The 115,343-nt window shown below is 54.4% G+C and carries 110 protein-coding genes, 7 tRNA genes and 1 riboswitch (2 of these 118 only partly in view); of the genes, 67 read left to right on the top strand and 50 right to left on the bottom strand.

The window, feature by feature from the left end:
* The 7 genes from pxpC to A6U95_RS24870 form a co-directional block, all read right to left on the bottom strand.
* A protein-coding gene (gene pxpC / locus A6U95_RS24900) for a 5-oxoprolinase subunit PxpC (RefSeq protein ID WP_024529340.1) crosses the window boundary here: on the bottom strand, window positions 1-826 show its 5' portion. Its footprint begins 101 nt before the window's first position; 826 of the gene's 927 nt are visible here — the first part of the coding sequence; its start codon is at window positions 824-826; the stop codon falls past the left edge of the window.
* Entirely contained in the window at window positions 820-1,476 is a 657-nt protein-coding gene (gene pxpB / locus A6U95_RS24895) for a 5-oxoprolinase subunit PxpB (RefSeq protein ID WP_074423402.1), read from the bottom strand. The genes pxpC and pxpB overlap by 7 nt, the downstream gene beginning before the upstream one ends.
* Window positions 1,477-1,700: 224 nt before the next feature.
* On the bottom strand, window positions 1,701-2,444 hold the full coding sequence (locus A6U95_RS24890; protein WP_065686484.1) for a type 2 GTP cyclohydrolase I: 744 nt from the start codon (window positions 2,442-2,444) through the stop codon (window positions 1,701-1,703).
* A 17-nt stretch (window positions 2,445-2,461) separates the two neighbouring features.
* Window positions 2,462-3,442, bottom strand: coding sequence for an MBL fold metallo-hydrolase (locus A6U95_RS24885; RefSeq protein ID WP_065686435.1), 981 nt, complete (start codon window positions 3,440-3,442; stop codon window positions 2,462-2,464).
* A gap of 22 nt (window positions 3,443-3,464) precedes the next feature.
* Window positions 3,465-4,889: a deoxyribodipyrimidine photo-lyase gene (phrB, locus tag A6U95_RS24880; protein ID WP_065686434.1), complete on the bottom strand. Its 1,425-nt coding sequence runs from the start codon at window positions 4,887-4,889 to the stop codon at window positions 3,465-3,467.
* Between the two features lie 15 nt (window positions 4,890-4,904).
* Window positions 4,905-5,858 carry a 2-thiouracil desulfurase family protein gene (locus tag A6U95_RS24875; protein ID WP_065686433.1) on the bottom strand — a complete coding sequence of 318 codons (954 nt, stop codon included), beginning with the start codon at window positions 5,856-5,858 and terminating at the stop codon, window positions 4,905-4,907.
* A 122-nt stretch (window positions 5,859-5,980) separates the two neighbouring features.
* A complete protein-coding gene (locus A6U95_RS24870; RefSeq protein WP_024529334.1) occupies window positions 5,981-6,187 on the bottom strand; it encodes a YbfA family protein in 207 nt (68 codons plus the stop codon).
* Window positions 6,188-6,617: 430 nt separating this feature from the next.
* On the opposite strand from A6U95_RS24870, the gene A6U95_RS24865 reads away from it, so the two are divergent.
* The 6 genes from A6U95_RS24865 to kdpE all read left to right on the top strand — a co-directional run bounded on the left by A6U95_RS24865 (window position 6,618) and on the right by kdpE (window position 14,560).
* Window positions 6,618-6,707 carry a K(+)-transporting ATPase subunit F gene (locus A6U95_RS24865; RefSeq protein WP_037375124.1) on the top strand — a complete coding sequence of 30 codons (90 nt, stop codon included), beginning with the start codon at window positions 6,618-6,620 and terminating at the stop codon, window positions 6,705-6,707.
* Window positions 6,707-8,395, top strand: a complete 1,689-nt coding sequence (gene kdpA, locus A6U95_RS24860; RefSeq protein WP_065686432.1) for a potassium-transporting ATPase subunit KdpA — start codon at window positions 6,707-6,709, stop codon at window positions 8,393-8,395. Before A6U95_RS24865 ends, kdpA begins: the two co-directional genes overlap by 1 nt.
* 25 nt (window positions 8,396-8,420) lie before the next feature.
* On the top strand, window positions 8,421-10,490 hold the full coding sequence (kdpB, locus tag A6U95_RS24855; protein WP_024529332.1) for a potassium-transporting ATPase subunit KdpB: 2,070 nt from the start codon (window positions 8,421-8,423) through the stop codon (window positions 10,488-10,490).
* 18 nt (window positions 10,491-10,508) lie between these two features.
* A complete protein-coding gene (kdpC, locus tag A6U95_RS24850; protein ID WP_065686431.1) occupies window positions 10,509-11,078 on the top strand; it encodes a potassium-transporting ATPase subunit KdpC in 570 nt (189 codons plus the stop codon).
* 80 nt (window positions 11,079-11,158) lie between these two features.
* Entirely contained in the window at window positions 11,159-13,852 is a 2,694-nt protein-coding gene (gene kdpD / locus A6U95_RS24845) for a two-component system sensor histidine kinase KdpD (protein ID WP_065686430.1), read from the top strand.
* Between the two features lie 18 nt (window positions 13,853-13,870).
* Entirely contained in the window at window positions 13,871-14,560 is a 690-nt protein-coding gene (gene kdpE / locus A6U95_RS24840; RefSeq protein WP_065686429.1) for a two-component system response regulator KdpE, read from the top strand.
* Here kdpE and A6U95_RS24835 read toward each other — a convergent pair.
* From A6U95_RS24835 to seqA, 4 genes are all read right to left on the bottom strand, one after another.
* Complete coding sequence (locus A6U95_RS24835; RefSeq protein WP_065686428.1) at window positions 14,557-14,865, bottom strand: DUF3861 domain-containing protein; 309 nt, start codon at window positions 14,863-14,865, stop codon at window positions 14,557-14,559. The genes kdpE and A6U95_RS24835 overlap by 4 nt on opposite strands.
* On the bottom strand, window positions 14,865-15,506 hold the full coding sequence (locus tag A6U95_RS24830) for a PadR family transcriptional regulator (RefSeq protein ID WP_139102457.1): 642 nt from the start codon (window positions 15,504-15,506) through the stop codon (window positions 14,865-14,867). The genes A6U95_RS24835 and A6U95_RS24830 overlap by 1 nt, the downstream gene beginning before the upstream one ends.
* A 187-nt stretch (window positions 15,507-15,693) precedes the next feature.
* Window positions 15,694-17,337: a phosphoglucomutase (alpha-D-glucose-1,6-bisphosphate-dependent) gene (pgm, locus tag A6U95_RS24825; RefSeq protein WP_065686427.1), complete on the bottom strand. Its 1,644-nt coding sequence runs from the start codon at window positions 17,335-17,337 to the stop codon at window positions 15,694-15,696.
* Window positions 17,338-17,414: 77 nt separating this feature from the next.
* Complete coding sequence (gene seqA / locus A6U95_RS24820; RefSeq protein ID WP_021805296.1) at window positions 17,415-17,957, bottom strand: replication initiation negative regulator SeqA; 543 nt, start codon at window positions 17,955-17,957, stop codon at window positions 17,415-17,417.
* Between the two features lie 241 nt (window positions 17,958-18,198).
* Between seqA and ybfF the strand changes: the two genes are divergently transcribed.
* From ybfF to fur, 4 genes are all read left to right on the top strand, one after another.
* Window positions 18,199-18,981, top strand: a complete 783-nt coding sequence (gene ybfF / locus A6U95_RS24815) for an esterase (RefSeq protein ID WP_024483170.1) — start codon at window positions 18,199-18,201, stop codon at window positions 18,979-18,981.
* 247 nt (window positions 18,982-19,228) lie between these two features.
* Entirely contained in the window at window positions 19,229-19,516 is a 288-nt protein-coding gene (gene ybfE, locus A6U95_RS24810; RefSeq protein WP_021805298.1) for a LexA regulated protein, read from the top strand.
* A gap of 203 nt (window positions 19,517-19,719) precedes the next feature.
* On the top strand, window positions 19,720-20,259 hold the full coding sequence (gene fldA, locus A6U95_RS24805) for a flavodoxin FldA (protein ID WP_024483171.1): 540 nt from the start codon (window positions 19,720-19,722) through the stop codon (window positions 20,257-20,259).
* Window positions 20,260-20,584: 325 nt separating this feature from the next.
* Window positions 20,585-21,031: a ferric iron uptake transcriptional regulator gene (gene fur, locus A6U95_RS24800; RefSeq protein ID WP_021805300.1), complete on the top strand. Its 447-nt coding sequence runs from the start codon at window positions 20,585-20,587 to the stop codon at window positions 21,029-21,031.
* A gap of 182 nt (window positions 21,032-21,213) precedes the next feature.
* Here fur and A6U95_RS24795 read toward each other — a convergent pair whose 3' ends face one another.
* The 16 genes from A6U95_RS24795 to nagE all read right to left on the bottom strand — a co-directional run bounded on the left by A6U95_RS24795 (window position 21,214) and on the right by nagE (window position 42,375).
* A complete protein-coding gene (locus tag A6U95_RS24795) occupies window positions 21,214-23,877 on the bottom strand; it encodes a beta-N-acetylhexosaminidase (protein WP_065686426.1) in 2,664 nt (887 codons plus the stop codon).
* A gap of 18 nt (window positions 23,878-23,895) precedes the next feature.
* Entirely contained in the window at window positions 23,896-24,222 is a 327-nt protein-coding gene (gene chiQ / locus A6U95_RS24790; protein ID WP_065686425.1) for a ChiQ/YbfN family lipoprotein, read from the bottom strand.
* 50 nt (window positions 24,223-24,272) lie between these two features.
* The gene (locus tag A6U95_RS24785) at window positions 24,273-25,661 is read right to left on the bottom strand and encodes an OprD family outer membrane porin (RefSeq protein WP_065686424.1); all 1,389 of its coding nucleotides are present in this window, start codon (window positions 25,659-25,661) and stop codon (window positions 24,273-24,275) included.
* 565 nt (window positions 25,662-26,226) lie between these two features.
* Complete coding sequence (gene fabG, locus A6U95_RS24780) at window positions 26,227-26,961, bottom strand: 3-oxoacyl-ACP reductase FabG (RefSeq protein ID WP_065686423.1); 735 nt, start codon at window positions 26,959-26,961, stop codon at window positions 26,227-26,229.
* 4 nt (window positions 26,962-26,965) lie between these two features.
* The gene (locus A6U95_RS24775; protein WP_065686422.1) at window positions 26,966-27,214 is read right to left on the bottom strand and encodes an acyl carrier protein; all 249 of its coding nucleotides are present in this window, start codon (window positions 27,212-27,214) and stop codon (window positions 26,966-26,968) included.
* Between the two features lie 14 nt (window positions 27,215-27,228).
* Window positions 27,229-28,032 (bottom strand): MaoC/PaaZ C-terminal domain-containing protein, encoded by an 804-nt coding sequence (locus tag A6U95_RS24770; protein WP_065686421.1) that lies wholly within the window; start codon window positions 28,030-28,032, stop codon window positions 27,229-27,231.
* A 2-nt stretch (window positions 28,033-28,034) separates the two neighbouring features.
* On the bottom strand, window positions 28,035-29,285 hold the full coding sequence (locus tag A6U95_RS24765; protein WP_065686420.1) for a beta-ketoacyl-[acyl-carrier-protein] synthase family protein: 1,251 nt from the start codon (window positions 29,283-29,285) through the stop codon (window positions 28,035-28,037).
* Complete coding sequence (locus A6U95_RS24760; protein ID WP_083196458.1) at window positions 29,282-30,685, bottom strand: efflux transporter outer membrane subunit; 1,404 nt, start codon at window positions 30,683-30,685, stop codon at window positions 29,282-29,284. The genes A6U95_RS24765 and A6U95_RS24760 overlap by 4 nt, the downstream gene beginning before the upstream one ends.
* Window positions 30,682-32,637, bottom strand: a complete 1,956-nt coding sequence (locus A6U95_RS24755; RefSeq protein ID WP_065686419.1) for an ABC transporter permease — start codon at window positions 32,635-32,637, stop codon at window positions 30,682-30,684. The genes A6U95_RS24760 and A6U95_RS24755 overlap by 4 nt, the downstream gene beginning before the upstream one ends.
* Window positions 32,630-33,709 carry an efflux RND transporter periplasmic adaptor subunit gene (locus A6U95_RS24750; RefSeq protein ID WP_226906676.1) on the bottom strand — a complete coding sequence of 360 codons (1,080 nt, stop codon included), beginning with the start codon at window positions 33,707-33,709 and terminating at the stop codon, window positions 32,630-32,632. Before A6U95_RS24750 ends, A6U95_RS24755 begins: the two co-directional genes overlap by 8 nt.
* An 80-nt stretch (window positions 33,710-33,789) precedes the next feature.
* Complete coding sequence (locus A6U95_RS24745) at window positions 33,790-35,928, bottom strand: ATP-binding cassette domain-containing protein (protein ID WP_065686417.1); 2,139 nt, start codon at window positions 35,926-35,928, stop codon at window positions 33,790-33,792.
* 24 nt (window positions 35,929-35,952) lie between these two features.
* Window positions 35,953-36,900, bottom strand: coding sequence for an ABC transporter (locus tag A6U95_RS24740; protein ID WP_065686416.1), 948 nt, complete (start codon window positions 36,898-36,900; stop codon window positions 35,953-35,955).
* Window positions 36,900-37,568, bottom strand: a complete 669-nt coding sequence (locus A6U95_RS24735) for a thioredoxin domain-containing protein (RefSeq protein WP_065686481.1) — start codon at window positions 37,566-37,568, stop codon at window positions 36,900-36,902. Before A6U95_RS24735 ends, A6U95_RS24740 begins: the two co-directional genes overlap by 1 nt.
* A 209-nt stretch (window positions 37,569-37,777) precedes the next feature.
* On the bottom strand, window positions 37,778-37,966 hold the full coding sequence (locus A6U95_RS24730; RefSeq protein WP_021805314.1) for a DUF4762 family protein: 189 nt from the start codon (window positions 37,964-37,966) through the stop codon (window positions 37,778-37,780).
* A gap of 518 nt (window positions 37,967-38,484) precedes the next feature.
* Window positions 38,485-40,149 carry a glutamine--tRNA ligase gene (gene glnS / locus A6U95_RS24725; RefSeq protein WP_065686415.1) on the bottom strand — a complete coding sequence of 555 codons (1,665 nt, stop codon included), beginning with the start codon at window positions 40,147-40,149 and terminating at the stop codon, window positions 38,485-38,487.
* Between the two features lie 192 nt (window positions 40,150-40,341).
* On the bottom strand, window positions 40,342-42,375 hold the full coding sequence (gene nagE, locus A6U95_RS24720; RefSeq protein ID WP_065686414.1) for an N-acetylglucosamine-specific PTS transporter subunit IIBC: 2,034 nt from the start codon (window positions 42,373-42,375) through the stop codon (window positions 40,342-40,344).
* A 337-nt stretch (window positions 42,376-42,712) separates the two neighbouring features.
* Here nagE and nagB point away from each other — a divergent pair, with 337 nt between their 5' ends.
* The 12 genes from nagB (at window position 42,713) to A6U95_RS24660 (ending at window position 49,903) form a co-directional block, all read left to right on the top strand.
* Entirely contained in the window at window positions 42,713-43,513 is an 801-nt protein-coding gene (nagB, locus tag A6U95_RS24715; RefSeq protein WP_021805317.1) for a glucosamine-6-phosphate deaminase, read from the top strand.
* A gap of 18 nt (window positions 43,514-43,531) precedes the next feature.
* Window positions 43,532-44,671, top strand: a complete 1,140-nt coding sequence (gene nagA, locus A6U95_RS24710) for an N-acetylglucosamine-6-phosphate deacetylase (RefSeq protein WP_065686413.1) — start codon at window positions 43,532-43,534, stop codon at window positions 44,669-44,671.
* A 26-nt stretch (window positions 44,672-44,697) separates the two neighbouring features.
* A complete protein-coding gene (locus A6U95_RS24705; RefSeq protein ID WP_065686412.1) occupies window positions 44,698-45,918 on the top strand; it encodes an N-acetylglucosamine repressor in 1,221 nt (406 codons plus the stop codon).
* Window positions 45,919-45,985: 67 nt separating this feature from the next.
* Window positions 45,986-46,738 (top strand): HAD-IIA family hydrolase, encoded by a 753-nt coding sequence (locus tag A6U95_RS24700; protein ID WP_065686411.1) that lies wholly within the window; start codon window positions 45,986-45,988, stop codon window positions 46,736-46,738.
* Between the two features lie 582 nt (window positions 46,739-47,320).
* Complete coding sequence (gene asnB / locus A6U95_RS24695) at window positions 47,321-48,985, top strand: asparagine synthase B (protein WP_046808104.1); 1,665 nt, start codon at window positions 47,321-47,323, stop codon at window positions 48,983-48,985.
* Between the two features lie 217 nt (window positions 48,986-49,202).
* A tRNA-Met gene (locus tag A6U95_RS24690) sits at window positions 49,203-49,279 on the top strand.
* 9 nt (window positions 49,280-49,288) lie between these two features.
* Window positions 49,289-49,373 (top strand) — tRNA-Leu (locus A6U95_RS24685).
* Window positions 49,374-49,403: 30 nt separating this feature from the next.
* Window positions 49,404-49,478, top strand: a tRNA-Gln gene (locus tag A6U95_RS24680).
* Window positions 49,479-49,519: 41 nt separating this feature from the next.
* Window positions 49,520-49,594: transfer RNA gene (locus tag A6U95_RS24675), tRNA-Gln, on the top strand.
* Between the two features lie 42 nt (window positions 49,595-49,636).
* Window positions 49,637-49,711, top strand: a tRNA-Gln gene (locus A6U95_RS24670).
* 29 nt (window positions 49,712-49,740) lie between these two features.
* Window positions 49,741-49,817 (top strand) — tRNA-Met (locus A6U95_RS24665).
* Window positions 49,818-49,828: 11 nt separating this feature from the next.
* Window positions 49,829-49,903, top strand: a tRNA-Gln gene (locus A6U95_RS24660).
* A gap of 82 nt (window positions 49,904-49,985) precedes the next feature.
* Here A6U95_RS24660 and ubiF read toward each other — a convergent pair.
* A complete protein-coding gene (gene ubiF / locus A6U95_RS24655) occupies window positions 49,986-51,167 on the bottom strand; it encodes a 3-demethoxyubiquinol 3-hydroxylase (protein WP_065686410.1) in 1,182 nt (393 codons plus the stop codon).
* Window positions 51,168-51,343: 176 nt separating this feature from the next.
* Here ubiF and miaB point away from each other — a divergent pair, with 176 nt between their 5' ends.
* The 12 genes from miaB to A6U95_RS24595 all read left to right on the top strand — a co-directional run bounded on the left by miaB (window position 51,344) and on the right by A6U95_RS24595 (window position 62,979).
* Window positions 51,344-52,768: a tRNA (N6-isopentenyl adenosine(37)-C2)-methylthiotransferase MiaB gene (gene miaB / locus A6U95_RS24650; RefSeq protein WP_065686409.1), complete on the top strand. Its 1,425-nt coding sequence runs from the start codon at window positions 51,344-51,346 to the stop codon at window positions 52,766-52,768.
* Between the two features lie 93 nt (window positions 52,769-52,861).
* Window positions 52,862-53,197, top strand: a complete 336-nt coding sequence (locus A6U95_RS24645; protein WP_021179990.1) for a zinc ribbon domain-containing protein YjdM — start codon at window positions 52,862-52,864, stop codon at window positions 53,195-53,197.
* A 224-nt stretch (window positions 53,198-53,421) separates the two neighbouring features.
* Entirely contained in the window at window positions 53,422-54,477 is a 1,056-nt protein-coding gene (locus A6U95_RS24640; protein WP_024483192.1) for a PhoH family protein, read from the top strand.
* Complete coding sequence (gene ybeY / locus A6U95_RS24635; RefSeq protein WP_021179992.1) at window positions 54,474-54,947, top strand: rRNA maturation RNase YbeY; 474 nt, start codon at window positions 54,474-54,476, stop codon at window positions 54,945-54,947. The genes A6U95_RS24640 and ybeY overlap by 4 nt, the downstream gene beginning before the upstream one ends.
* Window positions 54,948-55,028: 81 nt before the next feature.
* Window positions 55,029-55,907 (top strand): CNNM family magnesium/cobalt transport protein CorC, encoded by an 879-nt coding sequence (corC, locus tag A6U95_RS24630; protein WP_021179993.1) that lies wholly within the window; start codon window positions 55,029-55,031, stop codon window positions 55,905-55,907.
* Between the two features lie 7 nt (window positions 55,908-55,914).
* Complete coding sequence (gene lnt / locus A6U95_RS24625) at window positions 55,915-57,444, top strand: apolipoprotein N-acyltransferase (RefSeq protein WP_065686408.1); 1,530 nt, start codon at window positions 55,915-55,917, stop codon at window positions 57,442-57,444.
* Between the two features lie 362 nt (window positions 57,445-57,806).
* Window positions 57,807-58,703, top strand: coding sequence for an amino acid ABC transporter substrate-binding protein (locus tag A6U95_RS24620; protein ID WP_065686407.1), 897 nt, complete (start codon window positions 57,807-57,809; stop codon window positions 58,701-58,703).
* 201 nt (window positions 58,704-58,904) lie between these two features.
* Entirely contained in the window at window positions 58,905-59,645 is a 741-nt protein-coding gene (locus tag A6U95_RS24615; RefSeq protein WP_021179996.1) for an amino acid ABC transporter permease, read from the top strand.
* Window positions 59,645-60,319: a glutamate/aspartate ABC transporter permease GltK gene (gene gltK, locus A6U95_RS24610; RefSeq protein WP_021805327.1), complete on the top strand. Its 675-nt coding sequence runs from the start codon at window positions 59,645-59,647 to the stop codon at window positions 60,317-60,319. The genes A6U95_RS24615 and gltK overlap by 1 nt, the downstream gene beginning before the upstream one ends.
* Window positions 60,319-61,044, top strand: coding sequence for an amino acid ABC transporter ATP-binding protein (locus A6U95_RS24605; protein ID WP_021179998.1), 726 nt, complete (start codon window positions 60,319-60,321; stop codon window positions 61,042-61,044). The genes gltK and A6U95_RS24605 overlap by 1 nt, the downstream gene beginning before the upstream one ends.
* Window positions 61,045-61,147: 103 nt before the next feature.
* Entirely contained in the window at window positions 61,148-62,080 is a 933-nt protein-coding gene (rihA, locus tag A6U95_RS24600) for a pyrimidine-specific ribonucleoside hydrolase RihA (RefSeq protein WP_065686406.1), read from the top strand.
* A 503-nt stretch (window positions 62,081-62,583) separates the two neighbouring features.
* Entirely contained in the window at window positions 62,584-62,979 is a 396-nt protein-coding gene (locus A6U95_RS24595) for a hypothetical protein (protein ID WP_065686405.1), read from the top strand.
* A gap of 53 nt (window positions 62,980-63,032) precedes the next feature.
* Here the strand turns inward: A6U95_RS24595 and A6U95_RS24590 are convergent, their stop codons facing one another.
* Window positions 63,033-63,515 carry a zinc ribbon-containing protein gene (locus A6U95_RS24590; protein ID WP_024531309.1) on the bottom strand — a complete coding sequence of 161 codons (483 nt, stop codon included), beginning with the start codon at window positions 63,513-63,515 and terminating at the stop codon, window positions 63,033-63,035.
* Between the two features lie 268 nt (window positions 63,516-63,783).
* On the opposite strand from A6U95_RS24590, the gene leuS reads away from it, so the two are divergent.
* From leuS to lipB, 12 genes are all read left to right on the top strand, one after another.
* Window positions 63,784-66,366: a leucine--tRNA ligase gene (leuS, locus tag A6U95_RS24585; protein ID WP_065686404.1), complete on the top strand. Its 2,583-nt coding sequence runs from the start codon at window positions 63,784-63,786 to the stop codon at window positions 66,364-66,366.
* 14 nt (window positions 66,367-66,380) lie between these two features.
* The gene (gene lptE, locus A6U95_RS24580) at window positions 66,381-66,944 is read left to right on the top strand and encodes an LPS assembly lipoprotein LptE (RefSeq protein ID WP_024531307.1); all 564 of its coding nucleotides are present in this window, start codon (window positions 66,381-66,383) and stop codon (window positions 66,942-66,944) included.
* Window positions 66,941-67,975 (top strand): DNA polymerase III subunit delta, encoded by a 1,035-nt coding sequence (gene holA, locus A6U95_RS24575; RefSeq protein ID WP_024531306.1) that lies wholly within the window; start codon window positions 66,941-66,943, stop codon window positions 67,973-67,975. The genes lptE and holA overlap by 4 nt, the downstream gene beginning before the upstream one ends.
* Window positions 67,965-68,627, top strand: a complete 663-nt coding sequence (gene nadD / locus A6U95_RS24570; protein ID WP_065686403.1) for a nicotinate-nucleotide adenylyltransferase — start codon at window positions 67,965-67,967, stop codon at window positions 68,625-68,627. Before holA ends, nadD begins: the two co-directional genes overlap by 11 nt.
* A gap of 183 nt (window positions 68,628-68,810) precedes the next feature.
* On the top strand, window positions 68,811-69,128 hold the full coding sequence (gene rsfS / locus A6U95_RS24565) for a ribosome silencing factor (RefSeq protein WP_021180005.1): 318 nt from the start codon (window positions 68,811-68,813) through the stop codon (window positions 69,126-69,128).
* A gap of 3 nt (window positions 69,129-69,131) precedes the next feature.
* On the top strand, window positions 69,132-69,602 hold the full coding sequence (rlmH, locus tag A6U95_RS24560; RefSeq protein ID WP_004949595.1) for a 23S rRNA (pseudouridine(1915)-N(3))-methyltransferase RlmH: 471 nt from the start codon (window positions 69,132-69,134) through the stop codon (window positions 69,600-69,602).
* A gap of 38 nt (window positions 69,603-69,640) precedes the next feature.
* A complete protein-coding gene (gene mrdA, locus A6U95_RS24555) occupies window positions 69,641-71,536 on the top strand; it encodes a peptidoglycan DD-transpeptidase MrdA (protein ID WP_065686402.1) in 1,896 nt (631 codons plus the stop codon).
* Window positions 71,537-71,544: 8 nt separating this feature from the next.
* The gene (mrdB, locus tag A6U95_RS24550) at window positions 71,545-72,657 is read left to right on the top strand and encodes a peptidoglycan glycosyltransferase MrdB (protein WP_065686401.1); all 1,113 of its coding nucleotides are present in this window, start codon (window positions 71,545-71,547) and stop codon (window positions 72,655-72,657) included.
* Window positions 72,658-72,667: 10 nt separating this feature from the next.
* On the top strand, window positions 72,668-73,747 hold the full coding sequence (rlpA, locus tag A6U95_RS24545; RefSeq protein ID WP_065686400.1) for an endolytic peptidoglycan transglycosylase RlpA: 1,080 nt from the start codon (window positions 72,668-72,670) through the stop codon (window positions 73,745-73,747).
* Window positions 73,748-73,931: 184 nt separating this feature from the next.
* Complete coding sequence (gene dacA, locus A6U95_RS24540; RefSeq protein ID WP_065686399.1) at window positions 73,932-75,143, top strand: D-alanyl-D-alanine carboxypeptidase DacA; 1,212 nt, start codon at window positions 73,932-73,934, stop codon at window positions 75,141-75,143.
* A 102-nt stretch (window positions 75,144-75,245) separates the two neighbouring features.
* Window positions 75,246-75,512 (top strand): DUF493 family protein YbeD, encoded by a 267-nt coding sequence (ybeD, locus tag A6U95_RS24535; RefSeq protein WP_021180010.1) that lies wholly within the window; start codon window positions 75,246-75,248, stop codon window positions 75,510-75,512.
* Window positions 75,513-75,647: 135 nt separating this feature from the next.
* The gene (gene lipB / locus A6U95_RS24530; protein ID WP_065686398.1) at window positions 75,648-76,316 is read left to right on the top strand and encodes a lipoyl(octanoyl) transferase LipB; all 669 of its coding nucleotides are present in this window, start codon (window positions 75,648-75,650) and stop codon (window positions 76,314-76,316) included.
* Between the two features lie 157 nt (window positions 76,317-76,473).
* On the opposite strand, the gene A6U95_RS24525 is transcribed toward lipB, so the two are convergent.
* Complete coding sequence (locus A6U95_RS24525; RefSeq protein WP_024530805.1) at window positions 76,474-76,803, bottom strand: hypothetical protein; 330 nt, start codon at window positions 76,801-76,803, stop codon at window positions 76,474-76,476.
* Window positions 76,804-77,283: 480 nt separating this feature from the next.
* Between A6U95_RS24525 and lipA the strand changes: the two genes are divergently transcribed.
* Window positions 77,284-78,249 (top strand): lipoyl synthase, encoded by a 966-nt coding sequence (gene lipA / locus A6U95_RS24520; RefSeq protein WP_065686397.1) that lies wholly within the window; start codon window positions 77,284-77,286, stop codon window positions 78,247-78,249.
* A 96-nt stretch (window positions 78,250-78,345) separates the two neighbouring features.
* Here lipA and tatA read toward each other — a convergent pair whose 3' ends face one another.
* A complete protein-coding gene (gene tatA / locus A6U95_RS24515) occupies window positions 78,346-78,552 on the bottom strand; it encodes a Sec-independent protein translocase subunit TatA (RefSeq protein WP_021180013.1) in 207 nt (68 codons plus the stop codon).
* 219 nt (window positions 78,553-78,771) lie between these two features.
* Here tatA and adrA point away from each other — a divergent pair, with 219 nt between their 5' ends.
* Window positions 78,772-79,836 carry a diguanylate cyclase AdrA gene (gene adrA / locus A6U95_RS24510; RefSeq protein ID WP_065686396.1) on the top strand — a complete coding sequence of 355 codons (1,065 nt, stop codon included), beginning with the start codon at window positions 78,772-78,774 and terminating at the stop codon, window positions 79,834-79,836.
* Window positions 79,837-80,138: 302 nt separating this feature from the next.
* Window positions 80,139-80,202, top strand: a riboswitch (Fluoride riboswitch).
* Between the two features lie 73 nt (window positions 80,203-80,275).
* A complete protein-coding gene (gene crcB / locus A6U95_RS24505; protein WP_065686395.1) occupies window positions 80,276-80,659 on the top strand; it encodes a fluoride efflux transporter CrcB in 384 nt (127 codons plus the stop codon).
* Window positions 80,660-80,907: 248 nt separating this feature from the next.
* On the opposite strand, the gene cspE is transcribed toward crcB, so the two are convergent.
* The gene (gene cspE / locus A6U95_RS24500; protein WP_002210315.1) at window positions 80,908-81,117 is read right to left on the bottom strand and encodes a transcription antiterminator/RNA stability regulator CspE; all 210 of its coding nucleotides are present in this window, start codon (window positions 81,115-81,117) and stop codon (window positions 80,908-80,910) included.
* A gap of 346 nt (window positions 81,118-81,463) precedes the next feature.
* Between cspE and A6U95_RS24495 the strand changes: the two genes are divergently transcribed.
* A complete protein-coding gene (locus tag A6U95_RS24495; RefSeq protein WP_024484952.1) occupies window positions 81,464-81,946 on the top strand; it encodes a cold shock domain-containing protein in 483 nt (160 codons plus the stop codon).
* A 73-nt stretch (window positions 81,947-82,019) separates the two neighbouring features.
* Window positions 82,020-82,181, top strand: coding sequence for a YnfU family zinc-binding protein (locus tag A6U95_RS31320; RefSeq protein WP_021180016.1), 162 nt, complete (start codon window positions 82,020-82,022; stop codon window positions 82,179-82,181).
* Between the two features lie 4 nt (window positions 82,182-82,185).
* Here A6U95_RS31320 and A6U95_RS24490 read toward each other — a convergent pair whose 3' ends face one another.
* Window positions 82,186-83,625, bottom strand: a complete 1,440-nt coding sequence (locus A6U95_RS24490; protein ID WP_065686394.1) for a diguanylate cyclase — start codon at window positions 83,623-83,625, stop codon at window positions 82,186-82,188.
* A gap of 1,097 nt (window positions 83,626-84,722) precedes the next feature.
* Here A6U95_RS24490 and A6U95_RS24485 point away from each other — a divergent pair.
* From A6U95_RS24485 to A6U95_RS24410, 16 genes are all read left to right on the top strand, one after another.
* The gene (locus A6U95_RS24485; RefSeq protein WP_065686393.1) at window positions 84,723-85,391 is read left to right on the top strand and encodes a DUF3313 domain-containing protein; all 669 of its coding nucleotides are present in this window, start codon (window positions 84,723-84,725) and stop codon (window positions 85,389-85,391) included.
* Window positions 85,392-85,623: 232 nt separating this feature from the next.
* Entirely contained in the window at window positions 85,624-86,325 is a 702-nt protein-coding gene (locus A6U95_RS24480) for a Crp/Fnr family transcriptional regulator (RefSeq protein WP_065686392.1), read from the top strand.
* A gap of 32 nt (window positions 86,326-86,357) precedes the next feature.
* A complete protein-coding gene (locus tag A6U95_RS24475) occupies window positions 86,358-87,110 on the top strand; it encodes a nucleoside phosphorylase (protein WP_065686391.1) in 753 nt (250 codons plus the stop codon).
* Entirely contained in the window at window positions 87,110-87,853 is a 744-nt protein-coding gene (gene pnuC / locus A6U95_RS24470; RefSeq protein ID WP_065686390.1) for a nicotinamide riboside transporter PnuC, read from the top strand. Before A6U95_RS24475 ends, pnuC begins: the two co-directional genes overlap by 1 nt.
* A gap of 72 nt (window positions 87,854-87,925) precedes the next feature.
* Window positions 87,926-88,132 (top strand): hypothetical protein, encoded by a 207-nt coding sequence (locus A6U95_RS24465; RefSeq protein WP_021180021.1) that lies wholly within the window; start codon window positions 87,926-87,928, stop codon window positions 88,130-88,132.
* A 453-nt stretch (window positions 88,133-88,585) separates the two neighbouring features.
* Entirely contained in the window at window positions 88,586-89,632 is a 1,047-nt protein-coding gene (locus tag A6U95_RS24460; protein WP_065686389.1) for a porin, read from the top strand.
* A gap of 22 nt (window positions 89,633-89,654) precedes the next feature.
* On the top strand, window positions 89,655-90,560 hold the full coding sequence (locus tag A6U95_RS24455; RefSeq protein WP_065686388.1) for a hypothetical protein: 906 nt from the start codon (window positions 89,655-89,657) through the stop codon (window positions 90,558-90,560).
* Window positions 90,561-90,720: 160 nt separating this feature from the next.
* A complete protein-coding gene (locus tag A6U95_RS24450) occupies window positions 90,721-91,578 on the top strand; it encodes a MurR/RpiR family transcriptional regulator (RefSeq protein ID WP_065686387.1) in 858 nt (285 codons plus the stop codon).
* Window positions 91,579-91,711: 133 nt separating this feature from the next.
* Complete coding sequence (locus tag A6U95_RS24445; protein WP_065686386.1) at window positions 91,712-92,539, top strand: alpha/beta hydrolase; 828 nt, start codon at window positions 91,712-91,714, stop codon at window positions 92,537-92,539.
* 9 nt (window positions 92,540-92,548) lie between these two features.
* On the top strand, window positions 92,549-93,919 hold the full coding sequence (gene dcuC, locus A6U95_RS24440; protein ID WP_065686385.1) for a C4-dicarboxylate transporter DcuC: 1,371 nt from the start codon (window positions 92,549-92,551) through the stop codon (window positions 93,917-93,919).
* Window positions 93,920-94,502: 583 nt separating this feature from the next.
* On the top strand, window positions 94,503-95,483 hold the full coding sequence (locus A6U95_RS24435) for a TIM barrel protein (protein WP_065686384.1): 981 nt from the start codon (window positions 94,503-94,505) through the stop codon (window positions 95,481-95,483).
* Between the two features lie 65 nt (window positions 95,484-95,548).
* Window positions 95,549-96,589, top strand: a complete 1,041-nt coding sequence (locus A6U95_RS24430) for a substrate-binding domain-containing protein (RefSeq protein WP_024484941.1) — start codon at window positions 95,549-95,551, stop codon at window positions 96,587-96,589.
* A gap of 19 nt (window positions 96,590-96,608) precedes the next feature.
* Complete coding sequence (locus A6U95_RS24425) at window positions 96,609-98,102, top strand: sugar ABC transporter ATP-binding protein (RefSeq protein WP_065686383.1); 1,494 nt, start codon at window positions 96,609-96,611, stop codon at window positions 98,100-98,102.
* A 41-nt stretch (window positions 98,103-98,143) separates the two neighbouring features.
* A complete protein-coding gene (locus tag A6U95_RS24420; RefSeq protein WP_065686382.1) occupies window positions 98,144-99,115 on the top strand; it encodes an ABC transporter permease in 972 nt (323 codons plus the stop codon).
* Entirely contained in the window at window positions 99,115-99,972 is an 858-nt protein-coding gene (locus A6U95_RS24415) for a MurR/RpiR family transcriptional regulator (RefSeq protein ID WP_024484938.1), read from the top strand. The genes A6U95_RS24420 and A6U95_RS24415 overlap by 1 nt, the downstream gene beginning before the upstream one ends.
* A 1-nt stretch (window position 99,973) precedes the next feature.
* On the top strand, window positions 99,974-100,837 hold the full coding sequence (locus A6U95_RS24410) for a ribokinase (protein ID WP_065686381.1): 864 nt from the start codon (window positions 99,974-99,976) through the stop codon (window positions 100,835-100,837).
* A gap of 43 nt (window positions 100,838-100,880) precedes the next feature.
* Here the strand turns inward: A6U95_RS24410 and A6U95_RS24405 are convergent, their stop codons facing one another.
* From A6U95_RS24405 to hcaE, 17 genes are all read right to left on the bottom strand, one after another.
* Window positions 100,881-101,636 (bottom strand): GntR family transcriptional regulator, encoded by a 756-nt coding sequence (locus tag A6U95_RS24405; protein ID WP_065686380.1) that lies wholly within the window; start codon window positions 101,634-101,636, stop codon window positions 100,881-100,883.
* A 13-nt stretch (window positions 101,637-101,649) separates the two neighbouring features.
* Entirely contained in the window at window positions 101,650-102,390 is a 741-nt protein-coding gene (locus A6U95_RS24400) for an SIS domain-containing protein (RefSeq protein WP_065686379.1), read from the bottom strand.
* Between the two features lie 17 nt (window positions 102,391-102,407).
* The gene (locus A6U95_RS24395) at window positions 102,408-103,718 is read right to left on the bottom strand and encodes a PTS ascorbate transporter subunit IIC (RefSeq protein WP_024530789.1); all 1,311 of its coding nucleotides are present in this window, start codon (window positions 103,716-103,718) and stop codon (window positions 102,408-102,410) included.
* A gap of 2 nt (window positions 103,719-103,720) precedes the next feature.
* Window positions 103,721-104,002 carry a PTS sugar transporter subunit IIB gene (locus tag A6U95_RS24390; RefSeq protein ID WP_065686378.1) on the bottom strand — a complete coding sequence of 94 codons (282 nt, stop codon included), beginning with the start codon at window positions 104,000-104,002 and terminating at the stop codon, window positions 103,721-103,723.
* 75 nt (window positions 104,003-104,077) lie between these two features.
* A complete protein-coding gene (locus A6U95_RS24385) occupies window positions 104,078-104,512 on the bottom strand; it encodes a PTS sugar transporter subunit IIA (RefSeq protein ID WP_065686377.1) in 435 nt (144 codons plus the stop codon).
* Complete coding sequence (locus A6U95_RS24380) at window positions 104,484-105,245, bottom strand: creatininase family protein (RefSeq protein ID WP_065686376.1); 762 nt, start codon at window positions 105,243-105,245, stop codon at window positions 104,484-104,486. The genes A6U95_RS24385 and A6U95_RS24380 overlap by 29 nt, the downstream gene beginning before the upstream one ends.
* Window positions 105,246-105,254: 9 nt before the next feature.
* Window positions 105,255-106,226, bottom strand: coding sequence for a phosphotriesterase (locus A6U95_RS24375; protein ID WP_065686375.1), 972 nt, complete (start codon window positions 106,224-106,226; stop codon window positions 105,255-105,257).
* Between the two features lie 233 nt (window positions 106,227-106,459).
* The gene (gene mhpE / locus A6U95_RS24370; RefSeq protein WP_024530784.1) at window positions 106,460-107,470 is read right to left on the bottom strand and encodes a 4-hydroxy-2-oxovalerate aldolase; all 1,011 of its coding nucleotides are present in this window, start codon (window positions 107,468-107,470) and stop codon (window positions 106,460-106,462) included.
* A complete protein-coding gene (locus A6U95_RS24365; protein WP_065686374.1) occupies window positions 107,467-108,417 on the bottom strand; it encodes an acetaldehyde dehydrogenase (acetylating) in 951 nt (316 codons plus the stop codon). Before A6U95_RS24365 ends, mhpE begins: the two co-directional genes overlap by 4 nt.
* Window positions 108,417-109,211, bottom strand: a complete 795-nt coding sequence (gene mhpD, locus A6U95_RS24360) for a 2-keto-4-pentenoate hydratase (RefSeq protein WP_065686373.1) — start codon at window positions 109,209-109,211, stop codon at window positions 108,417-108,419. The genes A6U95_RS24365 and mhpD overlap by 1 nt, the downstream gene beginning before the upstream one ends.
* A gap of 14 nt (window positions 109,212-109,225) precedes the next feature.
* Entirely contained in the window at window positions 109,226-110,095 is an 870-nt protein-coding gene (locus tag A6U95_RS24355; protein WP_065686372.1) for an alpha/beta fold hydrolase, read from the bottom strand.
* A gap of 21 nt (window positions 110,096-110,116) precedes the next feature.
* On the bottom strand, window positions 110,117-111,061 hold the full coding sequence (gene mhpB / locus A6U95_RS24350) for a 3-carboxyethylcatechol 2,3-dioxygenase (protein ID WP_065686371.1): 945 nt from the start codon (window positions 111,059-111,061) through the stop codon (window positions 110,117-110,119).
* 173 nt (window positions 111,062-111,234) lie between these two features.
* Window positions 111,235-112,434: a 3-phenylpropionate/cinnamic acid dioxygenase ferredoxin--NAD(+) reductase subunit gene (gene hcaD, locus A6U95_RS24345; RefSeq protein ID WP_065686370.1), complete on the bottom strand. Its 1,200-nt coding sequence runs from the start codon at window positions 112,432-112,434 to the stop codon at window positions 111,235-111,237.
* Between the two features lie 8 nt (window positions 112,435-112,442).
* Window positions 112,443-113,255, bottom strand: coding sequence for a 3-phenylpropionate-dihydrodiol/cinnamic acid-dihydrodiol dehydrogenase (hcaB, locus tag A6U95_RS24340; protein ID WP_065686369.1), 813 nt, complete (start codon window positions 113,253-113,255; stop codon window positions 112,443-112,445).
* Window positions 113,255-113,572, bottom strand: coding sequence for a 3-phenylpropionate/cinnamic acid dioxygenase ferredoxin subunit (gene hcaC, locus A6U95_RS24335; protein WP_065686368.1), 318 nt, complete (start codon window positions 113,570-113,572; stop codon window positions 113,255-113,257). The genes hcaB and hcaC overlap by 1 nt, the downstream gene beginning before the upstream one ends.
* Window positions 113,572-114,093, bottom strand: coding sequence for a 3-phenylpropionate/cinnamic acid dioxygenase subunit beta (hcaF, locus tag A6U95_RS24330; protein WP_024530776.1), 522 nt, complete (start codon window positions 114,091-114,093; stop codon window positions 113,572-113,574). The genes hcaC and hcaF overlap by 1 nt, the downstream gene beginning before the upstream one ends.
* On the bottom strand, window positions 114,090-115,343 hold the 3' portion of the coding sequence (gene hcaE / locus A6U95_RS24325; RefSeq protein WP_065686367.1) for a 3-phenylpropionate/cinnamic acid dioxygenase subunit alpha. The gene runs 108 nt beyond the window's last position; only the last 1,254 of its 1,362 coding nucleotides appear in the window; the start codon falls outside the window, past its right edge — the gene reads right to left on this strand; its stop codon occupies window positions 114,090-114,092. Before hcaE ends, hcaF begins: the two co-directional genes overlap by 4 nt.

Genomic DNA, 115,343 nt, shown 5'->3' with positions numbered 1-115,343 from the left:
CCAGGCGGATCTGCGCCAAGTGGAACAGATCGGCCTCGATCACGCAGGCAATACGCGGGTATCCCCCGGTAGTCTGAGCATCGGCCATCAAGACGATAGGCTGACCGTTGTGTGGAACCTGGATGACGCCAGGTATCAGGCCATGGGAGAGCATTTCCCGTTCAGTGGTGCGCGTCAGGGCACTACCACCGTGCAGGCGATACCCCATGCGGTTACTCTGCGGACTGAGCTGCCAAGCAGTGCGCCAGAAATCGTCCTGCGCCTGTTGGCTGAACTCGTCATACTCCGGCCCGGTCAACACCCTTATCCGGTTGCTGAACAGCGGCTGTTTCACACCGATGACCGTAGTCGGCAGCGCCTGCGGCTTACCCGCTGGCAGCAGGTCGCCTTCCTTCAACTGACGACCTTCCAATCCACCAAAGCCCGCTTTCAGATCGGTGCTGCGTGAGCCCAGCATCTCCGGCACATTGATGCCACCAGACACCGCCAGATAGCTACGCATCCCGCGTTTAGGCATCTTCAGCGTCAGTTGCTGGCCTTTTTTTACCGGATAGCGCCAGCCCGTCCACAAAGATTTGCCGTCCAACTGAGCATCGCAGCCCGCACCGGTCAGCGCAATCCACCCATTATGGGTAAATTCGGCACTGAATTGCCCCAGCGTGATCTCTAACCCGGCCGCTTCAGCCGGGTTGCCCACCAGCAGGTTGGCTATTTTCAGCGCGGGGATATCCAGAGCGCCGCCCTGGCTGATGCCCAAACGCCGGAAGCCGTTACGCCCCAGGTCCTGGACGGTGGTGTAAATACCAGCTCGCAAGATCTTCAGCATACGCCCCCCTTTTGCGGTACAAAGCGCACGTTATCGCCCGGGCGCAGCAGCGTCGGCGGCATTTCATTAGGATTAAACAGCGCCAGTGGCGTGCGGCCAATCAGTTGCCAACCACCCGGCGTAACCAGCGGATAGATCCCCGTCTGGCCGCCACCGATCCCCACAGAACCCGCAGCAACAGACAGACGCGGTTCCGCTCGGCGAGGAGTGGCCAGACGCTCCGGCATCCCTCCCAGATAGGTAAAACCAGGTTGGAATCCCAGGAAATAAACCACATACGCGGTCGATGAATGGCATTCCACCACCTGTTGCGGCGTCATGCCGGTATGGCGCGCCACCTCATCCAGGTCTGGGCCATATTCACCCCCATAGATCACCGGGATATCGACATTACGGGACTCTGGCACCAGACTTTCGTTGCCTTCCCATCCTTGACGCAGCAGTTCCAGCATCGCCTCGGCATCGGCCTGCGGCGTATACAGCAACAGCGTCAGGTTATTCATTCCTGGCACCACTTCCCGCACGTCAGCGTGGTGATTTAACTTTTCTGCCAATGCCCAGATGCGCTGCTGACTTTGCAGCGTCACCGGGGGTGCCAATTCAAGCACTACAGCGCGTTCCCCTAGCAGGTAATATTGTGCTCGTTGCACCCCTATCTCCTTATACTCGTCGTGTTTCAAGCCGCAGCATGACTGACCGCTCACGAACGAATGAGCGGGTCACTGGGTAGCAACTTGAAGTTCACAGGGTATTTTATTATTTGAAAAGCGTATCAGTTATGCGGGACGTAACGTCGGCTGTCAAGAGAGCAACCTTCGGGAATATAAGGGATTAGCAGCGCTAAAGGGTTCGTTTTACCGAACCCATAGGCAAATCAGGCCGGATTGGGGATATCGATAAAGGTGACGTCAAAGCCGTGATGTTGCGCTAACCACTCGCCTAACGCCTTGATCCCACCGCGTTCCGTCGCGTGATGGCCGGCGGCAAAAAAGTGCACCCCCATCTCCCGCGCCGTATGAATCGTTTGCTCAGAAACCTCTCCGCTGATAAACGCATCAACGCCAAATCGCGCAGCGCTGTCGATAAATCCCTGGCCGCCACCGGTACACCAGGCCACCCGACGGATTGCCTGCGGAGCATTATCGCCACAGTGCAGTACCGCGCGGCCAAGACGGCTTTCGATACGCTGTTGCAGTTCACCTGCACTGAGCGGTTGCTCAAATTCTCCGTGCGGCACCAAAGGCTCGATCTCACCGAGCATGCGGATGCCCAACGCCTTTGCCAACTGCGCGTTATTACCCAGTTCCGGGTGTGCATCCAGCGGTAAGTGGTAGCCATACAGATTGATATCATTGCTCAGCAGAGTTTTCAGCCGGTTACGCTTCATGCCGCGCACCGCGGGTGCTTCGTTTTTCCAGAAGTAACCATGATGCACCACTATGGCATCCGCCTGATGTTCCACCGCCGCATCCAACAATGCCTGGCAGGCCGTCACTCCCGTCACAATGCGCTGCACATGCGCCCGCCCTTCCACCTGTAGGCCATTTGGCGCGTAGTCCTGGAAGGCCGCACAGTTGAGTTCGCTGTTGATCAGATGTTCCAGATCTAGGTTATGCATAGTCATCTCACTCTCATTCAAAATTGTTGCCGATCGCCCTGTTCCATCAGGATAAATTTCACCCCCAGATCGTTGCCCTGATCCAGCTGTTGCTTGATGGTAGCACGCACATCTTCTCCCTGTTTCAAGCTGGGCTTGATGTGGCTGATGATCACCGGCAGATCTTTTAACGATCCCTCTCCGCCGCTGTACTGCTGTAGATTTTTCAGCTCTTTCAGTAGCCAGGCCGGGGTCAGATGACCATACAGGTGCTTGTCATCCACCTCGTTCGGGTAAGAGGCTTCGATAATCATGCCCTTTAGCTTCTTCTGCTCAATCAGCGGCCCCAACTCGCGCCAGGCGCTATCCAAATTACGAGACTGCTCCAGCGCGTCCGGCCCGGTATCGCCAAAGTAGGCAAATGATCCTTCACGGTCGGCCACCAGCAACATCGATGAGGGATAGCGATCGTGGCTAAGGGGGTACATCACCCCGCTCAAACCGGTCAGGCCCAGGGTGACACGCTGCAGCGGGCGTACCGTTTGCAAACGGTAAGTGCCCAGCCGCGAGCCATTACCGGCATCGGTAAAGTTGGGCCAGGCTTTCCAGTTAAAATAGTGATTGCGTAGCGTCAATACGGTATCGGCCTGCGCATAAACGGTTTTCTTACTGTCTTCCGGTGAACCGAGGATCAGCCCAGCGACGTGATCCAGATGGCCGTGGCTAATGAAGTAACCGCCAATCAGTTGACGGAAGATATAGCCCTGTGGGGTGTAGGGAGCCGCCAGCTCGGGCGTGACCTGAGGAAAACTGCCCTTTTCCAGCCCTTTGGCAATCCCCGGCAGCAGCGTCCCGGCATCCAGTGCCAGATACTGCGTCTGGCTATCACTGCGGATCAGATAAGAAGTCAGATTGCCGTCGCTGACGCCACCGTCGACGCCCAGCGCCACTACGTCAAAACCGGCCACGGCCAACGCGGAATAGCCGCCCAGGCACAGGGCCAGTAGTTTCTTCATCATCAGGAAGCTCCTTGCTGTTACTTTAAAGTCCCCCTCGCTTGGCCGCTTCAAAAGCCGCCAACGTCTCCAGCCGAGCCTGCTGGTGTTGGACTATCGGCGGCGGATAATTCAGAACCTGCTGCTGCTTTTCCGCCCAGCGATGGGGTTGATGGAGCTCATTGTCCGGTACATCCGCCAGTTCAGGCAACCATTTACGGATAAAAGTGCCTTTTGGATCAAAACGTTCGCCCTGAGTGGTCGGGTTAAAGATGCGGAAATAAGGTGCGGCATCGGTGCCGGTAGAGGCGGCCCACTGCCAGCCACCGTTGTTGGCGGCCAGATCGCCATCCAGCAATTGGGACATGAAATACTGTTCACCTGCGCGCCAGTCGATCAGCAAATCCTTGACCAGGAAGCTGGCCACGATCATCCGCAGGCGATTATGCATCCAGCCGGTTTGATTGAGCTGACGCATGGCAGCATCGACAATCGGGTAACCGGTATTGCCCTGTTGCCAGGCCAGTAACGCCGCGTCGTTGCGTTGCCAGCATACCTTATCCGTCCAGGTGATAAAGGGACGGTGCTTGCATAACGCAGGATACGCCACCATCAGGTGACGATAAAATTCTCGCCAGATCAGCTCATTAAGCCAACAGAAAGCGCCACTTTGCGGATCTTCCAGCACATCAGGGCACTCGACGCGCAGACGGTTGACGCACTGGCGCGGGGAGATAACGCCAATAGCCAGATAGGGTGACAGATTGCTGGTGCCGGCAATGGCGGGCAAATCGCGCTGTGCGGCATAGTCTTGCACCTGCTCGCGGCAGAAAGCACGCAGCCTGTGCAATGCAGCCTCTTCGCCTGCGGGATAGCCCTCTCCCACTTCAGCCAAGGGATAATCGAACGCCGCCGCTGCGGTAAAACCAACGGCTTCCCCACGCGGGCGTGGGGCCGGCAGAGAGCTCACATCGGACTCGGTCAACCGCTGGAGAAAGGCTTTGCGAAAGGGCGTATAGACCTTGTACATCTCGCCGTTGCCGGTTTGCACGCTGCCGGGGGGCAACAGCAGGCTATCATCAAAGCTGTGGCAGCTCACCTGCCCGGCCAACGCCTGCTCAAGGCGGGCGTCACGTTGACGCTCATTGATTTCATACTGACGGTTGTAAAACAGGGCCGCGACCTGCTGGCGCTGGCAGAACTCCACCAGCCAGTTAACCGAACCGGCAAAATCGTCGCCCTGATGGCAAATCAGTTCAATGCCCCGAGCCGCCAGCGCCGCTTGTACCTGTAGCAGATTAGCGTGAATAAACGCCGCCTGGCGTGGTGCCATATTGTGCTGCCGCCATTGCGCGGGTGTAGCGATAAATACCGCCATTACCTTGGCTTGCGGATCGCTACAGGCGGCGGAGAGGGCTTTATTGTCCGTAATGCGCAGATCGTTACGCAACCAGACCAGATGCGTGGTCATAACACTCCTTGCGGGTTAATGGCCGTAGCGCAGGCGCAGCGCCTCCGGGTAGGGCTCAAAATAGCGCTGTTGCGCCAGATAGCTATCAGGATATTCGGCCATGTAATGTTTTAACAGCGTAATCGGTGCCAGCAGCGGTTGCATGCCCTGGCGATAGTGGTCGATAAGACTGGCCAATTCCTGGCGCTGAGAGCTGCTGAGCTGGCGGCGGAAGTAACCCTGAACATGCATCAAGACGTTGGTGTGGTTGCGCCGTGTCGCCTTGTGTTGCAATAGCCTCATCAGGCGCTGGCGATATTCCACCGCAAAAGCGTCCAGCGACTCCCAGCGTTCAATATCCGCGACGAAACGCCCCAGCTCCCGGTACTCCGGTTGTGAATGCGCCAACAGTGAAAGTTTATAACGGCTATGAAAAGCGATCAGCCCGCCACGAGTTAACCCCTGGCGCCACAGCATATTCAGTTCATAAAGGGCAAACACCCGTTCAACAAAGTTTTCCCGCAGCACGGGATCGGTCAGACGACCGTCTTCTTCTACCGGCAACCACGGCATTTGCTGGAGCAGTTCGGCGGCAAACAGCCCAACGCCACTTTTACGCGCCCCCTGGCCGTTCTCGTCCCAGAGCTTGACCCGCTCCATTCCGCAAGTAGGCGATTTTGCGCAGACTATGTAACCGCATAAATGTTGCAACTGGCTAACCCGCAGCTCAGAGAACTGTTGCATCCGTTCGGTAAGATCTACATTGGGGTCATTGCTGTGGAGCAGCCGCGTCTGCTGTTGGTTTTTAACCAAACGCAGTGCAGGCCGTGGCGTTGGCAAGCCAATCGCCATTTCGGGACAAATCGGCTCAAACGTGACATAGGGCGCCAATTGTTCCACGGCAAATTCGCAGCGTTTATGGCCGCCATCGAAACGCACCGCACTGCCCAACAGGCAAGCGCTGATTCCGATAGGGATCTTGTTGCTCATATCTTGTCTCCCACCAACGGGTTAATGCTAGAAGTGTAGAGGAGTTAATGCGTTACTGCGGCTTAAAACGCAAAAACCCCCGCCAAAGGGGCGAGGGTTCTTAGTATTGCAACGGGCCAGGATTAATAAAAATCGCAGGACGCCGTTTCTGCCTGTTGCAGCCAGACCGGTTTATTGCTGGTTTTTGACCAGACGCGGTGTAAATAGCTGTAAAAACGTGCGCGATCGGCACGGAACAGCATCACCGGCAAGGCAAGAACACCGACCAGAATCACTGCGCTACGGCGCAGGAGGACCCGATGCAACGGATAGGCTTGGTAGTTAGACATACGAACCTCCTTAAAAACATCCGCGCCAGGTTGTCAGGACCCGACGCAATGCAAAACGATAAATGATGGCCAATTGGAAACTGAACAAAATATTACCGCACAGGGTGTAATTTTACAACTCATCCGACCACCAAAATGCGCAAAAAGAGCACAAAAAAGGCCTCCACAACGTAATTTTGTTACATCAAGGTTAATAACTAACTTAACATTGGTTACATTGTGGTTTCTTGGCGTTGCCGGGGTCGTTAAACGGATTTTTATGCCAACACCCCATCCGCTCACGCCTTGCTGCGTATAAAACCGCCATTTTTTGCCGTTATTTCAATCATTTTTATACTTTTTTTACACCCGGCCACGCTATTTTTTCATCTTCTTTCTACTGCCCTCCCTACACTCAGGCTATCAAAAACAACACCTCTGGAGGTGTCCCGTGAGTTTCAGCGTTATTGGTGGTGCGCTGTTGGTTCTGCTGCTGTTGGGCTATCTGGTTTATGCCCTGTTTAATGCGGAGGACTTCTGATGGCAGCTTCAGCCTTCTTGTTGATCGCCAGCTTTGTGCTGGTGCTTCTGGTGCTGGCCCGTCCCCTGGGCAGCTTTATGGCTCGCCTGATCGAGGGAGAGCCGCTACCGGTGCTGCGCCATGTGGAAGCAGCCGTCTGGCGTTGCTGTGGTAATGACACCGCCGAGATGACCTGGTGGCAATACGCACTGGCGATCCTGTGGTTCAATATCCTCGGTTTGGTGCTGCTGTTGGTGCTGCTGATGGCACAGGGTTCTTTACCGCTCAACCCGCAAGGGTTCCCCGGTTTATCTTGGGATCTGGCGTTCAATACTGCCGTCAGCTTCGTCACCAATACCAACTGGCAGGCCTACAGCGGGGAAAACACCCTCAGCTATCTCAGCCAGATGGCCGGATTGACGGTACAGAACTTCCTGTCTGCCGCCACCGGTATCGCCGTTGCCTTTGCCCTGATCCGGGCCTTTGCACGCCGTTCCAGCGCCACCATCGGTAACGCCTGGATTGATATCCTGCGCATTACTCTCTATGTGCTGCTACCGCTGTCACTGCTGATCGCGCTGTTCTTCGTCAGCCAGGGAACATTGCAGAACTTCCTGCCTTACCTGCATGTGACCACGCTGGAAGGAGCACAGCAGACCTTGCCAATGGGGCCAGTGGCTTCTCAGGAAGCGATCAAGATGCTCGGCACCAACGGTGGCGGCTTCTTCGGTGCAAACTCGGCGCATCCGTTTGAAAACCCCACCGTATTGACCAACTTTGTGCAGATGCTGGCGATCTTCCTGATCCCTTGCGCCCTGTGCTTCGCCTTTGGTCAGGTGTCTGGTGAAAACCGTCAGGGTCACGCGCTGATCTGGGCCATGGCGCTGATCTTTATCGTTGCGGTGATCGTGGTGATGAACGCTGAACTGGCTGGCAACCCGCATCTGAGCGCGCTTGGCAGTAGCAGCAACATCAATATGGAAGGTAAAGAGTCCCGCTTTGGCATTCTCGCCAGCAGCATGTTCTCAGTGGTGACCACTGCGGCCTCCTGCGGTGCGGTCAACGCCATGCATGACTCCTTTACCGCGCTGGGTGGCATGGTGCCGATGTGGCTGATGCAGATTGGCGAGGTCGTGTTCGGCGGCGTCGGTTCCGGCCTGTACGGCATGCTGCTGTTCGTGCTGCTGACGGTGTTTATCGCCGGGCTGATGATTGGCCGCACGCCGGAATATCTCGGCAAGAAGATCGATGTTTATGACATGAAGATGACCGCGCTGGCAATCCTGGTGACGCCGACCTTGGTACTGCTGGGCACCGCGTTGGCAATTGCTACCGACGCTGGCCGTGCTGGCATCCTCAACCCAGGGGCGCATGGCTTCAGTGAAGTGCTGTATGCCTTCTCTTCGGCAGCCAACAACAACGGTAGCGCCTTTGCTGGCCTGAGCGTCAACACGCCGTTCTACAACCTGCTGCTGGCCTTGGCGATGTTTGTTGGCCGCTTCGGGGTGATCCTGCCGGTGCTGGCCATTGCGGGTTCGCTGTGTGTCAAAAAACGCCAACCGGCGGGTAACGGCACGCTGCCAACCTACGGGCCACTGTTTATCGGCCTGTTGGTTGGTACCATCCTGCTGGTCGGTGCCTTGACCTTTGTCCCAGCGCTGGCGCTAGGCCCGGTAGCCGAACATTTACAACTGTGGTTGGCCAATTAACAGTCATAACAGAGAGAAGAACAAGATGACTCGCAAACAACGCGCACTGTTTGAACCGGCACTGATGCGTACCGCGCTGATCGATGCGGTGAAAAAGCTGGACCCACGCGTTCAGTGGCGTAACCCGGTGATGTTCGTGGTGTACCTCGGCAGTATCCTGACTTCAGTCATTTGGCTGGCGGTGCTTTCAGGCAACGCCGAAGGTAGCGCGGCCTTTACCGGCAGCATCGCCATGTGGCTGTGGTTTACCGTGCTGTTCGCCAACTTCGCCGAGGCGCTGGCGGAAGGACGCAGCAAGGCTCAGGCAGAAAGCCTGAAAGGCACCAAGAAAACCAGTTGGGCGAAGAAACTCGCCACGCCTAAGCGTGATGGTGCCACCGAGAAAGTCTCGGCCGAGAGCCTGCGTAAAGGGGATATCGTGCTGGTAGAAGCTGGCGATACTATCCCTTGCGATGGCGAAGTGCTGGAAGGCGGCGCATCGGTCGATGAAAGCGCCATCACCGGAGAATCTGCACCGGTGATCCGTGAATCCGGTGGTGACTTCTCCTCCGTGACCGGCGGGACGCGTATTCTGTCCGACTGGCTGGTGGTGCAGTGTAGCGTTAACCCAGGGGAAACCTTCCTCGATCGTATGATCGCCATGGTCGAAGGTGCCAAACGCCGTAAAACCCCAAACGAAGTGGCGCTGACCATTTTGCTGGTGGCGTTGACTATCGTGTTCGTACTGGCGACCGCAACCCTGTTCCCTTACTCGCAATACAGCGTGGAAGCCGCAGGCAGCGGCAGCATAGTGTCGATCACCGTGTTGGTGGCCTTGCTGGTCTGTCTGATCCCGACCACCATCGGTGGGCTATTGTCCGCTATCGGCGTCGCCGGGATGAGCCGCATGCTGGGGGCCAACGTGATTGCCACCAGCGGGCGCGCCGTTGAGGCCGCCGGTGACGTTGACGTACTGCTGTTGGACAAGACCGGCACCATCACCCTCGGTAACCGTCAGGCATCCGAATTCCTGCCGGCACCTGGGGTAAAAGAGCAAGAGCTGGCCGATGCCGCCCAACTCTCTTCGCTAGCCGATGAAACGCCGGAAGGCCGCAGTATCGTGGTGCTGGCCAAGCAGCGCTTCAACCTGCGCGAACGTGATTTGCAGGCGTTGAATGCCACCTTCGTGCCTTTCTCTGCGCAAACCCGTATGAGCGGCGTCAACGTGCAGGACCGGATGATCCGTAAAGGGGCGGTGGACGCCATTCGCCGCCACGTCGAATCCAACAATGGCCACTTCCCACGTGCAGTAGATGAGTTGGTTGAAAGCGTCGCTCGTACCGGCGGTACGCCGTTGGTGGTCGCCGAAGGGCCACGCGTGCTGGGGGTCGTGGCGCTGAAAGACATCGTCAAAGGCGGGATTAAAGAACGCTTTGCCGAACTGCGCAAGATGGGTATCAAGACGGTGATGATCACCGGGGATAACCGCCTGACCGCCGCCGCCATCGCAGCTGAAGCCGGTGTGGATGACTTCCTTTCGGAAGCCACGCCAGAGGCCAAACTGGCGCTGATCCGTCAGTATCAGGCGGAAGGACGCCTGGTTGCGATGACCGGCGACGGCACCAACGACGCCCCTGCACTGGCGCAGGCCGACGTGGCGGTTGCCATGAACTCGGGGACGCAGGCGGCCAAGGAAGCGGGCAACATGGTCGATCTGGACTCCAACCCGACCAAGCTGATCGAAGTGGTGCATATCGGTAAGCAGATGCTGATGACGCGCGGTTCACTGACCACCTTCAGTATCGCCAACGATGTGGCGAAGTACTTTGCCATTATCCCGGCGGCCTTCGCGGCAACCTATCCGCAGTTGAATGCGCTGAACGTGATGCAGTTGCACTCCCCCGCCTCGGCGATTATGTCGGCGGTGATCTTCAACGCTCTGGTGATCGTCTTCCTTATCCCACTGGCGTTGAAAGGGGTGAGTTACAAAGCAATGAGCGCCGCTGCTCTGCTGCGCCGTAACCTGTGGCTGTATGGTGTGGGTGGCCTGCTGGTACCGTTCGTGGGTATCAAGCTGATCGACCTGCTGCTGACCGCGCTGAATATGGCCGGCTAAGATAACGAGGAATTTATGATGTCTTATTTACGTCCTTCTCTGGTTATGCTGATCCTGTTGACGGCGATCACCGGTATCGCTTACCCATTACTCACCACCGGGCTGTCACAGTTGCTGTTCAGCGGAGCGGCCAACGGCTCGTTGATCTATCAAGGGGATAAAGCGGTCGGCTCGGCGTTGATTGGCCAGAACTTCACCCAACCGGGTTATTTCTGGGGTCGTCCTTCTGCCACCAGCGATTCGGCCTATAATGCGATGGCATCCGGCGGCAGTAATCTGGCCGCCACCAACCCGGCGCTGGATAAAGCGATCGGTGAGCGGGCAACGCAGCTGCGCCAGGCTAACCCGGCGATGAGCGGGCCGATCCCGGTCGATCTGCTGACCGCTTCCGGCAGTGGCCTGGATCCGCAGATTTCGCTGGCTGCCGCCAAGTACCAGATAGCGCGTGTCGCCAACGCACGTCAGTTGCCACAGGAGCAGATTGCCAAACTGATTGATGAAAACACCGATCGTGCCACGCCCAATTTTATGGGGGAATCGGTGGTCAACGTGCTGAAGCTGAATATGGCGCTGGATGCGTTGAAATAACTGAAGACGTGATAAAAAGTAGCTAAATAAAGGGTTCGGCATTGCCGAACCCGCTTTGCATGGGTAAACAAGGAACTCTGATGGTGGATGACGAACTGCAACGCCCCGACCCAGACAGCCTGCTGGCGTTAGCCAATGAAAAGCCACGCGGCAAACTGAAAGTCTTCTTCGGGGCCTGCGCCGGGGTAGGTAAAACCTACGCCATGTTGCAGGAAGCTCAACGGCAACGGGCGCAGGGGCTAGACGTGCTGATTGGCGTGGTGGAAACCCACGGCCGCCAGGAAACGGCAGCGTTGCTGCAAGGACTGTCGATCCTGCCAGCAAAACGCATCCAACATCGTGGCCGCCAGGTGCAAGAGTTCGACCTCGATGCCGCTTTGGCACGCCATCCGGCCCTGATCCTGATGGATGAGCTGGCGCACAGTAACGCCCAAGGTTCACGCCATCCCAAACGTTGGCAGGATGTGGACGAACTGCTGGATGCCGGTATCGATGTGCTGACCACGGTTAACGTCCAGCATCTGGAAAGCCTGAACGACGTCGTCGGCGGCATCACCGGAGTACGGGTCAGGGAAACCGTGCCTGACCACGTGTTTGACGAAGCGACCGAAGTGGTGTTGGTGGACCTGCCCCCAGACGATCTACGTCAGCGGCTCAACGAAGGTAAGGTCTATATCCCAGGCCAGGCCGAACGCGCCATCGAGCATTTCTTCCGTAAAGGTAACCTGATCGCCCTACGTGAGCTGGCACTACGCCGCACCGCCGACCGCGTTGACGATCAAATGCGGGCCTTCCGCGATAACCAGGGGCGTGAAAAGGTCTGGCACACCCGGGACAGCATCCTGTTATGCGTCGGCCATAACAGCGGTAGCGAAAAGCTGGTGCGTATCGCTGCAAGGCTCGCGGCACGCCTCGGTTGCCACTGGCATGCCGTGTATGTCGAAACCCCGAAGCTGCACCGCCTGCCGGAGAACCAACGGCGAGCCATCCTGCGCGCGTTGCGGCTGGCGCAAGAATTAGGGGCTGAAACCGCCACCCTTTCCGATCCTTCTGAAGAACGCGCGGTACTGCGCTATGCCCGGGAACATAACCTGGGCAAAATCATTATTGGCCGCCGGGGTGAACAGCGCTGGAAGCTGCGCGGCAGCTTTGCCGATCGCCTTGGCCAGCTTGGGCCGGATCTCGATCTGGTGATTGTAGCGCTGGATAACGATACGCCGCAGCCGCAGATAAAAGAGCACGATAATCGCGCCTTTAGCGAAAAATGGCGTTTCCAACTGCGGGGCTGCGCCGTCGCCGTAGCTTTGTGCGCTATCATCACGCTGCTGTCGCAATGGCTACTGCCAGGCTTCGATTCTGCCAACCTGGTGATGGTTTATCTGCTGGGCGTAGCGATTGTTGCCCTGTTCTTTGGCCGCTGGCCTTCGGTGTTAGCCGCGGTCATCAACGTCGCCAGCTTCGATTTGTTCTTCGTGCAGCCCGAATGGTCGTTCGCCGTCAGTGATATGCAATATCTGCTGACCTTTGCCGTGATGCTGACCGTCGGTATCACCATTGGTAATCTGACCGCCGGGGTACGTTATCAGGCCCGGGTAGCACGCTATCGCGAACAACGGGCGCGCCATTTATATGAGATGTCTCGTGGGCTCAGCCAGGCGTTGAGCAGAGAAGATATTGCCAAAACCAGCCGTCATTTTATCTCCAGCAGCTTCCAGGCCAAAACCGTGCTGCTGCTGCCGCAGGAGGATGGCTCCCTGCAACAGATGGTGGGTGAAGAAGGCGGCTTGCTGTCGGTGGATGAAGCCATCGCCCGTTGGAGCTATGGCAAAGGTTTGCCCGCCGGGGCCGGTACCGACACCCTGCCCGGTGTGCCGTACCAACTGCTGCCGCTCAGCACCTCCAAACAGACCTTTGGCCTGCTGGCAATTGAGCCGAACAATGTGCGCCAGTTGATGGTGCCGGAGCAACAGCGGCTGTTACAGACCTTTGCGGTGCTGATCGCCAGCGCGCTGGAGCGCCTGCATCTGGCCCGCAGTGCCGAAGAGGCCAAGCTGGATGCCGAACGCGAACAGCTACGTAACTCGCTGCTGGCCGCCCTTTCTCACGATCTGCGGACTCCGCTTACCGTGCTGTTTGGTCAGGCAGAAATTCTGACGCTGGATCTGGCCACCGAAGGCTCCAGCCACGCCCCACAGGCCAGCCAAATCCGCCAGCAGGTGCTCAGTACCACCCGCCTGGTAAACAATCTGCTGGATATGGCACGCATTCAGTCCGGTGGTTTTAACCTGCGTAAAGAGTGGCAATCGCTAGAAGAGATCGTTGGGGCCTCGCTGCATATGCTGGAACCGCTGCTGGTATTGCACGAGATCAAAGTGGAATTGCCGCCAGAGATGGTGTTGATCAACTGTGATGGCAGCCTGTTAGAGCGGGTGTTCACCAACCTGGTGGAAAATGCCAATAAATATGCTGGTGCCGATGCTATCATCGGGATCCGCGCCCACGCAGTAAAGGACTGGCTGGAAGTGGAGGTTTGGGATAATGGCCCCGGTATCCCGGAGGAACAAACCCAACTGATATTTGACAAGTTCTCCCGCGGCAATAAAGAGTCGGCGATCCCCGGCGTCGGCTTGGGGTTAGCGATTTGTCGTGCCATTATTGAAGTACACGGCGGCCGCATCTGGGCGGAGAACCGCGCCGAAGGCGGGGCCAGTTTCCACTTTATGCTGCCGTTGGAAAAGCCACCCGAACTGGATGGAGCAGATTTTGACTTGTAACCAAAGAGTAGAGGCCCCGTGACCACATCGCCGACTAACATTCTGATTGTGGAAGACGAGAAAGAGATCCGTCGCTTCGTGCGCACCGCGCTGGAGAGCGAAGGGTTACGGGTATTTGAAAGTGAAACGCTGCAGCGTGGGCTGATAGAAGCCGGCACGCGCAAGCCGGATCTGGTCATTCTTGATTTGGGGTTACCCGATGGCGACGGGCTGGACTACATTCGCGATCTGCGCCAATGGAGCGCCGTGCCGGTGATTGTCCTTTCCGCTCGCCATGCCGAAGAGGACAAGATTGCCGCGCTGGATGCGGGGGCCGATGACTATCTGAGCAAGCCGTTCGGCATTGGTGAACTGCTGGCTCGGGTGCGGGTTGCGCTACGCCGCCACGCCAATAGCCAACAGGAAAGCCCGTTGGTCAGCTTCTCCGATATCACCGTCGATCTGATCAACCGCAGCGTCATGCGTAACGGTGAAGATCTGCATCTGACGCCCATCGAGTTCCGTTTACTGTCCGAGTTGCTGGCCAACTCCGGTAAGGTGATCACCCAACGGCAGCTACTCAGCCACGTCTGGGGACCCAATTACGTCGAACACAGCCACTATCTGCGCATCTATATGGGTCATCTGCGGCAAAAGCTGGAAAACGATCCGGCGCGGCCCAGGCATCTGCTTACTGAGACCGGCGTCGGCTATCGGTTTATGCCTTAATCTTGCGACGATGTTGGCCCCTTTTTCAGTCCGACCATAAACGCCTTAAACGAGTCACGCAGTGGCTCAAACAGCGGATGCTTACGGTTTTCTATCATCACTTCTGAGAACAACTTAAGCCCGACGGCAAAGGCCGCGCTGTTCTGTTCGCCAAAGTTCAGATCCTCTCGCCCTTGAATGCGCTCAACAATGGCCAGAATATCGTCGTGATTTTCTACCTCAAACACCAACTCCGGCTTGTCGACGGGTTCGCCTTTACGATCGGTCAGGGCTTCTACGGTAATGCGGAAACGGTGGCCAGGCATCAGTTATCCTCCTGTGGCTGTTTTGGCGATACCATTTCGGCTTCGATAGCTTCCACGGCGGTCAGTAGTGCCTGATTGATACGCCCGACCTGCTCCTGAGACAAATCCGCACGCATCATGTTGCCACGCAGCAGGTAGCGCAGGCGATTCATCACTTCGGAGATCCCTTCGGCCAGATTGCCCTCATGGCGATGGTCACGCCCAGCGCCAGCCAGGCGGGCAAAAATCACTTCGATGGCCGCCTGATGCTTTTGCAGCTCCTGCTTGCCGAGTTCGGTAATTTGGTAGCTCTTACGGCCATTGCCAGCCACCGCGGGTTCCAGGAAGTCTTGTTCTTCCAACAGCGTGAGGGTTGGGTAAATCACACCTGGGCTTGGCACATACAGGCCGGAAGAAGCTTCTTCGATAGCCTTGATCAGCTCGTAGCCGTGGCTAGGTTTACGCTCTACCAGCGCCAGCAGCACCAAACGCAGATCGCCGTGCTCAAACAGGCGATGACGCCCGCGCCCGCCCCGGCCCTGTTCTTCACCACCACGGCCGTGTTCCCCGCGGCCAGCAAAATGATGACGACCGCCACGGCGGTGGTGGCAATGCCCCTCTTCCCGCTGGTCGTGGTGACGTGCAAATCGATTAAACATCATGATTGTTACCTCTTGATTGATGATATGAGCATCGACGCATTTAGATATATCTAAACTACGTCGATGGCTCTAATCTAGATCGATATATCTAAATGCGCAAGAGGCAACCTGAAATTAGATATATCTAAATCACAGGCATAAAAAAAAGCGCTGTAAAAACAGCGCCTTTTCATTATCGAGGGAGAGATTACTTGGCTGAAGCTAACACTTCGCTGACGATCTCGACCGCTTCATGCTCGATCTTCTCGCGGTGCTCGGCACCCAGGAAGCTTTCACAGTAGATCTTGTAAGCCTCTTCGGTACCCGATGGGCGAGCGGCAAACCAGCCGTTGTCGGTCATCACTTTCAGGCCGCCGATGGAAGCGCCGTTACCCGGAGCTGCCGTCAGACGCGCAGTGATAGGATCGCCCGCCAGGGTGCTGGCCTTGACCATTTCCGGTGACAGCTTGGACAACGCCGCTTTCTGTGCGGAGGTTGCCGGAGCCTGGATACGGTTGTAGCTTGGCGCGCCGAAGCGTTTGGCCAGATCGTTATAGTGATGCTGCGGGTTTTCACCGGTGACCGCGGTGATCTCTGCCGCCAGCAGGCACATGATGATGCCGTCTTTATCGGTAGACCAAGGCGTACCATCGAAGCGCAGGAACGAAGCCCCGGCGCTCTCTTCGCCGCCGAAGCCGAAGCTACCGTCGAACAGGCCGTCAACAAACCATTTGAAACCGACCGGCACTTCCACCAGCTTGCGGCCCAGATCGGCCACTACGCGGTCAATCATCGCGCTGGAAACCAGCGTTTTACCCACGGCAACGTTGGCACCCCATTGCGGGCGATGCTGGAACAGGTAATTGATGGCAACGGCCAGGTAGTGGTTCGGGTTCATCAGGCCCGCAGGCGTGACGATACCGTGGCGGTCATAGTCCGGATCGTTGGCAAACGCCAGATCGAACTTGTCGCGCAGGGCCAGCAGGCCCGCCATTGCCGATTCGGACGAGCAGTCCATGCGGATGATGCCGTCATGGTCGAGGTGCATAAAGCGGAAGGTCTGATCGATGGAGTCATTCACCAACGTCAGATCCAGCTTATAGTGCTCGGCAATCCGCTGCCAGTAGGCAATGCCGGAACCGCCAAGCGGGTCTACGCCCAGTTTCAGGCCCGCACGCTGAATGGCTGGCATATCGACGATGTCCACCAGCCCTTCCACGTAAGGCTGCACCAAATCCTGCGCATGCAGATGGCCGCCAGTCCAGGCTTTATCCAGCGATTGACGCTGTACGCCCTGCAGCTTGAGGCTCAGCAGTTCGTTGGCACGCTTTTCAATCACGGAAGTCAGGTTGGTATCGGCTGGGCCACCGTTTGGCGGGTTATATTTGATGCCGCCGTCTTCAGGTGGGTTATGCGAAGGCGTAATCACGATGCCGTCTGCCTGCGCGCCCCCTTTGCGGTTGAAGCACAAGATAGCGTGTGACACGGCAGGGGTTGGCGTAAAGCCGTTATTTTCCTGCACCACCACGTCAACGCCGTTGGCGGTCAGCACTTCCAGCACGGAAATAAAGGCGGGTTCGGACAGCGCATGGGTGTCTTTACCCACGTAGCAAGGGCCAGTGGTGCCCTGTTGACGACGCACTTCGGCAATGGCCTGAGCAATCGCCAGGATATGTGCTTCGTTAAAGCTCTGACGAAGCGCGCTGCCACGATGCCCTGAGGTACCGAATTTCACCGCATGTGCAGCATTACCGGCCTCTGGTTGCAGCACATAATACTGCGACGTCAGCTGGGCTACGTTGATCAAATCACTTTGCTGAGCGGGTTGCCCGGCACGTGGGTCATTAGCCATCGACTACTCCCTAAAATGCCAGTACTGTGGCCGGGCAATGAGTCGCTTACGGCCACCGTGACGGGCTGTTCGCTAAATTAGACGGTGCCGCAAACTTTCTCGATCAGTTCCGCTGGGAACTGCATGGCCTGCATGATGTGTTCGATCATGCTGCGTTTGCGGCCGGTGTTGGTATTGGTGATCACCCAGTAAGGCGTACCTGGCACATGCTTGGGCTTGGTATGCGTTCCGTTGGCCAACAGCGTTTGCTGATCGCCAGCAAAATAGGTACGGGTACGGCCATGCAACGAATCCGTTGCCGCGGCAAAGCCCGCCGCATCGAGGGTGTACAAGGTGGAAAGTACCAGCATAAAACGATTTACAGCTTTGCTCTGTTCGGCATATTCGTCCGATAGCAGCAGCTCGCGCACCGCACGCACGCGATCGCGTGGGCGCTGTGCTGCAACGGCAGCCGCTGACGGCTCTGCCTGGCCACTGGCAACCACAGGAGCCGTGCGCACAGGCTGTCCTGCGGTAAACTTCAACATACGCCGTAAAATATCAGACGCACTTTCACCGATATGTTGCGTGTGGCTGGCAATATAACGGTAAAGTTCTTCGTCGACTTCAATAGTTTTCATCTTTATCCAGTACGTTTTTTCTACTTATGAACCTGAAGCCAATTGGTGCATTCAAGCCATGGGATTATAAGGTTAAAAGCGCGGGTGCGAACACTACAATGTTCTCCCAAACGGCAAAAGCAGACTTTAGCCAACCGCCTTGGCCGCCAAGCCCTCACCATACCATGAAATATCGGCAAAATTCTGCGGACCAACCAATAATCTCTCTAGCCATGTTAACCTAACTCATTATCTCAAGATCATGAACTTCACCATGAAATTACATTATCAATTATTGGCCGCAGAGGCTGCCACGCCAGCGAGCCTACCGATCGTGCTGATCCACGGCCTGTTTGGCAATCTGGATAACCTGGGCGTTCTGGCACGCGATCTGAACCAGCAGCATACGGTGATCAAGGTCGATCTGCGCAATCACGGGCTGTCACCGCGCGCGGCGGAGATGACCTACCCGGCGATGGCGCAGGATCTGTTGACGCTGTTAGACGACTTGCAAATCGAGCGAGCCATCGTAATCGGCCACTCAATGGGCGGCAAAGCAGCGATGGCGTTGACCGCGCTAGCCCCGGAGCGAATTGAACGGCTGGTGGCGATCGATATCGCCCCGGTGGATTACGACACTCGCCGCCATGACCAGATCTTTACCGCACTGCAAGCCGTCACCGATGCGGGTATCACCCAGCGTCAGCAGGCTGCGCAGCTCATGCGAGCCACGCTGGATGAAGAAGGCGTGATCCAGTTTCTGTTGAAATCTTTCCATGCTGGTAGTTGGCGGTTCAACCTGCCGGTGTTGATCGAGCAATATGAGAACATTATCGGCTGGCAAGAGGTTCCACCCTGGCCGCACCCGACGCTGTTTATCCGTGGTGGCCTCTCGCCTTACGTGCAGGATAGCTACCGCGATGACATCGCCCGCCAGTTCCCGCAGGCACGCGCCTATGTGGTTGCAGGCTCCGGTCACTGGGTCCATGCGGAGAAACCGGACGCCGTATTACGGGCAATCCACCGCTTTATTGACCAGCCCTGAGCTTAAATGGCGAAAAAACGCGCTAGAGAGAATAGCTTAGCGCGTTTGTCGCTAAGTTAGGCATTGTCGGCGCTCCATCTGCTGGGGTAATATGGCGCGCTATAATTTTGCCGCCCTGTCCAGGTGTGAAGCTGCACTTGGCTGGGGGTGAATTTGGGTTAGGGTTTATTGGCCCGAATTGTGTAAATCGAACCGTCTGGAAGCGTAAACCGCTTTTTGATGCAAACTCCCTTGCAGTAGCGCAACAATGGCAAAAGAACAAACGGATCGCACGACGCTGGATCTGTTCGCAGATGAACGCCGTCCAGGGCGCCCGAAAACCAACCCGCTTTCCCGTGATGAACAGCTTAGAATTAATAAGCGCAATCAGCTACGACGGGACAAAGTGCGTGGATTACGGCGTGTGGAGCTGAAAATCAACGCAGACGCGGTAGATGCTCTCAACAAACTGGCCGACCAGCGCAATATCAGCCGCAGCGAATTGATCGAACAAATGCTGTTGGCCCAACTGGCAGAAGAACAGCCAGAACACTGATCTCTGCTGCCGCACGCGCGGCACGGCGTTAAGGATGACGCCAGATCGGTTCCACCTCCGCAGAGGCATCGCATAAACGCGATAAAACCTCAGGGCAAATTTCTGGCATGATACGCATTTACGGCTGAGCAAGCCTGCCCTTGGCAGCGCCTCAGGCCGCGTTTACGCAACACATTCATTTGAATTAAAAGGTTATCTTTACTATGGCTCATGTAGGCATTTTCTTTGGCAGCGACACTGGCAATACCGAAAACATTGCCAAGATGATCCAAAAGACGCTTCAGCAAAAATTCGGCAACGACGTGGCAGAAATCCACGACATCGCCAAAAGCAGCAAAGAAGATCTGGCAGCGTTTGATATCCTGCTGCTCGGTATCCCAACCTGGTACTACGGCGAAGCCCAGTGCGACTGGGATGATTTCTTCCCGACGCTGGAAGACATCGACTTTAACGGCAAGCTGGTGGCGCTGTTTGGCTGTGGCGATCAGGAAGACTACGCGGAATATTTCTGCGATGCGATGGGCACCATCCGCGACATCATTGAACCACGCGGTGCGGCCATCGTCGGCCACTGGCCAACCAAAGGCTACCATTTTGAAGCCTCCAAGGGTCTGGCAGACGATGATCACTTTGTCGGGCTGGCCATTGACGAAGATCGTCAACCGGAGCTGACCAACGAACGTGTAGACGCCTGGGTCAAGCAAATCACTGAAGAGCTGAGCCTGGCCGAGATCGTCGGCTAATCCTCTGCCCCGGCGGATACGTAACACATGGTGGGGGCGCCGTATAGCGCGCCCTTCTGTTATCGGCATCACGGATTAGAGCAATAGAAGCTACAAGTTTGTAACTTCCTACCTCGCCACGGTAGACTGAGATATCGGTTTATCCCATCCATCAAAGCTTTGCATGATTACCCTGTAAACGTGCAAAGATATGTTTGTTAACAACCGGCGGTTTCTATTTGCGGCAACCGGTTCTATAATGAGACGCAATTAACGCTTTGTGCCAACCGATGCCATAGGCGAGAACGCCTCAACTTGATTAGCATAGTAACAGGACTGAATCCGCATGACTGATAACAACTCCGCATTGAAGAAGGCTGGCTTAAAAGTCACTCTTCCGCGACTCAAAATCCTGGAAGTATTACAGGATCCGGCATGCCATCACGTCAGTGCGGAAGATCTGTACAAAAAACTGATAGATATGGGCGAAGAAATTGGCCTGGCCACGGTATACCGCGTGCTGAACCAGTTTGACGACGCAGGTATTGTGACCCGCCACAATTTTGAAGGTGGCAAGTCGGTTTTCGAACTGACTCAGCAACACCATCACGATCACCTGATTTGCCTGGACTGCGGCAAAGTGATCGAGTTCAGCGACGAATCCATCGAAGTGCGTCAGCGCGATATCGCCAAGCAACACGGTATCAAGCTCACCAACCACAGCCTGTACCTGTACGGCCACTGTGAAACCGGTGACTGCCGCGAGAACGAAACGCTGCACAACAAGAACTGATTCTGGCCCGCCAGAACGTGAAAACCGCCTAAATGGCGGTTTTTTTATGCCCGGATGACAGGCAAAAAAATCCCCGGACAGGCCCGGGGAAAAATATCCACTCAATTATCACAATTGCAGTTTGCTCTCACCTTGCACTATCTCCGCCCCTCTACCGACACGTAGGTGGGCGGAGTTCTCACTTACGCTTTCACTGGCTCGGCACGGCTGAAGCGTTTGCCATCCGGGCTGATTGCACGGATTTGCACGTCACCCGCCACCGCTGGGCGCGCTTTATCGTCATAACGCTGCCACTGTTTGCCGCCGTCGGTGGAATATTCAATTCCCAGACCCGGCAGAGCAATATTCGCCTCCAACTTGCCCCCGATGATACGAGCACCTGGGACCGGCAGGCGATAGCTCACGCCCGCTTTATCCATCTTGGCCAGTTCACGCTGCCCGATCAGGTTGGCAAAGCGCAGCCAGTCCTGATCCAGAGTTTTGGTATCGACCTGATGGGTTTCGCCACCTTTATACTCACGGCCAGCTTTGTAATCCTGCTCCCAGCTGGCACGGTGCCATGCACGTTCTGCAAGCGACACGGCACGTGGGTAAATCATGTATTCCATCTGCTGGTCGGTACGCACCACTTCGCTCCACAGTTGGGCGGAAAGACCATATGCGCCCGGCCACGGTTTGTCGCTCTTGGCGGCGAAGTGGTTACCGTCACGGTCAACCGAGGTTTCGGCGTTCTGCGGCAGGTTGTTAGGCGCAAAGCTGAAGATCTTCTGCTCGTCGCTGAAACGGGTGCCCCAGTAATAACCGTGTTCGTCCGGGCTGACTTCATACGGGAAGTCCATGTAGACGTAGTCCGGGTTAGAGATCACCACGTCATAACCCTTGTTCGCCCAGTCGTTAGCCGAGTCGAAACCACCCCAGTACAGGGTATCCCAGAAGTTCACCGCCACATGCTTGGTCGCGAAGGCCTTCGAGTCTTTGGCATCTTTCAGGCCGTCCTGCCACGCCTGCATTCTGTCAATGCCGTGCGCTTTCACCAACTGGCTGACTTCCAGACCAAAGTAGCTTGGCAAGTGTTCCATATCTTCCACTTTGCCGTCTTTGATGATGGCCTGACAAACCTGCGACTTGGCCCACGGCTTGTCTTCTTTGCTCAGATCGAGGATGCCCTTGCCCGCTTCCGGGTTTTTCACGTCGGTATAGCCAGCGCCCAGACGGATATTCTTCGCTTCGTCCCCACCAAAGTGCCAGGTTTTTAGCGGTTGACCGGCCTCTTTGTGCATCTGGGCCACTTCACCAATCACTTTGTCTACGAAGTTCTTGGAGGAATCCAGGCATGGGTTCAGGTAGCTCTGGCGGTTGAAGTACTGCACCGAGGTGGTATTGGAGGTATCGGTCGGATCCACCAGGCGGAACTCGTTGGCCTCTTTCTCTTTCCCTTCGGCAAGCAGCTTCTTGTAGCGAGCTTCCATGGAGGTAATCGCCGCACGGGCGTGCGCCGGCATGTCGATCTCAGGGATCACTTCAATCTGGCGTGCCTGAGCATATTTAACGATGTCGATATAGTCCTGACGGGAGAAGAAGCCACCGTGCGGTGCCGGGCCAGAGCCATATTGTGGCATCAGGCAGGTGGTCTCGCTCAGGTCATGACAACGCTGGCCGCCCACTTCAGTCAACTCTGGCAGGCCAGGGATCTCAATGCGCCAACCTTCGTCATCCGTCAGGTGGAAGTGGAATTTGTTCAGCTTGTAGGCTGCCATCTGATCCAGCAGGCGCAATACGGCGTCTTTTTGGTGGAAGTTACGCGCCACGTCCAGGAAGATGCCGCGGTATTGGAAGCGCGGTGCATCTTTGGCATCCAGCGTCGCGATCTTCTTGCTGCCATCCGAAGGGATTAGCGACAGGATGGATTGCAGACCATAGAACACCCCAGTCTGATCGAAACCGACGATCTCGGCACCTTTCTCGCCGATCTTCAGTTGGTAGGCACCTGGAACGGCCTGATCGCCTTTGAATGCCGCTGGCTTAATATCCGTCTTGATCGGATAACCGCTCGCCTGGCTCTCAATGCCCAGCAGGGCAAAACGCTCGGCTGCCGCATCTGCCGCTGGTTTGGTCAAGGCGCTCAGTTCCAACGCCACGCCTTTGCTCAGGTCAATATCCTTCGAATGGACTTTAACTTCCATCGGGGTTGGGATGATTTGCCCACGCAGCGATGCCATCGGCAACACTTTCAGATCCTGGTTCTTGGTGAAGCGGCTTTCCGGCACCATCAGAATGTTGTTGTCATCCTTGGTACGCTTCCACTGGTCACCGGTGAACGGGGCAACAAACTGGTGAACATCTTCGGTATCGGTATTTGACAGGATCTTCGGCTGAGCATCGCCGGAAGTGGCATACCAGCGCGGCAGGAAGTCGGTGCGGAACAGTTGCCAGTATTCAGCGATAATCGGGATTTCCACCGCCTGATTGGCCGGGAAGCTGGTGAATTTGTCTGTCGGTTCCAGCTTATACAGATCGCCGGTAATGTGGGTGATTTTGAACTGGTCGTTATCAATCTTCAGCGTCTGGCGCGGGCTGTGGAAATAGATCGCCCAGTCTTTATCTTTGATTTCCTGATTGCCGTTGGTCAAGGTGATCAACACTTTGTGGCAGGACGCCCAGTCGGCCCCTAACTTGGCACAGTCCACGCCGTTCTCGGCAGCACGGTTGTCCAACATTTTCAAATTGACCTGCAACTGGCTGAGTTGATCAACCACCTGCTGGTTGGCCATGGCAGAACCTACGCTGCCCAATAGCCCAACGGTAGCCGTCAGGGCGGCGAGAGCACTCATCTTAAACTTGTTCATCTGCAACCTCTTGCGTAATCAGTTGTTGTTTGCGCGAATTTCTTTCCACAGCTTTCCGCATTTGGCGTCATACGCCTGGCCATTGCCGGTATGGGCGGCCTGGATGCAGCTTTGATAATCCAGCACTCGCACGGTTTCCTGCTCAGCAAACTGTTGGTGCTTTTTCTCTTGCTTCAACACGTTCAGCACCGCCTGGCAGGCCTGTAACTTCTCTGGGGAACCTTCCGCGGTATTGATACAGGCGCTGTAGGCCTGGCGCAGCTTGACATCTTCCGGTGGCGCGGCCGATTGCGAACAGGCGCTAAGCCCGGCAACCGCAGCGATAATCAGCATCAGTTTTTTCATGGTTAAAGTCCTGTGACCTTTCCCCGGCAGCCTGGCCACCGGGGAGCGCATTAGAAGATGGTGAACGGTGCGATAACGATGAATTTGACGTCTTTCTCGTCCTGGAAGATGTTGCCGTAACCGCCACCCCAGCTTGGAATATCGGAATGGTTGTCATACTGCGTGAAGTGCAGTTTGAACAGAGTGCCTTTGGCGCGCCCGTCCTGCATGGTGTACATCGCATCCAGGCTGTAAGCGCTCTCTCTCAGGCGCTGGCTCTGATCGTAAATCGGGTTGGTGCTTGGCTTGGCGTCCCAGGCATAAACGTAGGAAGCACCGACGGCCATGCCTGGCAGGTTCCAGTTGCTCAGGTCATACATCACGCCACCGAACACGGCTTTTTCGCCGTTGGCGTTAAAGTCGGAACGGTTATCCCACCAGATATCGAGGCGGCCATTTGAGGAAGCGTAGGTTGGGGTCATACGCTGCAGGAAGAAGCCTTGGTTACCTTCCGCCTTGACCATGGTACCTTCCAGACGCCAGTTGAACTGACCGGTGGTATAACCGAAGGTCAGCGCCTGCAACCACGCCAGGCCATCATAGATGCTGTTCGGATCGCGATTATCACCGATGCGGTCTTCTGCGCCGTAGAACTGGTAGCTGGTGGTCATTGGGTTGCCGGCCAGATCAAACTTGTAAGACGCCTTGGTGAAATACTGATTCACGTAGCCTTGCGCCTGGCCAAACGCGGCTTCCAGCACCAGATCGTTTTTGAAATCGTATTTGGCACCCAGCGAGTGCAGGTAGGAAACGTCGGTTTTGCGATCGTTCTGACGGAAGTCGTCCATCTCGATGTGCCAAGGCGCTTTGTACTTGTTGGTCCACATGTAGGAGAAACTCAGCGCACCTGAATCGCCATAGTCAAAGTTGGCACCGGCTTCAGCACCCTGGTAGGTACCCGGCATAAAGCTCCAGTGCGGGGCCAGCAACGTTTGCCCGCTTGGCTGGATATAGCCGGCACGCGCCCAGACCGGGCCGTACTTGAACTTACCGGCCGCTTTATACAGGCTGATACCGCTTTTATCGCCGGAGTAATCTTCGTCATAGGTACGGTTACGGCTGGAGAACGCGATTTCGTTCGGGTGGCCACTCTCGCTGGATTCGGCCATCTCGATGGCGGTGAACGCCGCCACATCGATACCAAACATGTCCGCCGCATAGCCGGAGGTGAAATCCAGGTTGGCGTTCCAGGTAGAGTGAGAGAGGTTGGTTTTAAAATCACCGGTTTCAACGTCTTTGCGATCGCGTTGACGTTGCCAGTAATAGACCCCACCGGTCAGCGTAGAATCGTCGATAAACCCTTCGGCTTGCGCTTCTGGGGCCATAACGAATCCGCTTCCTAATAGTGCACCCGCGACAGCGAGCGCCAGCGTTTTACGCTGAGCACCGTGCGTACCCATAAGAAAATTCCTCTTTGACTTTAAAGTGCGCCCGCCTGCGTTCACCACTGCCCTGCACGGTCGCTAATAAAAAACCCTAATCGGGTAAAATTGTGCCGGGTGATAAAATTCACCTCGGCCTTGATACTGTAGCTAGACTATTTTTCGCGACGCGAATTATCAAATGAAAAGTGAGATAGATTTGTCAAAGTATGACAAGGTGCACACATTGATGATAATTCGTTACAATAATGAGCAAGGTCACTATTTATAAATAATTTCGAATAAAATCAGATAATAAAAGCTTAAAAAAGCTAATCCCCTGTAGATTGAAAGGTTTCAGCAAGCGAAAAACGCCGATTTGCTCTAAAAATGAGAGCGCTCTACAAATGATATTAATTCGCATCGCGAATATATAAGTCGAGATGATGAAAAATGATACGCAGTGACAACCAAGTTATTTCTTAGAAAAAAACAAGCGTGATCACCGCTAACTACAGGATGGGTTTTAGGTGTAAGCGCAACCTGTGTGCTCGGGTTTAGGTGCAGAAATTTGTAGGGGACGAACATGTTCGTCCCCAGTGGGTCAGGCAATTAACCCTCCGTCGAGGATCAGGCTCTGTCCTGTCATATAACGGCTGTCATCACCGATCAGAAATACCGCCGCCCTGGCGACTTCGCTGGCCTTGCCCAAACGCCTCAGCGGGATTTGTTTGCGCAGCGCCTTCAGCGCCTCCGGAGGGATCGCGTCTGTCATTTCACTGTGAATGATCCCAGGCAGCAGGCAATTCACCCGGATGTTAAAACGCGCCACCTCCAACGCCAGCGACTTGGCCAGGCCTATCATCGCCGATTTGCTGGCAGCGTAAGCCGTTTGCCCCACATTGCCCTTGATCCCCGTTACCGAAGACATCAGTACGATGGCACCTTCCCCCTGCGCCATCATGGCTGGCAGCAGGTGGCGGTTCCAGTAGAATACGGCATTGAGGTTAGTGTCGATCACCTGCCGCCAGCGCTCGCTCGTTTGTTGGATATGCAAACTGTCTTGGGCGATCCCCGCATTATGGATCACCGCCAAAGGCGCACCGAGTCGGGCCAGCAACTCTGGTGCCGCGAGGTTCACGGCTTGCTCATCACTGCCATCACAAACAACGCTTTCCACCCAGCCAGGCAAACCGGCGCAGGCCTCAATCACCTCGGCTGCGGGCGATTGATCGCTACGACAGGTCAACACCACGTTCCACCGTTTGGCCAACTCTTCCACCAGCGCGCGGCCAATCCCCCGGCTACCGCCGGTCACTAATACCCATTGTCTGGTCATAGGCTTATTTTTGCTGTTCGGCCAGAGATTGGCACAGTTCACCCAGCGTCATATTGGGTTTATCGATAAACATTTCGGCACTCAACGTGGCGCCAAATTCACGCTTGGCCAAAACCATCAGTTCGACATAATCCAGGCTGTCGAGTTTTAACTGATGCAAGGGCATCTCTGGCGAGAGGTCGTCCATCTCGAGATCTTTGGCGTCACAGATCATTTCGCTGACGGTGAGGTAAATTTGTTGGTACTTTTCCATGGTATATCCTTATGTTATTCACTGACCAACGGCCAGGTTTTCAAGGTGACTGCCGTTGTTATCAGCGGCTGCGACAACGTGTTAGCCTGGATCTCCACCCGTAATACCAGGCCGCTGTGTTTATCCCCCATGATCAACATTGGCGAAATCTGGTAGTACAGCCGCTCTGCAAGGTGAAAATGGGGATCGGGGGTAAAAAGTTGGGCACTGAAGTGGGTTTCATGGTGTGTCTGCACCACCGGGATCTGCGCGAACACGTCGATCAGCGTCTCGGCAGCCAATTCGGGAAACGCTGCGCTCAGCGTCGCCAGCGTTGCCGGGGATTGCACCAACAGCTGAAATAACAGCGCATCAAGGAATCCCCAAGTCTGAGTGATATCAGAGACCTCTCCTGGAAACCGGCGGGCCAGTGTCATCACTTCAGCCGCCGTCAGCGAGTGTTCCTTCACGCCAGCACTTGATGGCAAAAGTGGGGACGAAGTCAACGTACTGCTAAAACAGCGTTCTTGCGTGGTACTGTCCAGCAGTGCACCGGTCACCGAGCTTCCCTTGCTGGCAATTTGCAACTGATATGACGTCTGGCACAGCACTGGCTGGCGCAAACGTGCGCGGAAGGTACAGCCATCCTGATCCGGCGCTGTAGCCAACAGGGCTGTGCTCAGGTGGCGTTTCATATCCAGCATCGCACGCATCCCATGCACGCTCAGTTGCGCCACACCGATCTTGCGCGCCTGTTGCAGGTCAAAATGGATCGGATTGTAATCGCCAGAAAATGCTGCCCAGGCTTCGGCATCTTGCACGGTGTAAGTGAGCTCCATACTCATGCCTGCCCGATCACCAAAGCCGCATTGGCTCCGCCAAAACCAAAGCTCAGATTCAGCGTATTTTGTAACGCTGCAGAGCGATGCCCCTCACCGATGTAATCCAGATCGCATTGTGGATCGGCATTCTTCAGGTGGCAGGTCGCGGGCATCATCTGATGTTGCATGGCTTGCAGGCAAATAATGGATTCAAAACTGCCCGCCGCCGCAATAAGATGCCCGGAATAGGATTTGGTGCTGGAAAGCGGTGTGCTAAAAGCGGCTTCACCGAAGGCCAGTTTGATGGCCTGTGTTTCGTTCAGATCGTTGAGCGGCGTCGAGGTGCCATGCGCATTGATGTAGTCGATATCAGCCGCCGCCAATCCCGCCTGATCCAATGCTCGCGCGATAGTCTTGACCCGCGCAAGCTTGTCTTCGGCCGGGGCAGTAAAATCGACGGCATCGGAATAATTACCATAGCCTTTGATCTCGCCAAGGATAGTTGCCCCGCGAGCCAGCGCGGCTTCCCGTTCTTCCAGGCACAAAACGGCCGCCCCTTCTGACAGCACAAAGCCGTTGCGATCCAGGCTGAACGGGCAGCAGGCCTTGCGGATATCTTCCTGCTCGCTCGCCAACGCTCGAAGGATATCGATGTTCCACACTGCGGCATCGGTACGCAGCGACTCCCCGGCCCCGGCAAGCATCATGGAGGCGCGACCACTGCGGATCACCTCAAAAGCATCACCGATGGCGATCGTCCCGGTCGCACAGGCCGCAATCGGGCTGTTTTGATAACCGCGCAGGCCCCAGAACAGGCTGCACGCCGCCGTAGCCGCATTCGGCATCGACAGGAAACAGCCAAACGGTGACCCCAGCCCCGTGCGCAGATAACCTTCATAATTCATATGGGTTTCATCCTGCCCTGCCCAGCCACTGCCCATAATCGTGCCGCACTCCAGCAGATCGTAATAGGCCGCCGGGCTGTCGCCCTGAAACGCCATGCCCATCGCCTCACGGGCCGCGGCCAACACCAGCCGGGCAAAACGCGGCAGGCGACGACGGATCGCCGCAGGAACCCCTTTCAAGCTTGGCTCCTCGTCGATCAACCCCAGAAAACGCGACTGGATCCCCACGCTGGATTTATCGTAATAACGGTAACCTAGCTGATAATCCATGATCGCCGCCCAGCTTTGCGCTGCATTCATTCCCAGCGGCGTCACCGCCCCGTAACCGGTGACCACTACTCGGCGCGGCATTAAACCTTTATTCATGATTTCCCCCTTTCCCTGTCATTTTCTTTTGCCACACCGCCGCCCAGTGCCTGCCAGAGTTTCATGGTGGCATTGAGGTAGCTGTACTGCAGATCCGCCAGATTATTTTCAATGGTCAGCAGGGCATCTTCTGCATCCAGCAGAGTCTGGAAAGAAACGGCTCCCGCCTGGTATTGGCTAGTCGCCAGCGCTAAACGCTGCTGGCCTAGCTGCAGATTCTGCTGCTGGTTTTTCCTTTGCTGCTGATAGCCAAGCCGCTGCGTCATGGCGTTATCCACATCGGACAAGGCACTGTAGACCGTGCGACGAAACACAATCGCCGCTTGCTTGACATCCAGATCCGACTTTTCGATAGTGAGTTGTACGGTGTTCCATTCCACAAACGGTAAGGCAGCGTTAGCGCCCAATGTTCTGGCCGGGTTGCTGAACCACTGCTGGAAAACATTACTGGCAGCCCCGAGTGATGCACTCAACGAAAGCGTCGGATAAAAACTCAGGCGAGCCACATCCGAACCTGCCAACGCCGCGCGCAGCTGGCTTTCCGCCGCTTTCACATCCGGGCGGCGGGCGATAACCTCAACCGGCAGCATCTTGGCTATCGGTACATCCTGGTGGGTGTCCAGAGAAGATCGCTCTACCTGACGATCGGTGGGCGAGCGGTTGAACAGGATGGCCAACGCGTTGCGGGCCTCCTCGCGCTGTTGTTGCAACAGACGCAGCCGGTTTTCACGCTCAATCACCGATTGCTGCGCCTGCAATACATCAAGTTGCCCAGCCGCGCCTGCTGCGAAGCGGGACTGCACCATATCGAGCGTCTGCTTACTGATTTCCAGCCCGGTCTGCTGCTGCGTGATCTGCTGATTGAGGCTGGCGATCTGCCAGTAATAGCGCGCGGTATCACCGATCAATATCAACGCGGTGTTTTGCCGATCCTGCTCCGAGGCCTCAACCTGCCACTGAGCCTGCTCTCTGGCCCGCGCCAGCTTGCCCCACAAATCCAATTCATAGCTCAGATCCAGCGAGGTGCGGTAAGACTCCGTCGGGGTGGTATTGCTGCGCAGATTTTTTTCATTGCTTGCACCGCCGCCAACCGCCACGTCCGGTGTCAGGTTGGTATCCGTTAACCCCGCAGCTAGCCGCGCCTGCTGTAGCTGTAATCCGGCAATCGCCAGATCGTTGTTACTGGTCAGCACCCGACCAATCAGGCTCGACAGTTGCGGATCGTCAAAGCTGTCCCACCAGCGTTGGCCGTGCTGTAAATAACCTGCCCCGCTCTCCTGCTGCCGCCATTCGGAGGGCACAGAAAGCATGGGCTGCTGATAGTCGCTTTTGACTAATGAGCCACATCCCGTGAGCAATAAAGGGAATAACAGTGTCCAGGAAAGTTTACCCATCATCATTCGCGTGCCAGCGCCTCCGTAGGGTGAAGGCGCGCTGCATTACGCGCAGGGAAAAAGCCAAACCCCAGGCCGATCAGCGCCGAGAACCCGCAAGCCAGCACCATAGGTGGCCAGGTAAAGATCATGGAAAACTCCTGCGTTACCCAGGAGAAAATCACCCCGGCCAGCCCGGCACCAATAATGCCAATCAGCCCACCCAGCGAGCAGATCACCATCGCTTCGATCAGGAACTGGCGCATAATATCCGCAGGACGCGCCCCAACCGACAGGCGGATGCCGATCTCATGGGTTCGTTCTGTCACGGATACCAGCATGATATTCATCACGCCAACGCCCCCCACCAGCAGGGAAATTCCGGCGATGGCGGTGATTAGCAGCGTCATGGAGTCCGACGCCTTACGGATGGCCTGCGTCATCTGGTCATTGGTCTGGGTGAAAAAGTCACGCTGGCCATGCGCCTGCTCCAGTAATGCTTCTACACGGCCTTGCACATCACGCAATGAAATACCGTCGTTGACCCGCAAGGTTATCGATTCGATCGGCATATTGCCGGACATTCGTTCCAGCAACGCGGTGTAAGGCATCCACGCCCCAAGCATCATGCCGCTGAACTTGCCACCTTTACGCTCGGCAATACCGATCACCCGGTAAGGCGTACCCGCCAACTGGATGATCTCCCCCTCGGGCAGCTCATCTGGCTCAAACAGCGTGGTACGCAGTTCTGGATCGATGATCACCACCGGTTCACGCTCGTCCAGATCACGCCCGGTAAAGCCGTTGCCGGAGAGGAAATGCAGGCCCTGCACGCGAAAATACGCGTTGCTGATGCCGGAAATCGACACCATGGCCTGCTTGCCTCCACGTACCGCTTTTACCGTATTGCTGACCACCGGCGATACGCTATCGACATAAGGTTGCTCCGCCAGCAGTTCGACATCGGACACCGTGAGCGCCCGCGCAAAATCGGGACGGAGATTATCCCAGCCTAGTCCCGGCCGTATCTCCAGCGTGCTGGTGCCCAGCTGGCTGATTTCATTAAGAATACTTTGCCTAGCCCCTTCCCCGACCGCCATGGATGACACCACCGAAGAGATACCGATGATGATACCCAGCATCGACAAAAAGGCCCGGGCGCGGTGCCCTAACAAGGCACGCCAGGCCATCTTGACGGCCTCTTTCACGCTTTGCCAAAACCTTGTACGGCCAGTAGCCACAGCAACTGGCAGCGCTGGCGGGGTCTCCAACGGCGCGACGGCATAGTTGGCCTGGTCGGAAATAATCTCACCGTCGCTGATTTCAATGATGCGCTGTGCCTGATTGGCGATATCACGATCGTGGGTCACGATAATCAAAGTGTGTCCTGCCTGGTGCAGTGCGTGCAGGATCCCCATTAGCTCCTGGCCACTGGCACGATCGAGCGCTCCCGTCGGTTCATCAGCCAGAATGATTTCCGCCCCGTTCATCAGTGCCCGGGCGATACTGACCCGCTGTTGCTGCCCACCGGAAAGCTGGGCTGGTTTGTAATGGATACGCTGCTGCAACCCAAGCCGGGTCAGTAAATACTCGGCCCGTTGCTGACGCTCAGCCGTCGGCATCGCCGTATACAGAGCCGGAATGGCGACGTTTTCAGCGGCGCTGAGGTACGGCATCAAATGATAGCGCTGGAAAATAAACCCAATGTACTGGCTGCGTAATTGAGCCAACTGTTCGCTACTGGCCTCTGGGGTGGAAATTCCCTTGATGGACATCTCCCCCTGCGTCGGCTTATCCAGGCAGCCAATAATATTCATCAGCGTGGATTTCCCCGATCCGGAAGCGCCAATGATCGCCACCATTTCTCCCCGCTGAATAGTGAGTGAGATAGATTTCAACACCGCCACCGTCTGCAATCCGGACACAAAATGGCGAGATACGCCACTCAGGGCGATTAAAGGCTCACAATGTTCAGCCATGATGATCGCTTCCCGGCACCGAGGAGCTCAGCACCACGCGATCTCCCTCGTTGAGCCCTTCTTTAACTTCGGCAAACTGCCGGTCATTAAGCCCAATACGGACCCAACGTAGCTCAAGCTGCTTGCCATTCATCACCTGCACCTGATAGTGGTCCGCATCCCGCTGTGCTCCAAAGGCGGCAACCGGCACACGCAGGATATTCCTGGCCTGTTCGGTGATGATAAACACCTGGGCAGTCATTGAGGTTCGTAGCAAACGCTGGGCGTTGGCGATCACAAACACGCCGTTGTAATACACCGCAGAGGCTTGTTGGCTGGAGGAAGTCGCAAGGTTGTCGTCCAGCAAGGCCTCCCCAGGCGCATCCTGGATCGAGCCCATCACACTCTCATAGCGCTTTTTCGGATCGGCAACCACGTAAAACCACAGTGGCTGCCCAACGCGAACCTTGAGGATGTCCGTTTCTGAAATGCGGGTATGCACTGACATGGTATCGACATCCGCCAATACCAAAATGGTGGGTACGGTTTGAGAAGAGACAATGGTTTGCCCTTCTTTGGTGACAATCCCCAACACTTCACCATCTATCGGCGCGACAATGCGGGTAAAGCCCAGGTTGGCGCGGGCCGTTTCCAGCTCCATCTGTGCCTGAACGATTTGGGCATCATTCACCTTTAGCTGGGCGACCTGCGTCTGGAGCTGGGCCTGGGCTTTCTGCAACTCACTTTTTATGCCGGAACCTTCGCGATCCATTCTGCGCTGCCGGGTCAGTTCCTGCTGATACTGTTTGAGCATCGCCTGAGTGACCTGTTTCTGCGCCTGAGCGCTTTGTAATGCCGCCTCCGATTTCCGCAGCGCATTCTGCTGCAACGTGGGATCAATTTCTGCCAACAGTTGCCCGCGAGTGACGCGATCCCCCTGTTTCACATACAGCTTTTGCAGTTGTCCGTTGACCTGCGCCCCGACGCTGACTTGCAGCAACGGTTTAAGTACCCCGGTAGCCAGCACCGTTTTCTCAATATCACCGCGGGTAATTTCGACAGTATTGAGGGCACCATCCGATGTTGGCGTCATGGCATACCAGACAACCGCACCGCTCATTGCGGCCAATGCCAGTACAGCCATCAGCACCTTCTTCCCTGTCATGTTAATCTTCATGAGTATGCTGCCGCTGTCAGGTCTGGTTGCGGTGCGAACAGGGTATCAACCTGCTTCATACCCCCATTGTCCATGCGATAAACCCGATCAAACATCGACAGCACGCTTTCGCTGTGTGTCACGGTGATCAGCGTTTTGTGCTGTTCACGGCAATGGGCCAGCAAGGTCGTCATCACCTGATGCGCCGTATTTTCATCCAGGTTGGCCGTGGGTTCATCCAGCACCAGCACCGGGCAGTTGCTGTACATTGCCCGTGCCAATAACAGGCGTTGGCGCTGCCCCAGGGACAATCCGGCATGGCTTTCACGGATCAGGGCATTAAGGCCACCCGGCAGTTTTTCTACGACCGAGTGCAGATTCAGCCCCTCAAGGGAACGCTTAATCCGCTGGTGTCGATGCTCATCCACGTTCTCATCAAACAGCGTGATGTTCTCTAGCACCGAGGCATTGAACAGAATATCTTCCTGACTTTGCAGGAAGAACAAGGTGTGTATCTGCCGATAATCGACCGGCTGACCATCGACCACCACCTCACCTTGCTGTGGAGCCATCAGGCCGGTCATCACTTTCAGCAGCGTGCTTTTGCCCGTCCCCGACTCGCCGACAATGGCAATCCGTTGGCCGGGTTGCAGCGATATCGACAAATCATGCAGCACCGGCAGTTGGGCATCATAGGCAAAGACAATATGGCGAAAACTCAACCGAGAGCTGAACTGCGGGAGCGTCTTAGGCGCCGCTTCATGTTCAGAACTGGAAGGAAACAGATCCCGCGCACGGGTATCGATGACGTGCAGCTGGTTCTTCTGCAAAATGGCGTAGAATATTTTGGTGATATACGAGGTGAAAATCTCCCGCACAAAACTGTAGGCGAAAAACTCCCCCAGCGTCAGGACACCCTTTTTCAACAATGGCAACGCCAGCAGCATGAAAAACACCATCTCCAGGCTGCCGATCAGCTGATACAGGCTGCTTTTGACCTGCTCATAGATCCTCTGCTGCTGTTGGCAGGTAAACAGAGACAGCGCGTAGCGGGCAAACACGCTTTTGCGCTGGCTATCCAGCCCTGCGGATTTGATGGTGGAAAAACCCTGGATGCTTTCCAGAATAAAGTCGCTTTGCTCCGCCGTTTTTACCTGCAACTGCTGGGTATAATAGCGATCGCGGTAGATGGCCCAGATGCTGATCAATCCCATTAGCGTAACGCCAACGCCAGAGACCATCGCCAGCAGCGGGCTCATGTAACACATGACGCCTAACGCGATAGCGCCGATAATCCAATCGGTACGCAGGCCGTTATCCAGCTCGATCTTGATGCCGGATGCCAGCTGCCAGTTGGAAAAGCGGCTGAACACGTCGCCCGGTGCACGTTTGGCAAAGAAGTTGAGAGAATTACCGAGCAACCGCGAGAAACCGGCTACGCTGTTGACCACCACAAAGCGTTTGATAAACCGCTCCGTAACCCAACGCACGGCGAAAGCCAGCAGGGTAGAAACAAAAAACGCCAGCAGGAAATAAAAATACGGGAAGTCGGCGTCACCCGCCGAGGAGTAAACCTGATTGATGGCGCTGCCCACCATCGTCGGCATGATGAACAGGGTTAAGGAAATCAGAAAGGCCAACACCATCAGCCGATAGATACCCGGCATCCTGGCGGTCTCTTTCAGGCTCATACACTCCAAAGCTTTGAAACCCGTACTGCGCTTTTTATCTGCCTGTGCCTTTGGGTCGAGTTGTCTTTCACTATCCAGCACCAGCGCGTAGCCGCTGATTTCCAGTTTTAATGCATCGATGGGCAACAGCTGCTGGCCTATTGCCGGGTTCATCACGCAGACATAGTTGCCTTGGCGGTACGCCAACAGCACATAGTGGCTGGCACCATAGTGTAAAATGGCAGGCAGGGGCAGTTCCGCCAGCTCACCATGGTCGAAAATAACCGGGTAAGCGGGTATGGCCAGCTCAGAGAGAATGGTACATAACGTGGTCAACGAGGTGCCATGCTGCGACGCAGGATAGCGTTCACGCAAGTTCTCCAGAGGGGCATCGATGCCCTGCGTCTGCGCCAGCATGGCGATACAGGCCAACCCACACTCATTGGTTTCACCTTGAAAAACCTGCGTCGGGATTATCTTTTCCATGATCTGACTTCTTCAATTTCCAGATTATTCATTGATAAAAAATAACGAATGCGAGTGCCATAACAGCCAGTCTTCAGGATGCCGGGCTATCGACGTTTCAATGATTTCCGGCAGCCTGGCTTTCAGGCTGCGAGCCTGCACCGGCGGTTCAATATGGATTTTTAGTTCCCGGTCGTAGTACAGGTAATAAAAAACCACCTGCGCCGATAGCGCCCGGGCAATGCGTATCACTCCGCTGTGCAGATTGGCAGGGCGATCAAAAAGCCGACAAGGTAGTTTTGCCGTTGCTGCCGTATTGGCATTGACGGTGTAATCGGGGGTGATATCAGGGAAGATCATGATGTTCCGCCGATGATCCGCTGCCTCCATGATCGCCGCCATCAGGTTGCCGGCAATTTCCCGGCTATCGTCATGGATCGAACAATAAGCAAGGTTGACCTTCCCTAGCTGGCGAACTTTTTCCTGATAGATTTCCACACTGCTGGAAACGATCACCGTTGCCTGACCAGGGAAAGCCGCTCCCCCAACCATCCCGGCCAACACATCGGAAACCATATGCAACGGAGCTAGCACCACCGGCGAACCGGCCTGATGCAAAGGCTCAACCACGGCATTCAACTGCGCTTTACAACGTTCCATCTGAGCCTGTATCTGTGGGCTTTGCCCATAGGTAGCGGCCAGATCCAATAGCCGCCGACGATAGCTCACCCCGGCAAAATCCAATTTACGGCCATCGCCAAGCAAGCACTGCTTATTGGCGGCGGCCACAAAAGCACGCCTACGCTCCCCCCGGTCGCCCAACCGCAACCCTCTGCCCCACGCCGCCAGCACAAGAAACCAACGATAATCACCGTGCTGCAATAACCAACAGGCGACGCTTCTCTGAGCTTTGCGCAAGGGCGCCAGACTACGCATCAGCGTTGCCAGGCTATTTCGCCATGCCAGATAGGCCCACACAGCAAAGAAACGCATTAGGGCTCCAGCGGTTTGTCATGCTGCAACAACGACAGCAAGTGGTCAGCAAACTCGGGGAACTCACGATCCTGCAATACCAGCCATTTTCTGTTGACGATAAAGCTCGGCGTTGCGTCTATGTTGTAATAGCGGGAGACCTCGGTCATATAGTTCAACAAGGCTTGCACCTGCGGGGTCTGGCTAACACGAGCGTACTCCGCGAGATCGATATTTTGTTCCTGAAGCCAGATATCACGATTTTTAGGGTTACTCAGATCGATCTTGTCCCGGATAATCGCGTCATAGGCGCTCTGACGGTGCTGCGGTTCAATGCCCATCACCGTTAACGTCGCAAACAATGAGGAAAAACTGGCCAAACCATTCATCTGCTCGTTATTGATATGCAAACGGACCAACTTGCTCCCGGCAGGCATCCGCGCTTCCAGCTTATCCAGGTTTGCTTCATTCAGGGCGCAGTAGTGGCAGCCATAAGAGAAGAGTTCGATAAGGGTATTGCCTTCTTCGATCGGACTATTGTTAACATTATTATTATCGAAAGCGATCAGGCTTTGCTGTTCATCATTAGTGTTCAATACAAAATAGTGAAAATAGGCTGTCGTCATGAGTGATGAAACAATAATAACCACTAACGTATACAGGGTAATAAACAGAGGGGTTCTGAACATAAAAACTCGTCCTAAAAAGGCCTGGCAATTAGCTTTATTGTTGCGAAACAGGCTGACACGAAAAAATCGCATCAGCACTGAAATAAACGCTGAATAATGTTCCATGTTTACCTGCCCTTACTGGACACAGGCTTGAGCGTAACTCGGACTCAATAACCCTCTATTCAAGGGTAGTAAGGGCGGTGGCAGCAGGATACCGTTACTCAGTATTACTGCTCAATAATACCGCAATTGGCCAGCGCAGTAGGTTTGGAGTCCTGGCTGATGACTTTACCGGTTTTGTCGGTACAGGTGGTTACCATATTGCACTTGAAACCAGAGGCGACATATTTGGTAGTACAGGTTTTACAGGTACCGCCGACGATTGAGTTGGCTTGAGAAACAGTAAGCTTTTTCACAACATAATCCTTATATAGTGAGTATAAATCAGCCTTGGCATTATCTATCCCAATAGAAAAAAAGCCATGCTTAGTATAAAGGCACAATAAAATATGCCTTTATTAAAGCATGCTGATTATTATTTACCACCCTGTATTTCGGGCAAGAATAGCCGATCAACTAACGCAGATCAATAAATTTATGGCTAATACACAGAGCGCCAAAATATAAGTATAAGTGGTCGCAACCATTCGTTATTTCGATATTTAGTAATAGGAATAAGCCAAGGTGAGCTACTCAAAATTTACGCAAAATAAAATGCGGGCCAGATAAATTCCGTGAGTTTATTACCCTAACTTTATTATGGGCATATAGTGACAGTTAACAGAACGCAGGCCAAATGACCAAAATCAGGAACAGGCAGCGGGAAGGGCAACAACTTGAGGGTAGCATTCAAAGCAAAACAGAAGATGTCTCTTGACCAGAAGATCCGATCAAGAGACAAACAGGCGAGAAAACGCGTTAGGCTTGGCTAAGCTTAGGCGCCAATCTTGGCCCAGGTATCACGCAGGCCTACGGTGCGGTTAAACACCAAGCGCTCGGCCGTAGAATAGCGGCTATCTGCGCAGAAATAGCCTTCACGCTCGAACTGGTAGGCTTTTTCCGGCTGGGCAGCTACCAGGCTTGGCTCAACAAAGCCTTGCTTGATAATCAGCGATTCCGGGTTGATGGTGGCGAGGAAGTCCTCTGCCGCCGCCGGGTTAGCCACGCTGAACAGACGATCGTACAGGCGAATTTCTGCCGGTAAGGCGTGTGCCGCAGACACCCAGTGGATCACGCCTTTCACCTTGCGGCCATCGGCAGGATCTTTGCTCAGTGTATCTGGATCGTAGGTGCAGAAAATGGTGGTGATTTCACCCTCTGCATCCTTCTCTACGCGCTCAGCCTTGATCACATACGCATTACGCAGGCGCACTTCTTTGCCCAGCACCAGGCGTTTGTACTGCTTGTTGGCTTCTTCACGGAAGTCTGCACGATCGATATACACTTCGCGGCTGAACGGCACTTCACGGCTGCCCATTTCCGGCTGGTTCGGATGGTTAGGCATGGTCACCATTTCCACGTCTTGCGACATGTTCTCGATGATCACCTTCACCGGATCCAGCACGGCCATGGCGCGCGGTGCGTGCTCATTCAGATCGTCACGAATACAGGACTCCAGCGCCATCATCTCGACGTTATTGTCCTGTTTGGTGACGCCGATACGCTGGCAGAACTCGCGAATGGAGGCAGCCGTGTAGCCACGACGACGCAGGCCAGACACGGTTGGCATACGTGGGTCATCCCAGCCTTCAACGATCTTCTCGGTCACCAGCTGGCTCAGCTTGCGCTTGGACATGATGGCGTATTCGAGATTCAGGCGTGAGAACTCATACTGACGCGGATGGCAAGGGATGGTGATGTTATCCAGCACCCAGTCATACAGACGGCGGTTATCCTGGAACTCCAGGGTACACAGCGAATGGGTGATCCCTTCCAGCGCATCGGAAATGCAGTGGGTGAAATCGTACATCGGGTAGATGCACCATTTGTTGCCGGTCTGATGGTGTTCCGCAAACTTGATGCGGTAGATCACCGGATCGCGCATCACGATAAACGGCGAGGCCATATCGATCTTGGCGCGCAGGCAAGCAGTGCCTTCGGCAAACTCGCCGTTACGCATCTTCTCAAACAGCGCCAGGTTCTCTTCAACCGTGCGGGTACGGTACGGGCTGTCTTTGCCCGGAGCCGTCAACGAGCCACGATATTCACGGATCTGCTCGGGAGAAAGCTCGTCAACATAGGCCAAGCCTTTGTTGATCAGCTCAACCGCATACTGGTGCAGTTGATCGAAATAGTCCGAGGAATAACGAACGTCGCCGCTCCAGGTAAAGCCTAACCACTCCACATCGTGCTTGATGGAGTCGACAAATTCGATGTCTTCTTTTACCGGGTTGGTGTCATCGAAGCGCAGGTTACATTGGCCCTGATAATCCTTGGCGATACCAAAGTTCAGGCAAATGGACTTGGCATGGCCGATATGCAGATAGCCATTAGGCTCCGGTGGGAAACGTGTATGAACCGACGTATGCTTCCCTGATGCCAGATCTTCATCAATGATCTGACGGATAAAATTGGTTGGGCGGGCTTCTGCCTCACTCATGTCACTATTCCTCAAATGCAAAGCGCTACACATATAACCTTCTATGTTCCAATAAGCCGCGTCCAGAAACAACCGTTATTCGTCAAGTTCCCATGGTGCAAAAACAAAAAAAGCGGGAAAAGATCGCTCTTTTCCCGCTGATACTGCTCACCGCCCGTTTAACGCCCGGGCGAAGCCAGGGTTAAACCCAACTTATTTCTGGATCTCGAACAGCTTGGTCTGGCCAGCAACCACATTGCCGGTTGCCAGTGCCGTCAGGCCAGCATAGTCATCAGCATTGCTGACCACTACCGGGCTGATCATCGAGCGCGCATTGGCGTTCAGGTATTCCAGATCCATTTCCAGGATTGGCTGACCTGCTTTCACCTCAGCCCCCTCTTCCACCAGGCGTTTGAAGCCCTGACCGTTCAGCGCCACGGTGTCGATACCCATGTGCACGACGATCTCCGCGCCCTTGTCTGTTTCCAGGCAGAAAGCGTGGTTGGTGTTGAAGATCTTCACCACGGTGCCATCAGCTGGAGCCACGACGGTTTTATCGGTTGGGCGAATAGCCACACCGTCACCGACCGCTTTGCTGGCGAAGGCTTCGTCCGGCACCTGATCCAGAGCCACCACTTCACCGGTTACCGGCGCCACCAGCGCTTCCAACACGGTTTTAGCGGCGTTAGGTACGGCCTGCGGTTTAACTTCTGCCGCAGCGGCTGCGGCGGCTGGAGCAGAGGCTGCCGCTACCGGGCCTGCTGCAATCACTTTGGTCATCGCACTGGCAATCAGTTCGGCACGAGTCCCGACAATCACCTGCACGCTTTGCTTGTTCAGACGGATCACGCCAGAAGCACCCAGGCGTTTAGCCAGAGCATCGTTCACCAACGCAGAATCTTTAACGTTCAGACGCAGACGGGTGATACAGGCATCGATCCCGGTCAGGTTGTCAGAACCCCCGATGGCGCTCACATAGCGACGAGCCAGGGTAGTGGTTTCATCTTCGTTCTTACCCGCAGCGGTATCCACGTCATAACCGTCGGTTTCGTCACCGGCAACCGCCAGTTCACGGCCTGGGGTCATCAGGTTGAATTTTTTGATGGTGAAGCGGAAGACCACGTAGTAGATAGCGAAGAACACCAGGCCTTGCGGGATCAGCATGTACCAGTGGGTCGCCAGTGGGTTACGCGTTGACAACGCCATATCCACCAGACCGGCACTGAAACCAAAACCGGCAATCCACTGCATGCTGGCTGCGATGTATACGGAGATACCGGTCAGAATGGCGTGGATCACATACAGCACAGGAGCAACGAACATGAAGGAGAATTCCAGCGGCTCGGTGATCCCGGTGAAGAAGGCAGCGAACGCCCCCGCCATCATGATACCCAGCACTTTCGCTTTGTTCTCAGGACGCGCACAGTGGTAGATGGCCAGTGCTGCACCCGGCAGACCGAACATCATGATTGGGAAGAAACCTGCCTGGTAACGACCGGTGATACCGACCGTGGCTTTACCCGCTTCAATAGACTGCGAGCCACCCAGGAAGTTAGGAATATCGTTAATACCGGCAACGTCAAACCAGAATACCGAGTTCAGCGCATGGTGCAGACCGACCGGAATCAACAGACGGTTGAAGAAGGCGTAGATACCGGCACCGGCAGAGCCGAGCTTTTGGATCTGCTCACCGAAGCTGACCAGACCGTTGAACACCACCGGCCAGATGTACATCAGGATGAAGGCAACCAGGATCATCAGGAAAGAGATCAGGATTGGCACCAGACGGCGGCCGCTGAAGAACGACAGCGCTTTCGGCAGTTCAACACCGCTGAAACGGTTGTAGACTTCGGCAGAAATGATACCCACCAGGATACCCACGAACTGGTTCTCAATTTTGCCAAAGGCGGCAGGAACCTGATCGAGAGGGATCTTCTGAATCATTGACACGGCGGCAGGTGAACACAGCGTGGTCACTACCAGGAAACCGACAAAACCGGTCAGTGCAGCGGCACCGTCTTTGTCTTTGGACATACCGTAAGCCACACCAATGGCGAACAGGACCGACATATGATCGATAATGGCCGAACCGGATTTGATGAACAAGGCTGCCAGAGCATTGTCCCCACCCCAGCTAACCGGGTCAATCCAGTAGCCGACACCCATCAGGATGGCCGCGGCAGGCAGTGTGGCTACCGGAACCATCAAGGCCCGACCCACCTTTTGTAAATAACTAAGAATGTTCACCTTTTCCCCCTATTCGTCCGATGCCGGACCCTATTGGCAGTTTATTGAGATAACTCACTACCTTTTTAGAAATAACGCTTGGCACGTATCACTCATGCGGAGTGTAAAAAAATTATTTCGTATCGCAAATTAAAACCTCCTTTTTTGTGACAAATGTCACCAAAAAGTAGTGTTAAACTGCCACATTGCTAGCCATCGCACAAAACTTATTTTATCATTCAAAAAATCAACGGACAGTAATCCCGAATACCCGCTTCACAAAGCTGAGTTACGCTTTAAGCTACGGTTTGTTGCCCGTACCAGTATAGACACAGTTTATTCTACCTAGAGGTGTACGATGAGACTTATCCCACTACAAGACACTACTCAAGTCGGCAAATGGGCCGCACGCCATATCGTTCAGCGTATCAACGCCTTCAAACCGACCGCAGATCGCCCGTTCGTCCTTGGCCTGCCAACCGGTGGCACCCCGCTGGAAGCCTACAAACACCTGATCGCGATGCACAAAGCCGGTGAAGTCAGCTTCAAGCACGTCGTGACCTTCAACATGGATGAATATGTTGGCCTGCCGCAGGAACACCCGGAAAGCTACCACACCTTCATGTACCGTAACTTCTTCGACCACGTTGATATCCCACGTGAAAATATCAACCTGCTGAACGGCAACGCACCAGACGTTGACGAAGAGTGCCGTCAGTACGAAGCCAAGATGAAATCCTATGGCAAAGTTAACCTGTTCATGGGCGGCGTGGGCTTCGATGGCCACATTGCGTTCAACGAACCAGCGTCTTCCCTGGCTTCACGCACCCGTATCAAAACGCTGACCGAAGAAACCCGTATCGCCAACTCCCGCTTCTTCGATGGTGACGTGAGCCAGGTGCCAAAATATGCCCTGACCGTTGGCGTAGGTACCTTGCTGGATGCGGAAGAAGTGATGATCCTGGTCACCGGCCGTGGCAAGGCACAGGCGCTGGAAGCCGCAGTGGAAGGCAGCATCAACCACCTGTGGACCATTAGCTGCCTGCAGCTGCATGCCAAAGCCGTGGTGGTTTGTGACGAACCGTCCACCATGGAACTGAAGGTGAAAACCGTTAAGTATTTCCGCGAGTTGGAAGCGGAAAGCGTTAATAGTCTTTAATTTTTTGCAGGGGGCTACATGTTCGCTTTAACCCAATGCCGGATTTTTACCGGCCATGACGTGCTTGATGACCATGCGGTAGTGATTGCTGATGGCCTGATTGAACGAGTCTGCCCACTGGCCGAACTGCCAGCAGGCATCGAAACGCGCGATCTGGGTGGCGCCATCTTAGCCCCCGGTTTTATCGACGTGCAGCTTAACGGCTGCGGCGGCGTGCAATTTAACGACTCACTGGAAGCTATCTCGGAAACCACGCTGGAAATCATGCAGCGCGCCAACGAGAAATCCGGCTGTACCAGCTATCTGCCAACGCTGATCACCTGCAGCGACGATTATATGAAGCACAGCATCAACGTGATGCGCGCTTATCTGAAGAACCATCCCAATCAGGCCCTTGGCCTGCATCTGGAAGGGCCGTACCTGAGCCTGGAGAAGAAAGGCACCCACAACCCGGCGTTTATCCGCAAGCCTACCAGCGAGATGATCGACTACCTGTGTGCCAACGCCGACGTGATCAGCAAAGTGACCCTGGCCCCAGAAATGGTGGAACCCCACTTTATCAAACAGCTGAGCGACGCCGGTATCGTGGTGTCCGCTGGCCACTCCAACGCCACCTACGATCAGGCACGCGTGGGTTTCGCCGCAGGCATTACCTTCGCCACCCATCTGTACAATGCCATGCCGTACATCAGCGGCCGCGAACCGGGCCTGATGGGCGCGATCTTCGACACGCCAGAAGTGTACACCGGCATCATTGCCGATGGGCACCACGTGGCCTGGGCGAGTATCCGTAACGCCAAGCGGGTAAAAGGTGATAAATTGGTGCTGGTCACCGATGCTACTGCACCAGCAGGCGCGGATATCGATCAGTTTATTTTCGCGGGTAAAACCATTTATTATCGTGACGGCCTGTGCGTTGACGAAAACGGCACTCTGAGCGGCTCCGCACTGACCATGATCGAAGCGGTGCAGAACAGCGTAGAGCATGTCGGTATCGCACTGGACGAAGCGCTGCGTATGGCAACGCTCTACCCGGCTCGCGCTATCGGTGTCGAACAACGTTTAGGCACCATCGAAGCCGGCAAGGTCGCCAACCTGACCGCCTTTACCCGTGATTACCAAATCACCAAGACCCTCGTTAACGGCAACGAGGTTTAATCCATGAACAGCGAGTAGAATTATTGATGAGCACTGGCGGACAAGCACAAATAGGGAATGTTGACTTAGTTAAGCAACTCAACGGCGCAGCAGTGTATCGCCTGATCGACCAGCAAGGCCCGATCTCGCGCATTCAGATTGCCGAACTCAGTCAGCTTGCCCCCGCCAGCGTCACTAAAATTACTCGCCAACTGTTGGAGCGCGGGCTGATCAAAGAGGTCGATCAGCAAGCCTCCACCGGTGGCCGCCGTGCCATTTCCATTGTCAGTGAAACCCGCAATTTCCACACCGTTGCCGTCCGCCTGGGCCGCCATGATGCCACTATCACCCTGTACGATATGGGCGGTAAGTCGCTCGGAGAGGAGCACTATCCTCTGCCGGAACGCACCCAGGAGACACTGGAAAACGCACTGCTCAACGCCATTGCGCAGTTTATCGAAAGCTACCAGCGCAAATTGCGCGAACTGATCGCCATTGCCGTGATCCTGCCTGGCCTGGTCGATCCGGCTTTAGGCGTAGTGCGCTATATGCCGCACATCAGCGTCGATAACTGGGCGTTGGTCGATCATCTTCAGCAACGCTTCAATGTCACCAGTTTTGTCGGCCACGATATCCGCAGCCTGGCCTTGGCGGAGCACTACTTCGGGGCTACCCGGGATTGTGAAGACTCCATTCTGGTGCGCCTGCACCGGGGCACAGGCGCCGGGATCATCGTCAACGGCAAAATCTTCCTCGGCAATAACGGCAACGTGGGAGAGATTGGTCATATTCAAATCGATCCCCTCGGCGAGCGCTGCCACTGCGGTAACTTCGGCTGCCTGGAAACCGTGGCAGCCAACGCTGCTATCGAACAACGCGTACGCCACCTGCTGAGTCAGGGCTACCCAAGCAAAATGACGCTGGACGACTGTAGCATTGCCGCCATCTGCAAAGCCGCCAATCGCGGAGATTTGCTGGCCAGCGAAGTGATCGAACACGTTGGCCGCTATCTGGGCAAGGCGGTAGCCATCGCCATCAACCTGTTCAACCCGCAAAAAGTGGTGATCGCCGGTGAAATCACCGAAGCGGACAAAGTGCTGTTACCCGCCATCCAAAGCTGCATCAACACTCAGGTGCTGAAGGATTTCCGCAGAAACCTGCCGGTGGTCACTTCCGAACTCAATCATCGTTCAGCGATCGGTGCTTTTGCCCTGGCGAAACGGGCAATGCTCAACGGTGTACTTCTCCAACGGCTGTTAGAAAGTTAAACTGCCTGTTTGGCAGGGATGCACTTCTGGCTTTTTTGCCCTGCCGTTTATCATGAGACCAGCAACAATGACTATCAAAAACGTGATATGTGACATCGACGGCGTGCTGCTGCATGACAATACCCCGATCCCTGGAGCCGATCTGTTCCTGGCTCGTATTCAGGAGCAGGGAATGCCGCTGGTGGTGCTAACCAACTACCCTTCGCAAACCGCCCAGGACCTGGCCAACCGCTTTGCCGCCGCTGGCCTGGACGTGCCAGAAAGCGCGTTTTATACCTCAGCGATGGCGACGGCCGATTTCCTGCGTCGCCAGGAAGGTAAAAAAGCCTATGTGGTGGGCGAAGGTGCACTGATCCACGAACTCTACAAAGCCGGCTTTACCATCACCGATATCAACCCGGATTTCGTGATCGTGGGTGAGACCCGTTCCTACAACTGGGACATGATGCATAAAGCGGCCTTCTTCGTGAACAACGGGGCGCGGTTTATTGCCACCAACCCGGATACCCATGGCCATGGTTTCACACCAGCCTGTGGGGCTCTGTGTGCGCCGATCGAGAAGATCACCGGCCGTAAGCCGTTTTATGTCGGCAAGCCTAGCCCGTGGATTATCCGCGCCGCACTGAACAAGATGCAGGGACATTCGGAAGAGACGGTCATTATCGGGGACAACCTGCGTACCGATATCCTGGCTGGCTTCCAGGCCGGGTTGGAAACCGTACTGGTGCTGTCTGGCGTCTCAAACCTGAACGATGTTGAATCTATGCCGTTCCGCCCGAGCCATATCTTCCCTTCCGTGGCGGATATCACTATTTTTTAAGCCGCAAGCAATGGCCCCTCACCCTAGCCCTCTCCCGCAGGGAGAGGGGACCGATCGAGTTCGTTGATCGCTTGCCCTAATACCTTACCTTTCTTGTTCTTACCCCCTACTTTCCGAAGTCGCACAAGCTAATCAAGATCTCTGGACAGCTCCCTCTCCCAGTGGGGTCCGATCGAGTTCGTTGATCGCTTGACGTAATACCTTACCTTTCTTGTTCTTACACCCTACTTTCCGAAGTCGCACAAGCTAATCAAGATCTCCGGACAACTCCCTCTCCCTGTGGGAGAGGGTTGGGGTGAGGGAAAACATCGATCATCAAAACGCCAGAAAATTTATCTCACCCTCGCCTCATTCGGTAATAAATTAGATATTCGACAATTTTTACCGCATAAAAATGAACATCCGCTAATTTTAACACTCCCCCCAATGACTATTTTTCAGCGTAACGTTAAATCGCTTGCATACACCTCAACTTTTGACGCATTTTCATTATCAGAAGGCAGCAAAGCCGCACCATTGACTTTACATGCAGGCGCGCTGTACATCACATCACCGCCATAAAATGTCGTTAGGAGAGTTTGTATGTGTTCTATTTTCGGTGTGCTCGATCTGAAGTCCGATCCGGTTGAATTGCGTAAAAGAGCGTTGGAACTGTCGCGCCTGATGCGCCATCGCGGCCCAGACTGGTCCGGCGTTTACGCCAGCGATAAAGCCATTCTGGTTCACGAGCGCCTGTCGATTGTTGACGTGAATAACGGTGCCCAACCGCTGTACAACGCTGCGCACACCCACGTATTGGCGGTTAACGGTGAAATTTATAACCATCAGGCCCTGCGTCAGCAGTTGGGTGAGCATTATCAATTCCAGACCGGCTCTGACTGCGAAGTGATCCTGGCGCTGTATCAGGAAAAAGGCCCGAACTTCCTGGACGATCTGCAAGGTATGTTCGCCTTTGCCCTATACGATACTGAAAAAGACGCTTACCTGATTGGCCGCGACCACCTCGGCATCATCCCGCTGTATATGGGCCACGATGAGCACGGCAACCTGTATGTCGCTTCTGAGATGAAGGCGCTGGTGCCGGTCTGCCGCAGCATTAAAGAGTTCCCGGCGGGCAGCTACCTGTGGAGCCAGGACGGTGAAATCCGCGAATACTACCAGCGTGACTGGTTCGACTATGACAACGTCAAAGACAACGTCACCGATGCCAACGCCCTGCGCAACGCGCTGGAAGAGTCGGTCAAAAGCCACCTGATGTCGGACGTGCCTTACGGCGTGTTGCTCTCGGGCGGGCTGGATTCCTCGGTGATCTCTGCCATCACCAAAAAATATGCCGCACGCCGGGTAGAAGATGATGAGCGCAGTGAAGCCTGGTGGCCACAGCTGCACTCCTTCGCCGTCGGGCTGGAAGGTTCCCCGGATCTGCGTGCGGCTCAAGAGGTTGCTAACCACCTTGGCACCGTCCACCATGAAATCCACTTCACGGTACAGGAAGGCCTGGATGCCATCCGCGATGTGATCTACCACATCGAAACTTACGACGTCACCACCATCCGTGCCTCCACGCCGATGTATCTGATGTCACGCAAGATTAAAGCGATGGGCATCAAGATGGTGCTGTCCGGCGAAGGGGCGGATGAAGTGTTCGGCGGCTACCTGTACTTCCATAAGGCGCCAAATGCCAAAGAATTCCACGAGGAAACCGTGCGTAAACTGCTGGCGTTGCATATGTACGACTGCGCTCGTGCCAACAAAGCGATGTCTGCCTGGGGGGTAGAAGCCCGCGTGCCGTTCCTGGATAAAAACTTCCTGGACGTGGCGATGCGCATCAACCCGCAGGATAAAATGTGTGGCAACGGCAAGATGGAGAAGCACATTATTCGCCAATGCTTCGAGTCTTATCTGCCCGCTAGCGTGGCTTGGCGCCAGAAAGAACAGTTCTCCGACGGTGTCGGTTACAGCTGGATCGATACGCTAAAAGAAGTCGCTGCCAAGCAGGTTAGCGATCAACAGCTTGAAACCGCACGTTTCCGCTTCCCGTACAACACGCCAAACAGCAAAGAAGGCTACCTGTACCGCGAGATTTTCGAAGAGCTGTTCCCACTGCCGAGCGCGGCGGAATGTGTCCCTGGCGGCCCTTCCGTAGCCTGCTCATCGGCAAAAGCCATTGAATGGGACGAATCCTTCAAAAAAATGGATGACCCATCAGGCCGTGCCGTAGGCGTACACCAGTCAGCCTATAAGTAAACCGTCACCGTTTTACCTTCGGCGGGCCTGATGGCCCGCTTTTTTGTGGATGTTTTCAACCGCTAACCCTCCGAACTGCCGTTTTTATCACCATACTGTTCACAACCCAGACAAACAAGCCGCCCAGTCGCTTTTTCGGGAAAAAACTAGTTGACGCAAATCGGCCATATACGCATAATGCGCCCCGCAACGCCGATGAAGGTTGAGCGAAAAAGATGGCTACGTAGCTCAGTTGGTTAGAGCACATCACTCATAATGATGGGGTCACAGGTTCGAATCCCGTCGTAGCCACCAATCTTTTTTGCGGGAGTGGCGAAATTGGTAGACGCACTAGATTTAGGTTCTAGCGCCGCAAGGTGTGCGAGTTCAAGTCTCGCCTCCCGCACCATTTTCTTTCATCAGTCGCGCATACAGCAGGTGGGGTATCGCCAAGCGGTAAGGCACTGGTTTTTGATACCAGCATTCCCTGGTTCGAATCCAGGTACCCCAGCCATCTTTTCAGATGGAACGCTGTAAAAAAGTTGATTATGCTATTGGGGTATCGCCAAGCGGTAAGGCACTGGTTTTTGATACCAGCATTCCCTGGTTCGAATCCAGGTACCCCAGCCATCTTTTCAGGATGGGGCGCAGTAAAAAAGTTAATTGTGTTATTGGGGTATCGCCAAGCGGTAAGGCACTGGTTTTTGATACCAGCATTCCCTGGTTCGAATCCAGGTACCCCAGCCATACAACACCGTTAACCAGCAACATAAAATGGCTACGTAGCTCAGCTGGTTAGAGCACATCACTCATAATGATGGGGTCACAGGTTCAAATCCCGTCGTAGCCACCATGCTTTACAATTGGGGTGTCGCCAAGCGGTAAGGCTCTGGTTTCTGATACCAGCATACCCAGGTTCGAATCCTGGCACCCCAGCCAAATTTAGAAAAGCTCGCTTCGGCGGGCTTTTTGCTTTTCTGAGTTTGGATAAAATGGGCGCAGCATGCGGCGCCCCATGTCATCACAGACCTAATGCATACTTCAGCGCACGCTCTTTCAGCTTGCCCGCCCTTTCCGCTACCATCAGTGCCAGATTGCGCGCCACGCCCAGCGGAGCCAGGTTATTGCTGAAGGCGGTATAGAACAGATCCATGCCGCTTTGCATCAGCAGGTTATCGGTGCGACGACGGCGCTGATAGCGCATCAGCACCTCTTCACTCGCCCAATCCTCTCCCTGCTCACGGGCGTCGCTCACGATCTCCAGTAATGCATCCACATCACGATAGCCAAGGTTCACCCCCTGCCCGGCCAGCGGATTGATGGTATGTGCAGCATCGCCGAGCAACACCAGCCCTGATTGCACATAGCGTTGTGCGTGGCGGCGCACCAGTGGGAAAGATCCGGCGGCATGAGCCTTCACCGTGCCCAAGCGGGATGGGAAAGCCACCGCTATCTCTTGTTCGAGCTGTGCCATAGGTAACGCCTGCAACTGGCGAATACGCTGCGGGCTGTCATACCACACCAGCGTTGCCCACTGGTCATACAGCGGCAGGAACGCGCGTGGGCCAGAGGGGAGGAATTGCTGCCAGGTCACATCCTGCTGCGGTTGATCGGTTTCCACGGTGATCAACATGCAAGACTGGCGATATTGCCAACCGCTGGTGCCAATCGCCGCCAACTTGCGTACCTGTGAGTGAGCACCGTCGGCACCCACCACCAAACGCGCCTGTATGGTCTCTGACGAGCTTAACGTCACCTGCCATTGGTTATCCGCTCGATGCATCGCCTGCAGCCTGGTGGGGCAGTACAGCGTTAAATTCTCGCATTGTGACAACTGCTGCCATAGGGCGAGCTGCAATATACGGTTCTCGACCATAAAACCCAGCTCTGGCAGCCCAAGCGTTGCGGCATCAAACGCCACCCGTGAAGACTCCCATTCCCAGGTTTCCAGCCTGCGGTAGGGTGCCGATCTCATCTGCAACACCGCAGGCCAGGCATCAAGCTGCTTCAACAAGCCAACGGAGGTGCAGCCAATAGCAGAGATCCGCAGGTCCGGCGGGCTTTGGGGATCGAACGTATCGGGAGCCTCGTGCTCTAACAAAGCGACCGACAATCCGGCGCGAGCCAGCCCCAGCGCGGCAGCAGCTCCCACCATCCCGCCGCCAACCACCACGGCATCAAAGCGTTTTTGAGAAGTGTTCATTTTGGCTATACTTTTGGTTAATTAGGCATCTTGGCTCAGTGTACCGGATTTTTAATCCGGCTTCAGGTCGCATGCTACTGCCACTTCGCTGGTCACCAGCGCGCCAAATGATTACAATGGCCTTCCTGCATGGCGCGTAACGCAATTTTCTCTCCGCACTGAGTAATGGCAAGTCAATGAAGAAAAAACTACATATCAAAACCTGGGGCTGCCAGATGAATGAGTACGACTCATCGAAAATGGCAGATTTGCTGGGAAGCACACACGGCTTCGAGTGGACTGAAAACGCTGAAGAAGCGGATGTGTTGCTGCTCAATACCTGCTCGATCCGCGAGAAGGCGCAGGAAAAGGTTTTCGCGTTGTTGGGCCGTTGGAAGCAACTGAAAAAGAACAACCCCGATCTGATTATTGGCGTCGGCGGCTGCGTTGCTTCACAGGAAGGGGAACATCTGCGCCAGCGCGCACCCTGCGTTGACATCGTTTTTGGCCCGCAGACCTTGCACCGCCTGCCGGAGATGATCAACCACGTGCGCGGTTCGCATAGCCCGATCGTGGACATCAGCTTCCCGGAAATCGAAAAGTTCGACCGCCTGCCTGAACCCCGTGCCGATGGGCCAACCGCCTTCGTCTCGATCATGGAAGGCTGCAACAAATACTGCACGTTCTGCGTGGTGCCTTACACCCGCGGTGAAGAAGTCAGCCGCCCAAGCGATGATGTCCTGTTTGAAGTCGCTCAGTTGGCTGCCCAGGGCGTACGTGAAGTGAACCTGCTGGGCCAGAACGTCAACGCCTATCGTGGCGCAACCTTTGATGGTGGCATCTGCTCATTTGCCGAACTGTTGCGCCTGGTGGCCTCCATCGACGGGATCGATCGCATCCGCTTTACCACCAGCCACCCGATTGAGTTCAGCGATGACATTATCGCGGTGTATGAAGATACGCCCGAGCTGGTCAGCTTCCTGCATCTGCCGGTACAAAGCGGTTCAGACCGCATTCTGACCATGATGAAACGCGCCCACACGGCGCTGGAATACAAAGCGATTATCCGTAAGCTGCGTCAGGCACGGCCCAATATCCAGTTCAGCTCTGATTTCATTATCGGTTTCCCAGGGGAAACCCAGGCCGATTTTGAACAGACCATGAACCTGATTGCCCAGGTGAATTTCGACACCAGCTTCAGCTTTATCTACTCTTCGCGCCCCGGCACTCCTGCGGCAGACATGGTTGACGACGTCAGCGAAGAAGAGAAAAAACAGCGTCTGTATCTGCTGCAAGAACGGATCAACCAGCAGGTGATGCAGTTCAGCCGCCGTATGCTTGGCACCGTGCAGCGTATTCTGGTCGAGGGCACCTCACGCAAGAGCTTGATGGAACTCTCTGGCCGTACCGAATGCAACCGGACGGTCAACTTTGAGGGCACCCCAGATTTGATCGGCCAGTTCGTCGACGTCGAAATTACTGAAGTGTTAACCAATTCTCTGCGCGGTACCCTGATCCGCACCGAACAGCAGATGGAACTGCGCGTGCACCAATCCCCTCAAGCGGTGATTGCACGTACCCGTAAGGAAGATGAGCTGGGCGTCGGTAGCTACCAACCCTGATCGCCCCGCCACCTTGGCATTTTCCTTTTTCTCTGCCGGGCAGTCATTGTCCGGTAATTTTGTTTTTTATTTTGATTATGAGGCGACACAATAATGCAACTCCCACACTGCCCGAAGTGCAATTCCGAATACACCTACCAGGATAACGCCCTGTTCATCTGCCCTGAGTGCGCCCATGAGTGGAGCGACAGCGCGGCCGTTGAAGATGCCGATACCCTGATTGTCAAAGATGCCAACGGTAACCTGCTGGCGGATGGCGATGCGGTGACCGTGGTCAAGGATCTGAAGGTCAAAGGCAGCTCTTCCATGTTGAAGATCGGCACCAAGGTGAAGAATATCCGCCTGGTCGAAGGCGATCACAACATCGATTGCAAAATCGACGGCTTTGGCCCGATGAAGCTGAAATCCGAATTTGTGAAGAAGAGCTGATTTCCGCTGTTAACCTGCTGTTGGGCCAAACTATTTGGCCCAATTCTGCCCCCTCCCCCCTTGAATTCCCTCCGCTGCGCACAGATAGATCAGAGGTAAACTTGCGCCAGTGCGGTACACCATGAATAATTCAGGGTAGAGCTGTTCGGGGGTTGCCCTGAATGCCCGCGCTGAAATCGCGTTACGTGACATCAACCAGGCCCTGTTGAGCCTTGAGGAATCGTTTGAACGTCGCAACACAAGAAATCCTGTTGGAGCCCGCAGACAACCAACGCCTGTTGAGCCTGTGCGGCCCGTTTGATGACAACATCAAACAACTCGAACGTCGGCTGGGGATTGAAATCAACCGCCGTGACAACCGTTTCAAGCTGGTCGGTAAAAACCTGTGCGTGGTTGCCGCCGCCGATATTTTGCGCCATCTGTATGTGGATACCGCGCCGATCCGTGGCGTGACCCCAGATATCGATCCGGAACAGATCCACCTGGCCATCAAAGAGAGCCGGGTGCTGGAGCAGGTGGCAGACAGCGTGCCGGATTACGGCAAATCGGTCACCATCAAGACCAAGCGCGGCATGGTGAAGCCCCGCACGCCTAACCAGGCGCAATATATCGCCAATATTTTCGCCCATGACATCACCTTTGGCGTTGGCCCGGCGGGTACCGGTAAAACCTATCTGGCGGTTGCGGCTGCGGTAGATGCTCTGGAGCGCCAGGAAATCCGGCGTATCCTGCTGACCCGCCCGGCGGTTGAAGCGGGTGAGAAGCTGGGCTTCCTGCCGGGAGATCTGAGCCAGAAAGTCGACCCGTATCTGCGCCCGCTGTATGACGCCCTGTTTGAAATGCTGGGCTTTGAACGCGTGGAAAAGCTGATCGAGCGTAACGTGATAGAAGTTGCGCCGCTGGCCTACATGCGTGGCCGTACGCTGAATGATGCCTTTATCATTCTCGATGAAAGCCAGAACACCACCATCGAACAGATGAAGATGTTCCTGACGCGTATCGGTTTCAACTCGAAAGCGGTGATCACCGGCGACGTGACCCAGATCGACCTGCCACGCAATCAGAAATCCGGCCTGCGCCATGCGGTGGAAGTGCTGTCTGAGGTGGAAGAGATCAGCTTTAACTTCTTCCACAGCGAAGACGTGGTGCGCCATCCGGTAGTCGCCCGTGTGGTGGTCGCCTATGAAGCCTGGGAAGCCGCCGAACAAAAACGCAAAGATGCCATCGCTGAACAACGTAGACGTGAGGCACCGGTTGCCTCCGAACAGGAAACACCATGAGCCAGGTTATTCTGGATTTACAAATTGCCTGCGCCAGCAGTGAAGGATTACCGGATGAAGCCACCTTCCAGCGCTGGCTGGAAGGGGTATTGCCACAGTTTCAGGAAGAGGCCGAAGTCACCATCCGCTTAGTGGATGAGGCGGAAAGCAATGAGCTGAATCTGACTTATCGTGGTAAAGACAAGCCCACCAACGTGTTATCATTCCCGTTCGAGGCACCGCCGGAAGTCGAACTGCCGCTGTTGGGTGATTTGATTATTTGCCGTCAAGTGGTTGAACAGGAAGCGGTTGAACAACAGAAAGCGCTGGAAGCACACTGGGCGCATATGGTTGTTCACGGTAGCCTTCATCTGCTAGGGTATGACCACATCGAAGACGATGAAGCCGAAGAAATGGAATCTTTGGAAACCGAGATAATGCAGGAGATGGGTTACCCAGACCCTTACCTCGCGGAAAAAGATCCTACCTGATGTTAGCTGAGCACCCCGCAGCCCCGATTGGGGCTGTCGCTAATTTTGATAACTCAATAGAGTGATATTAACTAAAACGCCATGAGCGACGACCATTCACAAAGCAATGACAGCCCCAGTCCCAAGAAGGGGTTCTTTACTCTTATCCTTAACCAGCTGTTCCACGGTGAACCTAAAAACCGTGGCGATCTGGTAGAGCTGATCCGTGATTCCGAGCAAAACGACCTGATCGATCCCGATACTCGTGACATGCTGGAAGGCGTGATGGATATCGCCGAGCAGCGCGTGCGCGACATCATGATCCCGCGCTCCCAGATGGTGACGCTCAAGCGTAACCAAACGCTGGAAGAGTGCCTGGACGTGATTATCGAATCCGCCCACTCGCGCTTCCCGGTGATCAGCGAAGATAAAGATCACATCGAAGGCATTCTGATGGCCAAGGACCTGCTGCCGTTTATGCGCGCAGACTCCGAGCCGTTCAGCATCGACAAGGTGCTGCGTACCGCCGTGGTGGTACCGGAAAGCAAGCGGGTTGACCGGATGCTGAAGGAGTTCCGCTCCCAGCGTTATCACATGGCGATTGTCATTGATGAATTCGGCGGCGTCTCTGGTCTGGTGACCATCGAAGACATTCTGGAGCTGATTGTCGGGGAAATTGAGGACGAATATGACGATGAGGAAGATCGTGACGTTCGCCAACTGAGCCGCCACATGTTCACCGTGCGGGCGCTGGCGCCGATCGAAGACTTCAACGACACCTTCGGCACCCATTTCAGCGACGATGAAGTGGACACCATTGGCGGCCTGGTGATGCAAGCCTTCGGCCACCTGCCAGCGCGCGGGGAAACCATTGAAATCGAAGGTTACCTATTTAAAGTTGCGATGGCCGACAGTCGACGTATCATCCAGGTTCATGTCAAAATTCCGGACGACGCCCCGCAACCGAAACTGGAAGAATAACTTATCCATGGCTAAAGCCTCATTACTTGATCGCCAGCGGGTTCGCGCCCTGCTGGCGCTTTTGACCGGTGCCTGTGGCACGCTGGCCTTCTCCCCTTACGATATCTGGCCTGCGGCTATTGTTTCGCTGTTCGGCCTGCTGGCCGTGACCCTCAACCGCACCACCAAACAATCCGCCCTGCTCGGTTTCTGCTGGGGCATGGGGCTGTTCGGTAGCGGCGTGAACTGGGTTTACGTCAGCATTGCCGATTTCGGCGGCATGCCGTTTGCCATCAATATTTTCCTGGTCGTGCTGCTGGCCGCCTATCTTTCGCTGTATACCGGGTTATTCGCCGGCTTACTGACGCGGATCTGGCCACGTACTACCTGGTGGCGGCTGGCCATTGCCGCCCCGGCGCTATGGCAACTGACCGAGTTCCTGCGCGGTTGGGTGCTGACCGGTTTCCCCTGGTTGCAATTCGGTTATACCCAGATCGATGGCCCGCTGAAAGGCATTGCGCCATTGCTCGGCGTGGATGCAATCACGCTGCTCCTGATGTCCCTCAGCGGCCTGCTGGTATTTGCCCTCAATCAGCGGCGCATCACCCCGGCGATCATTGCTATCGCCATGCTGTTGCTGCCGTGGCCGCTGCGCCAGATCCACTGGTTTACGCCGCAGCCGGATAAAGCGGTGAACGTCGCCATGGTGCAGGGCAATATCGAGCAGTCGATGAAGTGGGATCCGAAGGCGTTGCTCAGTACGCTGCAAGCCTATCTGGATGAGAGCCGCCCGTTGATGGGCAAAGTGCCGATCATCATCTGGCCTGAGTCCGCCATTCCCGATATTGAGAGCAATCAGAACGGTTTCCTGACCATGATGGACGATCTGATGCGCGCCAAGAACAGCAGCCTGATCACCGGTATTGTGGACGCTCGCGCGACTCAGCAAGGTACGCAGTTCTTCAACAGCGTGATCGTGCTTGGTGAGGAACAGCCTTACAGCTACCCGGCAGCCAATCGCTATGACAAACATCACCTGGTGCCTTTTGGTGAGTTTGTGCCGTTGGAAACGCTGCTGCGCCCGTTGGCTCCGTTATTCGACCTGCCGATGTCCTCGTTCAGCCGTGGTAATTATGTGCAGCCACAGCTCAGCGTACGCGGTTATAACCTGACGGCAGCCATCTGCTATGAAATCGTGCTGGGCCAGCAGGTGCGCGATAACTTCCGTCCGGATACCAACTTCCTGCTGACCGTGTCCAACGATGCCTGGTTCGGCCATTCCATCGGCCCATGGCAGCACTTCCAGATGGCGCGTATGCGTTCATTGGAGCTGGGCAGGCCGTTGCTACGTAGCACCAATAACGGCATCACCGCCGTCGTTGGCCCAACCGGCGAAGTGTTGGCATCCATCCCACAGTTCACCCGCAAAGTGCTGGAAGTGAAGGTGACACCAACTACCGGCATCACGCCGTATGCCCGCTTTGGCTCTGCGCCAGTGTGGATTATCACCGTGCTGCTGGGTGGCATCGCGCTGCTCATTAGCTGGCGGCGTAGATAAGTTCTCTTTGGGCACGGTGCCTTGCCGTGCCCTCTTCATTTCTTGTTGCCCCTTCCCTTTTATGTTTCTGGCACGCTCCTTGCTTTAATTACCCTGTAGAACGTTGCTGATTTACTTTAACTGACATCTTGTCGCATCCGTGCACAACTCCAGCGCAAGTCTCGCACCCCAGTGGTGCATCAGGGGTTTATTGCATTCATTTGGTGCGCGTGATGTCGCAAAAAATGAAACAACTTAGTTTCATCTTGTTCACAATCGGTTATTTTCTATCGTAAATCGGCATTAGGACTATCTTTATAGCTCAGCCGTATTAACCCGCCCTCCCTGAGTGCGGGCAATCACAACAGCACAGGAGTTGGACCATGCAAATGCGCAAATTGGCGTTATCGTTACTGCTGATCGGGATGGCGAGTAGCGTAGCCCATGCGGAAGAACTGACAGGTACGCTGAAGAAAATCAAAGATAACGGCGTGATTGTTGTTGGCCACCGTGAATCCTCAGTTCCGTTCTCCTACTACGATAATCAGCAGAAAGTTGTGGGTTACTCCCAGGACTATTCCAACCAAATCGTTGATGCCATCAAGAAGAAATTGAACGAGCCTAATCTGCAGGTGAAAATGCTGCCGATCACCTCGCAAAACCGCATTCCACTGTTGCAAAACGGCACCTTCGATTTTGAGTGTGGCTCCACCACCAACAACCTCGAGCGCCAGAAACAGGCAGCATTCTCTGATACCATCTTCGTCGTCGGTACCCGTCTGCTGGTCAAGAAAGGCTCCGACATCAAAGACTTTAAAGATCTGGCCGGTAAAGCCGTGGTCGTCACTTCAGGCACCACTTCCGAAGTGTTGCTCAACAAGCTGAACGACAAAGATCAGATGAAAATGCGCATCATCAGCGCCAAAGACCACGGCGATTCCTTCCGTACCCTGGAAAGTGGCCGTGCGGTGGCGTTTATGATGGATGATGCCCTGCTGGCAGGCGAACGCGCCAAGGCCAAGCAGCCGGATCAGTGGGAAATCATTGCCACTCCTCAGTCCAAAGAAGCCTATGGCTGCATGATGCGTAAAGACGATCCAGAGTTCAAAAAACTGGTGGATGAAACTATCGCTCAAGCTCAAACCTCTGGCCAGGCTGCCAAATGGTTTGAGGTCTGGTTCAAACAGCCAATCCCACCCAAAAACCTCAACATGAACTTCGACCTGTCCGACGACATGAAGCAGTTATTTAAAGAGCCGAACGACAAAGCGCTGAACTAATCTAAAAAGATCAAGCCAGCCAAGCTGGCTGTTGTAGATGACCGTAACAGGACAGACAGGTATGCGGGGGGCCGTTCCCCTCCCGCATTCTTTCCTAAACACGACTCAGGGCACACCAAAAAGCCAGCCTGACTGGCGTGCGCCACGACTGAACGGTCATCAAGTTGTAAGGTGTTCTGCACCTGTTTAACGGAGTTCGTTATGTCAATAGATTGGAACTGGGGTATCTTCCTGCAGCAGGCCCCGTTTGGGAATACCACCTACCTGGGCTGGATCTGGTCCGGCTTTCAGGTTACGGTCGCCCTCTCCGTCTGTGCATGGATTATTGCCTTCTTTGTCGGTTCACTGTTCGGTATTTTGCGTACCGTACCCAACCGTTTTCTCTCCTCACTAGGTACCTGTTACGTCGAGCTGTTCCGTAACGTGCCACTAATCGTCCAATTCTTTACCTGGTATCTAGTGATGCCGGAGCTGCTGCCAGCCGACATCGGCATGTGGTTCAAGAGCGAGCTTGATCCCAACGTGCAATTCTTTGTTTCTTCCATGCTGTGCCTTGGGTTGTTTACCGCCGCACGCGTTTGTGAACAGGTACGTGCTGCAATCCAATCCCTGCCACGCGGCCAACAGGCGGCCGGGTTGGCAATGGGCCTGACGCTGCCACAAACCTATCGCTACGTGCTGCTGCCCAACGCCTATCGTGTGATCGTGCCGCCGATGACCTCGGAAATGCTCAACCTGGTAAAAAACTCCGCCATCGCCTCAACCATCGGGCTGGTGGATATGGCCGCTCAGGCCGGGAAGCTGCTGGATTACTCCGCACACGCCTATGAATCCTTTACTGCCATCACCCTCGCCTATGTCGCTATCAACGCCGTCATCATGCTGTTTATGCGTATTGTCGAGAAGAAAGTGCAGTTACCTGGCCATATGGGGAGTAAATAATGTACCAATTTGATTGGGGATCGATTGTCCCAAGCTTCCCGTATCTGCTGCAAGGGCTGGTCGTCACGCTGAAAATCACCGTGACGGCTATTGTGTTCGGTATCCTCTGGGGCACCGTGCTGGCGGTGATGCGCCTGTCGCCGATCAAGCCGATCAGCTGGTTTGCGGCGCTGTACGTCAACCTGTTCCGTTCCGTACCGCTGGTGATGGTGCTGCTATGGTTCTATCTAGTGGTTCCAAGCTTATTACAACAAGTTCTTGGGCTCTCACCGAAAACCGATATTCGCCTTATCTCGGCTATGGTAGCCTTTTCGCTGTTTGAAGCCGCGTACTACTCGGAAATTATCCGGGCAGGCATTGAAAGCGTCTCGCGCGGTCAGTCCTCTGCCTCGCTGGCGTTGGGTATGACCCAGTGGCAATCGATGCGGCTGGTGATCTTGCCGCAAGCGTTCCGCGCCATGGTGCCGCTGCTGCTGACCCAGGGGATCGTGCTGTTCCAGGATACCTCGCTGGTGTACGTACTTAGCCTGGCCGATTTCTTCCGCACCGCTTCAACCATTGGTGAGCGTGACGGTACGCAGGTGGAAATGATCCTGTTCGCCGGTTTGGTCTATTTTGTTATCAGTCTCGCCGCCTCGGCGCTGGTAAGCTATTTGAAGAAAAGGACTGTTTGATGATATCCCTGAAAAATGTTTCTAAGTGGTACGGTCACTTTCAGGTTCTGACCGACTGCACCACCGAAGTCAAAAAAGGCGAAGTGGTGGTGGTCTGCGGTCCTTCCGGTTCAGGAAAATCGACCCTGATTAAAACCGTCAACGGGCTCGAGCCGATCCAGAAAGGCGATATCGAGGTTAACGGTATTCAGGTCAACAACAAGAGCACCAACTTGGCGCAACTACGCTCCAAAGTGGGGATGGTGTTCCAGCATTTTGAACTGTTCCCTCACCTGTCGATCATTGAAAACCTGACGCTGGCGCAGGTAAAAGTCCTCAAGCGCGACAAGGCTGCCTCACGCGATAAAGCCCTGAAACTGCTGGAGCGCGTGGGCCTGTCGGCACATGCCGAAAAGTTCCCTGGGCAGCTCTCTGGTGGCCAGCAGCAGCGCGTGGCGATTGCTCGTGCGCTGTGTATGGATCCGATCGCCATGCTGTTTGATGAGCCCACCTCGGCGCTCGATCCGGAAATGATCAACGAAGTGCTGGACGTGATGGTCAAGCTGGCGCAGGAAGGGATGACCATGATGGTGGTGACCCACGAAATGGGCTTTGCCCGTAAGGTGGCCCACCGGGTGATCTTTATGGATGAAGGGAAGATCGTGGAAGACACCAATAAAGATGACTTCTTCAACAACCCACAGTCAGAACGTGCCAAAGACTTCCTGGCCAAAATCCTGCATTGATGTACCAGATGCGCCCTGACCCCGGGGCGCATCAATAGTGCTTGTTTCTTTCGCACTTTCCCCCGATCCTCAAAGCATAATGATAACGCTGAAGGAGAAAGTGATGTCCCGCCCTATTATTATCGATTGTGATCCAGGTCTTGATGACGCTATTGCCCTTGCCATGGCGCTACGCGCCCCTACGTTAGATGTTAAAGCCGTCACCACTTCCGCCGGTAACCAGACACCGCAAAAAACCCTGCATAACGCACTCGGCCTGCTGACGCTAATGCAACGGCAAGATGTCCTGGTCGCTGGCGGTGCCGCCAAGCCGCTGATGCGCGATCTGGTCATTGCCGATTACGTGCACGGTGATACCGGTATGGGCAACACCCATCTGCCAGCACCGGATTTCCAACCAGCAAAACAAACCGCGGTTGAACTGATTGCCGAGCTACTGCGTACCAGTCCAGAGCCGATTACGCTGGTGGTAACAGGTCCAATGACCAATATTGCCTTACTGCTGTCACAGCACTCAGCGCTGAAGAGCAAAATTGAACGCATCGTGTTTATGGGCGGTGGGATGAATGCAGGCAACACCACGCCGGTGGCCGAATTCAATATCTACGTCGATCCGGAAGCGGCCGAAATCGTGCTGCAATCCGGCGTACCGCTGACCATGGCCGGGTTGAACGTCACCCATCAGGCATTGGTGTTACCGCAGGATATCGAACGCATCCGCAGCATTAATAATCCGGTAGCGGCAGCGGTAGCCAGCATGCTCGATTTCTACCTGCCGTTGTATCTTAGCCACCCGCGCGGCCTGCCGGGAGCCGCCATGCATGACCCTTGCACCATCGCCTGGCTGCTGGCCCCGGAGCTGTTTGAAAGCCGTGAGCTGTGGGTGGGTGTGGAGACCCAGGGCCAATACACCGTGGGCATGACGGTAGTGGATGAGTTTGGCCAAAACGGTAAACCGGCCAACGTCGAGGTGTTGACCCATATCAACCGCCAGGGCTTTATCGATCTGATGGTCGAGTGCGTTTCACGTTATTAAATTACCCCTCACCCTAACCCTCTCCCACAGGGAGAGGGAACCGATCGAGCGGGCCTGAAAATACGGTGACGCACCTTGGATGAGAGGACTTGTTGATTTTTCTGCGTAATTCCTTTACTCCCTACTTCCCGAAGCAGCACGAACCAACCAAGCGCTCCAGACAGCTCCCCCCCAGCACCTGAACACAACTCCGAACCCGCTTTTTACCGCTACGCCGAAGCCTCTGATAGGTGGGGATTATGCAGGTTAGCCGACCGTTGAGCGCAAGGATGCGCGATTGCGAGCCCCCATGGACGGGTTTACGGCGTGTCGGCGTTCTGCATAATCCACAGCAGTAGTACCGTCACAATCAGCGACTCACCGTGGGCATCACACCGACGTCAAGGGGCTAACCCATATCAACCGGCAGGGCCTTATCTCGACATAGAACCATAACCCCGGACTGGTTTACTTTTATCCGATAAAACAAGACAATGCCGCCACAATGATACAAGGAGAGACGAATGAAAGGATATTTTCGCAAGTTACTGACCGGCTTGCTAGCCGTCGTTATTGTGGCCGCTGCACTGTTTTTTTGGGTCCGGTATGAGCTTAAGCAGGATGCCACACTAGCTTTTAACCAAAACAGTATCGTCAAAGAACATCTAGGTGAAGTGACCATAGAAGAACTCAGCATGAGTCAGTTTGCACCGATGAGTAACTGCCAGGATGATTGCGAACACTATCTGGTAAAGTTGAAAGGTGAAAAAGCTAGCGCTACTGCCGTTATGGACTTTGCAAAAGGGGATACTGAACTCTCCTATGCGATATTGTGTCTGGCTGACAACACTAATATCGCTCTGACAGAAGATGCAGTGGCTTTGGTACAAAACGATACCAAAGAAACCCCCTGCCAGTGATGCTTTCTCAATAAGCGGTAAATTCCCCTCATGCAATATGAGGGGAAATCGCATTAAGGCTCAAACGGCCGGCGTTGGAACTGATCGTGTCCGCATTTAGGGCACAGCGGCAGCACTTCCGGCGTATAGAAAGCCAGATGGTGATGGCATTTCTCACACACCAGATTGCCCAGCCCGACCACCTCACCGCTGTGGTAGACGCCATGATGGCTGACATCTTTAAACACCTCACGCCACTCAAGCTGGGTTTTATCGGTGATATCCGCCAGTTCCTGCCACAGGCTTTCCTTAATTACGCGCATAAACACGCTGTCGGTGAATTCCTCCCGGCTCTCCTCATAACTGCGGGCGAACTCTTCCAGATCGCGGCGCACCGCCCGGGTCAACTGCTCCACTTCCGTACGGCTGAGTTCCTCCACCTCGTTCAAACGTTTCTCGGCGCTGGCGACCAATTGGTCAATGTCACGCTCACCGTTCTTTAAACGTTCCGTCAGCGACGTCACCAACTCGCGGTAATACTGAGCAACCTTGTTCATAGCTTCTCCTCGATGAACTACTGCGACAGGACTTCTCCCCTAAAACTACTCGTTATTATTTTAGTCGTAAATCACTGATGTGGCTTGGCTAGGTGAGGTTTTGGCAGATTGTGAGTCACATCATGGCACAGATATTTTTTTAATACGTCGAGTCGGACCGCTTGGTGTTGTTGCTGGCAGGTCTTATCAGCTATGCTATGCAGATCTAAAGATACTCACAGAATGCTACGGATGTAGCTGTTACACACCTACAGGACCATCGGCCGCCATGCAAGAGCAATACCGCCCCGAAGAGATAGAATCGAACGTACAGCTTCACTGGCAAGAGAAGCAAACTTTCAAGGTTACCGAAGACGCCAGCAAGGAAAAGTATTACTGCCTATCCATGCTGCCATACCCTTCTGGTCGTCTGCACATGGGTCATGTTCGGAACTACACCATTGGCGACGTGATCTCCCGCTACCAGCGTATGCTGGGCAAAAACGTGCTGCAGCCAATTGGCTGGGATGCGTTTGGCCTGCCAGCCGAAGGCGCGGCGGTAAAAAACAAAACCGCACCGGCCCCTTGGACCTACGACAACATCGAATATATGAAGAACCAGTTGAAACTGCTGGGCTTCGGCTATGACTGGGACCGCGAGATCGCCACCTGCGATCCTGACTACTACCGTTGGGAACAGTGGTTCTTCACCAAGCTGTACGAAAAAGGCATGGTCTACAAGAAGACCTCGGCGGTGAACTGGTGCCCACACGATCTGACCGTGCTGGCCAACGAACAGGTTATCGACGGCTGCTGCTGGCGCTGTGATACCAAGGTTGAGCGTAAAGAGATCCCACAGTGGTTTATTAAAATCACCGATTACGCCGATCAACTGCTCAACGATCTGGACACGCTGGAAAGCTGGCCAGAGCAGGTGAAAACCATGCAGCGCAACTGGATTGGCCGTTCCGAAGGGGTAGAAATCACCTTCGACGTTGCCGACAGCGCTGAGAAAGTCACCGTTTACACCACTCGCCCAGACACCTTTATGGGTGCTACCTATGTCGCCGTTGCCGCAGGTCACCCGCTGGCACAGCAGGGCGCGGTCAATAACCCGGCGCTGACAGACTTCATCGACGAATGCCGCAACACCAAGGTTGCCGAAGCCGAAATGGCCACCATGGAGAAGAAAGGCATGGCCACCGGTCTGTTTGCCATTCATCCGTTGAGCGGAGAGAAGTTGCCAATCTGGGTCGCCAACTTCGTTCTGATGGAATACGGCACCGGCGCGGTAATGGCCGTCCCTGGCCACGATCAGCGTGACTGGGAATTCGCCACCAAATACGATCTGCAGATCAAACCGGTCATTTTGAACCTGGACGGCAGCAAGCCAGACGTCAGCGCCGAAGCGATGACCGAAAAAGGCACGCTGTTCAACTCCGGCGAATTCGACGGCCTGGATCACCTGGCAGGCTTTAACGCCATCGCCGACAAGCTGGTGGCCAAAGGCGTCGGCCAGCGCAAGGTGAACTACCGTCTGCGCGACTGGGGCGTTTCCCGTCAGCGCTACTGGGGTGCTCCAATCCCAATGGTCACCCTGGAAGACGGCACCGTCATGCCAACACCAGAAGACCAACTGCCGGTGATCCTGCCGGAAGATGTGGTGATGGACGGCATTACCAGCCCAATCAAAGCCGATCCCGAGTGGGCAAAAACCACCGTTAACGGCCAGCCGGCGCTGCGTGAAACCGACACCTTCGACACCTTTATGGAGTCTTCCTGGTACTACGCTCGCTACACCTGCCCGCAGTACGATAAAGGCATGCTGGATCCGGCTGCAGCCAACTACTGGCTGCCGGTCGATCAATATGTTGGCGGGATCGAACACGCCATCATGCACCTGATGTATTTCCGCTTCTTCCACAAGCTGATGCGCGACGCTGGCCTGGTCGATTCAGACGAGCCTGCCAAACGCCTGCTGTGCCAGGGCATGGTGTTGGCCGATGCCTTCTACTACACCGGCACCAGCGGCGAACGCGTCTGGGTATCCCCGGTTGATGCCACCGTCGAACGTGACGAGAAAGGTCGTATTGTCAAAGCAACCGATCCTGAAGGCCGTGAACTGGTCTATGCTGGCATGAGCAAAATGTCGAAGTCGAAGAACAACGGCATCGACCCTCAGGTGATGGTAGAGAAATACGGCGCGGATACCGTGCGTCTGTTTATGATGTTTGCTTCTCCGGCAGAAATGACGCTGGAATGGCAAGAATCTGGCGTTGAAGGGGCAAACCGCTTCCTCAAGCGCGTCTGGAAACTGGCCTACGACCACGTTGAGCAAGGGGCGGTTCAGCCACTGAACGTCAGCGAGCTCAATGAAGATCAGAAAGCCCTGCGCCGCGACGTGCATAAAACCATCGCCAAAGTGACCGACGATATCGGCCGCCGCCAGACCTTCAACACCGCCATCGCCGCCGTGATGGAGCTGATGAACAAGCTGGGCCGTGCGCCGCAGGAAAGTGAACAGGATCGCGCGCTGCTGCAAGAGGCTTTGCTGGCCGTGGTACGTATGCTGTATCCGTTCACACCACACGTCTGTTTCACCCTTTGGCAGGCATTGAACGCCGAAGGCGACGTAGACACTGCGCCATGGCCGGTGGCTGACGAAGCTGCCATGGTGGAAGACTCCAAACTGGTGGTAGTACAGGTTAACGGCAAGGTACGGGCAAAAGTCACTGTGCCAGCCGATGCCACCGAAGAACAAGTGCGTGAGCGCGCCGCCCAGGAGCATCTGGTGGCCAAATATCTGGAAGGGGTCACGGTACGTAAAGTGATCTATGTTCCAGGCAAATTGCTTAACCTGGTTGTGGGTTAACACAAGGAGGCTTTGTGCGACTTCGTATTCTGACGTTGTTGCTGGGGTTGGCGGTGCTTGTCACCGCCGGCTGCGGTTTTCATCTGCGTGGCACCGCGCAGGTGCCCACAGAATTGCATACGCTGATCCTGGACAGCTACGATCCCTTTGGCCCACTGACCCGTGCCGTGCGCGAGCAATTGCGTCTAAGCGGGGCTACCGTGGTCAAATACGATCCGGCCCACAAGGAAGTCCCGTCACTGCGCATCGTCAATTCGACGCAAAGCCAGGATACGGTTTCGATCTTCCAGGATGGTAAAACCGCGGAGTATCAATTGGTGATGACGGTGCAGGCTCAGGTGCTGATCCCAGGCCATGACATTTACCCAATCAACGTCAAAGTGTTCCGTTCATTCTTTGATAACCCGTTGACTGCGTTGGCCAAAGACTCCGAACAGGACATCATTATGCAGGAAATGCGTGAGCAGGCTGCCCAGCAAATTCTGCGTAAAATGCTGGCGGTGCACGCGGCGGTGCTGGAAACGCAAGAAAAAGCCGCTATCGCCGGTGAAAAAGCGGCCAGTACCGCAGCACAATGATCCGTCTTTATCCTGAACAACTTGCCGCGCAGCTCCGAGAGGGGCTGCGCGCTTGTTATTTATTGAGCGGAAACGAACCCTTGTTGCTGCAGGAAAGCCAGGATCTGATCCGTCAGGCCGCCCAACAGCAACAGTTCACCGAGCATTACAGCATTTCCCTGGATGTCCATACGGACTGGGATGCCATCTTCAGCATCTGTCAGGCTATGAGCCTGTTTGCCAGCCGGCAAACCCTGTTGCTGATTTTCCCCGAGAACGGCCCAACGGCCCCGATCGGTGAGCAACTGGTCAAGCTGGCCGCTTTGCTGCATGACGATATCCTGTTGGTACTGCGCGGCCCGCGCCTGACCAAAGCCCAGGAGAACAGCGCCTGGTTCAAGGCACTCAGTGCCAATGGCGTTATGGTCAGTTGCCAAACGCCGGAACAGGCACAGCTGCCGCGCTGGGTCGCCCAGCGAGCCAAATCCATGCAGTTGGATCTCGATGACGCAGCCAATCAACTACTGTGTTACTGCTATGAAGGCAACCTGCTGGCACTTTCGCAGGCGTTGGAACGGCTATCGCTGCTGCACCCCGATGGTAAACTGACGCTGCCCCGCGTAGAGCAGGCGGTAAACGATGCTGCCCACTTCAGCCCGTTCCACTGGCTGGATGCCCTACTGGCAGGCAAGAGCAAACGTGCCTGGCATATCCTGCGGCAACTCCAGCAAGAGGATGTCGAACCGGTGATCTTGCTGCGTACCCTGCAACGGGAACTGCTGATGTTGCTGAACCTGCAACGCCGCATGGCGCACACCCCGCTACGTACGCTATTCGATCAGCTCAAGGTCTGGCAAAACCGCCGCAGCCTGATCACTCAGGCTCTGCAGCGCCTTTCGGGTCAACAATTGCGGCAGGCAGTGCATCTGTTGGCGCAAATTGAGCTCACCCTCAAGAAAGACTACGGCCAGTCGGTTTGGCCAGAGCTGGAAACCCTGTCGATGCTGCTTTGCGGCAAACCTCTGGCCACGAGTGTCACCGATGCCTACTAGCCCGCAACATCCACATACCCTGCACGCCTTTTTCGGTGGCACCTTTGACCCAATCCACTACGGCCATCTGCGCCCGGTGGCAGCCTTGGCTGAAGAAGTCGGCCTTGATAAGGTCACGTTGTTGCCCAACCATGTGCCTCCCCATCGGCCACAGCCGGAAGCTAACGCGCAGCAGCGGCTAACCATGGTAGAGCTGGCGATTGCCGGTAACCCGTTGTTTACCGTGGACGATCGTGAATTGCACCGCACCACCGCGTCCTACACCATCGAGACTTTCGAAACGATTCGTAAAGAACGTGGCGCCGCAGCGCCTCTGGCGTTTATTATTGGCCAGGATTCGCTGCTGAGCCTATACAAATGGCATCGCTGGCAAGACCTGTTGCACTTCTGCCACCTGTTGGTGCTGGCGCGCCCGGGTTACAACCAGCAAATGGATACGCCAGAGCTGCAACGCTGGTTGGAACAGCACCAGATCGCCGATGCCACCCTGCTCAGCCGCCAGCCGCACGGGTTTATCTACCTGGCTGATACCCCTTTACTGGAGATATCCGCCACCGAGATACGCCAGCGCCGTCACCAAGGCATCAGCTGTGACGATTTGCTGCCGCGCCCGGTGCAGCGTTATATCGAGTTACAGGGTTTATATCGATAGGCCGCATGCTATACTGCGCCGCTATTTTTCAGGTATCCGCTGAAAACCCCAAGGATCTTGGCTCGCTGGGCAAAACCAGCAGGCTTTCAGCGGCATCCTGCCGAAACCATCACGATTCAGGCCAGTGACTTTGGGCAGTTGCCCTCAGCTTCCTGATGAACAGAACAACCCGAGGGGGAACCTTTGCAAGGTAAAGCGCTCCAAGATTTCGTTATCGATAAAATTGATGACATGAAAGGCCAAGACATTGTCGCTCTGGATGTTCAGGGCAAATCCAGCATCACCGACTGCATGATCATCTGTACCGGCACCTCAAGCCGTCATGTGATGTCGATTGCCGAACACGTCGTGCAAGAAGCCCGCGACGCCGGTATGGAACTGTATGGCATGAAAGGCCAGGCCGTTTCCGACTGGGTAGTGGTCGATCTGGGCGAAGTGATTGTGCACGTGATGCAAGAAGAAAGTCGCCAATTGTACGAACTGGAAAAGCTCTGGGGTTAAGCGGTGAAACTGCAATTGGTTGCAGTCGGCACCAAAATGCCCGACTGGGTGCAGACCGGCTTTATGGATTACCTGCATCGCTTTCCGAAAGATATGCCGTTTGAACTGACCGAGATCCCGGCGGGCAAACGCGGCAAGAATGCGGATATCAAACGTATTCTGGAAAAGGAAGGCGAGCAGATGCTGGCAGCGGTGGGCAAAGGTAACCGCATCGTTACGTTGGATATCCCTGGCACCCCGTGGGAAACGCCCCAGTTGGCACAACAGCTCGAGCGCTGGAAACAGGATGGCCGCAACGTCAGCCTGTTGATTGGCGGCCCTGAGGGGCTGGCTCCGGCCTGTAAAGCCGCCGCTGAGCAAAGCTGGTCGCTTTCCCCGTTAACGTTACCGCATCCTTTAGTGCGTGTTTTGGTGGCAGAGAGCCTCTACCGCGCCTGGAGTATTACTACAAATCATCCTTACCACCGGGAGTAACCGGTGGTGACAGTAACAGAGTGAAAAAAAGCAGCGGGATGAAAATAGAACGTAACCCTTTTCGCGACTATACGGCCGAGTCCGCCCTGTTTGTACGCCGCGCCGTGGTGGCGTTTTTTATCATTCTGGTGCTGACAGGCATCCTGATTGCCAATCTGTATAATCTGCAAATCGTGCGTTTTGAAGATTACCGCACCCGCTCTAATGAAAACCGCATCAAGCTGCTGCCTATCGCCCCCAGCCGCGGCATAATTTACGATCGCAACGGTACGCCGCTGGCGCTTAACCGTACCATTTACCAATTGGAACTGATGCCCGAGAAAGTGGACGATCTAAAAGCCACGCTCGAGGCCTTGCGCCCGGTGGTCGATCTCACCGACGACGATATCGCCAACTTTGAAAAGGAGCGCAAGCGATCGCGCCGTTTCGTCTCGATCCCGGTGAAAACCCCACTGACCGAAGTGCAGGTGGCCCGTTTTGCGGTCAATCAGTTCCGCTTCCCCGGCGCGGAAGTCAAAGGCTATCAACGCCGCTATTATCCTTATGGGTCTGCCCTCACTCACGTGATCGGTTACGTGTCGAAAATAAACGACCGCGACCTCGAGCGCCTGGACAAAGACGGCCAGCTACGTAACTATGCCGCCACCCATGATATCGGCAAGCTGGGTATCGAACGCTATTATGAAGATGTCCTGCATGGCAAAACCGGCTATGAAGAGGTTGAAGTCAACAACCGTGGCCGGGTGATCCGCCAATTGCATGAGCAACCCCCTTCCGCCGGTAAAGACGTTTATCTGACGCTGGATCTCAACCTGCAACGCTATATCGAGCAGTTGCTGGTGGGCAGCCGTGCCGCCGTGGTGGTCAGCGATCCGCGCACCGGGGGAATTTTGGCGATGGTTTCCAACCCTAGCTACGATCCCAACCTGTTTGTTGATGGCATCTCCAACAAGGATTATCAGGGGCTGCTCAACGATCCGAACCGCCCGCTGATCAACCGTGCCACCCAAGGGGTGTACCCTCCGGCCTCCACGGTTAAACCCTATATTGCCGTTTCCGCTCTCAGTGCCGGGGTGATCACCAAAAATACCGTCGTGTTCGATCCGGGCTGGTGGCAATTGCCAGGGTCAGAGAAACGCTTCCGCGACTGGAAAAAATGGGGGCATGGCCGCCTCAACGTCACCAAAGCGCTGGAGGAGTCTGCAGATACCTATTTCTATCAGGTAGCGTACGACATGGGGATCGATCGCCTGTCCACCTGGCTGACCAAATTCGGCTACGGCGAATATACCGGTATCGATCTTTCCGAAGAGCGTTCCGGCCTGATGCCAACGCGCGACTGGAAATTCAAACGTTACAAAAAACCGTGGTATCAGGGCGACACCATTCCGGTGGGCATCGGCCAGGGCTACTGGACCGCTACGCCGATCCAGATGTCCAAGGCGCTGAACACCCTGATTAACGACGGCAACGTCAAAGATCCGCATCTGCTGCAAAGTACCAAGATCAACGGCGTATTGGTGCCGTTCAAGCAAAAAGAGAGCAAGCAGATCGGCGATATCCATTCAGGCTTCTGGGAAATAGCCAAAGACGGCATGTACGGCGTTGCCAACCGGCCTAACGGCACGGCGCGCAAGTTCTTTGACAAGACACCGTATAAAGCCGCGGCAAAATCGGGTACCGCGCAGGTATTCGGCTATGAAACCTATAACGCCCACAAACTCGCTGAACACCTGCGGGACCATAAATTGATGACAGCCTTTGCGCCCTACGATAACCCAACGGTTTCGGTGGCCATCATTTTGGAAAACGGCGGTTCAGGCCCGGCGGTAGGCACCATTACCCGCCAAATCCTCGACCACATCCTGTTGGGCGACAACAATACGCAATTACCGGATGCAGTACCGCTGCCGCCAGGTATAGAAGGTGATTAAGGTAGAACATGACTGAAAGCCAACAAAAGGGCTCTATCTGGACCAAAATCCATATCGACCCGACATTTCTGCTGTTTATTCTGGCCCTGCTGATCTACAGCGCCGTGGTGATGTGGAGCGCCAGCGGCCAGGATATGGGCATGATGGAACGCAAAATCGGCCAGATCCTGATGGGGCTGATCGTGATGGGCGTGATGGCGCAAATCCCGCCGCGGGTTTATGAAAGCTGGGCACCCTACCTGTATATTTTCTGCGTGATATTGCTGATCCTGGTGGATGCCTTTGGCCAAATCAGTAAAGGGGCGCAGCGCTGGCTGGATCTGGGCTTTGTGCGCTTCCAACCTTCGGAAATCGCCAAGATCGCCGTGCCGCTGATGGTGGCTCGCTTTATGAACCGTGACGTGTGCCCGCCTTCGCTGAAGAATACCGGCATCGCGCTGGTGCTGATCTTCCTGCCCACCTTGCTGGTTGCCGCCCAGCCCGATCTGGGCACCTCGATCCTGATCGCCGCCTCAGGCCTGTTTGTGCTGTTCCTGTCGGGGATGAGCTGGAAGCTGATCGCCGTGGCTGCCGTAGCACTGGCCGCCTTTATCCCGGTGTTGTGGTTCTTCCTGATGCACGGCTATCAGCGTGACCGCGTGATGATGCTGCTCGATCCGGAAAGCGATCCGTTAGGGGCTGGCTACCATATTATTCAGTCGAAAATCGCCATCGGCTCTGGCGGCCTATCGGGTAAAGGTTGGCTGCACGGCACTCAGTCTCAACTCGAATTCCTGCCGGAACGCCACACCGACTTTATCTTCGCAGTGTTGGCGGAAGAACTTGGCCTGATCGGCGTACTGGTGCTGCTGTTGCTATATCTGCTGGTGATTATCCGCGGGCTGATGATCGCCGCCCGGGCACAGACCACCTTTGGCCGCGTCATGGTCGGTGGGCTGATGCTGATCCTGTTCGTCTATGTGTTTGTTAACATTGGTATGGTCAGTGGCATTTTACCGGTAGTTGGCGTACCTTTGCCTTTGGTCAGTTACGGGGGGTCGGCGCTGATCGTACTCATGGCTGGGTTCGGCATCGTGATGTCGATCCACACGCATCGGAAAATGTTGTCTAAAAATCTATAAGAGGTGTGCAATGCGTAAGGAATGGCTTTGGGTCGGCGCGGTTGCTGCTGCGGTATTACTTTCCGCCTGTACCACGACGGAAGAAACACAGGCTCCGGTGCAACAAGCCTACAACGGGCCGGTGACCGAAATCGGCGGCGTGGAGCCTCACTATGAACCCTATAACCCTGGCACCCTGCAGGATTATAAGGTTAATGGCGACACTTATCGCATCGTGCAAGATCCGCAGAACTTCTCGCAAACCGGCCTGGCAGCCTGGTACGGCGAAGAAGCCAACGGCAACACTACCGCTATTGGTGAGCAGTTCGATCCCAATGCGCTGACCGCTGCACACCCCACCTTGCCTATCCCGAGCTATGTACGCGTCACCAACCTGGCCAATGGCCGTCAACTGGTGGTACGCGTGAACGATCGCGGCCCTTATACCTCAGGCCGGATTATCGATCTGTCCAAAGCTGCCGCCGATCGCCTCAACCTGTCCAGCAACACCAAGGTGAAGGTCGACTTTATCAAGGTTGCTCCAGATGGCACATTGAGCGGCCCTGGTACCGTGGGTACCGTCGTCGCCAAACAGAGCTACGCCCTGCCTCCACGCCCGGATCTCAGTTCCGGCGGCGGTATGGATACACCGATGCAGCAATCGGCACCGGTTGCCGCCCCTGCCGCTCAAGCGATTGACAACGGCAGCATGAACTACAACGACAGCAGCGCTACCCCTGCCGCCTCCACTGGCCGTAGCGGTGGTTTCCTTGGTGCACCGCAGCCGTTAGCCCCTGGCGTATTGGAAGGGACAGAACCCCAACCGGTCATCAGCGCCCCCACTGCCGCCCCGGTGGTAGCCACCGCAACGGCAGCCAGTGCAAGCGGTAGCTATGTCGTACAGGTAGGTGCCCTGAGTAATGCCGAACGTGCGCAAAGCTGGCAACAACAGCTGAGCCAGCAGTTTGGCGTTCCTGGTAAGGTCGACGCCAACGGCGCCGTCTACCGCGTGCAGCTTGGCCCGTTCAGCAATCGTCAACAGGCCGCACAGTTGCAACAGCGCCTGGCCACTGAGGCACAGCAACAGTCCTTCATCACTGCCGCACCCTAGTCGTGAAACTTGGCAGGCCGATGCCGCCGACAGCAGGTCGTTGACTTATCTGAAACATTTTCTTTCAGGTAAATCTGTGTAAACCCCCTACTGTCGGCCGAATGGCTAATGCCTGCCGGGGCCCCGTCTGCTATAGTGTGACTCGTTTTTTAACTTAACTTTTACGGATGTTGTAGTCCCGATCATGAAACAGGTAACCTCTTTTCGCTTAATCAAAAGCCTCACGCTTGGCACTGCCATCGCGCTCAGCGCAGCGTCAGTTGCCCACGCAGACGACGTTAATATTAAAACCATGATCCCAGGTGTGCCGCAGATTGATGCCGAGGCCTACATCCTGATTGATTACAACTCCGGTAAAGTGTTGGCAGAATCGAACGCCGACGCACGCCGCGACCCTGCCAGCCTGACCAAAATGATGACCAGCTACGTCATCGGCCAGGCGCTGAAATCCGGCAAGATTGGCCAGGACGATATGGTCACCGTGGGTCAGGACGCCTGGGCTACCGGCAACCCGGTGTTCAAAGGTTCCTCACTGATGTTCCTCAAGCCGGGGGACCGCGTACCGGTTTCCAAACTGACTCGCGGTATCAACCTGCAATCCGGTAACGATGCCTGTGTCGCCATGGCGGACTACGTCGCAGGTAGCCAGGACGCGTTCGTTAACCTGATGAATACCTACGTCAAACAGCTCGGCCTACAAAATACCCACTTCCAAACCGTACACGGCCTGGATGCGGAAGGCCAGTTCAGCTCGGCGCGTGATATGGCGTTGATCGGCCAGGCGCTGATCCGCGATGTGCCAGACGAATACGCTATCTATAAAGAAAAAGAGTTCACCTTCAACAATATCCGTCAGTTGAACCGTAACGGTCTGCTGTGGGATACCAGCCTGAACGTCGATGGGATTAAAACCGGCCATACCAATTCGGCAGGTTATAACCTGGTGGCTTCAGCGACGGAAGGCCAGATGCGTCTGATCTCCGCCGTGCTGGGTGGCCGTACCTACAAAGGCCGCGAAACCGAAAGCAAAAAACTGCTGACCTGGGGCTTCCGCTTCTTTGAAACCGTCGCACCGCTGAAAGCAGGCAAAGAGTTCGCTTCTGAACCCGTTTGGTTCGGCGATGCCGATCGCGTCGAGCTGGGCGTAGACAAAGATGCCTACCTGACCATCCCACGCGGCCGGATGAAAGATTTGAAAGCCAGCTACGTGCTGAACACTCCGGAAATTCATGCTCCGCTGGCCAAAAACCAGGTGGTTGGCACCATCAATTTCCAGCTGGATGGCAAAACCATCGATCAGCGCCCGCTGGTGGTGCTGAACGAAGTGAAAGAAGGTGGCTTCTTTGGCCGCATCGTGGATTATATCCGCCTGATGTTCCATCACTGGTTCGGCTAACCCTTGAATCGGCTGAGTTCGGCCCCATATAACAATTAACACTAACTCCCGCCCCGGCGGGAGTTATAATTTAGAGATACGCCACAGCTGGAGCGCACCCACATGCAAAAGACTAAACTGAACGAACTGCTCGAATTCCCTTGTACCTTTACTTACAAGGTAATGGGCCTGGCACATCCCGAGCTGGTAGACCAGGTGGTTGAAGTGGTGCAACGCCATGCTCCAGGGGATTACAACCCGCAGGTCAAACCGAGCAGCAAAGGCAACTACCACTCCGTTTCCATCACCATCACCGCCACCCATATCGATCAGGTGGAAACGTTATATGAAGAGTTGGGCAATATTGAAATTGTCCGTATGGTGCTGTAATTACAGCATAACTCCCTGCCAGCCAACCTGGTCCAGCACAAGCGCTGTCCGGGTTGCCCTGGTTCGCCAGGGATAAATGCTGGTCGCGGACCAGAGCGCCCGGTATAATGTTTTTACCACTTCTGTAACCTGACGATGCCCCGCTTGCAACACAATAAGATCATTCTCCGTCAGCTAGGGTTGCAGCCCTATGAGCCTGTATCCCAAGCCATGCACAGATTCACCAATCACCGTGACGAGTCCACGCTAGATGAATTGTGGCTGGTGCAGCATCAAGCCGTATTCACCCAAGGCCAGGCCGGTAAGGCAGAGCATCTGCTGATGCCAGGCGATATCCCGGTGATCCAGAGCGATCGCGGCGGCCAGGTCACCTATCATGGCCCCGGCCAGCAGGTGCTGTACGTGATGGTGGATCTGAAACGCAATAAAGTGGGAGTACGCCAACTCGTCACGGCCTTGGAAGAGACCGTTATTAATACCCTCGCCCATTTCAAGATCGAATCGCGTGCGCGCGCGGATGCGCCCGGCGTATACGTGGGCGAACAAAAGATTTGTTCATTAGGTTTGCGGATCCGCAAAGGTAGCTCATTTCATGGCCTGGCCCTGAATGTCGCCATGGATCTCACCCCTTTCCAACGCATCAACCCCTGCGGTTATGCCGGAATGCAGATGACACAGGTCAGCGCGCTGGCACCAGGTGTCGGGATCGCCGATGTGCACCCCATTCTGGTACAGGAATTTGTTCATTTACTTGGCTACGAGACGGTCGAGCTGCGTAACTGGACTCTCAAAGACTATCTCTAATTTAACCTATAATAAAAAGCCCCGGACTCTATGCCGAGGCTTTTTTTGACTTATTTTATCCTCTTCGATTATTCGAAGTAATCTGGTGCTAATAATTGAATGCCCATAATCCTGGGTATACCCTAACCCTCTTGGCTTCGGGCAATAAACGAGAAATCTACTGAATACAACTGAAGGTTAATTTCGCTACACCATTCACCAGAAGGTGTGAATCAGTTTCTTCTTTAATCACCTTCATATTTTTGTTCATTGCATTACAGTAGGCTATTGCATCTCTAGCGACAAGCCCCTGCGCACCACTAACACGCCCACGCCCCAAAGAGGCTTCTACAGAAGCAACATAATTACCATCAGCAAGTTTTTCTACATTAGAATGGTAAGACAGCCCTATTGCACCAACCTCTGTTTTGTCATTTTTAACCGCACACCCTGATAAAAATACCCCTGCAAGAACAACACCGCAAACACCTATATGAGAATATTTCATTATAACGCCATCCGTCTTTTAAATGATAATGTACGCATTATAAATACATTATTTAAATGGTGGTTAAACTAAAATATTCCGGGATACCGAGCACCTTCCTTATTTACATTTCGTTTAATTTATCTGTAAAAAAGAAGATCGAACCAGATCACCTGAACTCCTTGCTGCCCATCTCTCAATGCCACTTACCCCACCCCATCGATACGCGATCCGCATACCTGTGACCGATCACCGCCGTGCGGTCATGTTCCGTACTGCAGACAGGGTACTACCAGAGGCGCCTATTTCGCGGTATTTTCGGACGTTTTTTGACCACGGCAATGACTGACCTCTACCGTGATACAAGAGGGCTGAATGGATCACAATAAAAGTGATATAATTTTACCCGAGTTTTACCACCACTTTACCCCGAGTTTGTAATCGCTTGATCTTAAGCAACTAAAGCAAACATCGAGGTTCGTAACTGGAACCTGCACGATTATGAGTAAACCGATTCAGATGGAACGCGGCGTCAAATACCGCGATGCAGACAAAATGGCGTTAATCCCGGTAAAAACGGTGGCCACCGAACGCCAAGAGCTGTTACGCAAACCCGAGTGGATGAAGATCAAGCTCCCTGCCGACTCTACACGCATTCAAGGCATCAAGGCCGCGATGCGCAAAAATGGCCTGCATTCGGTCTGCGAAGAGGCGTCATGCCCAAACCTGTCTGAGTGCTTTAACCACGGTACCGCCACCTTCATGATCCTGGGGGCCATCTGTACCCGCCGTTGCCCATTCTGCGACGTGGCCCACGGCCGCCCGGTGGCTCCCGATGCCAACGAGCCGGAAAAGCTGGGGCAAACCATTGCCGACATGGCATTGCGCTATGTGGTGATCACCTCGGTTGACCGTGACGATTTACGTGACGGTGGCGCTCAACACTTTGCCGACTGCATTACTGCCATCCGTGCCAAGAGCCCGAGCATCAAGATCGAAACCTTGGTGCCAGACTTCCGTGGCCGTATGGATCGTGCGCTGGAAATCCTTACCGCCACGCCACCAGACGTGTTTAACCACAACCTGGAAAACGTGCCGCGTGTTTATCGCCAGGTACGTCCTGGGGCTAATTACGAGTGGTCATTGAAGTTGCTGGAGCGCTTTAAGGAAGCTCACCCATCGATCCCGACCAAATCCGGCCTGATGGTGGGGTTGGGTGAAACCAACGCGGAAATCGTGGAAGTGATGCGCGATCTGCGCCGTCATGGCGTAACCATGCTGACGCTGGGGCAGTATCTGCAACCAAGCCGTCACCATCTGCCAGTACAGCGCTATGTCAGCCCGGCGGAGTTTGACGAAATGAAAGAAGAAGCGATGGCAATGGGCTTTACCCATGCTGCTTGCGGCCCGTTTGTACGCTCGTCCTATCATGCGGACTTGCAGGCCAAAGGGCTGGAAGTGAAGTAACCGCGGTAATCTTTTGTTACGCTTCACCCGCGATTAACGCCAAAAAACGGATGTCCTTGCGGCATCCGTTTTTTTATGGCTCAACAGCAGAGGCGGTTAAACGTCTTTCTTTTCGACGCTCTGCTGCGCGGTAGGCGTTTCAGCCGTATTCTGTGCAGGAGGAGTGTCGTCGCCCACCGCTTTTTTAAAGCCTTTCAGCGCCGCACCCAGATCCGCGCCCAGAGTACGCAGTTTGCTGGTGCCGAACAGCAACACGATCAACACCGCAATTACCAGCAGCTTGGTAATACTGATACCTTCCATAATCACCTTCTTTATTCATTTATGGCTGCAGGACGCAGCGCGGGAACAAACTTTGTCTATAGGTATTTAGCGACTTTCTTTCGGCTATAACAACAACCAGTTGTAACAAGGTGAGATCTACCCGAGATGTTCTATGCTTAGATTATAGGGCATATTCTTAGCTATTCGCTTTTTTCCGGCTTCAGGCCGGCTGCATAATTCATCACAGGGAAACATGGGATGCCTACAGCTCCATCGGCTATTAACACCCGGCGTGCAGGTCTCAACTTCGCCAGGCGCCTCTACCTGCCACGTATTGTCGGCCTGGGGATTGGTTTCTTGTGCGTACTTACGGCGCTCTATCCAGAGCACCAGTCGGTTGGGGTGTGGATCTTACTGGCAGTAAATGGCTTTATCTGGCCACATGTCGCTTATCAGTGGTCTATCCGCAGCGAAGCCCCCTACGCCACCGAGATCCGCAACCTGCTCATCGATGCACTGCTAGGTGGGATGTGGGTAGCCATCATGGGTTTCAATGCGCTCCCCGCCGTGGTGATCCTGTCGATGATGGGGATGAACAATATCGCCTCCGGCGGGCCGTCGCTGTATTTCAAAGGGCTGATGGCGCAAATCATCGGGGCACTGGTTACCAGTGCGATACTGGGCTTCCCCTTTACACCACAATCCACACCTCAGCAGGTTTATCTGTGTCTGCCGATGATCTTCATCTACCCAGTCTTCCTTGGTTACGTGACCTACCAAACCGCCAAGCGGCTGGCAGAAAAGCAACAGGAGCTATTGCGCATCAGCACGCGCGATGGCTTGACCGGCGTGTTTAACCGCCGCCATTGGGAACACCTGCTGCACAATGAGTTTGATAGCTGCCGGCGCTATAATCATACGGCTACGCTGATCCTGATGGATATTGACCATTTCAAAGCCATCAACGATACCTTCGGCCATGGGCTGGGGGATGAGGCGCTGATCGTTCTGGCGGAAGAGTTGGTGCTGGGGCTCCGGGCGATGGATATCGTTGGGCGCTACGGCGGAGATGAGTTTGGCGCGGTGTTGCCAAATACCAGTGCCGAACAGGCCAGCCTGGCGCTACACCGCATTCAGGAGCGCCTGAACGAGGTCGTCTTCCGTGAAGCCCCTGGGTTAAAGCTGAATATCAGCGCCGGGGTCGCCGATTACCAGCCCGAGATGCCCGGCTACCAGGAGTGGTTAAAGGCCGCCGATATCGCACTGTATCGGGCAAAAAATAATGGCCGCAACCGGCAGGAACTCGCCGAACATCAATGCTAGCCCACCAGTTTATTAAGTTGATAGCTTAATGATTTGATAAATTGGTTGGATAAATGACGTCGAGAAATAGCGTAACAGGTGGGAGTCATACAGAACGCCGACACGCCGTAAACCCATCCCTGTTGGCTCGTATCGCGCGCCCATGCGCTCAACCCTGCACGACTCTCCCTCGAGCCTCTGGCGTTAGGTGTCGCGGTGTTAAGTGCGGTTATTGAAGTTAAGTGAGTCATTCCTGGCTGGCGGAAGCTACTACAAAACCACAGCGACAAGGTGTAAAATCTGCCCCGCGCGATTGCTTCGCGCCAACAAACGGAGATGACATTCCTCCATAACCGCCTTTCACAGGCTGATGATGTCTACGTAACCTCTCAGAGAGGTGCGTAGGCGCTTGCCTGAACCTTTCTGAGCATCTTCCATCTTTAGGATAGGGTTTATCACCATGTGGAGTTCTTTACTGGCAGTGTTTATTGGCGGTGGTTTGGGTAGCATGTTGCGCTGGGCTGTGAGCCTTAAGCTCAACCCATTACATCAACATATTCCGTTGGGTACCTTGACGGTGAACCTGGTGGGGGCTTTTATCATCGGCCTGACCTTGGCACTGTTTACTCGCATGACGAACATTGACCCGATGTGGAAGCTGCTAATCACTACCGGCTTTTGCGGCGGGCTGACTACCTTCTCTACCTTCTCGCTCGAAGTGGTTTATCTGCTGCAGGACGGGCGCATTGTTTGGGCCATCGCCAATATGCTGCTCAACCTGGCGGGTTCGCTGGCGATGACGCTGTTGGCCTTTATGCTGGTTAGAGCGTTGTACGGCCATTAAAGTCTCGGGGCTTAATGTTTTCTTAATCTGCCATCGGGATAATCCTCGCTAAGTATTCTGGGCTGAGTGAGGAATTGAATGTTTAACCTGCCAAAAACCACTACTGAATGGGTTGTCACCCTGGCGTGCGTGCTGATCGTCCTGGCCTTCATCAAGGTTTACCTGTTCCCTTAACCGCTCCCGGCCTGAAAAAAAAGCATAAAAAACCCGCTCATGGAGCGGGTTTTAACAATTTTGGCTACTGTAGCTTAGATAGCGATAACGTTAGCAGCAGATGGCCCTTTGGCACCGTTCGTGATTTCAAATTCTACACGCTGGCCTTCAGCAAGAGTTTTGAAACCATTGCTAGCGATGGCAGAGAAGTGAACGAAAACGTCCTTGCTACCATCTTCTGGAGTAATGAAACCGAAACCTTTAGATTCATTAAACCACTTAACGCTACCTTTAATCTTAGACATCAAACTTACCTTTAACGTGAATGTAAGACACAAAATGTGTGTCCAATACAGTACAGCAATTAGACGGGATTTTGTCCACAACACAGATCACATAAAATCGATAAAAAGTGAAAAAGTCGGTTATTTACCCTGTAAATTGATGTCTGCGGTTACCAGAGATGTCCAAGGCAGCCCAATACGCCAAAAAACCGTTGAGCAACCAATTAAACGCCTGCGACGCTCATTAGTGCCCCTCACCCCGCAGTTTTTAGGCTTTCGCCTTGCTGATGAAACACCGCCCCCCTGTCACTGCACGGCATTACGCGTTATCATTAGCGCTGTTACGAACGATCTGATGAGAATGACCATGAACGGCAAGATAACGACTTTTTTTGAAGACAAAGGCTTCGGTTTTATCACCGACGAGAACGGGGAAAATCGTTATTTTCACGTGATTAAAGTGCAAAACCCAGAGCTGATTAAGAAAAACGCGCTGGTAACCTTTGAGCCAACCAACAATACCAAAGGGCCATCGGCCTATGCGGTAAAGGTACAGGCACCAAGCAAGTACATCACCATCGCCAACGAGAGAATCAAAATCTCCAGCATCAAGTCCTTCGACACCTTCACCAAAGAAGTGCCGGTCAAGGTGGAGGTCGATAAAGAGAACACCGTGTTGTCCGTTGGCTTGCTGATGAACCGTATCCGTCCGCAAGTAGCCGAAGCGCCACAAACCGCCACGGAAACGCTGCGTATGCTGTCAGTCACCACCTTCCAGAACGCGACTCACGTCTTCTCTGAGCACGAAATCGATATCGATGAAACCGTGCAGGCGTTGAAGACCCTATAGCCCCTGAAAACATTCAAAGCAATTTAATGGCACCTGTGTTAGCGTGGGTTTTCACCTGACACAGGTACGCGACATGTCTGAATCCACCAGCGTTAAAGGTTACAATAACCGCACCACTCAAATTGCCTGCCCAAAGTGTGCTTATGTTACCGAACAGCAATGTTCAAAACTGCGTAAACTCAGCACCTTGATTTGCCCCAACTGCGGCACGCAATTCGCGCCAAAGCAGGGCTGAGACGCTATTTGAATATGACATGGCTGAGGCTGTTGCCGCTGACCATGTTAAACGATTCGACGCAGTTGCGGCCCTGGGACTTGGCGCGATAAAGCGCAATATTCGCCATATTCATCAGCTGTTCCAGTGACTTATCCTCATTCATTGCCAAACTCGCCACGCCCACACTAATTGTGATCCGCAATGGTGCCTTGCCGTTGGGGTTCAACTCGGCACTTTCTATCCGCTGGCGCAAATGTTCCCCCAAGGCCACCGCCTGCGTCCCCAGTGCCCGCGGCAGCATAATGGCAAACTCTTCGCCCCCCAGTCGGCCAAATAACTGGTCGTGGCGTAGTTCACGCCGCAAAATATGAGCGAATGCCGCCAGAACGTGGTCACCGATGGCATGACCATGGGTATCATTGATCAGTTTGAAGTGATCGATATCGATTAACAACAGCGACACCGCCTCCTTCGTGCGCTGCTTATGTTCCAGCATTTCCCTGCCTTTGCGCGTTAAAGCACTACGCGCCAATGTCCCGGTAAGGAAGTCGTGGTTCGCACTGTGCTCCAGCCGGCGCAGCAGTTTACGGCTAACGGCAATCGAGCTGGACAAAATCAGCGGCCCCATCACCAACATGGCAATCCCCAAACGGGCTGACATCAGGCTGTCCATGACCGCCCCTCGCGCTCCCGGTGTTTCATACAGCATCAGATTGGCAGAAATGCTGACAATCTCCGTCACGCCGGTCAGAAGCGTCAGTAAGGTGACGGTAAATAAATGATAACGCACGGCGCACCATAACAGTGCGGGGATGGGGAAGGCTATCGCGCCCGGTCCACCGATATACACGCTAAGCGCCAACGAAAGCAACAACGCCAGTAAAGGTAGGCTGGAACGCCATTGCCAGCCAAACTGCAGGCTCAGCAATTGCTTTAAGCGTGGCGCGGCCAGCACGACCGGCAGGATTAACAGGTTGGTCGAGAACTGTTCACTAAACCAGGACATCCAGGCAATGATCAGCGTATTGTTGTATTGACTGTCAGTGCGCAACACCGACAGCGTTGCCGACAGCGCGGCCCCAAGCAGACAGGCGGTAAACATATACAAAATCGCCTGGGGCTTGCCCATACGCCGTTGAGACTTGGGCAGCATCGACATCACGGCATAGCCGGTGGCAATCAGCGCCATATTGCAGGCATTGAGCCAAAGTGCCAGTGGCCAGTTTTCGCTGGTGCTGAGATCGGCGGCGATCATGCCAAGATAGGTGCCAATCCATCCCAACATCGTCGCATAGCCAGGCTTACGCAGCATCAAGCCAAGCAAAATAGCATTCACCGGCCAAAACAGAGAGAGTGACCCTAACGGGCGGGTGAAAATGCCAAACAAGGAAAGCAGGTAGGCCAATAAAAATACATTGACCAACAGAACCGTCGCTGGCAAACGCTGTCTTTCTGCGCTCATGAAATAACCTGCGAAGCCATAATAACCACACTAACTATAAGCATGCTTTCTTTCCCCCGAAAAAGAAAAACGAATCACTCCGCGCCACATTAAAATGGTCAATTAAATCAATCAAAAACCCTATCGTGTCTTATTATTTAATTCGTCTCTGAAAATGTAAAACCTGTTCGCAGGACTCATCTTTTAACGAAAACGATTGTTAATAGCATAGTCTAAATTGTTAACGCGACCGAAATAACAAACTATTAGAAATTATAAGGGCATAAGGTTAAGACTCTTCTTACTTGCGGGTTATTTTCCTGCAATGCCAGCAGAAGCGCAATGAAAAAAGCCCGTAAAGAGCTGCTGGCTGGAGGTCGAAAACCACATTGACAGTTACGGCGCAGGCCCACAGGCCAGCGCCGGTAGTGATGGTAAAGCAGCAAGCTTAAGCAGATCTTAGGCGTAAAAATGCCCGGCTAGGAACCGGGCATAACGTGACGAAATGCAGTGTTAACCCAAACGGGCTAATAACCGGCTTATCATAACCTTCAATTGTGCAGAAAAAGTGGATCACACCAAGCACTCCCTCTTTAACTGGCAAGTCGTCACGGGTCTAACCGCTGCCAGACGGAATAGCGCATTGAGCACGCCTAACACGCAAAAAAAATCCCGCACAAGGCGGGATAAAATCAAAGGGATGGTAATACACTACAGGACTAACACAACATCATCGGGCTGGAATAACATTACCAGCGCGAGTGTATAGAAATGTCATGCTTGGGTAAGGATGATGCGCCAGATGTAACGCCTGATAGAAGCCACTGACAAACCTGCGATTTTCCCTCTGTCAGGACATTATTTGTAACCAATGGCAACAGGTATTTTTGTGGCGTGTGTAGTTGCCGTTAGCCGCTTGCCTAGTGGATTGCTGGCGTTGCACGACAAATCTCTTCACCGCGCCATAGTGCAAGGTATATTAATGAGCGATTCCTGTCGTAATAAAAACCAATTTGTAACAACACCATTTTTCTGCAAGAGCTATCTCATGTCTTATTTTGCAGGTTAGTGCTATATTTTTTAAGCACAAACCAACCCTACTTCATGATGAGAAGTATATGAAAAAAAATCGTTTTGGCGTTGCTGCGGCCGTATTGGCTGCGGGTATGTTGTTAGCGGGATGTTCCTCTAAGGTCGCAGAGACTACGCAGTATTCTGGGTTCCTGCAGGACTATAGCAAACTGCAAAAAACTGAAACCGCCAGCGGGCATCAGGTTTTACGTTGGATCGCCCCAGGCTTTAAAGAGTCGAACTATCGTGGCATCTATATTTCACCGTTGGTGTTCTACCCACAGGCAAAACCGAATGAGCGTGTAAGCCAGCAAACGCTGGATCAGATCAGAGAGTACGCCAGCACCTCACTAAGAAATGCCGTTGCACAGCGTACTACGCTGTTACCTAGCCCATCGGGCTCACGCGTACTGGTCGCTAAAGTCGCCATTACTGCGGTAACCGCTGAAAACGAAGGTGTGCAATTCTATGAAGTTGTTCCAGTTGCCGCCGTCATCGCCACCACCATGGCTGCCAGCGGGCACAGAACGCAAGACACCGCGTTATTCATGGAGATCAAACTGATCGATCAAGATACCGGTAAAACGGTATTGGCCGTAGTCCGTAAAGGCTTAGGTAAATCGGTCAACAATGAGAATGCCCCAATCACCTTGGCCGACGTGAAGAAAGCCATCGATGATATGGTGACGGATGTTGTGAACTTCCCGAAACAATAAGTTATGCAGCAAAAGATGGGGAAATGGTTTTCCCCATCTTTTCCCCTCCCCCGATTTCTCCGTTTAATATGTGAGTGCCATCACATCACTACCCTACCGACAAACAAGCTGGGACAAATGTCCCGACCAATATTCTAATATCAGAGCCAGCTTCCAGTTTTACGCGCTTTTTGGTGTTGCCGTCGGACTGGCGTCCTGTCCTTACCTGCCGGGGAACTTTATAGTTAGCGATATGCAGAACGACAAAAAAAACAGTGAATGGTTGAGCGTTGTCGAGTTGGTTACCGGTGATGCCATACTTTACGACCTGCTGAAATATTGCCCGTTGGCTATTTTACGCCGCTGGCAGTTGCAGCAAGTCAGACCCGGCACGTTGATCTGCCAACAGCATGAAATTTGCCAGGAATTTCATCTCATTGCGCAGGGTAACGTGGACGTTTTTATTCACGCCGACGATGGGCGTAAATATTTACAGGCACGCTACCACGCCGGAGATATGCTGGGTGAGCTCGAGATTTTTGAGCAACGGCCGTATATCTGCTCGGTAGAAGCAACCAGTGAAGTGACATTGCTGACGCTTTCACGCACCGATTTTTGCCACTGGCTGACGGTCGACAATTACTTCAACCAGAAAATCATTCAGTCGTTCAGCAGCCAGTACTATCAGCTATCGAAAAAAGCTGGCGAAGACTCTCTCTATTCATTGCACCAGCGCGTCTGCCATGCGCTGTGGCAAAGCTACCAACACCAGGGAGCCAAAAGTGAAGGAGAAATTACCATTAATAAACAACAGCTCAGCGAACAGTTTGCCGTGGCCCCACGCAGTATCAACCGCATCCTGTTTGAACTGCGCGAGCAGCAAATTATTACGGTCAACGGTGAACGGATTGCGGTGATCGACCCAGTCCGGTTACACCAGCAGGCCGGGTTTTAATTTTTGGCCGCAGCGCCAACCAGGATAGCCCTATGACTCAACTACAACCGCACATCCGGCTTAGCCGGCAGATGACACACGCCCATTACGCGCTGTTACCGGGCGATCCGCAACGCGTCGAACATGTTGCCCGCTTTCTGGATCAGGTGGAGGATTTTGGCCAAAATCGCGAATACCGCGCGCTACGCGGTTGGTTTCGTGGCGTGGAAGTCTTGGTGATATCCACCGGCATGGGTGGCCCTTCTACCGCCATCGCGGCCGAAGAGCTACATCAGATCGGCGTAGACTGCCTGGTACGCATTGGCAGCTGTGGTGCGATGCAAACCGCAATGAAGCTGGGCGATCTGGTGATAGCCAGCGCGGCGGTGCGCGATGAAGGCACCGGCAACGCCTATATTCCTGCTGCCTACCCGGCCAGTGCCGACTGCGGCCTGGTTTATCTGCTACGCCAGCAGGCAAAAAAACTGGGCTACAGCGCGCACTGCGGCTATGTTCGTAGCCATGACAGTTTCTACACCGACCTCGAACAGGAGATCACCGATTTTTGGTCGGCCAAGGGCATCCTCGCCGCCGATATGGAAACCGCCCCGCTGATGGTCGTTGGTGCACTGCGTAATATGCGCATTGCTTCTATCCTGAACGTGGTGGTGGAACACCAGGGCTGCCTGGAACAGAGCATCAACGACTATCAACAGCAGGAGCACTCCTGCCAACGTGGCGAGGAACGCGAAATCGTGCTCGCGCTCGAAACGCTGTATCAGGATCATCTTGAGAGGACGCAATAATGGATTTTTTCAGCATCAATAACGTCATGGTCAATATTCCCCTGGGTGAAGGTGGCTATGCGCTGTCATGGATCGAAGCCATAGGTACAGTGTTTGGCCTGCTGTGCATCTGGTTTGCCAGCAAAGAGAAGATCGTCAACTACCTGTTTGGTTTGATTAACGTCACGCTGTTTGCCGCTATCTTCTTCCAGATCCAACTGTACGCCAGCCTGCTGTTGCAGGTGTTTTTCTTCGTCGCCAACCTGTACGGCTGGTATGCCTGGAGCCGCCAGAATGAAAATAATGAAGCCGCGCTGAAAATTCGCTGGTTGCCACGGCAGAAGGCCCTCACGCTGCTGGTGGTTTGCGTGGTGGCCATCGGCCTGATGTCGCTGTTTATCGATCCGGTATTCGCCGTGCTGACGCGCATTGCCATCGGCATTATGCAGGGAATGGGCCTTTCAGTAGTGATGCCTGAACTGCAGCCAGACGCCTTCCCACTGTGGGATTCCACCATGCTGGTACTGTCGATCGCCGCCATGGTGCTGATGACGCGCAAATACGTCGAGAACTGGCTGCTGTGGGTAGTGATTGACGTGATCAGCGTAGTGATTTACGCCATCCAGGGGGTTTATGCCATGTCGTTGGAGTATATTTTACTGACGGTGATTGCGCTGATGGGCTCGTTTGCCTGGATCAACAGTGCGCGCCAAAATGGCTCAAAGCCGTTGAAACAAGAGACAGCACTCAAGGCAATGCCTTGAAAATGGCGGGTATCCCCCCCATGTAACCTGTGTTGTCTGCCATTTCGGTAGGTCTAGCGAAAGGAAATGAATATGTTAGAGAATTATTTTGGCTCTGGGATCGCTCCAACTGAAGAGCAAAAACGCAGATTACTGGCGGTGCAGGCAGCACTGGAACTGTTGAAGGCAACGCTGTCTGACACCAACGACGGCAACGGTGTCGAATACCAGCTGAAAACGGCAGAAAAGCACGTCAGCTCTCTGGCAGATGCCATCCAGGCTGCCGTAGAGAAGAAGTAACGTCCTTGCCTTGCCGACCCCTGCGCAATCCACGTTGTGCGGGGGTTTTTATTGGCTGCTCTCCTCAAAAAAACGGCTTACCTCCCCTCACTGTCTTTATCCGTAATTTATATTTGTGCCAGCACTCACATATTTAACCAGGGAATTTTTGATTCCCATTCACAACACATCCCCTCTTCCTATAGTGTAAAAATCAATCACCAAGAGGGCGATAACTAAAAAATAAAACTTGGATTTGCTTATCAGCATTAAATCATGTGCGGCGTAGGTTGCTCATTGGCACGCTATTTTCTGTTTATTATTAAATAAATTAAATTCACTACCTCAAGCACAAGTCGTTAGAGAGATTAATGCATCCAGCTCAACTCATTATGTTTTTAAGTGAGTCGCTTTAGTTCGCCTCATATTTATAAAAAAACAAAAAAATGACTTACCTTACACAGGATCATAATAATGAAAACAATACCTCTGACATTACTCCTCCCTGCCCTGCTAGCCACCAGCGCCGCCGAGGCGGTGACGATCTATAACAGTAAAGGAACACAACTCGATATTTATGGTCGTATCGAGGCACAAACCGGCAATGAATGGACAGATGAACACACCAATGCCACCAACCTGACCGGCCGTCTTGGCTTTGAAGCCAAGCAAAAGCTCGATGAGCAATTCGGCCTGTTTGGCAAGTTGGAATGGCAAGTTAACACTCAGAAGAACGATACCGAGGTCGCCGAAGATAACTGGGATATTCGTTATGGTTATATCGGGATCGACGGTAAGGATCTGGGGAAATTGATGGTTGGCCGTACGCGCAACCCGATGTATCAATGGATGGGCATCACCGATCGTTACATGAACTACACGGCTAACGTTTACTCCAACTGGGTCGGAACGCGTATCGACTCCTCCTATCAATGGAACCGTCAGGACGGCACATTACAATATGAATATACGTATGGCGGACTGGACGTTCGCACCGCCTACGTGATGGGTAACGGTGCAAGCGACAGCACCGTTGACGATGGTTATATGGCCAGCCTCGGCTACGCTTTTGAATTCCCGGTGATGGGTACGCCACTAAAAATCAAACCGGTGATTGCCTGGCAGAAAATGACCAAAGACCCCAAAAATACCAGCCTAAGCGGCAACTACACCGATTACACCCAAAAAGGGATTGGCATACGACTCAGCTACGACAAGGCTTATCTTGGTATCAACGTTGGCCGACAAACCTACGAGCAAACCGGCAAGCCAGACAAAGATTATGATGCCTTCGACTCGCTGGCCGAATACTGGTTTACCAGCAAAGTCGCGCTACGGGGTGGCTACTCGCAGTTGATCGAGTCTGAAAATGATTACGCCCACCGCAAACAGTGGATCTCTGAACTGGAATATCGCCTGAAAAAAGATGTACATCTTTCTGCCACCTACATTTATGACGATCGGCAAAGCTACGATTCGGCAGAAAACCTGTGGGTACTAGGGTTACGTTACGAATTTTAATCACTGCGCAAGGATGGAAAACATGAACAATTTTCTCAGTTTATTCGCCGTGTTAGCGTTGAGCGCCAGCGTCAGCCACGCTGCCGCGCTGCCAAAAGAGAGCGGTAGTTTCGATTTCACCGTGCCACAAACCGGCAAGAAGATGGAAGTCTTCAGCTACCAGCCGCCCGGTGCTAATGCCAACACTCCTGTGGTGTTTGTCCTGACCGGGCTGAATCGTAACGCCGATGAGTACCGCGACTCATGGGTAGAAAATGCCAAGAAAAACAAACTTATCGTCATCGCTCCGCTGTTCTCCGAAGCCGATTATCCCGGTAACGACGGCTATAACCTGGGGAATATCGAGAATGCCAAAACCCACCAGGTCAACCCTAAAGGGGAGTGGGCTTTCACGGTCATTGACGATCTGTTTGCCAATATGCAAAAACAGGGGATCACCAAACAACAAGACTATTATTTATTTGGTAACAGTGCTGGCTGCCAGTTTGTGCATCGGATGCTGACCTTTGTCCCTGAGGCCAATGTCAAAGCCGCCATTTGTGCGGCAGCTGGATGGTGGACCATGCCAGATGTGGAAAACCCCTGGCCCTATGGCCTGGACAATGCGCCGGTGAAAGTGACGCAAAAACAGCTGGCCGACTACTTTGCCAAGCCCGTGCTGATCACCGTCGGTGAAAAAGATAACGATCCATATCACCCTTTGCTGCGACGCTCTTATGAAGCCATGGCACAGGGGGATAGCCGGTTAACCCGTGCACAAAGCTATTTCCTGACGGCACAGCAGAAAGCCAAACGCTACAAGGTCGACTTCAACTGGCGCTTTACGACCTTACCCGACGTAGGGCATAGCGGCTCGAAGATGTCTGCTTATGGCGCAGAGCAATTCGCCTGGTTTGAACAGCATGGCGAGTTCAAGGTACAACCGTAACTTGAGGAGAACGCGCTACTGCCAAAGCAAGCGGTAGCGCGGGTCAGAAGGGAATGAGAGATGACACACACTTCTGACAAGGGAATTTTTGATTCCCCTTTTTTCTCCCTTGGGTTTTGTTATTAATGAAGGAAGAAATGGCGTAGAGGGGAAAACTGACATGAACAGAGCGGAATTCACTCAACGTATTGCTGGCATTGATAATCTGACCGAAACAGATCGGCGTATCATCGACTATTTTGACAAACACTTTGAGTCCATCCCCTACAGCAAAGTGATTGATGTCTGCCATGAGATCAACATCGCCAAGTCAACCTTGGGGCGATTTATGATGAAGCTCGGCTTCACCGGTTTTCGTGACTTCAAAGAGTCCACCATCGAGCCTGAGCAGCGCAGAAACATCTCCCCCATAGAACGTTTCGACAACAGCAAAAACAGAAAAAACGGCATCGAATTCATTGAAAAACACTGCGGTGAGATCACCGATAATATCAACAATACGTTGAAAAACATCAATCGCCAGCATTTGGAGAAAACCATCGCGCTGATTTGCGATCCGGAAAAAAGACTGTATGTGATTGGCAGCGCAACGGCACATGCCTTAGCCGAGTATTTTTACCTGCTTGGCCGCTATATCAAAAAAGACATTGTGCTGCTGGATGCCAATATTGCCAATTTACCGCATAAGCTAATCGACTCAAGAAAAGGCGATGTGCTATTGGCGATTTCTTATTATCGTTTTTCCAGCGTAACGACAAGGTTGATAAAATGGTTTTATCAACATCGTGGCGATACCATCGTCATCACCGATAATGCCGTCAATCCGTTCAGCCACTTCGCCACGGCAATGTTGCTGATGGAGAGCCAGCATAGCGGGCTATTCAGCAGCCGCAGCGCTGGCTTCGTATTAATCGAGGCGCTGGTTAATTATATGGGTGAAGTGAAAAATAACGAATTAAACGAGAACTTCAACGTCATGGAATCGTTATTCGAGGCATTTAACGTTTTCAATAAATAACACCAACACCAGGCAGTATGAATATACATCAACCATCTTTATAGCCCTGTTGTTTTAGGGCTAAGCATTGACTTACCAGAATGCCATGTAGCAATCCATCTCTGGCGTTTATTTAATGAAAAGAGGCTTTATCATGAGCAGTGAAAACAGCGCAATCCCTGTTTGCCCTGAGCAGCAAATTCTACGTACCTCACAGGGGAATTTATCTTTCCGCGCCTGCGGTGAGGGCGAAACCCTGATCTTTTTACACGGTATTCTGGGCAGCTCAAAAGCCTGGCCATTCCAGTTCGCCGCCTTTTCTCCCCGCTACCGCGTCATGGCCTGGGATGCACCGGGTTATGCCGACTCCGCGCTGGTTCCGGCCGAGATCGACGCTTTTGTGCTGATGCTGCATGAGTGGGTGCAACACTGTGGGGCAGAGAAAGTCTCCCTCGTCGGACATTCAATGGGCGGCACCGTTGCCAGCCGCTACGCCGCCCGCTATCCAGAGCGGGTAAAAAATCTGGTGTTGTCCTGCACCCATCCCGGCTATGGCGCGCCAGAGTCGGCACCAAGCTCAGAAAAGCTGGAAAAGCGGCTACAAGAGCTCGCCGAAATTGGCCGTGAAGCCTACGGCAGAAACCGCGCACAAGATTTGCTGCCGTTCCCGGATGTGCCCGCTGCGGTGCTGGACTATGCGGCAGAAATTGCGGCAGGCACCAATCTGGAAGGCCTGAGGCGTGCCACTCGCATGTTGCAGCTCGCCGACAACCGCCCGCTACTGCCCCAGCTCAAGATGCCAACGCTAATCCTTACCGGTGAAAAAGACACGGTAGTGCAACCGCAACTGAAAGCCGATCTGCTGGCGCTGGTGCCTTACACCCAACATATCGAGATGCCCGGGATGGGCCATGCGCCTTATTTCCAGGCTCCGGATTATTACAACACGCTATTACATGAGTTTTTTGCCAAACACTCATAAGGGGACATGATGACTGGATTTATCATCGGGATGATCGTTACCGTATTGGCGGCCTGGTTTATTATCAAAAACTACCAGCCGCAAACCGTGTTACTGCTGGCGGGGCTGAGCCTGCTGCTGATCACGGCGGTGTTCTTTCCTGAGCAATCGATATTGTATGGCAAGGCCAAATCCATCGGCTGGGTTGGCGGGGATATTTTCGCCTTCGTGAAAGAGTCTTTGACCACCCAGGTGGCGGGCATTGGTTTGATCATTATGGCGGCGGGCGGTTTTGCCGACTATATGGATCACATCAAAGCGTCGAACTCGATGGTGAATCTGTGCATCAAACCCTTGCAGATGATCAAGGCACCTTACCTGATCCTGGCCATCGGCTACATATTATCCCAGTTGCTGCACGTGGCGATTTCCAGCGCGGCTGGTCTGGCGATGCTGCTTTTGGTCACCTTCTTCCCGGTGTTGGTGCGGCTTGGAGTCAGTAAAGCCGCCGCCGCCTCGATGATTGGCATGTCGGCATTTATGGATCTCGGCCCGGCGGTAGGCACCGCCAACTTGGCAGCCAAACATGCAGGTATGGAAACCGCAGTCTACTTTGCCCACTACCAACTGCCGGTCGCCACCGGCGTGATGCTGGCGGTCGCGGTACTGATCTTCTTCACCGCACGCTACTTTGACGCCAAAGACGGACATATTGTCACCCAACAGCAGGTGGAACAGCCAACCAGCGAAGATACCGTCAAGGTACCGGCATTCTACGCTTTCCTGCCGGTGTTCCCGGTGATACTGGTCATCGTCTTCAGCCCGCTGGTGATTAGCAGCATCAAGATTGACGTGGTGACAGCGATGATTATCGGCACCCTGTTGGCATTTTTCTGCGAGTTGCTGGTACGGAGGGATTTCAAAACCGCCTGCAAGGGCATCCAGGTGTTCTTCAAAGGCATGGGCACCATGTTTACCAGCATCGTTTCCCTGTTGGTGTGTGCCGACGTTTTCGCCCAGGGCTTGCAGATCATCGGGGCCGTTGACTTCATTATTCACACCGTTCAGGCCGCGGGCTTTGGCTTTGGCAATATGACGATAGTGATGGCCCTGCTGGTCTGCGTGACCGCGGCACTGACCGGCTCCGGCGTGGCTGCGTTCTTCTCCTTCTCCGGTCTGGCTCCTGGCATTGCCGCCAAGTTTGGCGAAAGCGCCGTCAGCATGATCCTACCAATGCAACTGATGGCCGGTATGGGAAGATCGATTTCCCCGGTGGCCGGGGTGATCATTGCCGTCAGCAAGGCCGGTGAATGCTCGCCGTTTATGATTGTCCGCCGTACGCTGATCCCCGCCGTAGGCGGGATGATCACCATGCTGGTGCTAAACGGCATCCTCAATTAACGTCGTGTTAAAACCCTGGGCAGAGAAATCTCTGCCCTATCATCAGCCCCACGCCGACAGTCCATTTCTTGACCATAAACCTGGTCTTTTCTGAAATGTTTCACCGCCTCTATATCGCCTGGTTATCCCACTGTACACTGCCTGAAAATCGCCCTTAATCCGGGTAGGGATACCGTTTTATTAACAAGGAGTGTTGATATCATGTTCTCAAAGATCATGTTTATTCTGTTTACCGCCACCGTGGTATTGGTGCTGATTAACTGGGAACGCCTGTGGGACTATATCCGCCCGATGGTGTAACCCGCGTAAAGTGCAGGCCAGCCAACTGGCCTGCCTAGTCCCATGTTCGCCTCTGCCAACCCAGCGTATTAATCCCCTCACAGTCTCAGCCTCTCTCGCTCCTGGCCATTGCCTCTGTGGCAAAGCCTTCCTGTAACGAAATTTCGTGAATGACCTCGCAAAGTGATTAATAAAACGACGGGTGGGCTTGCAGTTGTCAACGGTCAGTGATAGAAAAATACTACTTTACGAAAAATCGTGAAGAAGGAAAGTACATTACAGAACCATTGACCAAGGACACCTCATGTCAGAACTTAAATTTGCCACCCGTTTGAATTCCTTTGCCTCAGGCGCCAATCTTTACTGGCCAGAACTGAAAGGCAAACCCTCTGTATCGCAAATGATTGAGCGTGCCGGAACAGTCAAGGGATTGACCCACCTGGATTTAAACTACCCTCAGCACATCAATGAGGATGTTAAAACCATGAGCCAAAAGATCGAAGCGGCTGGCCTGGCGGTGAATGGCATGCAAATGCGCTGGGATGCGCCAGAATTCAAGATTGGGGCGTTCACCAATCCGGACCCAAAAATCCGCCGCCAGGCGATCGAGCTGACCAAGCGTGGGATAGATGCGGGCCGTGAGTTTGGCGCCAGTTTAATGACCTTGTGGATGGGCCAGGATGGTTTTGATTATTGCTTCCAGGCGGATTACAAAAAAATCTGGGAAGACGCCGTCTCAGCGGTACGTGAAGTGGCCGAATATGCTCCAGATGTCGATATCAGTATCGAATACAAACCTAATGAGCCACGGGCCTACAGCATTTTTCCCAACGTCACCACCTGCCTGCTGGCGGTTGAAGAAGCTGGCTGCGCGAATCTGGGTATCACACTCGACTTTGCCCACGTGCTGTTTGCCAACGAGATCCCAGCCTTTGCCGCCGCCATGGTCGCCCGCCGCTCTCGCCTAATGGGTCTTGATCTGAACGATGGCTGGGGCAAACGCGACGATGGCCTGATGGTGGCTTCAGTCAACCCACGGGCGACGCTGGAATTCCTCTGGCAGATGCAGCGTGACGGCTACACAGGGGCTTACTATTTCGACACCTTCCCAGACGCCAGCGGTCTGGATCCGGTGCGTGAAGCCGAAACAAATATAGCAACGGTGATCCGCCTGCTGAAACTGTGCAAACAGCTCGACAATAACCCTGAATTGATGAGCGCCATCAGTAAGCAAGACGCCGTTGCCTCTCAGCAAATTATTAACGACATCATGCTGGCAAAATAGAACCAGCAACCGGGCGCCCTACGGGTGCCTCTAATAATAACTCACAGCACCAAGGATAGAAGAAGATGAAAAAGCACTTACTTTCTGTACTCGCCTCTACCCTGTTTTGCACCAGTGTTTATGCTGCCGATCTGCCACCGTTACAGTCTGATACCGAACCCGATCGTACCGATTGGACCGAACTTAGTGCCAAATATGGCCCCATGCCGGCGGTTGACAGCAAGCTGAAAATCGGCGGCGTATCCAAAACGCTCACCAACGAATATTGGCGTTCCCTAGGGGAGGGCTACCAAACCACGGCCAAAAAATACGGCTTTATGGTGGCCTACCAGGCCGCAGCCAATGAAGACGATCAGCTAGGCCAACTCTCGATCGCGGAAACGCTGATTTCCCAAGGCTTTAATGGCCTGCTGGTTTCTCCGCAAACGGACGCCAACCTGCAACCCGCCTATGAAGTGGCGAAAAGCAAGGGCATCCCGGTAGTCAACGTCAACGACGCCGTCATGCCCAGTGCCGCCCATTACGTCGGTAACGTACAGAAAGATAACGGTGTCCGAGTCGCCAACTGGTTTATCCAGCATCATCCGGAAGGTGGCAAAGTCGCGGTGATCGAAGGTCAGGCTGGCGTTTATGCCGCCACACAGCGTACCAAGGGGTTCAAGGAAACCATCGGTGCCAACGGCAAATTCACCGTAGTCGCCAGCGTACCAGCCAACTGGAGCCGGGAAAATGCCTATAACGCCGCTACCACCATCTTGCAGCAGCATCCGGATATGGTTGGTTTCTACGCCAACAACGACGGCATGGCACTCGGAGTGGTAGAGGCGGTACGTGCACAAGGTAAAACCAACCAGGTCGCGGTGTTTGGTACCGATGGGATTTCCGATGCCTACGCTTCCATCAAACGCGGTGAGTTGACCGGCACGGTGGACAGCTTCCCGGTACTGACTGGTGAAGTGGCGATGGAAGTGATGTTGCGCCTAATCGACGGGCAGAAAATTTCACGCGTAGTCTCCACCCCACAGGCCTTGATCACCAAAGAAAACGCGGATGCTTTCTCCACCAAAGACAACGAGAAACTGCGCCAACTGCTGGTACAGCAATAAGCCAGGCGACGGAGGGTTTATGGAACAGTTTTGTTTAACGATGCGTGGCATTAATAAAACCTACGGCAGCGCGGCTGCGGTTCAGGACGTAGATTTTTCGGTCAGGCACGGTGAAGTCCATGCCTTAATCGGGGAAAACGGCGCAGGGAAATCGACGCTGCTGAATATTCTTTCTGGCGTACGGGCAGCTGACTCTGGTGAAATCCAGGTTGAAGGCCAAACGATCCTGATGAAAAACCCGCTTTCCGCACGCCAGGCGGGGATCGCCATGATCCACCAGGAATTGCAGCATGTTCCTGAACTCTCCGTAGCGCAGAATATGTTTCTTGGCAGGCCGATGACCCAATGCCAGGGCCTGTTCGTGGATAAAAAAGCACAGTACGCAAGGGCAAAGGCGATCCTGAGACGACTCGACCCCACCATTGACCCGAACGAACCGATCAAGAATCTGAAAGTTTCTCAGCAGCAGATCGTCGAAATTGCCCGGGCATTACTGGATGAGGCCAAAATCATTGCGATGGATGAGCCGACGTCCAGCCTGACGCCAAGAGAATTTGATCGGTTGGCAGAGTTGATCGCCGATCTTAAATCGATGAACGTCGCGCTGATTTATGTCTCGCATAAGATGAACGAGATTTTTAAAGTCTGCGATCGCGCCACAATTTTACGCGATGGTAAACAGGTCGGCGTGGTCAATATCTGCGACGAAACGGAAGAAACCATCGTCACCAAAATGGTCGGACGCAAGATTGAGAAAGTGCAACATCACTCTTATGTCACCGACAAAGAAATTCTGCGTGTAGAAGACCTTGGACGTGACAAAGCCGTACTATCAGCCAGTTTCAGCGTACAGGCAGGAGAAGTGCTGGGGATTGCAGGCCTGGTCGGCGCTGGCCGCACCGAGCTATTGAAGCTGATCGCCGGTATCGACGCCAAAACCAGCGGCCAGGTTTTAGTTGAAGGCTCGCCGGTGAAAAAGCTAAATGTCAGCTCGGCAATCAAGGCTGGCATCGGCTTGGTGCCAGAAGATCGCAAAAAAGAGGGCATTATTAAGGAACGAGCAGTAAAAATGAATATGGCGCTGCCCTCAATGAGCAACTTCACCCGCTATGGCTGGTTAAGAAAAGCAAAATTAGATCGCTTGGCCCTCGAAGTGATGACCGACTTAAATCTGCGCCCGCTGAATATTGAAAAACCCATCGGCACCTTGAGTGGCGGTAATCAGCAAAAGGTCATTATTGGCCGGTGGGTCGCGGCAGATAATAAAGTTTTTTTATTTGATGAGCCCACACGTGGGATTGATATTGGCGCCAAATCAGAAATTTATAATTTAATCGAAAAACTGGCCAAGCAAGGAAAGGCTATTGTGGTGGTCTCCTCCGAAATGCCAGAAATTATCCGTATCTCCGATCGGGTGCTGGTGATGCGCGAAGGGAAAATTACCCGGGAACTCAAAGGCGACGATATTACAGAAGAAAATATCGCTCGTTATGCGATTAACGATCTGAATTAAAACCGGCTTCTGTATCTTACATTTTTATTAAGGCAATCATTATGATGACTCAGGGTAAGGCTCAGCCTAAAGTGCCGTCCTCGGCGCTATTCAAGTTTAATCTGCGTGATGCGGGCACACTGATTGGTTTACTGATCATTGTGGTCACCTTCTCGCTGCTGTCACCGGGATTTTTAACGGTGCCTAACCTGCTGAATATTTTACAGCAATCCTCGATCAACGGCATTATTGCCCTGGGCATGACGCTGGTGATTATCTCCGGCGGTATCGATCTCTCGGTAGGGCCAACGGCGGCGTTATCCGCCGTGCTGGGTGCTACGCTGATGGTCGCTGGTGTACCCGTGCCGCTGGCGATAATGGCGACCTTGGGAGTGGGCGCACTGTGTGGGGTTTTCAGCGGCACGCTGGTGGCCTACGCTGGATTACAGCCTTTCATTGTCACCCTGGGCGGCCTCTCGCTGTTCCGGGCCATGGCGCTGATCTTTACCAACGGCAACCCTATCTTCGGGATCCCGATGGAGTTTCGTGATTTCATCAACAGCGAAATTTTCGGTGTGCCAAGCCCGATCGTGATTGTGGTTACCATCGCCATCATCCTGTGGGTAGTGATGAATAAAACCCCGCTGGGGGAATATATTCTGGCGGTTGGCGGTAACGAAGAGGCTGCCCGCGTAGCTGGTGTACCGGTAAAAAGAACCAAGGTGACGGTGTTTGTGATTTCCGGCGTATTGGCCTCGCTGGCTTCACTGATCCTGATTGGCCGTCTGGGCGCTGCTGAACCAACGATGGGCAACCTGTGGGAATTGGATGCTATCGCGGCTGCCGCTATAGGCGGGGCATCCTTGATGGGAGGCAAAGGCAGTGTGATCGGCACGCTGATCGGCGCCATCATTCTGGGTTCGTTACGTAACGGATTGACGCTGCTAAATATTCAGGCGTTTTATCAATTGCTTGCCACAGGGCTTATTATTATCATAGCCATGTTGATTGACCGAGCGACAAGAGGCAAGTAATGAAGCAGGATCCGCGAGCAATTGGCGCTCAAATTCGCATGAGATTGCCACAACTGACACCACTGGAAAGAAAAGTGGTGGACTCAATCACCTCGAAAACTGATTTATCCGAGCAAACCTCTTTAAAAGAGATTGCGCTGGAAAATAAAGTTTCTGAGGGGATGGTAGTTAAACTGGCAAAAAAGCTCAACTTCTCTGGCTTCAGGGAGTTCAGAAGCAGTTTGATTTACTATAACTATTCTGAAGTAGCAAGTTTGCATGCAGAAATTGAGCCTGATGATTCGTCGGAGCAATTACTGGAAAAGGTATTCAAAACGTCGATTCAGGCAATAGAAGAAACCATTTCTATTCTGGACGTTTCTGAATTTAACCGCGCCGCAGATATTCTGTTCAAGGCTCGGCACATCGATCTCTATGCCGTCGGTGGTTCGGCCACCATTGCCCGCGATCTGGCGCATAAGTTGCTAAAAATCGGGATTAAATCGACGGTCTACGATGATGCCCACACCATGCTGATGTCTGCTGCGATCTTATCGGATGATGATGCCGTGGTGGCAATCAGCCATTCCGGCGCTACCCGTGCGGTCAACGATCCCATTAAGCTGGCCGCGCGCAACGGTGCCAAGGTGATTGCCATCAGCAATTATGCCGAGTCGCCCATTGCGCGTAATGCGCATGTGGTTCTCAATTCAACCTCACAGGGTTCGCATTTGCTTGGGGAAAACGCAGCGGCACGCATTGCTCAACTTAATATCCTTGATGCACTGTTTGTGGCGATTGCGAAAAAGGATTTGAAGCAGGCTGAAAAGAATCTGATGAAAACCCAGCAGGCGGTCCGTGATTTAAGAGAATACTAACATGAGTAAAATCGTAGTCGCTGGCAGTCTTCATTACGACATTATGCTGCAGGCGTCCCATCGGCCAGAAAAAGGTGAAACGGTGATCGGTAGCAGTTGCGCCTATAAATTTGGTGGCAAAGGGGGCAATCAAGCGGTTTCGGCAGCCAAGGCGGGGGCGCAGGTCAGCTTCGTTGGCGCGGTAGGCGCTGACGATCCGGGTAGGTTCCTGCTCGCGGTGCTAAAGGAAAACCAGGTTGATACCCGCCACGTCGAGATAACATCGGCAACTCCTTCCGGTATGAGCGTCGCTATCATGGATGCCGAAGGCGATTATGGTGCCGTGGTGGTCTCGAATGCCAACAACCTGATCGCCCCACACCAACTGGATCAGGCCAGCCTCTGGCAAGATACCGGCATGCTGTTACTCCAAAACGAAGTGCCCGAAGCCATTAACCTGGTGGCAGCCCAGCAGGCCAAAAATCACGGGGCGTTAGTCTGCCTGAACGCCGCTCCGGCCCGCGAGCTCAGCACACAGCTCCAGGCTTGTATCGATCTGTTGGTGGTTAATGCGGTCGAAGCACGCGACCTTAGCGGAATTGCGGTCAACGACTTGCAGCAGGCCTGTATGGCTGCCGAGGTATTGAGCACTAGTTTTAAGGCCGTGGTGGTCACTGCGGGTGAACATGGCGTCGCCTTCTGTGAGGCGGGTAGCAGCAGCCAATCTCTTCCGGCGCTGAAGGTCGAGCTGGTCAGCACTCACGGTGCCGGTGACTGTTTTATGGGCATGTTGTGCGCCTCGTTGTTACAAGGGCAAACATTACCGCAGGCAGTGGCCAAAGCAAATCAGGCCGCAGCCACTCACGTTTCCCACCCTACCCGCTGAATTTGGCGCCCCCTCTCTTGCACACGGAAAGGGGGCTATCAACTCACCGCGCCTTATTAAGGGTGCAGTTCCATTGCTGGTTTACCACGCTCTGATTAGCGACAATCTGTAACGACAGTGCAGCATCCTGAGTATGAGTGATGCTGTATTCAAGTACCACATCGTCCAGATTACTGGCGGTCCGCTCAACCTTGAACAAAGCCGAGCCTTGTTCGATGTTCAGCAAGCTGGCCAGTTTGGCATCGCAGATCACCGGTAAATAACGTTCCGTTGCCTTGGTTGGAGAATAACCGAACGTTTCCCGTAGCTGTTCATACAGCGGGCTGCCTCCGTCTACATGGCTCAGATCGTTATACACCCGGCCATTCAAGTGGGTGATCGAATGGCCCACCACTTTCTCCCCCTGCATGAACAACCGCTCAAGACGCATCAATTGGTGGCCTAAATCCAGATGCATCCGCTCAGCCACCTCTTGATCGGCCATGGTAGATAACAGGGAAAGGATCTCTACTTCCACCGGTATAGCCGAATTAAAGCTCAGCAGAACATCTGGAAGATCGGTGTAGTGTTTATGCAACGCATCACGATTGATGAAGGTCCCTTTGCCCTGCTCCCGATGCACCATGCCAATACTGGCCAGCGAATCGATCGCTTGCTTGATGGTACCGCGGGCAACCTTAAACTCATCGGCAAGCAGTAATTCGCCGGGGAGTTTATCGTCATAGGTAAAAGTGATGATCCGTTGCAGGATAATGCCTTTTATCCTGAGATACAGTGGCAGTCCATCCGACTCAAACATACTGATGCTCCGCTCAGAGGTAGTGTATTTGGCTCCTGTAAGCGTCAAGTATATCCTGATTTATCTGCTGATTGCCGTCTATGTTTGCGCTTGCCAGGATTGGCGGCGTACGCTGTTTCTGCTGCATCAGTTCACAGATCCGCAGTACCAGACTGTTAGCAATAGTCGCCCCCATAATGGTCGAGAGCGGTGCTGCCTTCTGGGCCAACCCCGGCAGGCTGACGGCGGCATCGCCATACTCGCATTGGTTATCAATGGTGATATCAGCGATATCCACCAACAGCTTGCCGCTGGAGTGCCGGGATATCACCCGAGCAGCGGTGGCCAGACTGGTGATGGCGATCACCTTAGCGCCAGCCACCCGAGCGGCCAACGCGACATCGATGGTTATGGCATTGCGGCCAGAAACCGAGTGGATCAGCAACGTATCCCCCGCTTGCAGCGGCGATTGCTCGATCAACACCCGCCCCAGGCCCTCAACGTTTTCCACCGCGCTAGTCAGAGTTAATGGTCGAACATTGAGCATCAGTGCAGGGGTAAATAGAGGATTAACGATAGCCAAGCCACCGGCCCGGTAGCTCATCTCCTCAGCCAGGATACCCGCGTGGCTGGCGCCGAAAACAAACAGGTCCCTCTCGGCCAGCACCGTATCTGCCATCATCTGCGCCGCACGGTTGATCGTGTCGGGTTGTGATTCCAACTGGGCCAACTTCTGTCGGATTTGCTCAAAATATTGGGTCAACGCTTTGCTCATAGCCTTCCCTCTCAACATCAGAATGTTAGCAGCCTGGTCAATGCCGCGATCAGCGGTGCCAGCACAAACATATCGCTGTCGCCGGCCCACAGAGCGGTGTCGGGAATGGTGCCGCTGATGAAATAACTGACACAGAAATATTGCCCCCAGGCCACTACGGTCGAGGTAATAAATCCGGCCAACAGCGCCCCTTTATAGCCGCCGGTGATATTGCCAAACACTCCTGCCGTACCCGCATGGAAGAAAATCACGATCATGCTGGGGATAAACACGTAACCGGTATAGCGACCGATCAGGGTGAGCCACAACAGCGAGCCAATAAAGGCCCCGACGAAGCCTAACACCACCGCATTGGGGGCAAAGTTGAACAGGATGGGGCAATCAAGCGCAGGTTTGGCTCCGGGCACCAGGCGTGAACCGATGCCGTTAAACGCTGGCACCATCTCACCGATGAACATTCGCACGCCGAGCAACACCACTGCAATGCCACCGGTAAACATCAGTGACTGTTTCAGCGCATAGATGTAGAAACTCAGGTCGCCAGACTGCGCCAGGATTTCAGCCGCTTTCGGCGTGCCTTTGATTTGCAGAATAAAGGTCCCGATAAAGAACAGCAGCGACATGGTCAATGCGGTCACCACGTTAGAATCCCGCAAAAAGCCGAGTTTTTTCGGTACCTTGATATCTTCAGAGCTGATTTTATTAGCCGCGAAAATCTGACCAAACAACGCCCCCAGCAAAGCGACGGAGGCGGAGGTGTGCCCCAATGCCACGTTGTCATTGCCGGTGATCTTGCGCACCCAGGGTTGCACCAGAGCGGGTTGCAACGTCCAGTAAAGCCCCATGATTACCGTCAGCATTAACGTCAGTTGCAGGCCGGAAATGGCCGGATTGCTGTTGACCATCACCCCGGCAAAAATCATCGTGGTCCAGAACATCATGTGGCCAGTCAGATAGATATATTTAAAGCGAGTCAGCCGAGCCAACAGCAGGTTAAGCGCAAACCCACCGGCGATGGCGATAGTCACGCTGCTGCCATAGCGTTCAGAGAAATGTACCTGGCCGATAATGTTCGTCAGATTCATCGAGCTCAGGCCAAACACTTCCGTCCAGATAGGCTGGAAAATCAACAGAGCCGAGACGATAATCCCCGCCCCTGCCCCGATAATCAGAAATCCTAAAATGCCTTTCAAGGTGCCAGAGACAATATCCGCCAGCGGCTTGCCTTGTAACACCAGACCCAGCAACACAATCAGGCCAATTAAAATAGACGCTTCCCCAAAAATATTGACCGTGATCCAGCGCAACACCCCCAGAAATTCGCTCATGGCTATTCCCCCAGCTTAATAATGCCGGCCTGTTCCAGCGCCAGGGCGATCTCTTTACTGTCGATGTAGTTATTGACGACCGTTACCGGGCAAGAGAGATGTTGCAGGTTATCCACCAGTTCGGCATTGGTGATCACCAGATCGGCACTGGCCGAAGCCGCCGAAGAGACATCCATATGTTCCACCGAAGCCTGGATCCCATGCTGTTTTAGCACGGCTTCCACGTTCATTTTTAATATCAGGCTCGATCCCATGCCTAAACCGCATACCGTCAGAATTTTCATTAGTATTCGCTCCGAGTTGAACCTTCAAAATCGCTACCCTGGGAATTTCAAGTGACAACTGAACCGCGAGCAGAGTTACCCCGCGCCGGCTATCAGTTGATAAAGCTGCTCAGGGTCACGGGTATTCATTAGGGTATGCAGGTTATTTTCGTCTGACAGCAGAGTGACAATATGCTGGATTAGCTGAATATGCCGCTCGCTGCTGGTCGCTGATAGCCCCAGTAAAACCTGTACCGGATCGTTTTCTGTGTGGCCAAACGCTACCGGCTCGCGCAGCCGTACCAAACTCAACTGCGCCTTAATCGCCCCTTGCTCTGGGCGAGCATGTGGCATGGCCAATCCAGGGGCAATCACAAAATAGGGGCCAAACTCCTGGTAGCTGGCCACCATCGCCTCAACATATTCCTGGCTGCAAGCACCAGACAGGCAAAGTGCCTGACCCGCCGCCTGAATGGCATCTGCGGCAGTACTGGCCGGGTTATCAATGAGTATTGCCTGACGAACGATCATCAGTGCCTCCTGCAGCTAAAAGTTGACGAATAGAAGCCAGAGTTGTCTGCAAGGAGTGCTGCACCAGCGCCTGCCCTATCTCCTCACTGGCGCAGCCAGGATCGCCGAGTACCGCATAGTCGGAAAACTCCGTCCAGTGCACCGGCTGATAGCGGAAATTCTCTGGGAATTCTGGGTAATGCGAACGTGCCAGCGTCATCTCGACGTGTTCGGGGGCCAATGCCAGCATCAGTGAGGTTTCAATCTCGTCCGCATGCATATAGCCGGGATAGGCAACGGCAGAGGTTCTTAACCGCTGGGCGCAGCTGTCCATCCCAGCCCAGCTATAGCTTAGCAACGTGATGCCCTCCTCCTTCAACTGCCTGGCGGCGGCTTTGATGGCATCAAAATTGCCGTAGTGTGCATTGATTACCGCAGTGGTGGTAATCGCGTAACCGGCCATATTGCGTGCCAGCGAGAGCAACAATTGCGTCAGCAGATCGTTACCAATATCGATCGCTCCTGCGTGCCCACGCAGTGACCATACCTGGCTGTAGGACACCACAGGCAGGCTTAGCGCTGCCTCCCCCAATTGTTCATCCAGCAAGGCGCAAAATCGCTCGGCCAATAAATTATCGGTATCCAACGGCAGGTGGTCGCCATGAGGCTCCACCGCGCCCAGCGGCAGCAAGGCAATCTGCGCTTTCGCCAAAGCCTGCCTGGCCTGTTGCTCATTCAACTCATGCAGTTTCATGAAGCCTCCTTAGCCAAAAGCAAAGTAGCGTGCTGGGTTTTCCACAAAGAAATCGTGCAGCAGGGCTTCGCCATCAAACCCTGCCTCTTGGGCCTCTTCGATAAATCTTGGCCGCCAGTCGGCCAGAATAAACTTCAACCCCAAGCCGCCTTTACCGTAATGGGCACTCATGGATTTACGGGCGAAATCACCGCCGATGAGAATTTGTTTCTGATAGCCACGTTGGCACAGCGCCAAAATGGCCTGGGTACGGATATGTTCTGGGTAATATTTTATCCGGCTCATACCGTCAAAAGAGAGAAATGCCCCGGTGTTGGCAATCTGACGGTGGAGCCACGGATCGGGGTTACGATCCATATGAGCAAAACACAGGCGGGACAAATCCAGCCCCAACTCTTTAAATATCTGTGCCTGTTCCAATCCCATGGTGCCCATTTCCGTGTGGCTATGCATCGGGGCGCCAGTACGTTGCTGTGCCCTTACGATAACTTCCATGGTTTTCCGTTCCAGCGGGGAGATGGTGTTATAGCCGGTGCCGCATTTCACCACGCCGGCGCGATAGTCGCTGCCTTCGATACCTTCAGTGACTTCACGGCTGACGTGTTCTACCAATTCATCAATCGAAGCCCCTTCGACCCACTCAGCAAAGCTTTGCCTCAATCCAGGCCGCTTGCTGCTCCACAGAAACCCTTTGTTAAACCCGGCGGTGGCAATGATATGCAATCGCTGCCGCTTGGCCATCTCAGCTACGGCAACCACCTGGCGGCCATAATCGGGAGCCGTGGCGTCATAAATTGCATTGCCTCCAGCCTGACGGAAATCCGCCAGTTCGCGTTCTGAAGCCTGTGGATCATCCAGTAACAGATCGTCATCCCCACGCTCTGCCCAATAGGGAGGAATACAGTAAATATGATCGTGGCTGTAAGTTACGCCGAGCTGGTTGGCAGCAATGTCACCATTTAACGTGCGGATGGATCCCATGAGAACGGCTCCCTGGAACGGAAAAGAAGGTAGCTTCAACATAGGTTAAGATCAGTTGACCAGTCAAGTGATCAAGTTCGCAAATTGACCAATCTGTTTTCACTCGTCGCTGATAAATGACAATGGCCACGCCAAAGCGCAGCCATTGATGGGGAGAGTGGTGTCTGACCTATCTGTCAATTTCACCACGGCTTAACAAGAACTGCAGGCCAGCCTGACTGGCCTGCTGAGGATTAGCGAGAACGTAGATCCAGCGCCACGTCGACGATCATATCTTCCTGGCCGCCCACCATACGGCGCTTACCCAGCTCAACCAGAATATCTACTGCGTTGATACCGTATTTCGCCGCGGCCACTTCACAGTGGCGCAGGAAACTGGAGTAAACCCCGGCGTAGCCCAACGCCAACGTTTCACGATCGACGCGAACGGGCCGATCCTGCAACGGGCGCACCAGATCGTCAGCCGCATCCATCAAGGCATACAGATCCGTGCCATGGTTCCAGCCAAGCTTATCCGCCGCCGCAATAAACACCTCAAGCGGCGCGTTACCGGCTCCTGCCCCCATCCCTGCCAAGCTGGCATCCACGCGATCGCACCCTTCCTCCACCGCGACCATCGAGTTGGCAACCCCAAGACTGAGGTTATGGTGCGCATGCATACCGGTTTGCGTTTCCGGTTTCAACACCGCTTTCAAGGCTCGGAAACGGGCTCGGATATCGTTCATATTCATCGCGCCGCCAGAATCCACCACGTAGATGCAGGTTGCCCCGTAACTTTCCATCAGCTTGGCCTGGCTGGCCAGATTTTCCGGCGTCGTCATATGGCTCATCATCAGGAAACCCACGGTATCCATGCCCAGCTCACGGGCATAGGCGATATGCTGTTTGGAGACATCGGCTTCGGTACAGTGAGTGGCGACTCGCACCACCCGTGCCCCAGCGTTATAGGCATCCTTCAGATCGTGAATAGTGCCAATACCCGGCAGCAGCAAGGTAGCGATTTTAGCGTGGGTGGTCACATCCGCCGCCGCCTCAATCCATTCCAGATCGGTATGTGCGCCAAAGCCGTAGTTGAAGCTGGAGCCCTGTAGACCATCACCATGTGCCACTTCTATTGAATCTACCTTCGCCGCATCCAGCGCCCTGGCAATGTCCTGCACATTTTGCAGCGTATATTGGTGACGAATAGCGTGCATCCCGTCGCGCAGGGTGACATCCGAGATAGAGATTTTTTTGTCGCTCATAGCCGTTCTCCAGCAACATACGCCATGGCCTGAGCCATACGCTCGGCGGTCGCCAGCGCAGCGGAAGTCATGATATCAAGGTTGCCTGCATAGGCAGGTAGGTAGTGTGCCGCGCCTTCAACTTCCAGAAACACCGAGGTTTTCAGACCAGAAAAACGACCAATCCCCGGTAAATTAAGCGGTGCATCGGCAGGGATAACATCAAACTGCACTTTCTGCTTCAGGCGATAGCCTGGCACGTAGGCCTGCACGGCCGCCGCCATTTCGTTGATTGAAGCCTCAACCTTGGCTTGATCGACTGATTCACTCAGCACATAGACGGTATCACGCATCATTAAGGACGGTTCCGCCGGGTTCAAAACGATAATCGCTTTGCCCCTCTCAGCCCCGCCGACCACCTCGATCGCCTTGCTGGTTGTTTCGGTAAACTCATCGATATTAGCGCGAGTTCCCGGCCCGGCAGACTTACTGGCAATGGAGGCGATAATTTCGGCGTAATGAACTCTGGCCACCCGTGCTACCGCTGCCACCATCGGGATGGTCGCCTGGCCGCCGCAGGTCACCATATTGACGTTGACCTGGCTGAGGTTTTCCTCCAGGTTCACTACCGGCACGCAATAAGGGCCAATAGCCGCAGGTGTCAGATCGATTAGCCGGATCCCCGGTTTGGCCGCCCGCAGGATGGCATCATTTTTAACGTGTGCGCTCGCACTGGTGGCATCAAAGACAAAATCAATGTCGGCGAATTCCGGCATCTGGATCAGTCCGTTAACACCGGTATGACAGGTTGCAACCCCCATCCGGCGAGCACGAGCCAACCCGTCCGATTCAGGATCGATCCCCACCATCACCCCCATCTCCAGATGCTTGGCGTTACGCAGGATTTTAATCATCAAATCGGTACCGATATTGCCGGAACCGACGATCGCCACTTTTCTCTTGCTCATCATTGGCTATCCTCATAGAAGTGGGCCGAAACCGTGCCGACGCCTTCAATTGTTGCCATAAAACTGTCACCTGCTTGCACCGGCACCATCGGGCCCAGAGCTCCGGTCAGCACTACATCACCAGCTCGTAACGGCGTGCCGAGGCTGGCCATTTTGCGTGCCAACCAGACGGCAGCATTGATCGGATGCCCAAGACATTCACTGCCACGCCCGCTAGACACCACCTCGTTATTGCGCGTCATGCTCATACCACAATGTTGCAGATCCACCTCATCGATCCGACGCACCGGGCCACCCAGCACATACACACCACAGGAAGCGTTATCCGCCACGGTATCGACAAACGCGATCGACCAGTCTTTGATACGGCTGCCCACCACTTCAAGCGCTGGCAATACCCACTCCACTGCGCTACATAACTCATCGAACGTGGTATCGGCATGCGGTAAATCACGATCCAGCACCAACGCAATCTCCGCTTCGATACGCGGCTGCATCACCCGCGAAAATGGAATGCCCTGGTTGGTGCCGTAGCACATGTCGGCAAACAGGGTACCGAAGTCCGGCTGGTCAACTCCCAGCTGTTGCTGAACCTTGGGATGGGTAAGTCCTACTTTGCGCCCTACCACTCGGCGGCCCGCAGCCTGCCAATGCTGCACGTTCAATTGCTGGATGGCGTAGGCCGCCTCGCCGTTGTCGAGGCCGAGACGATCGCGCAAGGGCCCAATCACCTTGCCGCTAGCCTCGGACTGCCGTAACGCCTCGGCCAATTGCTCCAGATTGTAATCACTCATCATTCGCTCCCTGATTAATGCTTGAGGAAATCCACAACCATGCGGTTAAAGGTGTCGGCATGTTCCCATTGCGCCCAATGCCCACAGTTGCTGAACACATGCAGCTGTGACCCGGCAATGCCCGCGAGCAGACGCAGCCCGGTATCCATCGGCACAAAGCGATCGTTGCGCCCCCAGACGATCAGCGTTTGGGCTTTGATTTCGCCCAGGCGCGGGCTGAAATCCGGGAACTGCTTCGGATTAACGGACAGGCTCTTGACGAAGTTTTCCAGGTGGTCACGGTGCGCCAGAATATTATCGAGGCGGGTTTTGAACAGCGCTTCGGTCAGCTCGCTGGGGTCGTAAACAAAAATGTTCATCATTTTGCGCAGGTTCTCGATATTTGGCTCGCGATAGAGCCCCTGCAACAGCTTGATCCCTTCCGTTGGCATCGGCACAAAGGGGCTAGCACCACCTGTACCGCCCCCCATCAACACCAGTTTGCCAACGCGCTCAGGCCAGGTCAGGGTAAACGCCACGGCGCTGTGGCCGCCCATCGAGTTCCCCAGCAGATGTACCTGCTGCAGATCCAGCGCGTCCACCAGCCCTTTCAAAATGCGCGCATTGAGGTCCGAACGGGAACCGTTACTGACGATTGAATCGCTCTTGCTCCAGCCTGGGAAATCCAACAGGATCACGCGATAACCCGCTGCTACCTGCGGTTCAATATTACGGCTGAAGTTCGCCCAACCGCTGGCTCCGGGGCCGGAACCGTGCAGCATAACCACGGTTTGCGCACCGTTGCCACAGTCGTTGTAATGGATACGCAGGCTGGCTTCACCCTCTTGGATCTGCACGAAGCGGCTGGTATTTTCTTCAGTAAGGTCAAAAGATTGCGATGTCATGATGTTGTTCCTTTATCGTTATTATTTCCGCGGTGCGGCGCTGATTGAGCCGAATCCGGTGATCCACTCAGGAAGCTCGCGGTAATAGCGCCCCTCGGTCTGATAAGGACCAAATGCCGATAGCGCAGCAAAGGCGGCCATCCAGGCTTTAACCTCATGGGTCGAACGGCCAGCGATCGCCGACAGTTCGTCATTGCCCAGCCCGTCAAGTTCCGCCAACTGCCCACCGGAAAGAATGTCCATAAACTGGTTGTCCCAGACCGGGTTGAGAGGATGTAAGGTGCTCTGATCCCGCACAAAAGCACGGGCGGCAGTGATAACGCGGTGCTGGCGTAATTGGCGCTCGTCTGCCGGTAATTGGCGGCCACTGCCCAACAGACGGTCACGCATATGAGCGTCGGCCCCGGCCAACTGAGGTACCGGTGGCTGGTGCGAAAGCCCACCGGAGCCCAGGATCAACACCCGTTTATCGAGGCCACGGGCAAAACGTCCGATAGCTTCCCCCAGCAGGCGCGTACGCTTGAAGCCAGGCAAGGGTGGCGCGACCCCATTGATAAATACCGGCAGCACCGGGCAGTTTGACAGGCCACCGAGCAAATACTCCAGCGGCTGGGCAAAACCATGATCCACCTGCATGCAGTAGGAAACCGCAACATCAACCCCTGCATCCAACACAGATTGAGCGCAGGCTTCGGCCAGTTCCGCAGGCACCGGCAACTCGCCAGCGGCACTGCTGAAGTCTCCAATCGCCGTAGCGGCCATACCAATGCAGAACGGCGGCATGATGTCGTAGAAAAAACCGTTGTAATGATCTGGCGCGAACAGGATCACCAGTTCAGGATCAAATGCCTGGATCCGCTGGCGTGCATCGGCAATGGTTTTTTCCACTTCGGCCAGCACCGCTGGGACCGGATCAACGTAACCCACCAGCGGGGAATGAGAGAGACAATGGAGATAAGCGTTCATATCAAGCCACCTTGTTTTTAGTCATTAGCGTGTTTAGCGCGGAACGGCTATTCCAGACGGTCCAGGTTCCGGGCGTAAAAGCCCCCCCCTCACCTGCTCGCGACACCAGATCAACTCCCTCTCCTGCGTAAGAGAGTGGGGTGAGGAGGGGAAACCGGTTAGCCTTCGCGGGGCTACATCAAGCTCTTTAGTGCCACAAGTGGGTCGATCAACAGCGTTTCATCAACCGGGTTCCCTTGCTGGATCAACCTGCGCAGATGGCGCATTTCCCGGCCTTGGTTCAGCGTGATGGCCCCCACCAGCCGACCCTCTTGCAACGCAAACCAGATGGCGTTGTGCGCCTCAACGCTGCCGCGCACTAACCAATGTTCACTCTGCATGGCCCCGATAAACTGAATATTGCTGTCGAACTGATCGGTCCAGAACCATACCGGCACCGTGGCCGGTAACGGCTGATCCAACATGGCACAGGCCGCCACCAGTGCCTGCTGGTTGGCGTTATCCCAGGTTTCCAGGCGGACAAGTTGATCCCCCTGACGGCGTAAGGTGACATCTCCAGCCGCATAAATATTGGCAACCGAAGTACGGCAATGGTCATCGACAATAATGCCGTTGGCGGTGGCTAATCCGGCCTGGGTAGCCAGGCGATCGTTGGCTTCAATGCCAATGCCATAAATCACCGCGTCACCCATCAGCCGTTCGCCGTCCTGCAACGTCAGCACCACGTTTTCCTGTTCCAGGGCTACGTGCTCAATCTGGGCATTAAGGCAAAGACGCACCTGATGTTGTTGATGCAGGCCCGTCAGATAATCCCGCACCGGCGGTGGAGCATTTCGCCCCATCACCATCGCGGCCTGCTCAATCACCGTCACCTCACAGCCACTCTGCTTCGCACTGGCTGCCAGCTCGAGGCCAATGGTGCCAGCACCGACAATCAGGATCCGTTGGTTGGCAGTCAGTACACCACGTAGCCGCCTGGCATCTGCCGCTGTGCGCAAGGTATGCGATTTATCGCCTAACGCATCCAGAGATGTAAGCCGTCGTGCCTTGGCCCCGGTCGCTAACAGCAATCGGTCCCACTCCAATTCTTCACCATCAGCCAACAGCACCGTGTGTTGTAAGGTATCGATCGCGACAACCCGAGTATTGCGGCGCAGGACAATGGCATTCTCCTCATAGAAAGAAGCAGGCAGAATGTCTTGCAACTGCGCAGTGGGCGACAGCAACATAGCTTTCGACAAAGGGGGACGTTCGTACGGAATTTCCGGCTCTTCGCCGATCAAGGTAATGCCACCGGTAAACCGCTGTGCACGTAAGGCTGCGGCCGCCATAGCCCCGGCCTGACCACCGCCGATAATCACTATCTGTTTCATGTTGGCTCCTATAACTGCAATCCACCCGCCACGTGGCGAATACCCCGAATGGCCAGGCCCGCATCGGCATTGATCATCACGCCGCTCAGCGTCCGGTTGTTACGGCGCGAGGCCAGCATCACGTAAGGGCCGGTAAAATCTTCCGGCACAGGGGAGAATTGCAACGGCAGAATGGCGGCAATCTTTTCCGGCGTCAGCGATTGCATAATCGAGGTGTCCTGCTGCCCAAGCGCCTGTGGACCACGCAAGTCACTGGCCATGCCACAAGGCCCGACGCCATTGACCCGCACCTTGGGGGCCAGTTCATAAGCCAACTGACGGATCAACCCTACGTCAGCATGCTTGCTGGCTGTATACAGCGGGCCACCACCACCGGGATACCAGGCCGCATTGGAAAGCGTGAAGATCATACTGCCGCAGGAGTCGATCAATGCCGGAGCGCTGGCTTTGGCGCCCAATAGATAACCTTTGACGTTAACGGCAAACAGCTCGTTAAAACCGGACTCTAACTGTTCCGCCGGTGTCGCCAGCAGCGAGGCATTATGATCCCAGATCCCGGCATTGCCGATAAAACAGTCCAGACGCCCAAAGCGGGACAGCGCCATTGCCACCGCACTCTGATTATCGGCAAAGCAAGTCACGTCACCCTGCACGGCCACAACCTGCTCACCAAACTGCTGCTGTAATCGGCTGACCTTTTCCTCTGAACGCTCCAGGGTCACTACCCTGGCGCCCTCCTCAATAAAGCGCGCCACCAAAGCCAGCCCTAACCCTGAGCCGCCACCGGTTATCAGCACTACATCATCTTTGAGATCGGACATCAGGCTCCCTCCGGTAAATCGATGAACACGGCCCCCTCTGACACGGTGACCAGATAGGTTTGCAGCGGCTCCGTGGCGGGCATGCATAGCGCTTTACCGGTTTTCAGGCAAAAGTTGGCCGAATGCAGTGGGCATTCCACGGTCGCGTCATCGTCGATATAGCCCTCGGACATCGAGGCATTGCCATGGCTGCAACGATCGTTGATCGCGTAATATTCACCGCCTACATGAAACAGCGCGATCGTCGGCTCAGTATCGAGCCGGAGAGCTTCCCCCTCCGGCAACGCCCCAACAGAACAAGCATGGATTCGTTTCATCAGAACAGGATGCTCATGTTGTGGGAGGTAATAACCACCTGGTCGAGAATAATTTCACGCCCGCACAGCCCCCAGCCCTCTTCGGTTGAACGGCGGCGCAGCAGGTCGGTACGGGTGCCAACGTAGAAGGTTTCGTCGCGCTCTTTTTGCGACCGGTAAAGCAAGTAGTTAACCCTTACGGAGAACACATCGGCCTGCGCCGTTTCGCTGATAATGCAGTTGCTGACCATATGGCGAGTACGGGACGGAGGTTCTTCAGCCCAGGCCATTCCGGTTTCCAGGCGAGCGATCCGGCGTTCCAGCTGTGATTTGGTGTCGTTGAAAATCCAGGTGGTCGGCGGTTGCACCCCTTTACGCCGATCGCGGGTCTGGGCATTAACCATAGTGCGCATGGTGTAGCTCAAATCGTCGTCAAGCAGTTCCAACCAGGCGCGGAACGCCCAGTCATCCAATAGGGCGGCTTCGTGGTAGAGAAACTGGGTAATCTGATGCTGGAGTTCCATAGAGATCGGATGGCTCATTTCACCACCTCCTGCTGGTAGGCTGCGGTTTTCTCTTGGACTTCCTGCCAGGTTTCGCTGCTCAGCAAATCCGCCCAACGTTGGTACATGCCGCGCGCGGCGGTTTCGGAAAAGATGTAGTTGGTAATGCCGGGAATACCGTCTTCACGGCGTTTTTCCTGATTCAGCCCCATCTCTAGGCACAATGGATTGTTGCGGGCCTGGTGGCCTTTGAGCAGTTTCTGGATCTCAGCCCAGTTTTCCGAATCATCCTGCTCAAGGAAACCGGCAGGGCCAAAGGCTCGGGTAGCGCTGTTTTCAAACGCCGCTTTGGTTTCCGGCGAGGCGGCCTTGTCGGCAATGCAGAATGCCCAGACTTCTACCTGGTCCGGCCCGCGTGGATGCCAGACGCGCATGGTCGCGGTGCCATTGAGCCAGGAGAGGGTGGGGAAAATATTGTTATGCCCGGCCAGACGCAGGGCACGGATTTTGCCCAAACGCTGCTCGGCTTCGGGATAGCTTTCCCGGTAGTAGCGCGAGACTTCGCCATCAACCCACACGTTGGCGTCCGGTTTTTCGGTAAAGAAGAAGCCACAGCCGTGGCCGTCCTGGCCGAATTGCACCGCGTCTTTGGCGGTTTCCCATACCGGGCGCGGGGTTTGATCATTACCCAGTTTTTTATCGCTGCCGTCCTGCATGCCGCCCAAGACCTGTACCGCCGAGACATGGCTGAACAGGGCATGATACTGATCGCTTGCGAACTGCTCGGCCGGGAACTTCCAGTTGCAGTTAATGACCCACTTCTGCACACCACCGACAATTTCGGTGCCACCTTCCCGCCGATCCAGCAAACCATCCAGATACCAGGCCATATCCCCCAGATATTCTTTGAGTGGCGGAGCACTGGTATCCCAGTTGCCAAATATCAGGCCTTTATAGCTTTCGACACCGGGCACTTCCTTCAGCCCCCAATGCGATTTGCACAGCCCTTGCGGGTAGGCTCGTGGCTCTAACGGCACCTCGACCAATTCGCCATCGATGCCATAAGACCAGCCGTGGTAAGGACAGGTAAAAGCGCGGGTATTGCCGCTGTCCGCGTAGCTGACACGCATTGCACGGTGGCGGCACTGGTTGAGAAACGCCTTGAGGGAGCCATCTTTCTGACGGATAACGACTACCGCGTCTTCCCCCATGTAGGTGTTAAAAAAATCGCCGGGTTTGGGGATCTGACTTTCATGGGCCAGAAACAGCCAGCAGCGGCCAAATATACG

This window comes from Serratia sp. 14-2641 (genome assembly GCF_001692375.1).
GTDB lineage: Bacteria > Pseudomonadota > Gammaproteobacteria > Enterobacterales > Enterobacteriaceae > Chania > Chania fonticola_C.
This window is presented reverse-complemented; position numbering and strand designations above follow the sequence as displayed.

Coding starts and splice junctions, on each gene's coding strand:
- A6U95_RS24890 (WP_065686484.1), bottom strand. CDS start 2,444: ATGCATAACCTAGATCTGGAACATCTGATCAACAGCGAACTCAACTGT.
- A6U95_RS24885 (WP_065686435.1), bottom strand. CDS start 3,442: ATGATGAAGAAACTACTGGCCCTGTGCCTGGGCGGCTATTCCGCGTTG.
- phrB (WP_065686434.1), bottom strand. CDS start 4,889: ATGACCACGCATCTGGTCTGGTTGCGTAACGATCTGCGCATTACGGAC.
- A6U95_RS24875 (WP_065686433.1), bottom strand. CDS start 5,858: ATGAGCAACAAGATCCCTATCGGAATCAGCGCTTGCCTGTTGGGCAGT.
- A6U95_RS24870 (WP_024529334.1), bottom strand. CDS start 6,187: ATGTCTAACTACCAAGCCTATCCGTTGCATCGGGTCCTCCTGCGCCGT.
- kdpA (WP_065686432.1), top strand. CDS start 6,707: ATGGCAGCTTCAGCCTTCTTGTTGATCGCCAGCTTTGTGCTGGTGCTT.
- kdpB (WP_024529332.1), top strand. CDS start 8,421: ATGACTCGCAAACAACGCGCACTGTTTGAACCGGCACTGATGCGTACC.
- kdpC (WP_065686431.1), top strand. CDS start 10,509: ATGTCTTATTTACGTCCTTCTCTGGTTATGCTGATCCTGTTGACGGCG.
- kdpD (WP_065686430.1), top strand. CDS start 11,159: ATGGTGGATGACGAACTGCAACGCCCCGACCCAGACAGCCTGCTGGCG.
- A6U95_RS24835 (WP_065686428.1), bottom strand. CDS start 14,865: ATGCCTGGCCACCGTTTCCGCATTACCGTAGAAGCCCTGACCGATCGT.
- A6U95_RS24830 (WP_139102457.1), bottom strand. CDS start 15,506: ATGATGTTTAATCGATTTGCACGTCACCACGACCAGCGGGAAGAGGGG.
- pgm (WP_065686427.1), bottom strand. CDS start 17,337: ATGGCTAATGACCCACGTGCCGGGCAACCCGCTCAGCAAAGTGATTTG.
- seqA (WP_021805296.1), bottom strand. CDS start 17,957: ATGAAAACTATTGAAGTCGACGAAGAACTTTACCGTTATATTGCCAGC.
- ybfF (WP_024483170.1), top strand. CDS start 18,199: ATGAACTTCACCATGAAATTACATTATCAATTATTGGCCGCAGAGGCT.
- ybfE (WP_021805298.1), top strand. CDS start 19,229: ATGGCAAAAGAACAAACGGATCGCACGACGCTGGATCTGTTCGCAGAT.
- fldA (WP_024483171.1), top strand. CDS start 19,720: ATGGCTCATGTAGGCATTTTCTTTGGCAGCGACACTGGCAATACCGAA.
- fur (WP_021805300.1), top strand. CDS start 20,585: ATGACTGATAACAACTCCGCATTGAAGAAGGCTGGCTTAAAAGTCACT.
- A6U95_RS24795 (WP_065686426.1), bottom strand. CDS start 23,877: ATGAACAAGTTTAAGATGAGTGCTCTCGCCGCCCTGACGGCTACCGTT.
- chiQ (WP_065686425.1), bottom strand. CDS start 24,222: ATGAAAAAACTGATGCTGATTATCGCTGCGGTTGCCGGGCTTAGCGCC.
- A6U95_RS24785 (WP_065686424.1), bottom strand. CDS start 25,661: ATGGGTACGCACGGTGCTCAGCGTAAAACGCTGGCGCTCGCTGTCGCG.
- fabG (WP_065686423.1), bottom strand. CDS start 26,961: ATGACCAGACAATGGGTATTAGTGACCGGCGGTAGCCGGGGGATTGGC.
- A6U95_RS24775 (WP_065686422.1), bottom strand. CDS start 27,214: ATGGAAAAGTACCAACAAATTTACCTCACCGTCAGCGAAATGATCTGT.
- A6U95_RS24770 (WP_065686421.1), bottom strand. CDS start 28,032: ATGGAGCTCACTTACACCGTGCAAGATGCCGAAGCCTGGGCAGCATTT.
- A6U95_RS24765 (WP_065686420.1), bottom strand. CDS start 29,285: ATGAATAAAGGTTTAATGCCGCGCCGAGTAGTGGTCACCGGTTACGGG.
- A6U95_RS24760 (WP_083196458.1), bottom strand. CDS start 30,685: ATGATGATGGGTAAACTTTCCTGGACACTGTTATTCCCTTTATTGCTC.
- A6U95_RS24755 (WP_065686419.1), bottom strand. CDS start 32,637: ATGGCTGAACATTGTGAGCCTTTAATCGCCCTGAGTGGCGTATCTCGC.
- A6U95_RS24750 (WP_226906676.1), bottom strand. CDS start 33,709: ATGACGCCAACATCGGATGGTGCCCTCAATACTGTCGAAATTACCCGC.
- A6U95_RS24745 (WP_065686417.1), bottom strand. CDS start 35,928: ATGGAAAAGATAATCCCGACGCAGGTTTTTCAAGGTGAAACCAATGAG.
- A6U95_RS24740 (WP_065686416.1), bottom strand. CDS start 36,900: ATGCGTTTCTTTGCTGTGTGGGCCTATCTGGCATGGCGAAATAGCCTG.
- A6U95_RS24735 (WP_065686481.1), bottom strand. CDS start 37,568: ATGTTCAGAACCCCTCTGTTTATTACCCTGTATACGTTAGTGGTTATT.
- glnS (WP_065686415.1), bottom strand. CDS start 40,149: ATGAGTGAGGCAGAAGCCCGCCCAACCAATTTTATCCGTCAGATCATT.
- nagB (WP_021805317.1), top strand. CDS start 42,713: ATGAGACTTATCCCACTACAAGACACTACTCAAGTCGGCAAATGGGCC.
- nagA (WP_065686413.1), top strand. CDS start 43,532: ATGTTCGCTTTAACCCAATGCCGGATTTTTACCGGCCATGACGTGCTT.
- A6U95_RS24705 (WP_065686412.1), top strand. CDS start 44,698: ATGAGCACTGGCGGACAAGCACAAATAGGGAATGTTGACTTAGTTAAG.
- A6U95_RS24700 (WP_065686411.1), top strand. CDS start 45,986: ATGACTATCAAAAACGTGATATGTGACATCGACGGCGTGCTGCTGCAT.
- asnB (WP_046808104.1), top strand. CDS start 47,321: ATGTGTTCTATTTTCGGTGTGCTCGATCTGAAGTCCGATCCGGTTGAA.
- ubiF (WP_065686410.1), bottom strand. CDS start 51,167: ATGAACACTTCTCAAAAACGCTTTGATGCCGTGGTGGTTGGCGGCGGG.
- miaB (WP_065686409.1), top strand. CDS start 51,344: ATGAAGAAAAAACTACATATCAAAACCTGGGGCTGCCAGATGAATGAG.
- A6U95_RS24645 (WP_021179990.1), top strand. CDS start 52,862: ATGCAACTCCCACACTGCCCGAAGTGCAATTCCGAATACACCTACCAG.
- ybeY (WP_021179992.1), top strand. CDS start 54,474: ATGAGCCAGGTTATTCTGGATTTACAAATTGCCTGCGCCAGCAGTGAA.
- corC (WP_021179993.1), top strand. CDS start 55,029: ATGAGCGACGACCATTCACAAAGCAATGACAGCCCCAGTCCCAAGAAG.
- lnt (WP_065686408.1), top strand. CDS start 55,915: ATGGCTAAAGCCTCATTACTTGATCGCCAGCGGGTTCGCGCCCTGCTG.
- A6U95_RS24620 (WP_065686407.1), top strand. CDS start 57,807: ATGCAAATGCGCAAATTGGCGTTATCGTTACTGCTGATCGGGATGGCG.
- A6U95_RS24615 (WP_021179996.1), top strand. CDS start 58,905: ATGTCAATAGATTGGAACTGGGGTATCTTCCTGCAGCAGGCCCCGTTT.
- gltK (WP_021805327.1), top strand. CDS start 59,645: ATGTACCAATTTGATTGGGGATCGATTGTCCCAAGCTTCCCGTATCTG.
- A6U95_RS24605 (WP_021179998.1), top strand. CDS start 60,319: ATGATATCCCTGAAAAATGTTTCTAAGTGGTACGGTCACTTTCAGGTT.
- rihA (WP_065686406.1), top strand. CDS start 61,148: ATGTCCCGCCCTATTATTATCGATTGTGATCCAGGTCTTGATGACGCT.
- A6U95_RS24595 (WP_065686405.1), top strand. CDS start 62,584: ATGAAAGGATATTTTCGCAAGTTACTGACCGGCTTGCTAGCCGTCGTT.
- A6U95_RS24590 (WP_024531309.1), bottom strand. CDS start 63,515: ATGAACAAGGTTGCTCAGTATTACCGCGAGTTGGTGACGTCGCTGACG.
- leuS (WP_065686404.1), top strand. CDS start 63,784: ATGCAAGAGCAATACCGCCCCGAAGAGATAGAATCGAACGTACAGCTT.
- holA (WP_024531306.1), top strand. CDS start 66,941: ATGATCCGTCTTTATCCTGAACAACTTGCCGCGCAGCTCCGAGAGGGG.
- nadD (WP_065686403.1), top strand. CDS start 67,965: ATGCCTACTAGCCCGCAACATCCACATACCCTGCACGCCTTTTTCGGT.
- mrdA (WP_065686402.1), top strand. CDS start 69,641: ATGAAAATAGAACGTAACCCTTTTCGCGACTATACGGCCGAGTCCGCC.
- mrdB (WP_065686401.1), top strand. CDS start 71,545: ATGACTGAAAGCCAACAAAAGGGCTCTATCTGGACCAAAATCCATATC.
- rlpA (WP_065686400.1), top strand. CDS start 72,668: ATGCGTAAGGAATGGCTTTGGGTCGGCGCGGTTGCTGCTGCGGTATTA.
- dacA (WP_065686399.1), top strand. CDS start 73,932: ATGAAACAGGTAACCTCTTTTCGCTTAATCAAAAGCCTCACGCTTGGC.
- ybeD (WP_021180010.1), top strand. CDS start 75,246: ATGCAAAAGACTAAACTGAACGAACTGCTCGAATTCCCTTGTACCTTT.
- lipB (WP_065686398.1), top strand. CDS start 75,648: ATGCCCCGCTTGCAACACAATAAGATCATTCTCCGTCAGCTAGGGTTG.
- A6U95_RS24525 (WP_024530805.1), bottom strand. CDS start 76,803: ATGAAATATTCTCATATAGGTGTTTGCGGTGTTGTTCTTGCAGGGGTA.
- lipA (WP_065686397.1), top strand. CDS start 77,284: ATGAGTAAACCGATTCAGATGGAACGCGGCGTCAAATACCGCGATGCA.
- tatA (WP_021180013.1), bottom strand. CDS start 78,552: ATGGAAGGTATCAGTATTACCAAGCTGCTGGTAATTGCGGTGTTGATC.
- adrA (WP_065686396.1), top strand. CDS start 78,772: ATGCCTACAGCTCCATCGGCTATTAACACCCGGCGTGCAGGTCTCAAC.
- crcB (WP_065686395.1), top strand. CDS start 80,276: ATGTGGAGTTCTTTACTGGCAGTGTTTATTGGCGGTGGTTTGGGTAGC.
- cspE (WP_002210315.1), bottom strand. CDS start 81,117: ATGTCTAAGATTAAAGGTAGCGTTAAGTGGTTTAATGAATCTAAAGGT.
- A6U95_RS24495 (WP_024484952.1), top strand. CDS start 81,464: ATGAACGGCAAGATAACGACTTTTTTTGAAGACAAAGGCTTCGGTTTT.
- A6U95_RS31320 (WP_021180016.1), top strand. CDS start 82,020: ATGTCTGAATCCACCAGCGTTAAAGGTTACAATAACCGCACCACTCAA.
- A6U95_RS24490 (WP_065686394.1), bottom strand. CDS start 83,625: ATGAGCGCAGAAAGACAGCGTTTGCCAGCGACGGTTCTGTTGGTCAAT.
- A6U95_RS24485 (WP_065686393.1), top strand. CDS start 84,723: ATGAAAAAAAATCGTTTTGGCGTTGCTGCGGCCGTATTGGCTGCGGGT.
- A6U95_RS24480 (WP_065686392.1), top strand. CDS start 85,624: ATGCAGAACGACAAAAAAAACAGTGAATGGTTGAGCGTTGTCGAGTTG.
- A6U95_RS24475 (WP_065686391.1), top strand. CDS start 86,358: ATGACTCAACTACAACCGCACATCCGGCTTAGCCGGCAGATGACACAC.
- pnuC (WP_065686390.1), top strand. CDS start 87,110: ATGGATTTTTTCAGCATCAATAACGTCATGGTCAATATTCCCCTGGGT.
- A6U95_RS24465 (WP_021180021.1), top strand. CDS start 87,926: ATGTTAGAGAATTATTTTGGCTCTGGGATCGCTCCAACTGAAGAGCAA.
- A6U95_RS24460 (WP_065686389.1), top strand. CDS start 88,586: ATGAAAACAATACCTCTGACATTACTCCTCCCTGCCCTGCTAGCCACC.
- A6U95_RS24455 (WP_065686388.1), top strand. CDS start 89,655: ATGAACAATTTTCTCAGTTTATTCGCCGTGTTAGCGTTGAGCGCCAGC.
- A6U95_RS24450 (WP_065686387.1), top strand. CDS start 90,721: ATGAACAGAGCGGAATTCACTCAACGTATTGCTGGCATTGATAATCTG.
- A6U95_RS24445 (WP_065686386.1), top strand. CDS start 91,712: ATGAGCAGTGAAAACAGCGCAATCCCTGTTTGCCCTGAGCAGCAAATT.
- dcuC (WP_065686385.1), top strand. CDS start 92,549: ATGACTGGATTTATCATCGGGATGATCGTTACCGTATTGGCGGCCTGG.
- A6U95_RS24435 (WP_065686384.1), top strand. CDS start 94,503: ATGTCAGAACTTAAATTTGCCACCCGTTTGAATTCCTTTGCCTCAGGC.
- A6U95_RS24430 (WP_024484941.1), top strand. CDS start 95,549: ATGAAAAAGCACTTACTTTCTGTACTCGCCTCTACCCTGTTTTGCACC.
- A6U95_RS24425 (WP_065686383.1), top strand. CDS start 96,609: ATGGAACAGTTTTGTTTAACGATGCGTGGCATTAATAAAACCTACGGC.
- A6U95_RS24420 (WP_065686382.1), top strand. CDS start 98,144: ATGATGACTCAGGGTAAGGCTCAGCCTAAAGTGCCGTCCTCGGCGCTA.
- A6U95_RS24415 (WP_024484938.1), top strand. CDS start 99,115: ATGAAGCAGGATCCGCGAGCAATTGGCGCTCAAATTCGCATGAGATTG.
- A6U95_RS24410 (WP_065686381.1), top strand. CDS start 99,974: ATGAGTAAAATCGTAGTCGCTGGCAGTCTTCATTACGACATTATGCTG.
- A6U95_RS24405 (WP_065686380.1), bottom strand. CDS start 101,636: ATGTTTGAGTCGGATGGACTGCCACTGTATCTCAGGATAAAAGGCATT.
- A6U95_RS24400 (WP_065686379.1), bottom strand. CDS start 102,390: ATGAGCAAAGCGTTGACCCAATATTTTGAGCAAATCCGACAGAAGTTG.
- A6U95_RS24395 (WP_024530789.1), bottom strand. CDS start 103,718: ATGAGCGAATTTCTGGGGGTGTTGCGCTGGATCACGGTCAATATTTTT.
- A6U95_RS24390 (WP_065686378.1), bottom strand. CDS start 104,002: ATGAAAATTCTGACGGTATGCGGTTTAGGCATGGGATCGAGCCTGATA.
- A6U95_RS24385 (WP_065686377.1), bottom strand. CDS start 104,512: ATGATCGTTCGTCAGGCAATACTCATTGATAACCCGGCCAGTACTGCC.
- A6U95_RS24380 (WP_065686376.1), bottom strand. CDS start 105,245: ATGAAACTGCATGAGTTGAATGAGCAACAGGCCAGGCAGGCTTTGGCG.
- A6U95_RS24375 (WP_065686375.1), bottom strand. CDS start 106,226: ATGGGATCCATCCGCACGTTAAATGGTGACATTGCTGCCAACCAGCTC.
- mhpE (WP_024530784.1), bottom strand. CDS start 107,470: ATGAGCGACAAAAAAATCTCTATCTCGGATGTCACCCTGCGCGACGGG.
- A6U95_RS24365 (WP_065686374.1), bottom strand. CDS start 108,417: ATGAGCAAGAGAAAAGTGGCGATCGTCGGTTCCGGCAATATCGGTACC.
- mhpD (WP_065686373.1), bottom strand. CDS start 109,211: ATGAGTGATTACAATCTGGAGCAATTGGCCGAGGCGTTACGGCAGTCC.
- A6U95_RS24355 (WP_065686372.1), bottom strand. CDS start 110,095: ATGACATCGCAATCTTTTGACCTTACTGAAGAAAATACCAGCCGCTTC.
- mhpB (WP_065686371.1), bottom strand. CDS start 111,061: ATGAACGCTTATCTCCATTGTCTCTCTCATTCCCCGCTGGTGGGTTAC.
- hcaD (WP_065686370.1), bottom strand. CDS start 112,434: ATGAAACAGATAGTGATTATCGGCGGTGGTCAGGCCGGGGCTATGGCG.
- hcaB (WP_065686369.1), bottom strand. CDS start 113,255: ATGTCCGATCTCAAAGATGATGTAGTGCTGATAACCGGTGGCGGCTCA.
- hcaC (WP_065686368.1), bottom strand. CDS start 113,572: ATGAAACGAATCCATGCTTGTTCTGTTGGGGCGTTGCCGGAGGGGGAA.
- hcaF (WP_024530776.1), bottom strand. CDS start 114,093: ATGAGCCATCCGATCTCTATGGAACTCCAGCATCAGATTACCCAGTTT.